Raw genomic sequence first — 115,343 nt, 5'->3', positions numbered from 1 at the left:
GCTATAAAGAAATGATCCATTACGGAGAAAAAGTGAGCATCCATCCAACTATCCAAAAGTATACGGGGACACGGTTGGATTTTAGCTACGAAATTGTGGGAACTGAAGACAAAAAATTAAAAACTACTGGCAGTAGTAAACACTGTTTTTTACTTTCTGATTCGCAGCGATTAGTGAAGCTGAGCAAAGTCAATCCGGAGTTAGATCAGTTATTCCAAGCGTACGCTTCTTTGGATGATGTAAATTCTTAATAAAGACCGTCTAAGCATTTTTCTTGTATTGTGTCGAGTAGTTCGTATAATGAAAAGAAAAAAGCAGGTGATCCCCATGTATGTCGTTAAAGTAATGCACGGTTACATCGATAAAACTGGCTGTCGCACTCGGGAAAAAAACTTAGACAATCTGCTCATTTTCAAAGACAAAAAAGAATCCGAAGCTTTTGCTAAAAGAATCGGCGGTCGTGTCAAACCGATCCAAGAGGTACGACCAGATTGATTCAATATTTTTCTTTTCGAGGCTCTAATAGGCATGCCTATCAGGGCTTTTTTTGCATACTGTGTTTTTATGCCCACACGATTTGTAAGCGATTTATGTTATAATAGATTATATCTGCATAGAAAGGAAGGTTAAATGGTTATCAATAATTTGCAACAGCAAGCTTATGAATCTATACGTAAACAAATCATTTATTCCGAGTTAGCACCTGGAAGTAAAATCTCCGATAAAGTGTTAGAAGAACAACTAGCTATCGGGCGTACACCGATTCGAGAAGCACTGATCCAACTGCGCAATCAAGAGCTTGTAAAAACCATTCCACAGTCCGGCACTTATGTTTCAAAAATCGATATCCGATCTGCTTCATTAGCCCGTTATACGCGGGAAAAGTTGGAAAAACCGATCCTGCAAGAATGCAGTGCGAAAATGACCAAGCAAGATCAAGCTAAACTAGAAAAAATACTAGAACAAACCGATCAGGCAGTAATCGCTCAAAATAAAAAAGCTTTTTTTGATTTGGATACTGATTTTCACCGAACTTGTTATGAAATTGCTGGAAAACGAGAAATTTGGGATTGGCTAGAAAGTTATAGTACGCACTTGAACCGTTTCAGATGGTTACGTTTGACGATTTCAGAATTAGACTGGGGTCGAGTATTAGATGAACATCAGACAATGCTTCAATCAATGATTGATCATAACTTTGATGAAGTCGGATTTCTTTGCACGATGCATTTACATATGATTATCGAGGAGCAAGAATACGTGATTCATAATTACCCCGATTATTTTGAAGATATTCAGGACAGACCCATCAAATAAGAGGTTTTGGAATCAGCGTTTTGACCTGAGTATTAGAGAAAGAAACGGCAAAATAGTTCCTCATATTTTGCCGTTTTTTTTGAGCTAATACCGAGGGTCAGCTGATTGCACACCGTTTATTGAGAGGTTGTGAAAAAGCTTCCCTGCATCAAGTAATAAGAACAGCCAAGTAAAAATAGCTTCTTATGTTTTTAACTTGGCTGGACTTATTACCGCAGATGCAAGCTTTTGAACACCGTTTTCCAAGAGGTCGTGAGCCTGCCGTTCATCTCCGAGTCACAAGGAACAATTTCAAAAAACAGCTTCTCATGTTTGTTGAATATTTTGACTTGTGACCGAGGAGTTGACAGGAGAACACCGTTTATTCGGAAAAAAAGGACTGTGACACGACTTTTGTCACAGTCTCTTTATTTGTAATCTAAATCATACTCCGTACATCTTTTTTCTATTTTTTTTATTTCTTCTAAGATCCCTTGGCTACGAATTTCATTATATGGCCAAAGTAAGACTGCCTCTAATACATAAGGCGAAAAATCGCTTTGATTCATCTCTTTTGAAAAACTCATCGCTGCTATCTCGCTCAATGCACGAATGTTTGATTGATGTGTATAAAAAGGCAACCGCCACAGCACAATTTTTTCGCTTTGCGTATAAATTCCCTTAACAGAAGCTTCGATGTGGTGAAATAGTTCATGTCCAATAATCAAAGCTTGCGCTGTTTCTTTAGAGATCGAAGCTAGTCCTGAACATTTTAATTTTTCTAACGGCTCCGTCATCAATCGGATCCCTTCATCTTCTGCATAAGTTGCAAAAGTGATTCGTTCGTTTATTTGCTCTGATTCACAGGAAACGATTGGAATAGCCATTTGTTCACAAATTTCTCCTACATCGGCAAAAGGGTACTTTTTTTTGATGCTACATGCCGTTTCGATACCACAATCGATTGATTTTTGTATAAGAATTTTCTGCTTGGACAAAGGAATCTTTTTCCAAAATAAATCTCGCCGAAACTGGTAGAATCCCCAAATTTCTTCGGGGATCTGTTGTAATTCGTTTAGTAACTCTTCTAACTTATGTTTGTTTGATATTTCCGGCAACGACGATCACTTCTTCCTCCGGTTCCATAGTAGATACTTCCAGATCCATCAAAAGCTGTAGTTGTTCCAGATCCGTCGCTGTAAAATCAGAGACTCTTGCTCCTAAGCAGAGATAAAATTCTGGTCGGGCAATCAATTCAGTTTGATAAACTGCCATATCTTCCCAAAGTTGTTCGACAGCTGTCATATAATTGGCTGCAGTTGTTTTCATACATGAAGCATGTCCACGTTGGACCTTGATAAATCCTTTTTGATCGATGATCCGAAGACTTCCAGCATTTTTTGAACGATTCTGTTCGCCGCATACATAAAAGAAAGGTGTATTTTCCAATAAGCAAACTTCATTTTTATTTAATCGCATATCCTCTGCAGCAAGCTCTAGTGCTTCTTCTGTTGTGATCTCCTTGGTTAGATCGGTTGCTTTCACTTCCGTAGAACCAGTAGCGATAGCCGTTACTTTTGAAGTCTGTGGGTCGATTTCTACGTGGACTTCGATCGATTCTGGTGTAGCGCCTGATTCAATCGCTTTATTCATCGCTTCATTTTTCAACGATCGTATATCTTCTTTACTTGGCGAAGGGATGATACGTTCTACAACATCTCGGACCATTGCAAGTGCTACACCAATAGAAGAAATCACTTCGGCGTTTTCAGGAATCGAATATTTCACACCCATTTTATTACTAAAGTAAGTAATCAATGAGGCGGCGCCACCCCCTACACCTACAAGAGAAATCTGATCTTTCTCCAAATGATACTTGTCTGCCAACTCTAAAATCACTGGTTCAATCTTAGCATAGGATTTTTCCATGATCTGTTCTGCGATGTCTTCAACCGTCGTATGACAATAATCAGCTAATGCTTGGATGGCTTTTCGTGCAGATGGGACATTTCCATAAGAAAAATGTTCTTCTTGCACTAATCCAAGGACATTGGCTGCACATGTATTTGTAATAGTCACTTCTTCTCCGTCTTCCATCACTACCTTGACGTAATCAGCAGGGTCTCCTTCTTTAGGAGAGAAAAATTCAACCTTAGGACCTTTGATTTTTTCTGTCTCCGTAAATACTGCATAATCTAGACCGGCAATATGTGCAGAACGTGGACCGACATCGATGATTCCTGACTGATTAGCCCGTACCATCGAACCGCCTGCCACACCTAGAACCCGAACATCTAATGAAGAGATATATGTTGGGTGCCCACCTACAATTGAATAATCGATTGCTGGACGTCCATTTTTAATGACCCCGATATTGGTTGTTGTTCCGCCTACTTCAAAATAAACACCATTAGACGCTCTCAAGTACATCAAAGAGCCCATGACTGATGCAGCAGGACCGGAAAGCATGGTTAAAACAGGTCGTTTTTTCATTTCATTGATTTCCATTACTCCGCCGTCTCCGCGCATAATCATCAAAGAAACATTGACCCCTGCTTCTCGTACGGAGTCTTCTGTCGAGGTTGCCGTATCTAGCATTTTTGGTAAAATAGATGCGTTGATTGCTGCTGTCCGAGTTCTTCTTGTCAATCCATATAATTTCGTAATGTCAGAAGCCATCGTTGTAGGGATCGATTTTACCGATGCTGCTTCATAAACAACTCGTTCTGGTTCCCCATTATCTACTCCAAATGCCATAGAAGAAACCAAGACCTCCGCTCTTTCTCTTTCTAAAGAAGAAATCGTTTCTGAAACACGGTCTACATTTAAGTGTTTGACAGGTAAGAATGCATTGACAATCTCTATTTTTTTCTTATTCCCTAAATCGATATCGTTCAATCTAGTTTGTCGTTTTGCTAAAAAACCTTCTAATCCACCTTTTGCCATCCCGATTACGCCGACTTTTGCTACGTCTCCTTCAATCAGTGCATTAGTCGCTTGTGTGGTAGAATGTGCAACAAACACAACATCTTCTGGACTGATATTATTTTCCCGCAAACAATTTTGAAAAGACTGAACGACACCTGCGGCTACTCCACGGACATCATCGTGGGTTGTTTTCACTGAAGATTTTCCGATGATTTCGTGCGTCGCATTATCGATTGCGACTGCTTTCGTATGTGTACCGCCAACATCAATTCCCATTCGCACAAAACGTTTCATTTTCTTTTCCTCCATTCATCTAATCGTTTTTATCGACGTTTTGTTTACTAGGCGTTCCCGTACAATAAGAACGTGATCAGGCATAAGATCGCACCGATGATCCAACCAGTTGGGATGGATTTCTTCATATATTCTCGAGAAGTTACTTTTGTATAACCTAATCCCCAAGCAACCCAAGATTGTGTAATATCTAAATGCTGAGGAGCAATCGTTGTGATTGCAAATAACGGGAACAAAAAGGCTGGCGACATCGTTGGATTAACAGCTAACACGACAGCTAAAATAGCTGAGCCTGAACCGACTAGATTCATTGGACCGCGGAAAAATCCTAGTGGTGTCAATATAGCAAATACGATTGCCAAGACTAATGGTGATTGCGGTATCCAATCTCCAAAAATAGCTGAAAAATAAGGAGAAGCATACGCAGCTGAATTATTGAACATCGCTAAGGTCATCAAGAAACCAACCATTGGTGCAACATCTACTGCGCCATCTGTAAATAATTTCGCAAACTGACGACAGATTTCTTTATAACCTCCGCGCAATTTTCCAGTAAACAGCAATGCCCAGATACCTGCTAGAATAAAACCTAAGATGATTGGAAGATCTAAAAGAACGACCCCTAAAACTGGTAATAATACGGCTAACCATGAGATCATTGGTGCGTCGCCACCTTCAGCTGGTACGTTTGCTGCCATTGCATAGCGTTTCTTTTTGTTCATTGATATATTAGCGACCGTTAGTACCACAACTAAGCTTACAATCATCCCAATCATACCAATTTGGAAATAGTCATTATAAGTATAGCTTTCAGCCGCTGGATTGAAACCAGCATAAATCGTTTGATATTGTTTGAAATTGACGATATTAGCAAAGATTCCAGCCATAATCGAGCCCATAAATGAGAACAGTGCAACCGGTACTGAAATACCCAATGACATCAAGATCGGCAACACAATAACTGCAATAGAAATCACTGGTCCGATTCCTGTCATCGACATGAATATAACAGCGGTTACAATACATAGTAAGCTCATCGTGATTCTTGGCTTGTCCCCTCCAAGTTCAACTACCTTTCGAATCAGGGTAGCTGCGATTCCGCTATCTACTAGAACACGCCCGAAAAAGGCACCAAAGAAGACATTTACCAAGATCGATTTGGCGTACTCAGCTGGCCCCGTCGTATAGATATGCGTCAACACATCAATTACTCCTTGCCCTTCCATCGCCGGGTTTGGTGAAAACGTGTTTCCGACTAGCGCTAATCCCATCCATACAGTAGCCATGATGGCAAAGCCGACCATCAAGTTGTAGCCTTTTACACAGTACCAGACCATGAAAAAGAATGAGATAACTAACAAAATACCAATAATAATATCACTCATGTTATTCCTCCGTCCATTTTGTTTTTCTGATAAGCAAACTAATATATCAGTCAAACTCATTCTAACTTATGTAGTTAGCGCTTTCATTAAAGGATGACCATAAATGTTCAGTTTTCAATTAAAAAACCTTAATTATGCTATTTTAGACTTATACGTTATTGTCCTGTTTCATTTGATGGAGGATTGTAAATAAAAAAAGAGGAAAGAACATAACTTTTCGTTATCTTCTTTCCTCTTTATAATTGTTTAGCTTATTTAGCCAAAGCTTCTTTTGCTTGGTCAGCCAATGCAGTAAATGCTGCTGCATCGTTAACAGCCAAGTCAGCTAACATTTTACGGTTGATGTCGATTTCAGCAACTTTCAAACCGTGCATTAATTTTGAGTAGCTCAAGCCATTCATACGAGCTGCTGCGTTGATACGAGCAATCCACAATTTACGGAAGTCGCGTTTCTTTTGACGACGATCGCGATATGCGTAGTTGTATGAATTCATTACTTGTTCTTTTGCTGTTTTAAATAAAGTGTGTTTTGAACCGTAGTAACCTTTTGCTAATTTTAGCACTCTTTTACGACGTTTACGAGTTACTGTTCCACCTTTAACACGTGCCATGTATAATTCCTCCTAATAAAAATAAATCTTCAGATTCTGTTATTTGTACTTCTTATTTCATTTTTGCTAGTTGTTGGCGAATACGTTTGAAGTCGCCACTAGAAACCATGCTTGCTTTACGCAATTGACGGCGTTGTTTTTTTGTTTTGCCGTGGAAACGGTGACTTGTAAACGCGCGGAAGCGTTTCAATCCGCCTTTACCAGTACGTTTGAAACGTTTTGCTGATCCGCGGTGTGTTTTTTGTTTTGGCATGACTATATTTCCTCCTCAAAATCTTTCGTTATCCGACTATCGGCTGTCCAACAGCCAGTTAGTCATTCAAATTACTTACTGTCGTTTTTCGGTGCCAGCGTCAAGAACATGCTGCGTCCGTCCATTTTCGCTTTTTGTTCCACTGTTGCAATATCCGCAGTTTCTTCAGCTAAGCGATTCAAGACTTTTTGACCAATTTCTTTATGGGTAATGGCACGGCCTTTGAAACGGATAGAAGCTTTCACTTTATCGCCCTTTTCCAAGAACTTACGTGCATTACGAAGTTTTGTATTGAAGTCATTCAAGTCGATCGTAGGACTTAAGCGAACTTCTTTTACATTGATCACTTTTTGTTTTTTACGCGCTTCGCGGTCTTTCTTTTGTTGTTCGAAACGGTATTTACCGTAGTCCATGATTCGCGCAACTGGTGGTTTCGCACCAGGGGCAACTAACACAAGATCCAAGTTTGCTTGTTCTGCAATATTCAATGCTTCTGCTTTTGTCTTAACTCCTAATTGCTCACCATCTGAACCGATCAATCGTAACTCTCGTGCACGAATGCCGTCGTTAACCATCATATCCTTTGCTATGGTCATTCACCTCCAAATATTATGAGAGAAAGAAAAGCTTACCGAATAAACGGCAATAAAAAAACGAGTTCTCTTACAGAACCCGCGCGTACTTCACCTAATAGAACCAGTGAAAACTATCTAGCCCAGTGACATTATCAACTAAGGCGAGAAGCGGGTGCTTCTGCTTTTATTTCTCAACCATCATAGTATAGCAAAAACTAATCTTTTTGTCAATGTTTTTCATACAGTTTGTCTTCCTTTTCTGAAAATGATTAGATTAGCAGACTTTCTAGCAGTGATTCCCGCTTCTTTGCTATACTAAAGAAAAACGAGGTGAACCCACATGAAAAAAATCGAACCTATTCCACCTTCTCTTCCTCTTCTTACAAAGGGAGAGTTTTATTTAGAAGATGAGGAGATCTTCTCTGGTCTTCTGATCAACGGGGGTGACCAAAGCTATCTCGATGCCAAAAATATGGTATTAAGAGAGAGTCATATCCAAAAACTTACGATGCAAAAAACAGTTTTACGTCATTTTGAATGCAGTAATGTCATTTTTGAAAAATGTGATTTTTCCAATCTGGAGTGGATTGGTGGCAGTTTCCACCAAGTCGTGTTTCATCAATGTAAATTAACAGGTACGAATTTTGCCGAAAGTTATCTTCGAGACTGTACTTTCACTGATTGTATTGCTTCGATGGCTTCCTTTAGTAGTACAAACTTGAAAGCTGTCTCCTTCGATCATTGTCAATTAGAAGACAGCGAATTTTATGAGGTCACTTGGAAAAACCTTTTTTTGTCTGACAATCAGTTAACCGGTTCGAACTGGTTTCGAACTTCTCTGAAGGGATTAGACTTTACGACTAATTTCTTCACAGCAATCGCTTTATCTCAAGATTCTTTGGCGGGACTAATCGTCAACCAAGAGCAAGCACTTGTGATCGCCCAAGCCCTTGGTATGCAGATCAAAGACTAGATCAACGAATCCGCCGCCACAGTGCAATAAGCATCCAAATAGATAAGACTAAACTGATGATCAAGGCGATTCCCCATCCGAAAACGGAATGGGTAAAGGGTAACTGGAGATTCATTCCGAAGAATCCTGTCACAATAGTTGGAACGGTCAAGATCAGCGACCAGACCGTCAAAAATTTCATCGTGTCATTCAAGTTGTTATTCAGCAAATTATTATAAGTGCCAGAGAGCTGGTCTAAAATCTGCGAAGCTAAGTTCGTCATTTCAACTGCTTGTCGTGCTTCGATCAGCGCATCGTCCAACTCTTCTTTTTCCTTTTCTGACAACTTGCGATAAATAGCCAATGCCTTGATTTGTTCTAAAAGTACTACATTTTGTTTTGTTCCTGTAACTAAGTAAACCAAACCGATCTCTAAATCTGAAAGTTGCAGCAGATTCTTGTTCGTTGTTTTTTCTCTTAATTTCAGATTAAGCCGCTGACGTTCACTATTCACTTCCTCGATTAAAGGAAAAAAGGAATCAGAAATCAAAAACAATGTACGAAACAATAAACTGTATACACTCATGTCTGGCATTCGTTCCAAAAGCGATCGAATTAGTCGAATCACGTACTCGGTATTCGGCGTGGTAAATGTAAACAAACCGTCTTCTTTTAAAATAAAAGCGATAGGACTAGTTTCATAATGATTATCGACTTTTTGCTGGTGCGGAACATTTGATACAAGCAGTAACGCTTCATCAAAAGAATCGTACTCTACGCGCGCCCGTTCATTTTTATCTAGAGAATAAGTCAGCATCTCGTCACTAATGCCATATTCTTCTTTTAAGTTTTTAACAGCTAGCACATCGTTTTGCTGTACATTGATCCAAAAATTACGGTCTTGATTAAAATAGTGTTTTTCCCGCATACTCTATCCTCCTGACATTTGTTTCCAGTATAAAGAAAAAAGTCGCTCAAATAAAGGTTTACCCTTTATTTGAGCAACTGTAAATCAAATGGCTACTTTGGTTTGGCGAATCTCTGCTAATTTTTCTTCGATCATTTTCAAGACTTCTTCTTTTGCTTGAGGATCTTCCACAAAATTATAGCGGTCTCCATCGATTTGGATTTTTGGACTTTCTTTGTATTCTTCATACCATTGATCGTAACGTCTGTTCAATTCTTTGTAATAATCGTATAGACTTGGATCAAAGGACAATTGTTCATACGAACGACCACGTTTTTCGATACGCTCCAACATCGTATCAAAAGATACACGAATATGAACTAATAAATCCGGATGTTTTTTATGGGCAGCATAGGGAAGTTCTTCCATCATGTTTTCCAGCAGTTCATCATACACACGAACTTCTGTTTCTGTTGCTCTTCCTAGATCTGCATTTAGATGGAAAAGCAGTGAATCTTCATAAATCGAACGGTCCAATACATTATTGTCATCTTTCATTGCTTGTTTGATGCTTGCAAAACGTTTATTCAAAAAATAAATTTGCAGCAAAAAAGCATACTGTTCAGGGTTTGCATAAAATAAGGGCAAGACTTCATTATCATCAATCGATTCATAAAATGCCTGACTATCAAAGTGTTCAGCCATCATTTCTGTTAAACTTGATTTTCCGGCACCAATTGTACCTGCTAAAACGATCACGCTCATTTACCTCCAGCTCACTTCATCACTAAATATTGTGTTTAACTCCAACCTTTTTAAATATACCCCCAATATCTAGTAGTGTCAATTGTATTTTTTTCTAGTCAAAGAAGAAAAAAAGTCAAAAAATTCTTAAGAAAAAAGTGTTTTTTCTTTAGAAAACGTATTCTTAGTTTTACTTCTGAGATGGTTTTAGTAAAATAAAGGAGGAATGTTTTTTGAGACCCTTAGTGGACAAAAAAATTCGTGAAGCAGCGCAACTCGTTTTGGGCGCTTTATTTTTTGCTTAAAAATCACTTTTACGTGAGAAGGAGTTAGATTATGGCAAACTATGGCCAAGGAGAATCAAGCGGAAAGATCATATTGATGGGCGAGCACGCGGTTGTTTATGGAGAACCAGCGATTGCCTTTCCTTTCTATGCAACAAAAGTCACCGCATTCCTTGAAGAGCTGGATGCAATGGACGATCAACTGGTTTCTTCCTACTATTCAGGAAATTTAGCCGAAGCTCCTCATGCATTAAAAAATATCAAAAAATTATTCATTCACTTAAAAAAACAGCATGACATCCAAAAAAACTTGCAACTGACCATTGAAAGCACGATTCCTGCTGAACGTGGAATGGGATCAAGCGCTGCAGTCGCCACAGCAGTCACTCGTGCTTTTTATGATTACTTAGCATTTCCTTTGTCTCGTGAAATACTATTAGAAAATGTCCAGCTTTCGGAAAAAATCGCCCACGGTAATCCTAGCGGAATCGATGCAGCCGCTACTAGCAGCTTGCAGCCGATTTATTTTACAAAAGGGCATCCTTTCGACTACTTTTCTTTGAACATCGATGCTTTTTTGATTGTCGCTGATACAGGAATCAAAGGACAAACAAGAGAAGCCGTCAAAGATGTCGCTCACCTCTTTGAAACCCAGCCTCATGAAACTGGACAAATGATCCAAAAATTAGGATACTTGACGAAGCAAGCAAAACAAGCAATCATTGAAAATTCACCAGAAACGTTGGCACAGACAATGGATGAATCACAATCACTTCTGGAAAAGCTGACAATCAGCAATGATTTTCTTAATCTATTGATCCAAACAGCAAAAGATACCGGGGCATTGGGTGCCAAATTAACTGGCGGTGGACGCGGTGGCTGTATGATTGCATTAGCACAAACAAAAACAAAAGCCCAAGAAATCAGTCAAGCACTTGAAGATGCGGGTGCTGCTGAAACTTGGATACAAGGATTAGGAGTACATACCTATGTTTAAAGGCAAAGCACGCGCATATACCAACATTGCTCTAATCAAATATTGGGGTAAGAAAAATGAAGAACTCATCCTTCCAATGAACAACAGCCTTTCGTTAACATTGGATGCATTTTATACAGAGACAGAAGTCATCTTTTCTGATAGCTATATGGTAGATGAATTTTATCTAGATGGCACCTTGCAAGACGAAAAAGCAACAAAAAAAGTCAGTCAGTTTCTTGACCTTTTTCGTAAAGAAGCCGGCCTCTCACTAAAAGCTTCAGTAATCAGTCAGAATTTCGTTCCTACCGCAGCTGGATTAGCCTCCTCTGCCAGCGGGCTAGCTGCTTTAGCAGGAGCTTGCAATACTGCTCTTAAGCTTGGATTAGACGATCTCTCTCTTTCAAGATTTGCTCGACGCGGGTCTGGTTCAGCTTGCCGAAGTATTTTCGGTGGTTTCGTCGAATGGGAAAAAGGCCATGACGACTTAAGTTCTTACGCTAAGCCAGTCCCTTCCGATTCTTTCGAAGACGATTTAGCAATGGTTTTCGTTTTGATCAACGACCAGAAAAAAGAAGTGTCCAGCAGAAATGGGATGCGTCGGACAGTCGAAACATCCAGTTTTTATCAAGGCTGGTTAGATTCCGTTGAAGGGGATCTATATCAATTGAAACAAGCAATCAAAACAAAAGATTTCCAACTTCTCGGAGAAACGATGGAAAGAAACGGACTAAAAATGCATGGAACGACTTTAGCTGCCCAGCCTCCATTCACTTACTGGTCTCCTGACAGCTTAAAAGCGATGGATGCGGTGCGGCAATTGAGAAAAAAAGGCATTCCATGCTACTTTACGATGGATGCTGGCCCTAATGTCAAAGTTTTAGTGGAAAACAGCCATTTATCTGAGGTACAAGAAACATTTACCAAATTATTTAGCAAAGAACAAGTAATTACTGCCCATGCTGGTCCAGGAATTGCGATTATTGAATAAAGGGAGATTTTTATGATTGAAGTATCTGCACCAGGCAAACTCTATATTGCCGGAGAATATGCAGTTGTTGAAACAGGCCATCCAGCAGTTATCGCTGCAGTCGATCAATTCGTGACAGTCACTGTAGAATCTGCACGAAAAGTCGGAAGTATCCAATCTGCACAATATAGTGGGATGCCTGTACGTTGGACAAGACGCAACGGAGAATTAGTTTTAGATATTCGGGAAAATCCTTTTCATTATATCCTTGCTGCTATTCGCTTGACTGAAAAGTATGCACAAGAAAAAAACATTCTTTTATCCTTTTATGATCTGAAAGTAACAAGTGAGTTAGACAGTTCAAATGGCCGGAAATATGGATTGGGTTCTAGCGGTGCCGTGACCGTTGCAACGGTCAAAGCCTTGAATGTTTTTTACGCGTTGAATTTATCTCAGTTGGAGATTTTCAAGATTGCAGCACTAGCCAATTTAGCAGTTCAAGATAATGGTTCCTGCGGCGACATCGCTGCTAGCTGTTATGGTGGCTGGATCGCTTTCTCAACCTTCGACCATCCTTGGCTCCAAGAACAAGAAACTCAGCATTCTATCAGTGAGTTACTTGCCCTGGATTGGCCAGGTCTATCCATTGAGCCATTGATTGCTCCTGAAGATTTACGTTTATTGATTGGTTGGACGGGTAGCCCTGCCTCTACTTCTGATTTGGTCGATCAAGTTCACCGTTCGAGAGAAGATAAAATGGTGGCTTATCAGCTTTTCTTAAAAAACAGTACAGAATGTGTCAACGAAATGATCAAAGGGTTTAAAGAAAATAATGTAACGTTGATCCAACAGATGATTCGAAAAAACCGACAATTACTGCATGATTTATCTGCAATCACTGGGGTCGTCATCGAAACGCCTGCTTTGAACAAATTGTGTAATTTAGCTGAACAGTATGAAGGAGCCGCAAAATCTTCTGGTGCAGGTGGTGGCGATTGCGGAATCGTAATTGTTGACCAGAAATCTGGCATTCTTCCTTTAATGAGTGCATGGGAAAAAGCAGAAATCACTCCACTGCCGTTACATGTCTATAGCGATCAAAGAAAGGAAAACCGATGAATCGAAAAGACGAACATGTTTCACTAGCTAAAGCCTTTCATGATAAACAAAAAAACGAATTTGACTTCGTACGGATCATCCATAACCCTTTGCCGCAAATAGCAGTTTCTGATGTCGATCTAAGCACACAGGCAGCTGGTTTTACACTAAGCAGCCCATTTTATATCAATGCGATGACTGGCGGAAGCGAAAAAACAAAAAAAATCAACCAAGATCTTGCAATCGTCGCAAGAGAAGCAGATTTGATGATTGCCACTGGTTCAGTCAGCGCTGCCTTGAAAGACCCTTCTTTGGCCGATACTTATACGATTATGCGACAAGAATATCCTCACGGGAAAATCATTGCCAACATCGGTGCAGGGACTTCTGTCGAAAGAGCCCAAGAAGCTATCCGATTGTTTCACGCAGATGCCTTACAGATTCATTTGAATGCACCTCAAGAGTTGGTTATGCCTGAGGGAGACCGTGATTTTACCAATTGGAAAGTACTTATTCAAGAGACTCAAACAGCCATTGACGTCCCCCTCATCGTAAAAGAAGTCGGTTTTGGCATGACAAGAGAAACACTCAATGATCTAGCTTCTTTAGAAGTTCATACAGTTGATATCAGCGGTCGAAGCGGAACAAGCTTCACCCAAATCGAAAACGCCCGTCGCTCCAAGCGGGAACTGAGTTATTTAGCTGACTGGGGGCAATCGACAGTCTCTTCATTGCTTGAAGCAAATGAAGCAGACACTTCTATGGAAATCCTAGCCTCCGGAGGTATCCGCAATGCCTATGACATATTTAAAGCCCTTTGTCTCGGCGCAAATGCAGTGGGTACTTCAGGAACCGTACTGACGCATCTGATGAATCATGGCGTAGAAGAAACTATTATACTGATGAAGCAATGGCAAGAAGAGCTTCGTCTGCTTTATACTATGGTCGGCGCAACGAATACCGCGGCCCTACACCAACACTCTCTGATCTTTTCCGGACCAGTGAAGGATTGGTGCGAAGCAAGAGGGATCGACTTAGTGAAGTATGGAAGACGCACAGAAAAGAGCGTGGGACAAAAGTAAAGAACACTTTTGTCTCACGCTCTAAACACGTACAAACGGCGGAAGCAAAAGCAACTCCTTCGGAAATAAGCTGAAATTCACAAAAATTTGAAAAGCAATTTTCGTGAATCCCTTCTTATTTCTTGGAGTTAAATGCTTCTGTCCCAGCCTCTTTTTTCGAATAAATGATGTTTAATCAGCTGTCCTTCGGTATTCGTTCAATCCGCTGATTTCACAACCTCTCCACTAAACAGTGTACTAAAGCTCTTTTAAGGTTGTTTTCCGATATAGGCAAGTATGCCTCCGTCCACATACAAGACATGGCCGTTAACGAAATCAGATGCGCTAGAAGCCAAGAAGACAGATGGTCCAGCCAAATCGATTGGCTCGCCCCAGCGTGCTGCTGGCGTACGTCCAACGATAAATTGATCGAATGGATGACGTTCACCGTTTTCTTGTGTTTCGCGTAATGGAGCAGTTTGCGGTGTAGCAATATAACCTGGTCCAATTCCATTACATTGGATATTGTATTGACCGTATTCAGAAGCGATGTTTTTCGTCAGCATTTTTAATCCGCCTTTTGCCGCAGCATAAGCACTGACCGTTTCGCGTCCTAATTCACTCATCATGGAGCAGATATTGATGATTTTACCGCCGCCTTTTTCGATCATATCCGGAATAACTGCTTTTGAAACGATGAATGGGGCATTTAAATCCACGTCGATTACTTGGCGGAAGTCTGCCGCATCCATTTCGATCATCGGTGTCCGTTTGATGATCCCTGCATTGTTGACTAGAATATCAACTGAACCTACATCTTCTTTGATCTGTTGAACCATCGCTTGAACCGCTTCTTCATCGGTCACATCGCAGACATAACCTTTTGCATCGATGCCTGCTTCTTTATAATGCGCTATACCTTCATCAACTGATTCTTGATTCAAGTTATTAAATACGATTTTTGCTCCTGCTGTAGCTAAAGAGCGTGCAATCTCAAATCCAATACCATAGACAGCACCGGTGACTAATGCTACTTTTCCATCTAAACGAAACATATCCATACTAAATTCCATCATTTTCTCTCCCTTATGCTTATTTTAATTGATCCATTTGCACCATATCCATGTCTGTATAGGTGATATTTTCTCCGCACATTGCCCAGATGAATGAGTAATTGCTTGTACCTACACCTGAATGGATCGACCAGCTTGGCGAAATAATGGCTTGTTCATTGTCTACAACTAAATGTTTTGTTTCATCTGGTTTGCCCATCATGTGGAACACACGTGTATCTTCATTGGCATAATCAAAGTAGACATAAGCTTCCATACGACGTTCATGTGTATGACAAGGCATCGTATTCCAAGCGCTTCCTGGTTCTAAAATCGTATAACCCATTTGTAATTGACAGCTTTCGCATACATTTGGATGGATGTATTGGTAGATTTTACGTTCATTCAGTGTCAGGCCTTCACCAGTCTCCATTGGTTTTACTTGGTCGATACTGATTTTTACATTTGGATATTTATGATGAGCTGGAACAGAACTAATATAGAATTTAGCTGGGTTTTCAGCATCTTGAGAAGAAAATACAACATGTCGTGTTTCTTTTCCGATATAGTATCCGTCTTGTTTTTTCATTTCTTCTTTTTGCCCATCGATCTCGATGAATCCTGGTCCACCGATATTGATCACACCTAGTTCACGACGCTCTAAGAAGTAATCAACACCTAGTTCTTTGTCTAATGTGATTTCTAATTCTTTTTCAGTAGGTGTCACTCCACCAAAGATCATTCGATCGTTGTGCGTATAAGTCAAACTGATTTTCCCTGGTTCAAATACCTTTTCTACTAAAAATTCTTTTCTCAATTGTTCCGTTGAATAATGACGGATATCTTCTGGACTGTGTGTATAACGTGTTTCCATTTCTTGCATTTTCTTCTACTCCTTCTATCGAATGATTTTTCCAGAGCCGCATGCTAAAAATTGTGCGACTTCTTCTTGACTAAATTGGTTGCAGTCCCCATGGATCGTATGCTTCAAGGCAGAAGCTGCCGTAGCAAAATCAATGATTTCTTGCGGAGACATATTGGATAAAATCCCATGGAGCACGCCACCTGCAAAAGCATCTCCGCCACCTACTCGATCCACGATTGGGGTGATTCTATGGACTTGGGATTCCACATATTCATGGTTCATCCACAATGTCCCCTTCAATTCATTTTCACTTGCTGAATGAACGGTACGCTTGGTCGAATAAAACACCTGAATATTCGGGAACTTTTCCTGCATTTTTTGATAATAATAAATTAGAGGTTGTTCTTCTGCTTCTGGCGCTTTCTCGATACCTAACAAATAAAGAGCATCCATTTTTCCAGCTGAGCAGATATCTACTAAAGGTAAAAGCTGATGGATTACTTCGCTGGCTTCTTGCTGTGTCCATAATTTTCCACGATAGTTGATATCGAAGCTGATCAGGCAGCCAGCTTTTTTTGCAGCTTCTATCACCTGTTTCGTCATTTTTTGCCATTTTTTAGACAAAGCTGGGGTGATTCCTGAAACATGAAATATATCTATTCCTTGGAATAACTCCTCTAGCGACCATTCCAAATGATCCATTTCAGCAAAACTTGATCCGGCACGATCATAGATCACTGAGGCGGCGCGTTCGCCACTACCAGTTTCCATATAATAAGTACCTAGTCTTGATCCACCAGATAATACCTGTTTCGTATCTACTCCATAACATTGCAAGTGCTTTTTGACTGCTTTTCCCAATGCGTTATCAGGTACTTTTGTAGCAAAAATCGCTTCATGTCCGTAATTAGCTAAAGAAATTGCTACGTTTGCTTCCCCTCCGCCATAATGGGCAGCGAATCGTTCACTTGAATCGATACGGGTTCCCTGCTCTGTGGACAATCGCAACATGATTTCTCCGAGTGTCACTACTTTTCCCATAAGCAGCTACCTCTTGATTTCTTTCATTTTTGCTGCATACTGTTGCGCGACTTCCGTTACTTTGTCGAAATCTCCTGTAGCTGCGGGTGCTAAAAGGTTCCCACCTACTCCGACTGTTACGACACCAGCATCGAACCACTCTTTCATATTGTCCAGACTCACACCGCCAGTTGGCATGATATTGACTTGAGGCATCGGCGCCTTGAAGGCAGAAATGATACTTGGTCCATAAGCGCTTCCAGGAAATAGTTTGACGATATCTACCCCGCTTTTCAGCGCTGTTTTGATCTCGGTAATAGTCATACATCCTGGTAAGTAAGGAATTTGATACAGATTGCACATCTCTGCCGTTTCTTGATCAAAGGAAGGGCTAACAATATACTCTGCGCCAGCTAAGATAGCCAAGCGAGCTGTGACAGCGTCTAATACTGTGCCTGCGCCAATCACTATTTCTGGTTGGTCTTTGTAGAATGACAAAAGTTCTTTGATTACTTGATCTGCTTGAGGGACTGTAAAAGTCAACTCAATACCAGTTAGACCACCTTTGATGATTGCGTGGCAAGCATTTAAAGCTTCTTCTTTGCTTTTTCCGCGTACCACCGCAATCACTCCGGCGTTTTTCAATCGAGATAAAATATCAATTTTTTTCATCTTCTCCACCTATTTCCTATTTAGAAATTTTATTTTATAACTTGGAAATCTATACCCATATTATACGGCAGAAAAGAAAAATTGCAAACGCTTTTTCATTATTTTTGAATTCTTTGCTCGATTTCGCTTTTTGTTTGCTTGAGGGCACTGATTATTTGTTCTTTTGTCTCATCTGTTAAACGATATTTCGGCATACTTACACTAAATGCACCAATGATTTGTTCGTTTTTCACGATTGAGGCTCCTATACAAAAAATATCACGTTCGATTTCTTCATCGTCAAATGCGATGTGGGTTTCTTTTACCGTTTGGATTTCCTTTTTCAACCGTAATGCATTGGTGATCGTATATTCTGTGTAAGGGATCAACGGATGCTTTTCAAGATAATCAGTGTACTGCTCTTCACTGAATTCTGCTAATACGGCTTTGCCCATCGCAGAATTGTATAATGGTCGGGTGATTCCGATTTTTGAAGACATGCGGATCGTTTGATGTTTTGGATCTAGTTTGTTCACGTACAAGATCTCATTGTTGTCCAATACTCCTAAGTGGATAGTCTCATCGATCTTTTGCTGCAGCTGTTCTAAAAACGGTAAAGTCAACTCTACCAAATCGATTTGTTCAATGTTTTTATTCGCGTAGCGAATAAGCTTTGCACCTAAACGATAGTTTTTCTCTGAATTTTTATTTACGTAGCCGATCATCAGCAAAGTATCTAGTATTTTCAAGACTGTAGAAGAGGTCATTCCCACACCCTTTGCGATCGTCTGCAAAGAGACATCTTGGTTTTCCGCTAAATAGTCTAGTATTTTAGAGGCTTTGATCAATACAGTTCCATAAGGCTTTTTATTTTCCATATAATATTCTCCTATTTCTTTATAAGAAAAATTATAGCGGAAATACCATCAATTTAAAAGAGATATCCAGATATAAACTACCATTTCTCTTTACAGGCAATTTAATGCTGAAGATCCGCTTCGTTTTTACATCAAACTTTGATATAAAGCAATGATTTCTTCTACTGTCGTTTCTCTTGGATTTCCTGGTGTGCATACATCTCGCAAAGCATCTTCTGCAATTGCTGGGATATCTGCTTCTTTTACACCTAATTCAGAAATGGTTTCTGGGATTCCAACCGCTTTGCTCAACCGATCGATCTCACCACAAGCCGCTTCTCTTACATCTTCTAAAGACATTTCAGCTGCTCCTTTAATCCCTAGAACAAGAGCGATCTCACGGTACTTTTCTCCAGTATATTCTTTGTTATATTTCATGACAGTTGGCAAAAGTGCTGCACACGCTACGCCATGAGGAATGTTGTACCATGCACTTAACGGGTGAGCCATCCCGTGTACCAGTCCTAAACCGACATTTGAGAAGCCCATTCCCGCAATATACTGTCCTAATGCCATTTTTTCTCGCCCATTTTGATCGCCATCTACAGAAGCTTCCAAAGAATGACCGATGATTTCGATTGCTTTTAAATGCAGCATATCAGTCATTTCCCAAGCGCCTTTTGTGATAAACCCTTCAATAGCATGCGTCATAGCATCCATACCTGTTGATGCAGCCAATTTTTTCGGCATTCCCATCATCATATCGCTGTCGATGAACGCGACGATTGGGATATCATGAGGATCAACACAAACAAATTTTCGGTGATTTACTTCATCTGTGATGACGTAGTTGATCGTTACTTCTGCTGCTGTTCCAGAAGTCGTTGGTATAGCTAATATAGGTAAACATGGATTTTTCGTATCAGCAACACCTTCTAAACTAATGACGTCTGAAAACTCTGGATTCGTCAAAATAATCCCAATGGCTTTTGCCGTATCGATTGGCGAACCTCCACCGATTGCGATCAAACAGTCTGCCTCTGCCTCTTTAACAAAAGCCACTCCATCTTTTACATTTTGGATCGTTGGATTAGGTACGATCCCGTCGTATAAAGCATAATCGATTGCTGCTTTATCTAGAAGTTCTGTTACTTTTGTTGCTATACCGTGCTCGATCAATCCTTTGTCAGTAATGACAGCTGCTTTGCTGAATCCTCGCTGCTGAAATTCAGGGACGATCGACTCAATCGCTCCTTTTCCAAAATACGATGTTTCATTTAAAATCATTCGATTACTCATTTTTTATTCCTCCTAATTTGTATTATTTTTCACAATAAAAACGAAAGAACCCCAAGCAACCGGTTGCCCAGTTGCTTGTTACTACAGTTCAAAGACTGGCATCAATTCCCAACTGACTGGAGAGGCATCTGGATTTGTCTCCATGATATCTTCCATGTACTTCCACCATTTTTGATTGATAGATGTATTTGCCATTTTTTCCCATAACTTTTCATCTTCGATCACTAAGTAACCAAATAACAAACTTATACTCGGATCAAGATAGATCGAATAGTCGATGACCCCGTGTTCACGAAGTGCTGTACGCATTTCTGGCCAAAGTTCATCATGTCTTTTTTTGTATTCTTCTTGTTTTTCTGGGTAAACTTTCATGCAAAAAGCTTTTTTCACCATGTCAGACACCTGCTTTCGTATGAACTTCCTCCAAATAACCTGCTTTCGGAGTAACACCAAACGCATCTGCTAAGCGCCACAGATTCTCGTCTGTGATTGTTTGCAAGATGGGTCCTTGCGCTTTGACGTACGTATAGACTTCTGCTGCTTTTTCTGCTGTCTCGATCAAACCAAAGACTTCATCCATGTCTTTTCCTGACCCGTAGATTCCATGTTGTGGCCATAAAACCAATCGAGTTTCTTTCATTTTTTCAGCTGTTGCTTCCCCAATCTCATTTGTTCCCGGAACCATCCACGGAATGATGGAAATTCCTTCTGGAAAAACAACTAAGCATTCCGTACACATTTGCCATAGCGTACGACTAAAGGAACGTTCGTCTAATTCATGCGTAAAACTCATCGCTAATAGATGACTAGCATGGCAATGCATAACGATCCGATTATCTGGGTCTACTTCTAAACGGGCGATATGACTCATGAAATGACTTGGCAACTCGCTTGTAGGAAGGCATTCGTTTTCCAGCCCCCACAAAAGTTCCAGTGTTTTGCCATCTTCAGCAACTCGAACGATTCCAAGATTCTCGGCAGGTTCGCTCGCTACATTTTTAAAATATCTTCCTGAACCAGTTACAATAAAATAGCATCCTGCTAAACGGCTGGCATCAAAAATCATCGAGATGCGGCGGATCACTTTTTCAGGATCCAAGAACGGTGTGATCTCTTCTTCTTTTAGTAAATAAGAAATATTCCCGCCATTTCTTTCATCCCATCCCAAGCGATAAAGATTCGACGTCGTTTCGATCATTTCTTTCACATAAGGCGCTTGTAAAATATCTATTTTTTTCAATATAGCCACACTCCTATTTTCTTAATTCCAACACGTCTTTTTGATATTCCTGGACTTCTTCCAGCCAATCCAAACCAACTGGAACTTGATTTTTGTAACAGAAATAATTCCATACATCGGCATACGGGAAATCTTTCAATTCTTCCGTATAAGCCATTCTTGAAGTAAAGTCAAAAGCCAGCTCCATTTCTTTCAATCGCTCAACTGGTTCCAGCATAGCTTTCAGCAGTGCTTTTTGTGTATTTCTCGTACCGATGACCCAAGCAGCGATACGGTTGATCGTTGCATCAAAGAAATCCAGACCGATATTTGTTTTTTCCAACAATTCGTTACGGACTAATTCTTTAGCGATTTCCTGCAATTCATCATCCATCAAAACCACATGGTCTGAATCCCAACGCACTGGACGGGAAACATGCAGCATGATTCCTTTGCTGAATAAAGCTAATGAAGATAATTTATTGGAAATCACTTCTGTTGGATGAAAATGTCCAGCATCTAGACAAACAAGTTTGTCACGAGTCAACCCGTAACCCATATAAAATTCATGAGAACCGACTGTATAAGCTTCAGCGCCTAAACCAAATAGTTTGCTTTCTACTGCATCTTGTACATACCGTTCATCTAACTCTTCTGTAAAAATTTCATCGAGTGATTTCATTAAACGTTTCCGTGGGGTAAAACGATCAATCGGATTATCTTTCATCCCATCAGGTACCCAAAAGTTATTGATACTTGTTTGTCCAGTTTCTTTCCCAAAGTACTCCGCGATTTTGCGGCTTCTTTTCCCGTGTTCGATCCAGTATTCACGAATTTCTTTATCTGGATGAGCCAATGTAAAGCCGTCTTTCATCATTGGATGCGAAAAGAAAGTCGGATTGAAATCAAGACCGATTTCTTCTTTTTTTGCCCACTCTACCCATTTTTCAAAATGTTTCGGCTCAATTTCATTTAGATCGACAGATTCTTCTGTATCCAAATAGATAGCATGAAGGTTCAATTTGTGTTTGCCCGGTATCAACGAATAAGCTTTCTCCAGATCTTGTCTAAGCTCTTCAGGTGTTCGTGCGGCTCCTGGAAAATTCCCTGTCGCCATGATTCCACCGGTCAATTCGCCATCCGGTGTCAAGAAACCTTTGACATCATCTCCTTGCCAGCAATGCATAGAAATTTTGATGTCCTGTATCTTTTCTAGTACAGCATCTGTATCTACACCGATAGTTGCATATTTTTCTTTTGCTTGTTCGTAATTTTTTTCAATCGTGTTCATACGATTACTCCTTTGATTTTATTCACGTACCATTCCATCGTGTTTTGCTTATTTTCATCTGGGTAAAAAGTTTCACATGGAAACGACTGTTTGATTACATTTCTTGCTTGTTCTATATTCGAAAACTGACCTGTACTGAGCATTTGCATGGCAACATTCCCGATTGCTGTGGCTTCACTAGGACCTGCTTCTACAATGATTCCGGCATAATCTGCTGTCAATTGATTCAGTAGACGATTATTCGATCCGCCCCCTACGATGTGCAGCTTTTCCAATTTCGTTCCAGTTAAGTGTTCTACTTTGATCAGCTCTTGTGCGTAACAAAGAGCAAGATTATCATACACACAACGAGCGATAGCTCCCGGTGAGACAGGGACTGGCTGCTCTGTTTCAAAACAGTATTGCTGAATCTCTTCTATCATATTTTGGGGATTCAAAAATCGAGGGTCATTGATTTCCATCACTTGCTGCAGCGGTTTTTCTTTTGCAGCAAGCTCTGCCAATTCCGCATAACTGTACTCGTACTCTTGCATTCGGGCAACTTCCTGGATCAACCACATCCCCATGATGTTTTTCAAAAAACGCACCGTGTTATGGGCACCCCATTCATTCGTATAATTTTCAGAAAAAGCATTGCGAGAAACATTGGCGATCTTTGTTTCAATCCCTAAAAGCGACCATGTCCCACTGCTGATATAACCCCAACGTTCTCCTTGACCTGGCGTTCCTAATACAGCTGACGCCGTATCATGACTTGCTACTGTGATAAAGGTCACATCTGGCAAATCATATTTTGAAAATTGTTCTTTTTGCAGATCTCCTAGTATCGTTCCCGGCTCTGTCAATGGTGGAAATAATTCCTTCGAGACACCGATTTTTTCAAGAAGTTCTATTTCCCATTCTTTTGTCCCTGCATTCAGCAGCTGCATAGTAGATGCATTAGTTTTCTCCGTCACCATGTTACCAGTAAAGACATACCCTAAATAATCAGGTATCAGTAACAATTTATGTGCTTTTGCCAAATTTTCTTTTTCTTCAGCAAACAATTGGAACAAGGTATTGAAAGGCTGGATCTGAATCCCTGTCTGCTCATACAACTTATCTAGAGAATAGATTTCAGAAAACTGTTCTACTGCTCCATTGGTACGCTTGTCCCGATAAGCAATCGGATCATTTATCCGATCCCCTTGTTCGTCAATCAGACAGTAATCGACTGCCCATGTATCGATCCCCGCAAAAAGACGATCAATCCCTGTCTGCTTTAATTTTTCAAATCCAATCAAAATCTCTTTGATAAGATAATCGATCTTCCAGCGATCGTGACCGTCTTTGTTCCGAAAGCCGTTTTTGAACCGGTGTACTTCTTCCAAGATCAAAGAACCTTTTGCATCCCTCGTACTTTTCATTAGTCGTCCGCTTGATGCACCGATATCGATGGCAACAAATGTTGGATTCATTTCTCCACCTCTTTTACTTTATTGTTGATTAGCACTTTATTAATAAAGCGTTATCATTTATTAACAATGCTATCATAATACAGAATCTTATATTTTGCTTCACACTATTTTGGTATATAATTGCATTATCTTGACAAGTTGGGAGTGTTTACATGGATTACTGGGAAAAAGCCAACCACTCATGGTCGGAAGACTCAAAAAGAGTGATCTTGACGCCTACACAAAGAAGCAGGAATTTATTTTTTTATATCCAAGAAATCGGTTACTTCAAAGCACCAATCCCTTACTATACTGAACGAGCACATTTACCTTCTTACTTGATAAAGTTTACTTTGTCTGGCGAAGGTTCGCTTACATATAATGATAATCAGCAACAGCTAAAAGCTGGAGACTTATTTTTTATTGACTGCCAAGAATATCAGCGTTATCAAACGATCAGCGAAGAACCATGGGAAATGGATTGGATCCATTTGAATGGTCAGAACGTCCAATCATTTTATCAGGAGTTCACAAAAGACGGCCATAACACCTTCCATTCAACAGGGGATCCATCAGAAAACAAGATCCACCATTTGATCACAGAATTGATCCACATGCAACAAGGCACGAATGCCCGTACCGATTTCCAGTCCTCTGTAGCTATCCACGAGTTGCTGAATGAACTGATTTTGCAAAAGTATCAGCTAGATTTCGAAGAAGAGGATATTCCCGCCTACGTTTACAAACTGAAGCAATACTTAGACGAACATTTCAAAGAAACGATTACACTTGATCAATTAGAACAACAATTCTTATTGAATAAATATCAGCTGAGCAAAGATTTTTCCAAATTTATCGGTTCTCCACCAATCGATTATTTGATCAGCAAAAAACTTTCTTACGCTAAAGACCTTCTTCGGTATACAGAATTTACGGTTCGAATGATTTCCGAAGAAATAGGGATTGAGAATTTTGCTTACTTTAGCCGCCTGTTCAAAGCAAAAACAGGACTATCGCCGAGAGACTTTCGTAAATTCAGCTGATTCATATAATATGTACGTCATTTTTTCAAAATATTTTGAAATATATAGATAAAAATAAAATAACCGCAGTTTCTGCTTCTATGTAAACAACAGCAGCTACTGCGGTTATTTTTTAGTGATCATTCTCATTGTTCATCTTCAAAATGTTCATAATGAACCAACTGTTTCTGTGTATCACGTTTCAAAAATTCTTTAGGCGTTATGCCGAACTCTCTCTTGAATGCTTTCAGAAAATGCGGATAAGAAGAAAAACCACTTTTACTATATACAGCACTAGAGCTGCGGTATTCTCGCAACAAGTGCTTGGCATAGATCAGCTTTTTCTTCATTACATACTGATGAAACGTAAATCCAGTGTACTTTTTAAATTCTCGTGTGATATGGTATTTGCTGACAAAAAACTGCTTTTCCATTTCCTCTAAAGAAAGCGGATGAGATAAATTTTTTGAGATATATTGTAACATTTGTTCCACACGCTCATTAGGAACTACAGCATTCTGTTCTTGCGCACTCTCTTCTTTTTGTACAACTTGATTGAGAAAAATCAAGTATTCTACCAGAGCTTGTTCATATTTTATGTCTTCACCGTAAATTTTTTTATCAGGAGGATGGTCGATAAATGATAATTTTTGCTTCAATACTTCCTGTTCTATTTGCAATACACGACTCCTCTTCTCTCCCATTGGTTGAAAACAAGCCGATAGATTAGACCATGGCGTGGAACGACTTTCTAGAAAAGAAGGGGTGACAAAGATATAGACACGCTCGAATACATCTGAAGATTGGCGGACGATACGATGCAAATCATTGGAATGGATGAGCAGCACACTTCCTGCTTTGATCGTAAATTGTCGTCCGTCCAAATAAAAAGTCGCTTCTCCCTTTAATGTAGCATGGATCTCATAGAAATCATGATGATGATAGATCGTTTTATTTTGGCTGACGACATCTTTGACATGATAGATTTCATACTGATCAGAAACCATCGTATTGACTTGTTCACCGCTGATTTTCTTTTGGAGCATGTGCCGCACCTCCTTTTGTTCACTTATGCACAATTTTATTATACCACGTTTTTTGTAATCAAAAAGAGCTGCTTTTATATACTCTTATAAAAAAGAAGAGACGTGACATCTTCTAGCCCCGCCCCCTCCATTCTAAATATTAGTTAATCAATGTCTTCTTTACATTATTCAAGAAGACTTCTTCCATAACGAATCCCATCATCTTTTGTTTCTTCAAGAACCACATACAGATACGGACGGTTCTTCTTGATGATTTCTTTGATTTTTGTGTACTCGATCATACCGTCTCCCAAATTTACCGGCACGATTTTTTCCTGTTCGACACGAAAATCTTTCAAATGAACCGCACATATTTTTTCACCAAAACGCTCAAAAGCTTCTTCTACCAATTGGACTTGTTCTTGATAATCAGTACTTGTGATCAAATTTGTCGGATCTAAAATGATTCCCAGATAGTCCGAATCCACTGCTTGGATCAGCTGCTCTACTCTTGCTAAAGAATACACCGGATGATTCAAACCTGGTTCTATCCCCACCATCATTTGGTATTTTTCTCCAGCTTTTACCAAGCGACGGATAACGGACACTGCTTCAGCAAATGCTTCATCTGTGAAATTTTCTTCCGTATATTGGATTTCCGGCAAGACACATCCAGTTTCCGAAGCAACCATCGACGCACCAAAGGAAGAAGCATAGCGAAGATACTGCTCGAACTTTGTCAGCAACTCTTCTCGTATCGTTAAATCTGGATGAATCATATTGATATAGCAACTTAAAATTCCTACAGTCACTTCTTGCTTTTCTAAAACTCGTTTGACATAATTTCCCATCCCAGAATTGATTTCATTTGCGCCAGAAGGTATTGCAGGAAACGAAAGACCTAAGGCGAGCTGCAGTGTATGGATCCCTTGTTCTTTTGTTTTTTCTGCAAGATCTTCTATCGTTTGGACTTGGGAAAGATCATGTCCTCTAATTGTAATGTTTAACATAATTATTCTCCTAACTCAGCATATTGGGTAGCCACATGACGATTTGCGGGAAATAGGTAATCAAAAACAAGACAACTAGGATAATCCCATAAAACGGAAGAAGTGGTTTCAGCATTGCCTCTGCTTTTACGCCTCCTACACTTGCACCGACATATAGCCCTGTACCTACAGGCGGCGTGATGGATCCTACACACAGATTCATGATTGAAAACAACCCGTAATGTACAGGATCAACCCCTACACTTGTGACGATTGGTAAAAATATTGGTGTAAAAATCAAGATAGCAGGCGCCACATCCATAAACATACCCACCAGTAATAACACAAGATTGACTAATAACAGAATCACTAGCTTATTATCCGTTACGCCCATAATCAACGAACTAATTGCCTGAGGAATACCGGTAAACGCCATGGCGAAAGACATCATGGAAGAAGTTGCTAATAAGAACATGATCGTCCCTGACATTGCTACTGATTGAAACAACATATTAGGTATATCTTTTAGTTTTACCGTTTTATAGTAAAACATAGCAATCAACAGGGAGTAAATGACAGCTATCGCTGAAGCTTCTACTGCTGTAAATATCCCCGTCAAGATACCACCGATAATGATGACAATCAATAGAAGGCTAGGAATCGCCTCTTTTATTATTTTTCCAGCATGAGCCATCTGTCCTTTTTCGACAACAGGGTATTTATTCTTTTTAGCAACGATGAATGCTACTAGCATGATTCCTAGTGCCCACAAAGCCCCTACGAGATAACCTCCCATAAATAAAGCCGAAATCGAAGCACCACCAGCAACAAGTGAATACATGATAAAAGCAGTACTTGGAGGAATGACCATACCTGTCGGAGCTGACGCGATATTGACCGCTGTCGCAAACTTCCGGTCATATCCTTCTTCCACTTGCTGAGGGATCAAGACTCCGCCAATCGCGGTAGAAGCGGCAATGGCTGAGCTAGAGATGGAACCAAATAAAGCATTCCCTAACACATTCGTATGAGCCAAAGCCCCCGGTACGCGTCCGACAAACAACATCGCAAAATCCACTAGTTTCTTGGCTATCCCTCCATTATTCATGATAATACCTGAAAGAACGAAAAACGGAATAGCGATGAGCGAAAAACTGTTGATACTTCCCACCATTTTTTGAGCTGAACTAAAAGCAGAAACATCAAACGGTATAACTAACAATAAAGTCATCATTGATGAGAACGCAATACTTATAGCAATCGGCATCCCTAATACAAGCAACACGACAAATACAAAAAATAACACTAATCCGGCTTCTATTGCCATTTTATTCCTCCATTTTTATATTTTTTCTTGAATTGCTGGCTTGTTGCTTAATGTATCGATTAGATTGATCAGACTATAGATAATGATGAGTATACCTGAGACAGGTATTGACAAATAGACGTACCCCATCGGAATGCTTAAAGAAGGCGAGATCTGTCCCATTGTCAATGTGACAGCATTCCATCCGCCATACACCATGATCATCGCAGCAAATACCAGAAATAAACTTTGAACAACGACTTCTAAAATCTTACTTTTTTTACCAGATAATTTTTCACTTAAAACCGTTACGGCTAAATGTGCTTTTTGTCCCACAACATACGCAGAAGACAACATGGCAAACCAGACAAGTCCGAATCGGACAAGCTCTTCTGTAACCGTATTCGGATTTCCTAAAACCGTTCTGGAAAATACTTGCCATAAAACGACAGCGACCATCCCAACAAGCAAAACAGCTCCTAGGATCTCTAACACCTTATTTAAAATCATTTTCATCACAGCTACGCTCCTTGCTCTTGGATCTTTTGATAAAGGTCTTTGTAGGCAGGATCGTTTTTGAATGTATCATGAAGCGGTGCGACTGCCTCTCGAAACGGTGTATTATCTACATCATTGAATTGGACTCCATGTTCTTCTTGTGCTAAAGCTTTTTCTTCTTCAATTGCTTTTGCAAAAGCTTCAATTTCAAAAACCGTTGATTCTTTCGCTGCTTCTTCAATGGCTTTTTCCTGCTCATCAGTTAGCTGTTCTTTGATGGCATCATTCATGATGATGATATCTGGCACACGTGTATGCTCATCATAGGAATAGTATTTAGCCACACCACCATGTCCAGCTGTATACAAGACAAATTCATTGTTTTCTGATCCGTTGATCAAATTGGATTGAAGAGACGTGTACACTTCATCACTTCCCATAGGTACGGGCGAACCGCCTAAAAGCTCTACCATTTTGATAGCGGTTTCGCTTTGCATCACACGGATCTTCTTTCCCTTCAAATCTTCCGGCGTATGGATCGGACCGTCTACCATATAAAAGCTGCGCTGACCAGAATCATAATAGGTCAATCCGGTAAATCCTAAATTTTTGGTCGATTGGTAGATTGGCTCCATTATTTCTTCATTATCCATCACCTTAAAGAAATGTTCTTCATCATTGAATAGATAAGGAACGGAAAAAATCGAATAATCTTTAGAGAAACTTTCCAACGCTGAGGCACTTACTTTTGTGAAATCTACTGCTCCTGACTGTGTCAATTCGATCAGTTCACGTTCTCCACCCAGTTGTCCATCTGGGAAATACTGGATCTGTACGGAACCATCTGTTTTTTCTTTTACTAAACGCCCAAATTCATTCATTGCATCAATTACTGGCTGGCTGTTGCTTGCATAAGCAAAGCGCAAGGTAACTATCTCATTTACGTCTGCATCTGCGACAGTTGCCACACTAGAATTATTTCCGCAGCCGCTTAGACCTAGCAGACCTAGGCTAAGCGAACTTGCTGCAAACAGCAGTGATGTTTTTTTCATATGGGTTTCCTTTCTTTTAACAATAAGAGACGAGCAATTCTGTCAAACAAAGCACCGTTAACGACTGTCCATAAGGCATTGCTGTGATTCCGATATTCCGATAAAAATCTAAACTGTCCCCCATTCCTGTCCCGATTGAAACGTTTTGAACTTCTCCTTTTTCATCGATTTGTTCAAGCAATCCTTGGATAGCACGATAAGCGACTTCTTTATATTCTTGTGGTAAATAACGTTTATGGACCGCTTTCAAAATACCGTAAGCAAATCCTGCAGTTGCAGAAGATTCTACGTAAGAAGAAGGATCATCCAACAACGTATGCCATAAACCGCTTTCAGACTGATAAGTTTTTAATGCACGCACTTGTGCTTCAAGTGTTTCGATCAATAATTTGCGCAATGCATCTTCTTTCGATAATTCTAAGATTTCAATGATCTCTGGAATAGCAATCGTCAACCAGCAGTTTCCACGAGCCCAAAATGCTTCGGCATAGTTATGATTTCCTTCAAACGTCCAGCCGTGATACCACAATCCTGTTCGTTTATCCATCAAGTATTTGATATGGATCATAAACTGGTAACGAGCTTCTTCTAAATATTCTGGGCGATTCAACAGTTTCCCGATTTTTGCCAAAGGAAGAACTGTCATCATCAATGTATCGTCCCACAACTGATTCTTATTTTCCGGTCCATATGTGGCATGCTGTAACCCGTCTTCATTTGTCCGAGGCATGTCATTCATGACCCATTCTGCCCATTGTTCTAAATAAGGCAAATAGCGTGAATCTTTCGTGTCTTCATACAAGTAAGCCATAGTCAATAGCGGTGCCATTGTATTGACGTTTTTGGGCGGAGCGCCTTCTTCCATACGATCCTCAAACCATTCATTGACCACTTGATAAGCGCGAGGATTTTTTGTCATCTGGTAATTTTTATAAATACCATATAGACCGACACCTTGTGGCCAATTCCACACTGTCCAGCTCTTGTCATCTACTTTCAGTCCATCAAAGTCCAACAAAAATTCACCATTATCGTCTTTGATCGTTGTCAGGTTTTCAACGAGCAGGTCAATTTTTTCTTTCACTAATTCTTTAGGTACAAAAATCTCTTCTTTAATAATCATCTTTACGCCACCTTTTTAAACGCTTTCATTTTATATCCTTAATATAGCAGTAATACCGTCTACTATAAATATCGCTTTTTGAACAAAAACTGTCTAAAATTGACCTAAATGTTAAATAACAAAAGTAACTTTCAGTTACTTGGAAATTAAAAAAAGAACTTGGAGAAACAACGTTTTCCAAGTTCTTTTTCATCTATTTTCTTATCTTTTTTCTACGCTTTCTTTTGCTTATCCGTTGTAAGCATCAATGATGATCTGTTTCAATTCAGAGATCAATGGTTCTTTCGGATTAGCTGTCGTACATTGGTCTTCGTAAGCTAATTCAGCCATACGGTCTACGGTTGTATCTAGTGTTTCTTGTGTGACTCCTTGAGCTTTTAGACTCATGTTGATGCCGACAGATTTTCCTAATTCATAAACAGCCGTTGCTAAAGCTTCGACTAATTCCTCTGTTGTTTCGCCTTTCAGACCTAAGAATTTTGCAATATCTGCGTAATCTGTATCTGCACGGAAATAGTCATATTTAGGGAACATCGCATGTTTTTGTGGATCTTTTGCATTATAGCGGATAATATGCGGTAAAAGAATCGCATTTGTCCGTCCATGAGGGATCCCGTATTCCCCGCCGATTTTATGTGCGACTGAGTGACAAATACCTAGGAATGCGTTAGCAAACGCCATACCAGCCATTGTAGAAGCGTTGTGCATTTTTTCACGTGATTCCATATCAGGTGTTTTTACTGATTTTTCTAAATAGTCAAAGACTAACTTGATTGCTTGTAGGCTCAATCCACGTGTATAATCTGAAGCCATGACTGAAACATAGGATTCGATTGCATGTGTTAACACATCCATCCCGGTATCTGCTGTGACAGATGCTGGAACTGACATGACGAATTGAGGATCGACGATTGCGACATCTGGCGTCAATGCATAATCTGCTAACGGATATTTCACATGTGTTTCACTGTCAGTGATGACCGCAAATGGCGTTACTTCAGAACCAGTCCCTGATGTTGTCGGGATACATACGAATTGTGTTTTTTCTGGTTTGTCGATCTTATATGTCCGTTTACGGATATCCAAGAATTTTTGTTTTGCACCAAAGAAAGATGTGTCTGGGTGTTCATAGAACATCCACATTCCCTTAGCTGCGTCCATTGCAGAACCGCCTCCAAGAGCGATTACTGTATCTGGCTTGAAGTCTGCCATCAGTTTCGTTCCTGCGTATACGGTATTTGTCGATGGGTTCGGTTCAACATCTGAGAAGACTTCGATCTTCACATCATTTTTACGTCGTGCCAATACTTCACGAACTGTATCGCAGTAACCGAATTGGACCATACCAGGGTCACAAATGATCATGACACGTTCAACGTTTTCCATTTTCTCTAAGTACAATAGAGAGTTCTTTTCAAAGAAGATTTTTGGCGGTAATTTGAACCATTGCATGTTATTTCTCCGTTTCGCTACAGTTTTGACATTGATTAAGTTTACAGCAGAGACGTTACGAGAAACAGAGTTCTTACCATAAGAACCGCATCCCAAAGTCAATGACGGAATCATTTCGTTATAGATATCACCGATGCCGCCTTCTGCAGATGGTGTATTCACTAAAATACGACAAGCTTTCATTCGAAGACCGAATTTGACATGCAACTCTTCGTTTTCTGAATGGATAACTGCTGTATGTCCTAATCCTCCAAGATTCAACATACCTTCACACAAATCAAACGCATGGTCCGTGTTGTTAGCTTTGATCATGGCAAGAACTGGAGAAAGTTTTTCTCTTGATAGCGGATAATCTGGGCCTACGCCTTCCAATTCAGCAATCAGCATTTTCGTTCCTTTTGGTACACTGATTCCTGCCAATTTTGCGATTTCCATCGCAGAATGTCCAACGATTGATGGATTGACCGCATATTTTCCTTCGTTCATCACTGCATCTTCTAATTTTTGCAATTCATCTGGTTTTACGATATAAACTTGGTGTGCTTGGAATTCTGCTTTTACTGCTGCATAGATTTCTTTATCCACGATCACAGCTTGTTCAGAAGCACAAATCATTCCATTATCAAATGTTTTCGAAACGATCAAATCGTTCACTGCACGTTTAATTTTTGCTGTTTTTTCAATATAAGCTGGTACGTTACCTGGACCTACACCTAAAGCTGGTTTTCCTGTAGAGTAAGCAGACTTGACCATTCCAGCTCCACCTGTCGCTAAGACGATCGCGATACCTGGATGGTTCATTAGCATAGAAGTCGCTTCGATCGAAGGATGTTCGATCCATTGGATACAATTTTCAGGAGCTCCGGCAGCGATAGCAGCATCACGTACTACTCGTGCTGCTTCTGCAGAAGATTTTTGGGCACTTGGATGGAAAGCAAAAACGATCGGATTTCTTGTTTTCAACGCGATCATTGATTTGAAAATCGTTGTGGAAGTCGGATTCGTTGTTGGAGTTACTCCGCAAACCACACCGACTGGTTCAGCAATTTCAATCAATCCTTTTTGGACATCTTCATTGATCACACCAACTGTTTTATCATGTTTGATATTATGCCAAATATATTCGGACGCATACATATTTTTGATTGCTTTATCTTCGTAAACACCGCGGCCTGTTTCTTCCACAGCCATCTTCGCTAATGGCATATGTTGATCTAAAGCTGCCATTGCCATTTCATGCACGATATGGTCCACTTTTTCTTGATCAAAGCTTTCCATTTCTTTCAATGCTGCATTTGCTTTTTCTGCCAAATCATCAATCATTGCTTGTACGTCAATTGTCTTCGTTTTTTCTTTTTCCATTACTTTAGCCATCATTATCCTCCTAATGGGTCATGGTTATTTGTTAAATCATTCACATGTATATCATACAATATTTGTTTTTCTATGTAAACACTTTTTTGTGATTTTTTTCACAGTTATTTTTAAATATAAAATTGCTTTATTTACAGGTGTTTGTATAGAAAAATATATAAAGTTATTTATTATTATTTATATGACACACCCGATTATTCAATATTGAGCAATATATCCCATGCTCTTATCTCTTTCTTTTTTGAATAAAAAATGAGGTAGGACATCTTTCTGCCCTACCTCGTCTTTAAATAAGCTTTGATACTTATTTTTCTTTCTTCTCTTCTGTCTCTTCCAGCGTTTCTGTTGTTTCAGTTTTTACTTCAACTGTCTCAGCTGGTTCTTCTGTTGTTTCAACAGTAGTCGTTGCATCATTTGTTACGACAGTCCCTGGTTTGACCGTTTTGATTGCTGCACGATCGTACTCAAGGAAGATCCCTTCGCAGTCTAAAACAACTGTCCGTTTGTCATTGTCGATTTCTGAAACAACTCCATGTAATCCGCCGATAGTTACGACTGAATCACCTGGTTTCATGCTATCTAACAAGTTTTGACGTTCTTGCTGTTGTTTCTTTTGCGAACGTGACATAAAAAACCACATTGCTAATAGCGCGATAAACATCACAAGCATTGGTAATGTTCCCATTTTTTTCACCTCACTAATTCTGTATCTACAAAAAACACTTTAGCAGAAAAATGCTGCTAACACTAGTTTTTTACTTAATTTTTAAAAGATTTTCCTTTAGAAGCTTTTTGCGTTTTCTTTATTGAACCCGTATTCTTCAAAAAAGGCTTCTCTAAATTCAAGCAAATTATCATCCATGATTGCTTGACGTACTTGTTTCATTAGATTCAACAAGAAGTATAAATTGTGGTAAGAAGTCAAACGAATCCCAAATGTTTCATCACATTTGATCAAATGGCGGATATAGGCACGTGTATAGTTTTTACATGTATAACAATCACATTTCTCATCAATTGGACGGAAATCATGGGCATATTTCGCATTTTTCACTACTAGACGGCCTTGAGAAGTCATACATGTGCCATTTCGAGCGATTCGAGTAGGCAAGACACAGTCAAACATGTCTACTCCACGGATAACACCATCGATCAATGAATCAGCAGCACCGACACCCATCAAGTAACGTGGTTTGTTTTCGGGGATCAACGGTGTAGTAAATTCTAATACACGATTCATTTCTGATTTAGGTTCCCCGACAGATAACCCGCCGATTGAGTAACCAGGGAAATCCATCCCGACTAGATCTTTCGCGCTTTGACGACGAAGATCTTCAAATCCTGCTCCTTGGATGATTCCAAATAATCCTTGACGGTCTGGGTTAGCATGAGCTTTCAATCCTCGTTCTGCCCATCGAGACGTACGTTCTACTGATTTTTTCACGTAGTCGTAACTTTCATCGAATGGTGGACATTCGTCAAAACTCATCATGATATCAGAGCCCAATTTATTTTGGATGTTGATTGCTTTTTCTGGTGATAAAAACATACGCGAACCGTTCAAGTGATTTTTGAAATGCACGCCTTCTTCTTCGATATTCCGCATATCACTTAATGAAAAAACTTGAAAGCCGCCTGAATCTGTTAAAATCGGTTGATCCCAGTTCATAAATTTATGCAGTCCGCCAGCTTCTTCTACTAAGTCTTCACCAGGGCGTAGCCATAAATGATATGTATTACTTAAAATAACGCCAGCACCCATTTCTTTCAACTCTTCTGGGGACATTGTTTTTACTGTAGCTAATGTTCCTACTGGCATGAACATTGGTGTGGGAAAAGTTCCGTGCGGCGTGATCAATTCCCCTAAACGCGCGCCAGTATGTTTTTCTTTCTTGATTAAACGATAGCGAATGGCAGGTTGCGTCATTCATTTCCCTACTTTCTATATAAAATATCTTGACAACTCCCACCATCATAATCGTTTCAAGTGCTTTTTGCAAGTTCCCTCGGCTTCCTTCTACTTTATTTAATATTCTTTTTTTTATCCTTTTTTTATGAATAACAAAAAAAAAGAAAAACATTATGACAGAAATATTTTTTGATACATGGTATATTGGTTTTATGAAAGAAAGGAGGGAAAAATCATGCAATCTTCTGCAGAATTAAAACGCCAAGCAAAAGAGAGTCTAAAAGGACGTTGGGGACAAGCTGTTTTACTAAATCTAATCCCTACATTGATTGGTATTGCTACTATTCTTCTTATTATGATTCCTATTATCTTGTTTGCCACCACCATATATGATGGATCAGCGAGCGTCTCAGATGCGACAACTTCAGGAGGCGGTAGTTCAGGAGGCGGTGGCGGAATTATTTCCAGCATCATTAGCGCTTTGTTCATGAGCGGTATTTCTTGGACTTATCTTGATATTTTACGTGGACAAAAAGATCAGATCGAACCATTCAAAGATGCATTTCGTGGATTCAAAGGTTTGTTTATCGGCGGAGTGATCGGCTTAGCTGTGCTGATCTCGATCTTTACAACATTATGGGGTTTGCTATTAGTTATTCCTGGAATCATTAAAAGCTATTCTTATTCTCAAAGCTATTTTATCTACTACGATATCGTCCAAGAAACAGGACAAACACCTAAAGTACTGGATACGATCACTGCAAGTCGAAAATTGATGGATGGTTATAAAGGACAACTTTTCTGGTTAGATCTTTCATTTATTGGCTGGCATATCTTAGCATTAGCAACTGCTGGTATTGGTTATCTATGGCTCAGCCCATACATTTCCGCAACAAAAGCAGCATTTTATGAACAATTGCCAAAAGATATTTAAAAGAGAGTGTGACTTGTGACCGAGGGGGTGGCAGGAGAACACCGTTTATCGAGAGACAGTAAAAGAAACATTCAGCCCATTAGCAAAAAGGAGGTGTGACAACATTCATGTCACACCTCCTTTTTGTATAGTTCCAGTAAAAAGAAAATCAACTTAGAAACAGTTAATCATTCCTCTTCTTCTGCTTCCGGTAATCGATGGAACTTGATCAGTTCATTCACCGCGATTGGTACGATAGACAAAATCCCTACCAAGAACCAGTGATTCAAACTGATGTGTACTAGGCCGAATAGTTCTTGCGTAAACGGCAGCAAAGCAACAGCCGTTGTAATAGCTAATGCCAGTAACGCCATTTCTACCAAAGCTTTATTGGTTGCTAAATTGACTTTGAAAATCGATTGGCTGCTGCGTACATTGAACACATGCAAAATCGATGAATAAGCTAAGATCAAGAATGCAACAGTTTGACCGACATGCTGACTTGCATCTACCCATGGGCTGATAGTATCGACATAACTACCTAAATAGTAACCAAACAGCGTTACGATGGTGAAGACTCCTGCGTTTATGGCGATTTTTTGCAACAAGCCTCGAGCAAAGATCCCTTCGTTTTTCGGAATAGGAGGCTGATCCATGATGCCGTGTTCTGCTGGTTCTCTTCCCAAAGCAAATCCTGGAAGACCATCGGCAACTACATTGACAAACAGTAGTTGCACAGCTGTGAATGGCGCTCCCCAGCCTAACAGCATCGCAATCAAAACAATAAAGATCTCCGAAATATTACAGCTTAGCAAAAAGTTGATAGCTTTACGAATATTCTGATAAACCGAACGTCCTTGACTAACAGCATCTACAATCGTCGCAAAGTTGTCATCCGTCAGAATCATATCTGAGGCACTTTGCGCCACATCTGTCCCTGTGATCCCCATAGCACATCCGACATTACTTGCTTTCAACGCTGGTGCATCATTCACACCATCGCCAGTCATCGCTACGACTGCTCCCGTACGTTGCCAAGATTTGACGATCCGGATCTTGTCTTCTGGCGTTACCCGAGCATAGACAGAGAGAGCTTTGACACGCGCATCTAATTCTTCGTCTGATAATTGATGCAGTTCTGATCCTGAAAGTGCTTCTGACGGATCATTCAAGATACCTAATTCTTTCGCTATGGCACTGGCAGTTACCACATGATCTCCAGTGATCATGACTGTTTTGATGCCAGCCTTTTTCGCTCGCTTGATTGCTCCTTTACTTTCTGGACGTGGTGGATCGATCATTCCGATCAGACCAATCAAACGTAAGTCTTTTTCCAGTGCTTCAGAAGAAATATCTTGCGGTTCTTCGTCATAAGTAGCATAACCAACAGCAATCACTCTCAGTGCCCGTTTACCAAAGCGATCATTAACGATCGCCGCTTGTTCTACATCGCCTGAACTAAAGCGCGGAGCAAGAACATCGAATGCTCCTTTGGTGATTGAGATGTATTTTTCGCCCATTTGGTGAACTGTTGTCATCATTTTTCGTTCAGAATCAAAAGGAAGCTCGTTTACTCGTGGATATTTTTCTTCTAATTCTGCTTTTGTATGATAATTCTCTTCAACAGCCCTTACGATGGCTACTTCTGTTGGATTACCTTTGATAACAAGGTCGTCATCTTCTTGCTCGACCGTCACATCTGTACATAGTGCAGCCATTTTCAATATTTCCATCGCGCTGTTCGTCATTGAATCTTCGATATTCGTTACTTCATCTTCTTTGCTCCATACCCGGCGGACGCGCATTTCATTTTGTGTCAGCGTTCCTGTTTTGTCTGAGCAGATAACATTAGCGGTTCCTAGCGTTTCAACTGCTGGCAACTGTCGGATGATCGCATGTTTCCTCGCCATCTTCTGCACACCGTATGCAAGTGTCAACGTAACAATAACAGTCAAGGTTTCCGGTACAGCTGCAACAGCTAAAGAAATCGAAGTCATGAACATCTCAAGGAGTGGTTCTCCTTGCAGTTCACCAATCACAAATACTAAAGCCGCAGCCGCTAAAGCGATCATACTGATTCGTTTGCCTAGCTGATTCAATCGGACCTGTAAAGGTGTTTTTTGCATAGTATTTTCGTTCAAAAGATCCGCAATCTTACCCATTTCTGTAGCCATACCAATGGCTGTGACGATCGCTTTCCCACGACCTGCAGCAACCGTACATCCTTTAAATACCATATTAAGTTGGTCACCTAATGACTCATCTTCTTCAGCAATAAATGCTGCATCTTTTTCAACTGCTTCACTTTCTCCAGTCAACGCCGATTCTTCTACACGTAATTGTGATGCTTCGATCAAACGGGCATCGGCAGAAATAGCATCACCGGACTCTAAAACAAGAATATCACCCACTACCAGTTGCTCTGACTCAACAGTGGTCACTTTGCCGTCTCGTATGACAGTTGCCGTTTGTTTATTCATATCTTGCAAGGATTCCAGTGCTTTTTCTGCGTTTCCTTCTTGGACAATCGCCAATACCGAGTTGATCACAACGATAGCGATGATCAGCAGTCCTTCAAATAAATCCCCATGTTCTGTAGCAAATGCGGTATAAAAGGAAATCACCGCTGCTACAAGAAGGATGATCGTTGTAAAATCGGACAAGCTTCGAAAGAATTTTTTGATCATCGATTCTTTCGGCGCCTCATCGAATTTATTCAATCCCTGCTTTTTTCGCCGTTCATCCACTTCTTGTGAAGACAACCCAGTATCTGGATCTGCTTCTGTTACCTTCTTTACTTCTTCTATTGTCTGCTTGTATTCTTCCATCCTATTCCTCCTTTAAAATCTTCGTACAAAAAAAGGTACTTATTTTACTATAACATCCTTTTTTTATTTACTTCAAATAAAGGGCTTATCGATTATTTGTTAAGAAAGCGTAAAATTTAAAGTGCTTATATTTGCAAACGCTACCAAAGGATGCTATTATATAGATGTAAGGAAGGAGGATACCATCAAATAGACAGAAGAATTTCTCGATAGAACAGTGTAAGCAAACAAAGTTGTTAGAAGTACAGGTTTCACCCAGACATGCGTGTAGAGTACAAACCTATAAATAGTGAATGCGTATGGATGTTTGGATCACGAAGTATCCGAAACAAGAAGTAATGCGATACGTAACAATTGAATAACGTAAACGTCTGAAAATTGAATAGGAACAAGAGATGTTTTAAATGTTGAAGATGTAACGAAAACAAAATTTTTGTTTAACATGAAGAAATTCAACACCGTGCTTTGCATGTATGATGGAAAGTTACAATCATTTCTGTTTATTTGAATCCTTCCGAGGTACAAGAAAGCCGAGCTTATCGAGAGCTCGGCTTTTTCTTTGTCATAAAATCTTTGTAAAGCTTTTTTGTTATTCAAAACTAGCGGCTTTTCATAACCTTATTTCACGAACATCGCATCTCCAAAACTAAAGAAACGATAGCGCTCTTCAATCGCATGCTGGTAAGCAGATAAAGTCAATTCTCTTCCTGCAAAGGCACTAACTAACATGACTAAAGTCGATTTTGGCAAATGGAAATTAGTTGAGAAAGCTTCTACCACTTTGAATTCATAGCCAGGCGTAATGAAAATATCAGTCCATCCGCTGTCTGCTTTGATTTCTCCATTAAATTTCGTTCCAATCGTTTCTAATGTTCGAATTGAAGTTGTTCCGACAGCCACGATTTTCCCGCCATTTTTACGTACTTGGTTCAATCGCTCAGCTGCTTCTTCCGTCAAACGGTAGAATTCACTATGCATATGGTGTTCTTCAATTTTATCTACGCTGACAGGTCGGAATGTACCTAACCCTACATGTAGTGTCAGATAGACTAATTCAACACCCTTTGCTTCGATCTCATCAAGTAATTCTTTCGTAAAATGCAATCCAGCTGTTGGCGCTGCAGCAGAACCATTTTCTTTCGCATAGACAGTTTGATAGCGATCTGGGTCTTCCAGACGTTCTTTGATATATGGAGGCAATGGCATTTCTCCCAATGATTCAAGAATCTCTAGAAAAATTCCTTCATACTCAAAGTCAATGATCCGTCCGCCGTGTTCCAATTCTTCTTTCACTACTGCTTGCAATCTGCCATCACCAAAAGAGATTCTTGTCCCAACTTTGGCACGTTTCGCAGGTTTGATCAATGTCTCCCACGTATCTCCTTGTGTATTCGTTAGAAGAAGGACTTCTAAATGCGCACCAGTATCTGGTTTTTCTCCATATAAACGAGCAGGCAGAACTCGTGTATTATTCATAACTAGCGCATCACCAGGCTGTAACTCTTCAATGATTTCATGGAAATGTTTATCTTCCATCTCTCCAGTTTTCCGATCCAAAACAAGTAAACGAGAATGATCGCGGTCTTTTAATGGTGTTTGTGCGATCAACTCTTCCGGCAAGTCAAAATCAAAATCTTCTGTTGTTAACATATCGTCACTCACTTTCTATCATGTGCTTCATCATTCTATCATGTTTTTCATTCTGTTGGCAAAATCAGCACTTTTTCACTTCTATTTTTTGTTTTCCTAAATAAAAAAACTACCCTATTTGTATTTTTTCATTGTTTTAGGCATACTAGTAATAGATAGTTCTTCATTGAAAATAGAAAAAGAGGTGGCACCATGATTGAATTTCAAAATGTGTCAAAAATTTATAAAGGTGGAAAAGTCGCTGTAGAGGACGTCAATCTTTCATTTGAAAAGGGTGAGTTCATTTGTTTTATCGGTACGAGCGGAAGCGGAAAAACGACGACGATGCGGATGATCAACCGAATGACTGATCCAACACAAGGGAAAATTTTGATTGATGGAAAATCCATCCAAGAAATTGATCCAGTGGAATTGCGACGTCAGATCGGCTATGTTATCCAAAGTATTGGATTGATGCCTCACATGACGATCCGTGAAAATATCACTCTTGTCCAAAAATTGTTGAAAGTCAGTCAAGAAGAACGGAATAAAACAGCTGAAAAAATGATTGATCTTGTGGAATTGCCCCGTGAGATGTTAGATCGCTACCCACATGAATTATCTGGTGGGCAGCAGCAGCGTATTGGAGTCGTTCGTGCCCTTGCAGCGAATCAAGATATCATCTTGATGGACGAGCCATTCGGTGCGCTTGATCCCATCACTCGTGATTCTTTGCAAGACCTTGTCAAAGATTTACAAGAGCGCTTGGGAAAAACGATCGTATTTGTAACCCATGACATGGATGAAGCAATTAAGCTAGCAAGCCGTATCGCCATCATGAGTGAAGGCCGTGTGATCCAATTTGATACACCAGAAAATATTTTACGTCATCCTGCAAACGATTTCGTAGAAGAGTTGATTGGAGAAGATCGCCTACTACAAGCCAAGCCAAATGCGACAAGAGTCGGAGAAGTTATGCTAAATACAGCAATCACGATTACACCGGAAAAATCATTACAAGAAGCAATCAAACTGATGAGGGAAAAACGTGTAGATACGTTGTTAGTTACCGATAATTCGAATGTATTAAAAGGATTTATCGATGTAGAAACGTTGAATAAAAAGCGAGGAAAAGTATCCAGTGTCGGCGACATTTTGAATAAACATGTTTTTTACGTAAAAGAATCCGCCTATCTTCGTGATACCTTGCAACGCATTTTAAAACGCGGACTGAAATACGTGCCGGTCGTTGATGAAAAGAACAAAGTCGTAGGTATCCTGACTCGTGCATCATTAGTGGATATCGTCTACGATGTGATTTGGGGAGAAGATCCCGCAACTACTGATGTTGCAGAGTCAGCTACTCCTGAAGAATCTAAGGAGGTCTGACCTATGCAGCAGTTTTTTCATCAGCACGGTTCAGAAATTCTCTCAAAAGGTTTTGAACATCTTTATATTTCGGGACTTGCTTTGATCATTGGTATCATCATTGCTGTACCGCTTGGTGTCTTACTGACACGTTTTCCAAAAGCTGCCACGATTGTGATTGGCTTAACCAGTGCCTTGCAGACAATCCCTTCTCTTGCTTTATTGGCATTGATGATCCCGCTATTTGGCGTAGGTAAATTACCTGCGATTATCGCACTCTTTATTTATTCATTATTGCCGATTTTACGTAATACGTACATTGGGATGAAAAACGTCGATTGGAATTATCGGGATGTGGCAAAAGGCATGGGGATGACTGAGTTCCAATCCATTTTTTCCGTTGAATTGCCCATTGCTATGCCAACGATCATGGCTGGTATTCGTTTAGCTGCCGTTTACGTGATTGCATGGGCTACACTTGCCTCTTATATCGGCGCTGGTGGTTTAGGCGATTTGATTTTTAGTGGACTGAATAATTACCAACCAGATCTCATTTTGGCAGGTACGATCCCTGTAACAATTTTAGCACTATTGGCTGATTGGCTTCTAGGTCTCTTGGAACACCGGCTGACACCGATCGCACTTAGAGAGGAGAATGAAGAATGAAACGTATGTTAAAAATGACCATGATACTTTCCTCCCTTCTTATACTTGCGAGTTGTTCTTTCCCTGGTCTTGCCAGCAATACAGATGAAGACACCATTTCGATCACAGGTGGAATCACTTCAGAAGCACAGATCTTAGCAAGCCTAGTTGCCGGAATGGTTGAACATTATACAGATAAAAATACCGCAATCATCAACAATCTGGCTACCACAACTATCAACCATCAAGCGATGATGAACGGAGATGCTTCAATTTCAGCGGCTCGCTACACAGGAACAGATTTAACGACTACATTGAACCTTCCTCCTGAAAAAGATCCGAAAAAAGCGTTTGCTACCGTGAAAGATGAATTTGAGAAAAGATACGATCAAACGTGGTTCCCGTCCTATGGTTTTGAAAATACGTATGTCTTTCTTGTTCGAAAAGACACCGCACAAAAATACCATCTATCTAAAGTCAGCGATCTGAAAAATGTAGCGGATGAATTAGTAGCTGGTGTAGATACTTCTTGGATCAATCGTAAAGGAGACGGTTATGACGGCTTCCAAGAAACTTATGGCTTCTCCTTCAATTCGATATTACCTATGCAGATTGGACTTGTTTATGACGCAGTCGAAGCAGGAAAAATGGATATTGTTCTTGGCTACTCTACGGATGGACGGATCGCCAGTTATGATCTAGTCATGTTGGAAGATGATCGTCAATTCTTCCCACCATATGATGCTGCTCCAGTTGTAGACAACAAGATATTAGCTGATACGCCTCATTTAAAAGAAGCCTTAAATAAGTTAGGTCATACCATCAGTACGGAAAAAATGCAGGAATTGAACTACGAAGCAGATAATAATCTAGTGGAACCATCAGTAGTAGCACAACGTTTCTTACAAGAAAACCACTATTTTGAAGGGAAGTGAAGCAATTGGATAAAATGAATGTCTTTCAACAATTTTTCTATTATTTCCAGGAAAATGGCTCCTATATCTTTGCACAATTTATCCGTCACTTCCTGATTTCTATCTATGGTGTCCTCTTTGCAGCAGTTGTCGGGATTCCGGTTGGGATCATGATTTCTAGGAGACGTAAATTAGCAAACTGGGTGATTCGTTTGGCGAATATCATCCAGACGATCCCTTCTCTAGCCATGATCTCCATTTTAATCATTGGATTAGGCCTGGGAGTCAATGTCGTGATTGTTACTGTATTTTTGTATTCCCTCTTACCGATCATCAAGAATACGTATACCGGGATGATCCAAGTAGACAAAAACATCCTTGATGTCGGCAAAGGCATGGGGATGACTGCTAGACAACGACTATTCATGGTAGAGTTACCACTCTCTGTTTCTGTTATCATGGCAGGCATAAGAAACGCGTTAGTTGTTGCCATCGGGATAACCGCGATCGGTGCATTCGTCGGTGCTGGTGGTCTTGGAGATATCATTATCCGAGGAACCAATGCAACAGATGGCACATCGATTATTTTAGCAGGTGCATTGCCAACTGCATTAATGGCGATTATCACGGACTGGCTTTTAGGTATTTTGGAAAGACGGCTAGATCCAGCCAGCCGTACATCACGCTGATGTTATTGTAAAAAACAAAAGCTTCTGCGACCATTTGTTGGTCGCAAAGGCTTTTTTAGTTTTGTCATTTTTTAAGGCAATAATCCACTCTGATTCTTCCCTCCTTATGGGCAAAGAGTTGCTTTTCTTAGCTATTTATCCATTCCGTATACTCCAACTTCATACTGCCAACGGGTTCATCTCTGCATCCACCGACTAAGTTTTTTTCTTATCCGCTAAGGCATTTTGCCAATCCATTTTCCCATCACTCGTCATGGAATTCATACCACATGATCTCTAAATACTCGTCTGCTTGTTCTTTGAATTGGGCATCAATTCTTACATCCTTTGGCGTGGCTTTCATTTAAGCCTTTTCCATCAGTCCTCGATTGTTCGATGCCTTCAGCTACATCATCAAAACTGGTGACTGCCGTATCGGTAACTTCGATCATCTTTTATACAATCGGGAACTTGCCATCCTCATCCTTGGCTAAAAACATATCTAGCCATTCCAGCTTCTCGCCATGGGAGGTTTGCGGTTCCTAAAACCGGTACACGATTCTTATGGACTGCATCCGTCGCAACTAGACTTGGCGGTACGATGATCCTTCACCAGAAGAGCACCCCCGTAAACCAATTGATCGATATATTGCCAATAAGAAAAGACATTGGCGTAAAAGATATCGATCCCTCGTGATGCATTGCCGTTGATACTGCTATTCATGGCCGAAAGCGCCACGACTTTGACTTCTTCCGTTTGAGTGACATTCATGTTCGGCAATGTCGCTTTGGATACCCGCTCTGCTAAAGAAACGACACTGGTATTGTATTTCGTATCTGTATCTTTTCCAAAAGACCATGCCAACGAATCCTCTGGGAACCAATAAGACGACTCCGGTTGATTGTCCATTGCTTTTTTCAACATACTTTTGGCTGTTTCTCGATAAACGACATTTCCAATTGTCTTCGCCTCACTTTGGCGATAATCGATGGTCGTTGCCACTGCCAACACTAACAACGATGCTCCAATTTTACTGATTTTCCTTGTCACACTTCTTCCTCCTTGTTTTACATAAACCCGTCAACATTCCATTCCTAAACTCAAACAATGACCCTTCAAAGGTGGAGATATAGGAACAAATTAAAGAAATCATGCAATAAATCCAAGAAGGTTGGTTTTAGAACAAAAAAAGAGTCTCCTTTTTGGGGAGACTCTTTGTTAACTATCTAAAAAGGTTGGCTCTTCTCACTTCACTCATAATGTGTCCAGGCAGAATAAATTTCCACAACTTTATTTTCCTCATCAACTTTGTAAACCACTCGATGCTGTCTATTCAGCCTGCGTGAGTATCTGCCTTCATGTGTAGGTCTCAGCTTTTCAAAAGACTGCGTGGGCATATATGGATCTTCCTTCAATGTCTGAATCACTTCTTCAAATTGTTTCTTTAAATTCGATTGCTTGATTTTTCTTAAATCCACTTTCGCAGAGTTTTTGATTGCGACTGTATAGTTACTCATCAAAGAGCTTCCCAATCAATATCATCGATATTCGTAAAGCCACTGTCGTCTTTTTCGCGGTCTCGTACTTTATCTAAAGTACCTGTTTGCTCAAGAAAAAGGGTTTCTTGAATCGCTCTCCAGTCTTCCAGCCCAATCAATACAGCATTGTTTCCACTACGATCACTAATAATCTCGATTTCAGTATGATTTTCATTTACCTCTTTCAATAACTGATAAAAATTTTTACGAGCAGTGCTAGGATTCATCGTTGTATTAGCCATTGTCTCTCCTCCTTTTTCTGATATAATTATAGCGTACTTGATTAAGTACGTCAAAAAAATACAATAAAGCACTTAAATTCAGCAAACTTTTCCTCTTTTTTACATAGAGAAAAAGACCCCTTTTTAGGGAGGATCTTTGTCCACGCTCACTTCTTACTCCTTTACGACTAGCGGTAGCCAAACGTAAAGTAATTGGTAACAACGTATCATCTTTAGCAAAGGTCGAATCCAAAGCCTGTGAGTCTATGCAACAACACCAATACACGAAGGTTCCTCGTTGCAGTGTGACTTGATTGATATCTTGAATAACCTGAGGATACGCACGCAAGATTTGTAACGGTTATTCAAAACTGATTTTGGCCGTCAAGTCTTCTACTGCCTCAAAAATGATTGCCTCTTTCGTCTCCTGTCATTCATGTTCACTATCGATTTGATACTTGCTTAGACCGTTGGGTTTGTGAATCATCAATTAAAAATGGCACTGAGTTATGGTAACAAAAAATGGTCACTTGACGAGGCTGAGATTCCTACCTATGAAGACACATGGCACTTAAGAGTCGAGGTAAAGGAAGAAGCTGAAAATATAGGAGGCTGTACATTATTTGGCAAAGGATTCGGAAATTATGATCAAGACATCAAAATCAAAATGTTTTACAGCTAAATAGGAAGAATAATAACATTTCATACGCTGTTCCCATCTTTAATGGCTTATAGAGGGCACCTTTAGCTGAGAATAAGACAAAACAGACCCTCTAGCTTCAATTAAGAGCTAGAGGGTCTGTTTTTGATTTTAAAACTTGGTTTATTTCTTCAAATGGTAGCTATAGGTGCTGACAACGATATTTTCACGCCAAGACAATCGCAATCTTAACCGCAAACTTGTTTGGTTATGGAGAATATTCTGCCAGCGTCTGTTTGGTACAAATTGAGGAATCAACACAGTAGTTGTATAGTTTTGTTTCGCTGCATTTTTACTTACGATATCTACATAACGGATAATTGGATTTTCAATCGAGCGATAAGAAGAGTGGACGATTGAAAAACGGACATCTGGGAAATGCTTTTTAAATTCTGCTTCGATTTCTTTTTCTTTTTCGACATCTTCGTCTAGTGAAACATGCATCGCAACGACATAATCACCGATCGAACGTGCGTAATTCAACGCACCGATATTTACCCGTGTCACATTCCCGACTAATACAAGAACGGTATTCCCGTCATAATCATGTAGTTTTGCATCATTTTCTAAACGAAGCTGTTCTGCTACTTTTTTATAATGATCATGGATCTTATAAAAAATGAACATAACGATTGGCATAATGATGAAGAAAGGCCAAATGTCCCCTAACCGATAGACAAACAAAATCGCAATGATTGCATATGAGATGAACGCACCTGTAATATTGGCAATCGACTTGCTTAACCATCTTTTTCCTTCTTTTTTCCATTTGACGACCATCCCTGTTTGAGATAAAGCAAATGGAATGAACACGCCGATAGAGTATAACGGAATCAAGCGTTCTGTTGAGCCATGGAAAATAAACAGCAATACGATCGAACCTAGCGCTAGTGTGATAATCCCATTGGAATAGCCTAGTCGATCCCCACGATCTTGATACATGTGAGGCATGAATTTATCTTTTGCCAGATTGTATGCAAGAACTGGAAAAGCAGAAAAACCGGTGTTAGCAGCAACTGCTAAAATCAGCGCTGTAGCAAATTGAAGGACGTAATACAAAATACCATGACCAAAGACAGCTTTACCGATTTGAGACAAAACAGTGACTTCTTTTTCAGGAACGATCCCATACCAATAGTTGATAAATGTGATCCCCACGAAGAAGAAACCTAAGATCAATGCCATCATCGTCAACGTAGCAGCGGCATTTTTTGCTCTTGGCTTCTTAAAGAATGGTACAGCATTACTAATCGCCTCCACCCCAGTTAAAGAGGAAGAACCAGAAGAAAATGCTCGTAAAATCAAAGCGATAGAAACACCCGGCACAGCCGCTCCTGGAAGTGCAGTAGCTTGCAATGGCACAGCACCTGTCACGATATTATATAAACCAACAACGATCAGTAACGAGATCACAAGGATAAATGTGTACACCGGAAATAATAGGAACGATGCAGATTCCCTCAGACCACGAAGATTCAGCATCATCAGTAGCAAAACGATTGTCACAGAAATAGCGACTTGATGACCGTAGAGTGCTGGCACCGCTGATGTGATCGCTTCAGCACCTGCTGAGACAGATACTGCTACTGTCAACATGTAGTCGATCAATAAAGAGCCACCGGAAATCAAGCCAGCATTCTTTCCAAGATTCTCACTGCTGACGACATATGCTCCCCCGCCATGAGGATAAGCATGGATGATTTGACGATATGATAGCGTTAATGAAATCAATAAAATAATAACAAAAGCGGCAATGGGTAGCGAATACCAGATGGCTGCAGCAGACAAAGCGACTAAAACGACAACGATTTGTTCCGTACCATATGCAATAGATGATAACGCATCAGACGACAATAATGCCAAAGCAGCAAATCGGGTTAATTTGTGCTCATCATTTTCAGCAGATTTTAAAGGCTTACCTACTAACAACCTTTTTAAGTAATCCAATTTCTAAACTCCTTTACACACAATTTTACTTCAAGTTTTATAGTCGAAAATTTATAGTAAACAAGATGTTATAGTACGCTCACTGACCTTAAAAGTCAATAAACTTTAAGAAAATAATTGGAAAAAAACAGAAAAATATCAAGCGCTTTTTCAAACGCTTTAATACAGCAAAAATCTAACATTTTTTTATGGGCTTTTTCTTTGAATTCTATAATAAAAGGATAGAACTTGACTTAGAAAATCAAGTTCTATCCTTTTTGATATCTTAACTTTTGAAAGAGAGATGTAAGGTTGCTTTCTACCCATCATTCTTACTACTCGAAGCATAGCGCAGTTGTCACAACCTCTTGGTACACGGTGTTCAATCAGCTGACCCTCGGCATTAGCTCAAAAAACGGCAAAATATGAGGAACTATTTTTCCATTTTTTTCTCTAATACTCAGGTCAAAACACTGATTTCACAACCTCTTTTTTTAATGAAAAATATGGCTCTCATGCGCCGCTTCTTTGAATTTCGTCATTTTTTCTTCGATGAACGGATAGATTGCCGTTCCTACGATTCCAAAGACAACAAACAAACCGATCATGATCCAGATTGCTTTCGTAGCATTTGGCCAATAAATTCCTCCTGCAGATTCCCGTAACAAGTTTACCGCATGAGTAAATGGCAAGAACGGATTGATCATTTGGAAGAATTTCCCTGAGACTTGGATCGGATAGTTCCCGCCTCCGCCAGAGATCGACAGTACTAAGATGATAATAGCGATCCCTTTACCGACATTATCGAATAATGCAGCCAAGACATAGACGATCATCATGAACGCTAAGGCGATCAAGACAGCAAATGACACGCTGTAGACCGGATTTTGGACATCTACTCCTAGTAAGAAAATATTCCCTAATGTAACGATCAAGCTTTGCGCAATCGCCATTGTCAAAAATGTCAGCATACGAGCAACGAATTGTTCTCGTTTCGTAAAATTGTTTCGGTCTTTCTTTCCTAAATAGTATTCTGTCGTAGCAACACTTGAAAGAAGAACAGCGCCGACCCACAGACATAGTGCAGTATAAAACGGGGTGCTAGCTGAACCGTTATTTGCGATTGGATAAAGCGCATTGGTTTGTAGCTCAACAGGTTGTGTAAAGAAGTCACTTTCTTTTGTTGCATCTAGTTTCAATAATTTGATGACTTCACCTAGATCGACTTCTTGTTCGCCTTTTCGGATCGCGTCTGCTGCTTTTTGGATGCCAGCTTTGATATTTGGCCAGTCATTGTTGATCAAGTCCGCAGCAGCGTTCACAGCTGTTTCGACTTCTGGCATTTTTTCATTTACTGTTGTCAATGTACCGGTGATTTCATTTTTTAGTGCTGGCCAATCATTTTGGATAAAATCAGCGGCCAATCCTAATTTTTGCTGAAGGATCGGTAATTCATTGTTGTATAGGTCTGCCCCTTCATTGATGCCATTGACGATGGTATCCATATTTCCATTCAGCATTGTATTGGCATCATGGATTTCTTGTCCAATTGCAGGCATTTCTTTTTGATATTTTTCTAAAATTGCCACTGCATTCGTTACAGTTGCTTTCGTTGAGCTGAGAAGCGAATCAAAGTCGATCTGGTCCGCTTTGCTCAGTGCGCCTTGTGCAGTCCCAATCGTATCGATGACTTGGTCTAGTAGAGAAGTGACGGTAGAGCTGACTTGATCTAAATTGATGTTTTTAATAAAATCATCAATTTGTTTAGCCGTAGATTCTACACTTCCTAATGCATCCTTAATCGGTTGAATATCACCTGTTTGTATCGCAACATTTAGTTGATTCAATCGATTTTTAAAATCTCCTAAAAATTTATTTACATCATTAAGTTGACGAATAATCTCATTTAAATTGGTATTTCCTGCATTATTTTGTAGATTTGTTAAAAATTCTATCAATTGATTTATTGACGTCTGTTGTTTTGAGACATTCTCCATAAAATCATTAAGAACATTTCCTAGATTTTCTTTTTCTGACGGAGTTAATTGTCCATCTGTAATTGCCTCGTTAATGGTAGATGCTAGCGAACCTGTCGTTGTTGCCACTTGTCCAATTGACTTCAATGTAACATCTACACTGTTTGTGATGCTTGGTATCGCATCTTTCAGCTGAGAGGCACCTGATTTTGTTTGGTTTGCTAGATCACTTGCCTGATTTTCTAAATTTTTCACATCTGGCAAGATATCCTGTACTTGTTGGATGATCGTCAAGCCTTGTTTTGCTTCATCGATTCCTTGGTTCATTGTCTCTTGGATCGAAGCAAAATCGCCGTCGATCTCTGCTAGTTGCTTACCGGCATTTTGGATCTCTGGGATTTTTTCTTGCAAATCAAGGATGATTTTTGCTTGATCTTTCAACTCAGGCATTTTGTCATTCAATGCAACGACTTTTTCACCCATCTCATCTACTTTAGGGATGTAATCCACGAATTCATTTGCTTTATTCAGTTTTTCCTTGATTTCAGGTAGTTGACTTTGTAATTCGAGGACTTGTTTTGTGTAGCCGTCGATCGTGTCCAAATTTTCATCTGTTGATAAAATCATATCTTTGACTTTATTGATACTTACTAGGTTCGTATCGATGTCGTAACCTATCTCATTGAATACTTTCAATAAAGTCGAACTGGCTGTTTTGATAAATTCATTTGTGATTTGCGATTGGATCGAACTTGCTCCTTTATCGGTGATTTTCGGTGCAATCGCATTGATTTTTTCATTTACCGTATATTCGATTTTTGGTTTCTTGATATCACCACTAGTAAAACTCAGCAGATCTTCTGAGAAATCCTTTGGCAAGTAAATACCTGCGTAATACTTTCCGGAACGGACTCCGTCTTCTAATTGTTCTTTTGAATCAACGAATTGCCATCCTAATTGTTTATTTTTATGAAGCGATTCGATGACTTGCTCCCCAATGGCCACTTCTTTACCTTGAAACTCTGCTGGCTTGTCTGCACTGTAAACAGCAATTGGCAGCTCTCCAGTATTTCCATATGGATCCCATAATGCTTTGATGTTAAACCACGCATATAGCGAAGGGATGATCATGATCGCGATGATCAGAAGTGTTGCAATCGGGTTTTTGAAAATCCGTTTCCAGTCAAGCAAATATAATCGAAGCGTATTTTTGATTGACTGCATAGTTCTCCCCCTTCTTCTTTTTTCAGCTGAATTACTTTACCATGTATTTCATACTTTTTTCAATCGGCTTTTTTCAAAAAAGTCGAATTTTTGGACATATCACGGCAATTGTCTCATTGTAATCTCTTACATATTGAGAAATAATTAAGGATTACAGACTTTACTTTATCATGAAATAAAAGGGAAAGATAATTTTATGCCAAAGTTTTTATCTATTATACGTATACGCAAAAAAGCTAAAACATTTTTTGTCTTTGCCCCTACAAAAATGTTTCAGCTTTTTTCGTTTTTTATTCCTGTATTTCTTATTTTTCGAATGACAGGATGATTTTCCCAGCAGGAGGATGTCCTTCAACTAGCTGATGTGCTTGGATGACATGCTTAAGTGAAGCAGACAGATTCATTGAAATAAAAACATGAAAGGCTCCTTTTTGGTAGGCTTTGATTATGCCAGCAAAGGCTTCTGCATCTAGATATTCCTTTCTTGGAACAAACGATTCATAAAAGCCTTCCTTTTTTTGCCGCAAATCTAGATCTGGGAGGTCATTTAATGCAACATACCTGCCGCCTGGTTTCATGATCTGGATGCCGGTTTCTCCTTTGATACTTCCTTTCGTCGCATCGATTACAAGGTCTGCCTGATCAGCAAATTGCAGACCTGGATTTGTTTTATCATAAGCAGCAAATGCTGAAGCTCCTAATTTTTTTACCTTTTCCTCATTTTTACTGGATGCACTGGTTAAGATTCGGATTCCCTTTTCATGGAGAAGCTGGATCAGACTTGACCCGACCGCACCTGATGCTCCTAGTATCATTACAGTATCTGTCGGCTGGATTTCCGTCAAATGGTTGATTAGATTATAAGCCGTAATTCCTGGCGTGACCATTCCGGCTGCTTCTTCCCAACTCATTTTATCTGGAATTTTTGCTACTTTTGCTGATGGCAACACGACTTCTTCTCCGTAAGTCCCGCCGACTGCATGGACAGCTACTCGATCACCTACATGAACAGTTGTGACATCTGAACCAATCTCTGTCACAATACCAGCACCATCATTACCTGGTACATAAGGGAATTTCAATGTTCGTATCTCTTTCATTTCTCCTAAACGCAAGGCAACATCATAAGGATTCACACTGAATGCTTTTATTTCTACACGAACATGTCCAGAACCGACTTCTCTGGGATGAGCATCGATTTCTTCAAAAACATCTTGTGCTTCTCCGTAACCGTTAATTGCAAATCTTCGCATGGTCACCATCTCCCTTTTTCTTTAAGTTTACGTTTATGCCTTTATTTTGACAAAAAAAATGTCTTTTCGTTTTGGCGCATGATTCAAAACAAAATAATTGTCTTTTTTCGCGAAACGTGTTAAATTATTTATCTAAAAGCGTAAAGATTACGATTTACGCTAATAAAAAATAATTGGAGGAATTTGTTGATGGCTAAAAAATCAAAGATTGCCAAAGCAAAAAAACAGCAAGAAACGATTGAACGCTATGCTGCTTTACGCCAGGAATTAAAAGCGCAAAAAGATTACGAAGGCTTGCGCAAACTTCCTTTAGATGCTCGTCCAGAACGATTGAAAAATCGTGATTTAATCGATGGACGCCCTCGCGGATACATGCGTAAATTCGGGATGTCCCGTATAAAATTCCGTGAATTAGCACATAAAGGTTTGATTCCAGGAGTAAAAAAAGCCAGCTGGTAATCCAAGTCTGGCTGTAATGTAAAGGAGGAGGGCGCATGGACCACTCCTTGGATCATCAAAAAAGATACGTTCGCTTCTTCTAGCAGAAATGCTGGTACTAGAAGCAGACGTATCTTTTTTTACGCACAGCTGGTCCTTTTTTATATGTAAAGGCTGCATGGTTACTTCGCTATATTTATTTAGTAACAGGAGTCAGTGCTTCGATACCCACACTAATTTTCAATGCTCGGTCAACTTCTGCCATAATGGGTCGATCCAAATGGCAGACCTTTTCTTTCAATCTTGATTTATCGATCGTTCTGATCTGCTCCAACAGGATAACGGAGTCTCTTTCTATTCCTGTTCCAGTAGCTTTGATCCCAATGTGAGTCGGAAGCTTAGGTTTAGCCATTTTTGCCGTTATGGCCGCAACAATGATCGTCGGGCTAAAATGGTTACCTAGATTATTTTGAATAACCAAAACTGGGCGTGTTCCGCCTTGCTCCGATCCCACGACTGGAGAAAGATCAGCAAAATAAATATCTCCTCTTTTTACCATAGGATCCTCCTTATTCTTGATATTCTCTTGGTATCCGCTGTCCTAATCCGCAAGCCACTTCATAGTGGATCGTACCTAATTGATCTGCTATATCCTGCATAGTGATTTCTTTGTCTGCATTTTTGCCGATAAGCGTCACTTTTGTTCCGACAGGAAATTCTTGAGGCAATCGGATCATCAGTTGATCCATACATACACGCCCAATCGTTTCACAGTAGTTCCCTTCTACCAATAGAGAAAAACCCTGCATCTTTCGTGGCCAGCCATCTGCATAACCGATCGGTATCGTTCCGATCCACTCTGCTTCAGGAGTGATATATGTTTCTCCATAGCCGATTCCTTCACCTGCTGGGAGTTTTTTGACTTGAATCAATTCAGAAACCAGCTCAAGTGCTGGCTGCAATGGATAAACTTCCGGTAGTGCGTGCCCAGAGGGATTCAGTCCGTACATTGCTACTCCATAACGAATCATATTGCCGATTGTTTCATCATGCCATAAAGCCGTTGCACTATTGCTGACATGTACATATCGAGGAAGTTCGGGAAGTTTTTTCAGCACTTCTATAAAGCGTTCTTTTTGCAGATTCCAATATGTATCATCTGCCTGATCTGCTGTAGAAAAATGGGTAAATAAACCTTCCCATTCTAATACACGACTTTCTTTGATGAATGCAGCTGCCTCTTTTACTTCTTCAGGTGTACAAAATCCGATACGACCCATCCCAGTGTCTGCTTTTAGATGAATCGAAAGAGGCGTCTCTAGCTTACTTTTCTCTAAAACAGCAGCTGCTGCCTGCAACCATTCCCGTGTACCTGCAGTTACTGATAAATCATGAGCAACAGCTACAGTCAGTGCGTCGTAAGGAACCATATTCAAGATAAGGATGGGCTGAGTAAATCCAGCTTCTCTCAACTCGACTCCTTCATCTAAATTTGAAACACAAAAGCCCGAAGCTCCACCTGCAACTGCTGCCTCAGCTGTTTCAATAGCTCCATGACCGTATCCGTTTGCTTTTACTACTGCAAACAATTCTTTTCCTTGCGGAAGTCTTGCAACTTCATTTGCTACATTTTCAGTTATAGCTTTTTTATGTATCACTGCTTTCGTTGGGCGGTGCCAAGCGACAACCATCGTTTTTCCTTCTTTCTAGTCTTCCAAAATAATTTGTGCAAAAGCTGTTTCATTTGTATGAGTAATACTGACCCATACATTGCCTTCATGAGGTGAACGCGTCACAACAGGCTGACCATTTTCATTTTTTAAAATCTCGACATCTTGAAAGGTAACTTTTCCGATCCCAGTTCCCCAAGCTTTAGAGAAAGCCTCTTTGCAAGCGTAACGCCCGCCTAAAAATTCTACTTGGCGATGAAAAGGCAAGGACTGGAATAGTTTCATTTCATCAGAGGTCAAGATTCGTGCAATGAATTTTGGTTTTTCTTCGATCAGCCGAGTGATCCTAGGAAGTTCGACTGCATCGATCCCAATTCCTTTTATCATATGCTTTTCTCTTTTCAATAAATTTAGAACACTCTCATTCTACCAAATTATAACCATTTTGCCACAAATAAGTCCACAAATAACAAAAATGAAAGTTTCTCTTAAAAAAGAGAAACTTTCATTTTATGTTTAATCGTTATTTGAACGGATTACAAATCCGCGTTTTTTATCATTGTGACGTTTACCGCCATCTTTTTGGCTGTTATTATTTTTGCTATAACCGCCTTTTGATTTGTTTCCACGATAATTACCGCCGTCACGACGATTACGGTTGTTTCCGCCACCACGTTTGCCATTTTTATTGTATCCTTTTTTCTGCATTGGCAATGGGCGTTCTGGTGTGATCTTCACTGGCACTGCATCAGCTGGATCTTTTGCTGTCGTTTTTAGCAAAAGTGCAACTAAATCTTGTGCAGAATATTCTTCTAATAATTTATCTGCTGTTTGCAGGTATTTATCTAGACCATTTTCTGCAAGTTTTGTTTCGATTTGTTCAACTGCAGCACCTAATTGACCTTTGAATGCTTCTTTTTCGGTTGGTGGACGTAAAGTCGTCATCCGTTTTTTCGTCAAGTTTTCAATCACATGCAAGTAGTCCATTTCATTTGGTGTAACGAAAGTCACAGACATACCGCCTTTTCCGGCACGGCCTGTACGTCCGATACGGTGAACGTAGCTTTCTGGATCTTGAGGGATATCATAGTTGTACACATGAGTGACACCTGAAATATCTAATCCACGTGCAGCAACGTCTGTCGCTACAAGGATATCTAAATGACCGCTCTTAAATGAACGCAATACGCTCATTCGTTTTTGTTGAGACAAATCGCCATGGATTCCTTCTGCACGGTAACCGCGTGCTTCTAATCCGCGTGCCAATTCATCTACACGGCGTTTTGTACGTCCGAAGACGATTGTTAGTTCAGGTGTTTGAACATCAAACAAGCGAGTCATGATATCGAATTTTTCGTATTCTTTTGCGCGGACATAGTATTGATCGATCAAGTCAGCTGTCATTTCTTTCGCTTTGATCTTCACATGATGTGGATTTTTCATGAATTTAACGCCAATATTCTTGATAGCTGGCGGCATCGTTGCTGAGAAAAGTAATGTTTGTCTTTGATCAGGAACTTGTGAAATGATTTTTTCGATATCTTCCAAGAAGCCCATATTCAACATTTCATCTGCTTCATCCAAAACTAATGTTTGAACGGTTCCAAGTTTCAATGTGTGGCGGTTGATGTGGTCAAGCATACGTCCTGGTGTACCCACAACGATATGTGGACGATCTTTCAAGCCACGGATCTGACGGCCAATATCTGCTCCGCCGTAAACGGCTTGTACACGTACTTTTTTGTCGCGCCCTAAACGATATAATTCTTCTTGTGTTTGGATAGCTAATTCACGTGTTGGTGCGATAACTAAACCTTGTAATTCGTGACGATCTGGATCGATTTTTTCTAACATTGGTAATCCAAATGCAGCTGTTTTCCCTGTACCTGTCTGTGCTTGTCCAATAACGTCTTTTCCAGCTAATGCTAGTGGAATCGTTTCTGATTGGATAGGTGTTGCTTCTTCAAAACCAGCGCGTTCGACTGATTTCAACAATTCTGGTGATAATTCTAGTTCTTTAAATTTCAAATGAATCCTCCTATATGGTTGTTAACTGAGGATGTAGCTTTTTTGCTACCCCGTCGATTTGTTCGGTCAAAGTGTATTGTTTCTTTTTGACAGTGGCCACGCACGTTTTTATCCATTCTTAGCCCCTGTGGCACCACCGAAAAATCACTTTGCGAAGTTTAGGCATTAGAAAAGCCAAACGGGTCGCGTTCAGCTTTATCATTATTATGACATCTGGCTTCAACAAGTTGTTTCTATGGCAAAACCAGTCCAATTTCTCTTCATCTTTCGGCAATAGGTTATTCTAACATAGTTTTTCGTTTTCTGCAAGTTTACAGATTTTTATTTCATTTGCTGAAGCTGTTCTACCACTTCAAATAAGCCCATGCTGTTGCTGCCTTTTAGCATAATACTATCTGTTGCTTCAAGATTTTGTTTTACAGCATCAATCAATTTATTCTTTTCTTTTTCAAAATAGAACACAGGTAGTTGGGGGTATTTTTGGTTCAATTCTTCTTTTAGTGCATGCATTTGTTCCCCATAAAGGAAAATCATGGCGAATTTCTCAGGATCGATATGTTCACTCATTTGCGCATGCATGCTTAAAGAATCTTTCCCTAATTCCAGCATATCTGCTAACACAGCGATTCTGCGCCCTTTTGTTGGCAGATTTTTAAAAGTATCTAATACCAGTCCCATGGCTGTTGGATTTGCATTGTAGACATCGCTCAAAATAGCTGCACCATTTCCTGCCGTTAGCCATTCGGTTCTGTTTTGAGTGATAGAAACATGGGCGAGCCCTTGACGTATCTCAGGTATGGACAGTCCAAAGAAGCGCCCGATCGTATACGCAATCAAAGCATTCGTTACATTATAACTTCCAGGCAGCGGGATCGTAAATGTTTCTCCTTCTACTACAAAATCGGTTTGTGCTTTTCCTTTTGCTGTCACTTCCGCATGAACATCGCCATTTCCAATACCGAATGTTGTGACTGTTTGTACTAATGTTGCCGTTAAAGGTGTCAGCAACGGTTCATCTGCGGGCACAACGAGTAATCCGTCTGGTACAAGTCCGTCAGTGATTTCCATTTTGGCTTTAGCGATTCCTTCTCGCGACCCAAGATTTTCTATGTGTGCTTCACCGATCATTGTGATTGCTGCAGCTTTTGGTTGAGCCATCAGTGAAAGTTCAGTGATTTCATTGGCGTGATCCATGCCCATTTCCAAGACGATCTTTTCTGTATCTTGGGGCATGTGCAAAATCGTGTAAGGAAGACCAATATTATTGTTGTAATTTCCTTGCGTCTTATATGTTTTGTATTTTTCAGACAAGACAGAGGCGGTTAGATCTTTCGTGGTGGTTTTACCATTGCTTCCTGTAATTGCAACGACTTCTGCGCCTACTTTTTCCAAGTAATAGGTTGCCAATTGCTGCATGGCTTTCAAAGGATCTGCTACAGGAATAACTGGAAAATCTTTTGGAGCTTGTTCAACAGGCAAGCTCCAAAATGAAGCAGATGCTCCGTTTGTGATCGCTTGCTGGATAAATTCATGTCCATCTCGCGTACCAGCAAGAGGAACGAATAAACTTCCTTCGGTTATCTTCCGGCTGTCAAATTCGACATTGGTAATCTTTGTCAGTGCAGAGCATTCGCTGCCCACGGCTTGTGCAATTTCTTGTATTGTTAGATTCATTGAGATCTCTCCTAAAAAAGGTTGTGAAAAAAGCGTTTGGCCTAAACGGCGGGTTCGCATGACTCTCACTTCCAAGTAAATTTCTCTATTCGTATTTAGAAGCTAGAATGAACGCGGCTACGCGTTCACTCCAGCTTCTTCCTTTATTTTTTCTTTATTCATTTTTTTCAAAAAAAGATTGACGCTGATGGTATCGATTCATTCCTAATTGAATCAGTTCTTCAATCAAATCACCGTATTTCAAGCCCATATTTTCCCATAAGAGTGGGTACATACTGAACTCCGTAAATCCTGGCATAGAGTTTAATTCATTCAGGAATAATTCATTTTTATTTGTCAAAAAGAAATCACACCGGCTCAATCCGCTTCCGCCTAACATCGTGTAAGCTAACTTCGCGTACTCTTGTGCTTTTTGATAAACTTCTTCTGGCACTTCGGCTGGAATCTGCATTTCGATTTTATTATTGATATATTTTGCTTCATAATCATAGAATGCTACGTCTTTTACGACTTCGCCAGGCAAAGTCGTCCGAACATCTTCATTTCCTAATACAGCAACTTCGATTTCGCGCGCTTCAATTCCTTGTTCAACGATTGCTCGAGAATCATACTGATAGGCTGTTGCTAAAGCATTTTGCAGCTCTTCTCGGTTTTCTGCCTTTGTAATGCCGACACTAGAACCCATATTCGCCGGTTTGACAAACATCGGATAAAGCAAAGAACCTTCACATTGATCAAATACTTTTTTAGGATTTTCTTTCCATTGATTCTTAAGTACTGGTACATAAGGAACTTGCGGCACACCAGCAGCTTGTAAAATATACTTGGTCATGATTTTATCCATGGCACATGCACTGGTCAATACGCCTGCGCCGACATAAGGCATATTCAATGTCTCTAAGAAGCCTTGGATCGTTCCATCTTCCCCGTTTGGCCCATGTAAAACTGGAAAAACGATGGCTCCTTCTTCTTTGATTTCGCCCGGATTGATCACTTTTCCTGTAAAGCCTTCCTCTGTCTGTCCACTTGGGTCCCATGAAAGATGCAAGACATCTTTGCTTGCAGGTTTTTCTGTTAGTAATGGACCTTTGACCCATTGTCCTTCTTTTGTAATAAATATGAGTTGAACTTGGTAATAATTATAATAAATGGCATTTAAAACTGAAAATGCGGAAAGAATGGACACTTCATGCTCTGCGCTGCGTCCGCCATATAGTAAAGTAATCTTCAAAAGATTGTCCTCCTGTATTCTAAATCGTTCAGTGATTTACTCTCATATTTTAGCACAAAACAAAAATAAACGAATAACTTATTTATAAAAAAACGAGTTGGTTTCTAAAAGAACAAACGTCATTTATTTTTTGTCAGCTAGATTATTTGTCCCGTTTTTTATAAAAAGTTATGATAAAGAAAAGGAGGGATGATGATGGCGCAAACAAATCCACGCAGCCGCTTGGCAGAAATCATTCGAGTGTTCATCAATTACAATGTAGTGCCAAACTTTGTACAGCAAAAAAATCCCGAACAGGTAAAAAAAGCCTTTGAAGAACTAGGCCCCACCTTCATCAAGATAGGACAAATGCTTTCTGTTCGAGAAGATTTGCTTTCTTCTGCCTTCACTCAAACATTCAAAACATTACAAGATAGTGTACCTAGCGACACATTTTCAACGGTCAAAAAGACGATCGAAACAGAACTTTCTCTTTCATTATCAGATATATTCGATGATTTTTCAAAATCGCCTTTTGCCTCTGCTTCTATGGGGCAGGCTCATCGTGCCAAGCTGAAGAACGGTGACTCGGTCGTCGTTAAGATCCAACACCCTAACATCGCCGAAGAGATCCGACTTGATCTTCAACTATTTGAACGAGCGATCCCTTTGATCAAATACATTCCTGAAACTAGCGTAGTTGATCTAAAAGGGGTACTCCAAGAAGTAAAACGTTCCTTGATCAATGAAATGGACTTCTTAAAAGAAAGTCAAAATGGCGAACAATTCTATCAAAAGAACAATGGATGGAAAGAGATCCGCAGCCCCAAGATTTATGACGCTTTTTGTTCGAAAAAAGTGATCGTGATGGAAGAAATGTCTGGTAAAAACTTGAATCATTTAATGAACGCCGAAAACAAAACTGAAACTTTTATCACTGGAATTCAAAACAAGCAGCTGAAACAAGAAGTTGCAAAGCTTTTAGTTGAGAACTTTATGAAACAGGTGTTTGATGATGGTTTTTTCCATGCTGATCCTCATCCAGGGAATCTGCTATTCCATGTACTAACAAAAGAAGAACAGACACAAGCTAGCCAAAAAACTGAAACAGTCCATGAAAAAGAGTTCGGTTCCTTTGCTTTTCGAGCCTCCGCTTCTACAGAAGACCCTGTTGCGCCATATACCGTCAACTACATCGATTTTGGTATGATGGGGCATCTTTCTGCAGGGCTTAGGCAAAAACTCACACAAGCCGTTTTAGCGCTGTATACGAAAGATGCTTATCGAATCGAAAAAGCGGTCTTGCGACTTTGTCAGCAAGAAGGCTCGTTTGATGAAAGTCGGTTCCACCAAGAACTGACAAGTTTTCTTGAACAGTATTATGATTCTCCTATTGATGAAATCAACTTGCAAGAAGTATTCACACACGTCGTGACGATTTGTCATCAAAATAATCTGCAGTTCGATCGTGATATCACGCTTTTGCTGAAAGCATTTGGGACATTAGAAGGGGTGATCCGCGTCCTCGATCCTGAAGTTTCCCTCATGGAAGTCGCTTCGCCTTTTGCCCAACATTATTTTCTCACTCATCTGGATGTAGAAGATACATTGAAACAAAGCGGATTAGACTTATTGGAAGGGATGAAGGCTGCGCCTAAGATCCCTCAACAGCTCCACCATCTATTAGAAATGTGGACTTCGGGACAAGGAAAAGTCAATTTGGAATTGAAAAAGCAAGACAAATTATTGAGCAGGATCGAAAGTATGATCAATCGGCTTGTTTTCGGTATGATTTTAGCTGCATTGATCGTAGGGTCCTCCCTGCTTGTCCAAGCAGCACCTGTAGAAAACGCAGAGGTCGTTTCCTTATTAGGGATATTTACGTATGCTATTGCCGCATTCGTCATTATTTTTTTGGCAATCGATGCATTGATCCAAATGTATAAGAAGAGGAAAAAGTAGAAAAAGGTTGTGACAGAAAGAATCAGCTTCAAGAAATAAGAAGGGGTTTTACATAAATTGTTTCTCAAATTTTTGTGAAAATTCGGCTTATTTTTCGAAGAGGCTACTTCTGAAACACCGAGAATAAAAAATGTGAAAAAGCTGTTCTGCACCCAGTAATAAGAACAATCAAAAAGGAACATGGGGCACATTTATCCTGTTTCCCTGTTCCCTTTTTGATGTATTCGAGCATAAATAAAATACCTTCGTTACCTACTATCTTCTGTACTTGGTAAACCTTGGTCAATTGCCTTTTTTAACGCTTGACGAAAAGACATATGATCTTTCTCCGTAAAGGGTTTTGGACCCTTTGTCCTTATGCCAGCTTTTCTTAACTTTCCACTATGATAACGTTGTTCTAGAAGCGTGCCGATATTCGCTTCGTCAAATTCTTTTCCAGAGTGATGGAACACTCGCACACCCTTCGGCAATACAAGTGAAGCTAAACCATAATCTTGCGTGATCAAAAAGTCATTCTTCTTAACCATACCGACGATTTTATAATCCGCACTATCAGCTCCGCGGTCTACGTAGACGATTTGGACATGATTAGCGTATTCTTTGGTCGTATAATGGTCCACACTGGTCACGATAACCACGTCAAGACCATAGGATTCTCCTAACTTTATGACATCTTCTTTTACTGGAGAACCATCTCCATCAATGAATAGCCTCATTCTTTTTCGCCTTCTTCCATAAATGATATACAGTCACCAATCCGCTCAGTAAGAGACCAACATTGATCCATTTTGCCAAGATAAGCAGTTGTACACTTTCTATCGGCACTGATTCATGGTTCAGCGTGATCAATAATAGATGGATTGGCTCTCCCATTTCTTTTGCTAAAACAAACAAAAGCGTCATCAATAAAAACTGGTGGATCACACTCCCTTTATTTTGAGTAGTATACTTGACAACGATCCGGCGATCCATTGGAATAGCTGCATCAGTTTGATAATATTCCTTATTTAGCCAGCTGCCTGTTACTACGTGCCAGAAACTAAGCAGAAAGACACCTATCGCAAAACCATTTGGAATCAAGAGGACCAGTAAAGAAGAACTCAGTCCAAGCAATTGCATAGCCAATGGAGACCATGTTAAACGTTTCAAAATCCATGGTCCGACTATTTTTGCTGCAATCAAGCCTGCTGCATAAGGCAAATACATAAAAATCGAAAGTTTTTCTAATCCGTACAGTATGCCAACATAAAAACTGCTAAATAAAAAAAGGAAATTCCCTAGCATTCCATTTAGAAAAGTAAACAGATTTAGCCAGCTTGGCAACTTCCATTCCTTCTTCTGGTGTCCTAAAACAAACACGAACAAGATGAACAGCAGCAAGAAACCATAAATAGCAAGATCAAAAAGCCTTTCATCGAATAACAATCGGGCATTTCTCAAAAGAAACAATAAGCCAAAGAATATCAAAAATAAAACAAGCTCTCGCGTAGCTACCAGATTTCTTTTGATGTCTTTGAAATCCAGTTCGTAACGCGGATAATGACTAACCGTATGGTAGGCCATGACGTAAAAAAGTGTATAAATAGTAAAGCTTGCTGCAATCTGAGTCGGTGCAGGCAACTCAATCGCTTGATACAGGAGAAATAGCCAGATAGCTGCAAATAAGTACTTTTTCCCATCCATATTGATAAAACCTTGCGTCTTTTCGTGAAAATTGACCGTGGTATTAGCAGGTACAAGCCATGCTGCACTCAGCCCTAGCAAAACACTTGAAAAATAAAATAAAGGAAAATAAAATACGCCTAATATTCCAAGCAATGAACCCGCACCACCAATCAGCAGAGCGATCATCAGCAACGTGTAACTATCTAGACCAAATCGTAGACTGTTGACTAAAAATAGTCCAGTCATCCGAAAGGCATAAAACAGCGTAAATGGCAAAATCGTCAGCCAATTATGCGAGTCTGTTAGTCCCAAAAATAAAAGATAAGGAATAAAAATAACCGTGTTACTTAAGATAAAGGGCGTTGTTTGTGTAAAATTACGCCCAAATCGTTTGAGTTTTTCGAACATGACAATGGCTCCCTTAAACAGTCTTATAACTAATCTGCTCTTCGATTTTAGCATTAAAGGGGAAATAAACCAATTTTACAGAATATATTCTTGTAAAAAAAAATACAGAAAGAAGCATAAGCTTCTTTCTGCATTTTTACGGTACTTGATTACTCAAGCAGACAAGCCCTTCTCCACAAAAGTCTTGCCCGACACCCCTGCATCCGGCAGGTGATAAAGATAGAAATCAATTATCCTGTGCCTCCAAAATCAATTAGGAGCTCTGTAAACCAGAGTCCTTCTCGACCCGTCGCATAAATTTACTTTAACACAGTTCCTATGTTTATGCGAGAGCTTTTTTCATTTTATAATCAACCATCTGGAATCCTTGACCGATATCTGAAATAAGTTCTTCTGTAATCTCAAATCCTTCATGCTTATAAACCTCGATTGCTTGATGATTCCCCTGATTCACTCGCAAAAAGATCTCTCTTTCCTTTGTTTGCGCAGCAAGTTCTTCATACCAGCGAAAAACTGAAGAAGTCAATCCTTGACCACGTACTTTATTTAGCAAATATAATTTACTTAAATAAATTTTTCCATTTATCTCTTCATAAGCAGTGTAACCGACAGTCTTTTCTTCGCTTTTTAATAAAAAGTAGGACACACCTTCTGTCAGTTCTTTTTGAATCTGTTTTTTTGACTGATAAGTTTTCAGCATGTAATCCACTTGTTTTTGACCAATGATCGGCACAAAAGCTTCCGGCCATACTTCTTGTATGACTGCCATCAGCTCATCCAGTTCATTTTCTGTTACTTTTATTTTTTCCATACACCCACGTCCTTTTTTACATTATAAATGACCTTGCGCTTGATGGAATAAAAAGAGCATGATCATGCTATACACACCCACCGACCATGGTTTCAAGAAAATCACAATCTGCATAAATTCCCTAAAAGATAATTTCGTCAAACCAGCTACTAGACAGATCAAGTCGTCTGGCGCAAAGGGAAGCAGCAAGGTAACAACTAGTACTTTTTTAATATCTTTCGTTTTTCTTGTCAGCAATTCATCAAATTTCTGATACTTTTTTGGCGATAAAATAAGCTGGACAAAGGCTACGCCATAGTAACGGACAAGCAAAAATCCGATTGCTTCCCCAATCACTAGGCCAATACAACTATATAAAAGCCCAAATCCATTGCCAAACATCAGCATGCCCGCTACTGAGGAGATCCCTCCCGGCAAAATAGGAATGATCACTTGGATCACTTGCAGCAGAACAAATATCATCACTGCATACTTGCCAAATTGCTGGATAAACGCTTGCAAAGACGTGCTCGATCGAAAAATCCCATGATGATAAGCATAAAGAATCAACACAAAGAAAAAAAACAGACCAATAATGGGCATGATCTGAAGACATTTTTGTAAAACTGATCCTTTTTTAGACATCTATATTCCCCACATCTTTTTTCATTTATTAAAACTGCCTCCTTAGGGGGTGCGACAAAAGAGCTTCTTCAAAAAAATAAGTCGAAATCTCACACAAATTCGAGAAATAATTTTCGTAAGTTTCTTCTTATTTATTGCATCTAACCACTTCTGTTACAACCTCTCGTTAAACGGTGTTCAAAAGCTTGCATCTACGATAATAAGCCCAACCCAACGAAAAACGTGAGGAGCTGTTTTATTTGGATGCTCTTATCGCTTGATGCAAAGACAGCTTTTTTACAACCTCTACTTCACGGTGCTCAATCAGCTGACCTTCGGTATTAGCTCAAAAAACGGTAAAATATAAACAGCTATTTTCCGTTTCTTCTTTTAATACTCAGGTCAAGATGCTGTTTTCACAACCTCTTGTTATAAATAAAAAAACAGTTGGCTGGTGACTGTTCAAAAAGCAGAATCCTTGCTTTTCAAACGGTCGCAGTCCGTTCAACTGTTTCGCTGCGCACTATTTATGGTTTAAGAAACTAGCTACTTTTGTTGTAATCAAATCAATAGCAACGTGGTTTTCTCCGCCTTCTGGAACAATGATATCCGCATAGCGCTTCGTTGGTTCGATAAATTGATGATACATCGGTTTAACAACTGTCAAATATTGTTCGATCACGGAGTCCAATGTGCGTCCCCGTTCTTCCATATCCCGTTTGATACGACGAATGATACGAATGTCATCATCTGTATCTACGTATACTTTGATATCCATCAAGTCACGCAGACGTTCGTCTTCTAAAATCAGGATTCCTTCTAGAATGATCACTTCTTTTGGTTCCTGAATGATCGTTGCCTGACTTCTTGTATGCGCTACATAGTCATACACGGGTTTTTCAATGGCTTTATAGTTCAGTAAGTCGCCTACATGCTGAATCAGCAGATCATTATCAAAGGCAAATGGGTGATCGTAATTTGTGTTCAATCGTTCTTCAAAACTCAAATGGCTCTGATCCTTGTAATAAGAATCTTGTTCAAGCATCATGATGGAATGGTCCGGGAAGTTGTTGAAAATCGCACGGCTGACACTTGTCTTTCCGCTTCCGGATCCACCCGTCACACCAATGATAATTGGCTTGCTTTTTGTCATTGACTAAAACCTCTTTCGTATCCGTTTTTTCATTCTAATCTATTATAGCGAAAAAACACGAAAATGCTATATTTTTCTGAAAATTAATCCTTTTCAATTTCCAATAATGAATAAAGTTCCTCTAATGAATCGATTCGATAAGTAGGCTGGATTTCTTCGATTTCTGGTAATTTATTTCTATTGAACCAAATCGTATCGATCCCTGCCATATTTCCTCCTTTGATATCAGAAGTCAAAGAATCACCAATGATCACAGTTTGCTTTTTATCAAAATTAGGAATGTGGGAAAAGACATGATCAAAAAATTCTTTCATCGGCTTTTGCGCTCCGACAGCTTCTGAGACAAAGATATCCTTGAAGTAATCAAGCATTCCTGCATCTGTTAATCGCCGATGTTGCGTGTGCGACACACCGTTCGTCACAATATAAAGTTCAGCATGCGGATGGACCTTTTTCAGGATTTCTAGACTTCCTGGAACAAGATCATGACCTTGGTTCAAGTAGTGGCGGTAGCGTTTTTCCATTTGATCACTATCTACTGTTTTCCCAAATTGCTGGAAAAGTAACCCAAAACGACTGCCTATTATTTCTTCTCGTGATAGTCTGCCTTTTTCAAACTCCTGCCATAAATGATGATTCAAAGCCTTATAGCTGGTTTCGATTTCTGGTGTCAATGTGATTCCTTGTTCTGCAAACAAAGCACTTAAAGCATTGGCTTCAGTTAATTGAAAATCTAACAATGTATCATCTACATCGAACAATAAAGTTTTATATTTCATCTTTTTGACCTCCTATTTAAAATAAATACTTAACTTTTTCATCTCTGCTAATGTCAACGATCGATACTCGCCTACTCCTAGCTGTTCATCTAATTCCAATGGTCCCATGCTTAGCCGTTTCAATGCGGTCACTTTCTTTCCTTGGGCTAAGAACATCTTTTTGACTTGATGGAATTTTCCTTCTTGGATCGTCAATAAAACCGTACTTTGGTGCTTGTCTGCTTTGAGTATTTTTAAATCAGCCGGCTTACATTGATACCCATCAGCGAATACGATTCCATTTTCAAATGCTGTTACGTCTGCTGATGTCACCCTTTCGTTCACAACTACTTGATAAGTCTTTGAAACCTTTTTTTCTGGAAGTAGCATTTCATATCCCAATTGTCCATTCGAAGTGATCAGCAATAGTCCTGTTGTATCTCTATCTAGTCTTCCCACTGGATATAATGGTTGGAAACGATCGGCACTTGCAATCAGATCGATTACTGTCGTCTTTTCTGGATCTGATACAGCTGTAACAGCTTTTTCAGGTTTATTGAGAAGATAATAGGACTCATTTGTTTCTAAGTGTTCACCTGCTACTTCGATTTGATGCAGTAAACTATCTACATTTCGATTTTGTCGAAATTCGACTGTGCCATCTATCATCACTTGCTTCAAAGCAAACAGCCGCTTCATTTCCTTGCGTGTCGTTTCTAATTTTTCTTCTATTAATTTATCTAAACGCATGCTGTTTCCTTTCTTATTACTACTAATTAATTATACCTTGAATATTCTTGCTTGCAAATACATCATCATAGTTATTCCTTGACTTAATTAACAGTTCACGTTACGGTTAAATAGTAAAGTGAATTGGATTTCTCATACACAGCGTAATGACCTGGTGGAGAAAAGTTGAATCCTGACTTTCTAAGGGGAGATGCGCGCATCTCTCCTTTTGCGCTTTTTTAAGCGCCCTGCCTTCGATGATGTGCACGAGATTAGCCTTTAGAATTCACTTAAATAAAATCTGTCCGTTACCAAAGCAGACAGTCACATTTTAAGGAGGAATTTTGGTTATGTCAGTATCATTAGAAGTAAGTAAAAGAGAAGTACGTCCCCGTTCATTAAGAAACAAACTTCGTCACGAAGGGAAAGTTCCAGCTGTTGTTTATGGGTATAAAGTAGAAAGTACCCCTATCTCATTCGATGGTTTGACACTAAGCAAATTGTTGCGTGAACATGGAGCGAACACAGTCATCACGATGGACATCGATGGACAAAAAGTCAATACATTGGTTCACAAGATCCAAACGAACACTTTTACCAATCATTTCGAACATGCAGAATTTCTATCTGTAAACATGTCGGAAGAAACAGAAGTCGAAACAGAAGTCGTTCTTGTTGGCGAATCAGTGGGTGCTAAATCTGGTGGAGTGTTAGCTCAAAACTTGTATACAGTAGTCGTATCTGCTACACCAGACAAATTGCCTGAACGAATTGAAGTTGACGTGACAAACTTGGAATTAGGTGATTCTATTACAGTAGCCGATCTTCCAAAAAACGACGATTACAAATTCGTGACCGACAGTGAAGAGCAAATCGCTGCTGTAGTCGCTCAAAGTGAAGAAGAAGAAAGCACAGGTGAAGGTGGCGAACCAGAAGTGATCGGTTCAACAGAAGAATAATACTGAAACAATCAGGTGGTGTTAGAAGCGGCGGGTCAGCAGCTTTTAACACGCCTTTTTTTCTTTCTAATCGTTTATTTTCATATGAGGCTTCCACTTTTACAAATAGCTTTGCAAACGAAAAATCCTAATTTACCAAGCTTTTCCTCGCATACTTTTATCGTACCTTTATAAAAATTTATACTTTGAAAAAAAGTATTCAATTATTGTTGCATTTTTCCTGATTCTTTATTAGAATGAACCCTCGTTGAAGTAAGTATTTCTAGTTTATCCTAGGATTAATTATAAAAATAAAACATTCGTTGATTCGAAGGAGGTTAAACAGATGTTTGAAAGTTTTGATAGCAGCCGCAACCGTTACGCTTCAGTTGGTGTCGTATCAAGTTTGCCAGATGAATTGATTGACAGTATATGGTTTATTATTGACCTAGATCTTAAGGGAGTCATTCCATTAGAAAATATATTAACCTTTGATTTGATCGAAAATCGTGGAAAAGTGACGATGCATTTTTCTCAAGCAGGAAGCAATGTGGAAATGGATATTGATTTGCCGTTTGCCTATTCGAACCAATTTCCTGCTCAAGTATACGCCTATGATGACGGTACGAGAGAAACGATCCTTTTACCAAGTGAGATCAGACAATATTAAGGTGATAGATAAACGTGGATGTCCCTTATTTTACAGACCAGGCCAAGTTGTTGATTCTTTGACTCAATTCTTGGCTTCTTTTTATGGAGTTTCATAAATTATCATTGATTTCTAATTGGTATTCTCAGGATAAACGCTATATACTACTAACTAAATTTTAAAGATATAAGGAGTTTAAAAGATGCGCGATTTAACAAAAGGAAGCCCCGCTAAACTGATTTTGATGTTCACTGTTCCTTTACTGATCGGAAATGTTTTTCAGCAGTTCTACAATATGATCGATATGATCATCGTGGGTCAGACGCTAGGTAAAAATGCGCTGGCAGCGGTTGGTGCAACTGGAAGCCTGACATTTTTGATCATTGGCTTTGCCCAAGGTTTAACAGCTGGTTTAGCCATTATTACCGCACAACGTTACGGTGCAAAAGATTATCGGGGTCTGAAGAAAAGTTTTGCTGCTAGTGTTGTCATTAGTCTTGTCGTCACTGTGATTTTAACTGTCCTAAGTCTCCTGTTTATTCGTCCGATGCTTCAATTGATGCAAACTCCTCCTGAAATACTTGATCAAGCACAAACATTTATTTCAATTATTTTATTAGGGATCTTTGCATCAGTCAGTTTCAATTTGCTTTCTAATGTCATTCGCGCACTTGGTGACAGCCGCACACCACTATTCTTTCTGATCATTGCGGTCATCATCAACGTCGTACTTGATTTGATCTTTATTATCTATTTTGGCATGGGTGTGGAAGGTGCAGCTATTGCTACAGTAATCGCACAAGTTTCTTCCAGCGTACTGTGTCTAGTGTATATCAAGAAAAAAATGCCTTTGTTACAGTTACGCAAAAAAGATTTCAAATTTGAAAAAGAAGAGTTTGCTGTACACCTAAACGCTGCTTTGCCAATGGCGTTTCAATCTTCGATCATCGCTGTTGGTGCTATCGTGTTACAAGCAGCACTAAATAGTCTAGGGACAGATGTCGTAGCTGCTCAAGCCGCTGCTGGTCGTATCGACCAATTTGCAAATCAGCCGATGATGTCATTTGGTATTGCAATGGCAACTTTCACTGCACAAAACTATGGTGCGAAAGAATATGGCCGAATCTTGCAAGGGGTACGTCAAACTTTACTGATGAGTGTCGGATTTAGTCTCTTAGCAGGTGCTATCGTCATTTTCTTCGGTCATTTCTTTGTTCAATTGTTTGTTAGCCCATCAGAAACACGTGTATTTGAATTAGCACAAACCTACTTCAATATCAATGGGTCTCTTTACTGGATCTTAGCAGTCCTGTTCATTTTACGCTACACACTTCAAGGGCTTGGACAAAGCAAGATCCCTACGATCGCCGGTATGATGGAATTGCTTATGCGTTCTTTTGCAGCTATCGTTCTTACAGGAATGTGGGGATACCCAGGAGCAGCAGCAGCTTCTCCTTTAGCTTGGATCGGTTCTGTTGCCGTGTTGCTTTACTCTTATATGCGTTCGATGAAACAATTGAAACACATGGGTGAAGAGGAACATTTCACATTAGAACATGCAGAAGCAAGATAGCCTTGATTAAAAGAAATCGTTGCGGCTAAAAATGAAAACTTTTATTGAAAATATCTTCTTCGTTTACCGAAAACAGGTTTTTTAGATAACAAAAAGGCTGTGACAAAAAATGTCACAGCCTTTTTTCTTTTATTCTGTTTTTCTTTCCGTGGACTCTACTTTGAAATAATCGATATGTGCATGCTGGTATTCTAATACCGTGAAACGGAATGATGCAATCTCAATGATTGTTCCTGCTTTTATTTCTTTATATCGGCTAGAAGCAAAGCCCGCAAGTGTAGTAAAATTCGTTTCTTCAAACTCTGGAATCTCTACATGAAAATAACGCTGGAAATCATCTAATGTTAGTTTGCCGGAGATGATATAAGAGCCATCTGACTGTTCCGCTATCAATGCTTCGTCCAAATCTGTCTCATCTCGGATTTCCCCGACGATTTCTTCTAAAATATCTTCAATCGTCACTAAGCCGCTTGTCCCTCCGTATTCATCTTTTAAGATAGCAATATGCTTTCCCTTTTTTCGCATGATCGTCAATAATTTTTTTATAGGGATCGTTTCAGTTGTTACGATCGGCTCTTCAATCAACTGTTCTACTGTCAGCTGGTCATCTTTATAAGATTGCTTGATCAAATCTGGCAAGGTGACATAACCTAAAACATTGTCTTTTGATTCTAAGATAACCGGATAGCGAGTATGTCCTTGTTCAATCGAAGCTTTTATCGCTTCTTTGACGGTTTCTGAAGCTTCGAATACTTGCATGGACGTACGGTCTACTTGTATATCTTTTGCCAAGGTATCATCAAATTCAAACACGTTTTCCAAATAATGATATTCTTCTTTGGTCAACTCTCCTTTTTCATAAGAATTCAATGCGACTAATGTCAGCTCTTCTTGAGACAATGTCTCTTCTCCTTCAGATACGAGACGCACACCTAATAGCTTCCCTAGCCCTGCAGCTGAATGATTCAATACCCAAATAAAAGGAAACATTACTTTATAAAAATAATGAAGTGGTTTAACTACGAACAAGACGACCTTCTCCGTATTGACGATACTATAGCTCTTAGGAAGCAGTTCGCCAATAACCACATCGATATACGTAACTAAAATAAATCCCAGCGCCACAGAGATTGTACTGCTAATAGCCGAACTAAAAGGTAGTTTACCGATCACTGGTTCTAGTAAAGCCGCGACAGATCCTTCACCGACCCACCCGATGATCAAACCGGTTAGCGTAATTCCTAATTGACTAGCTGATAAATAGTTATCTAAATGGTGTGTAACATGAAGAGCTAGCTTGGCGTTCTTTACATTTTCCTTTTCTAGTTGTTCCAATCTTGATCGTCTGATTTTCACTAAAGCAAATTCACTTGCTACAAAAAATGAAGTAATTGCAATCATCAAAAATAAAATAATGAAATTGATAACCATATTCTCCCGCCTTTCTCTTTTTCTATTGTACCCTTTTTCTACAAAAAGATTGAAAATAATGCGTATTCATATTTAGGAATAAAAAAGGAGATGCGGCATTTTTCAGCCACATCTCCTTATCACTTCAAAATCATTGCGTTACTTGTTGCTAAACAGCTTTTTCATGACCTCTGATAAAAACGGTATTCAAAAGCTTGCATCTGCGGCATTAAGCCCAAACAGATGAAAAACATGAGAAGCTGTTTTTATCTGCTCGTTCTTACTGCTTGTTGCAGTACAGCTTTTTCATGACCTCTGATAAACGGTGTTCAAGTAGCTGACATTCGACATTAGTTCAGGTCAAAGCGCTACTTTCACAACCGCTCTTTCAACCATGTTTTCCGAGTATTTCCAATGATAAGCGGAACAGTTTCATGTTTTACTTCGCTGTACTCTAGCCCAAACCATGTTTCTGGCGAGGTAGCGATTTTTTTGATTGCCAGTTTTGCCTGCATGATTTGACGTTGCCATTTTCCTAGAGTTGTCACATTGGAAACTACTTCATCAATCAGGACAAATTGGAAATCGCCAACTTCTCGCCCTGGTGTCAGAGAGTATCTTTGTGGCTGTTTTGGCAAACGGCCTTGTTTCATCAAATCATGGATGACTTGGCGAACATATACGTTGATTTCCTGTTGAACCCTGAAACCTAAGAACAGATTCACTTGGACAATAAAATCAGTGTCCATCATATCTACTTGATATTCTTTCGTATATGGCTCATCCGTCACTTCCACATGAACAAACCAATAGACTCGTGCTCTTTTAGGCCGTTTATCTAAAATCGAATAGATGAACTGTCGGCCAACTTTATCTTCAGCCATATCAGGAACCAAGAAGACCACATTTGTCTGATAGATTGGTAAAGAAGTATCATCACGTAATTCTCTAAGCTGCGGGATATAATCTCTCAAAGACACATCCTCGGTTGACGATTCGCGAATAATGTTCCCTTGTTCCCAAATAAACATCACGACTAAGATGATCAAACCAATCAGAACGGCTACAAAACCGCCTCGGAAGAATTTGACAACACTTGAGATAAAGAAAACGACTTCTATCGCACCGAAGAAAAAGGTAACTAAATATGCAAGCCAACGAGAATGCCCATTTTGGATAAGATAAAAGTAAAGCAGTGCTGTTGTCATCAACATCGTCACAGTGATCGATAGACCGTAAGCAGCTTCCATATGATGAGACGTTCGGAATGTGACAACCACTAGAGAACAGGCGATCCATAAAATCAGATTGACTGCTGGGATATACATTTGCCCGATACTGTTCCCAGGATACATGATCTTTAACCGAGGCAGCAGTTTCAACTTGATTGCTTCTGAAACTAGCGTAAACGAACCTGTAATCAATGCTTGCGAAGCAATGACTGCAGCGACTGTTGCAAAAGCAACGCCGATCACGATCCAACTTTGAGGCATCATTTGGAAGAATGGATTCAGGTTCTTGATTTGCTGTGCTTCAGGGTTTTGATAAACATTCAACAACCACGCAGCCTGCCCAAAATAATTGATAACCAAACAAATTTTGACGTAAGGCCAGCTCAGACGAATATTTCGTTTGCCGACATGTCCAAGATCGGAATAAAGCGCCTCTGCACCTGTCGTAGCCAGGAAAATATTTCCAAGAATGAACAAGCCTAATTTGTTATCTGCACTAAAAAGCAGCTGGATAGCGTAATAAGGATTCAGTGCACGGATAACTGTCCAGTCTTGACTGAAGTTCATTAATCCCATTACGCCTAAAAAAGTAAACCAAGCGAACATGATTGGTCCGAATGCTTTTCCGACAATATCTGTACCAAAGCGTTGGACCATGAATAAAACAAAAATAATAACTAAAGTGATAATGACGATCACGTTCTGGTTATTACCGAACCGGTCAAAAAACTGCGGAATTCCTCGCAAGCCTTCAATCGCAGTCGTTACCGTCACAGCAGGGGTCAATACCCCATCTGCTAGTAAGGCAGCTCCTCCGATCATTGCAGGAATGATCAAATATTTCCCACCTTTTCGGACAAGTGTGTAGAGTGAGAAAATTCCACCTTCACCATGGTTATCTGCATTCAATGCAATCACGACATATTTGATTGTTGTCAGTAGAGTCAATGTCCAAAAAATCAATGAGACTGATCCGATAACAAAATCAGGATTGATTCCTGACAATCCGCCATTATCTTCAACAATCGATTTCATAACGTAAAGCGGACTTGTCCCGATGTCTCCGTAGACGACTCCCATCGCTACAAGCAGGCCAGCCATTGATATCTTTTTGGTATTGTGCGTTGTTGCCACGTTTTTCCCTCATTTCTTGTTATATGGATATCCTTTAGGTAAGCTTGAATGATATATGATATTCTTATCCATGACACCCGCTTTCCTAAATTGCTTCTAATTATCCAAGTAACACACTGAAGTGTCAACTTATTTGAATAAAATTATTCTTTCTTTGGACGTTCTCTGATACGTCTTGCCACAAATGAATAAAGAGCAAGGCAAAAAATTGCACCCAATAATGCTGGTATCAAATAAAAACCGCCGAGTTCCGGTCCCAGTGGTCCTAGTAAAAATTCGCCGAGCCAACTACCTAAAAAACCGATAATGATATTTCCAGATACGCCTCCCGGGACTTCCTTTCCTAAAATTGCGCCAGCTATCAAACCTAATATACCGCCGATAAATAACGACCATAAAAAATTCAGCATCTCCTTTCCCTCCTTTATCCATATTTCTCACTTTTATTTTACGCTTTATTCAGAAGGACTCCAAAAATATGCGCCAAGAAACTCCAGAAAAAAAGAAGTTGTAACAAAAGTGTTCAGCTTATTTCCGTAGAAGCTGCTTCTGGAACACCGTGAATCAGAGGTTGTGAAATCAGCGGTTTGACCTGAGTATTAGAGAAACAAACGGAAAAATAGTTCCTCACATTTTGCCGTTTTTTGAGCTAATATCGAGGGACAGCTGATTGAACATCGTTTATTGGAGAGGTTGTAAAAAAGCTGTTCTGCATCAAGTAATAAGAGCAGCCAAGTAAAAACAGCTCCTAATGTTTTTAACTTGGCTGGACTTATTACCGCAGATGCAAGCTTTTGAACACCGTTTATTCGCAAAAAAAGGACTGTGACACGGCTTTTGTCACAGTCCCCTTTTTTCGAATAATTATTGTCCCCCTGTCACCTTCACGATCACAAGTACATTATTCCTATGAATTAAATTATTTTTCTTCATTTTTCGTTGAACCATCTTCGTTCAACATTGCTTTTCTTGACAGATTTACGCGTCCTTGTTTATCGATTTCAGTTACTTTCACAAGGATCTCATCACCTAGTTTAACAACATCTTCGACTTTATTGACACGATCGTTTGCTAATTGGGAAATATGGACAAGTCCATCTTTTCCTTTGATCAAGTTGACGAATGCACCGAATTTTTCGATACGGACAACTTTCCCTAGATAAACTTCACCAACTTTGACTTCTTTGGTCAAATCTTCGATGATCTTGATAGCCTTTTTGATCATTTCTGCATCAGCTGAAGCAATACTTACTTTTCCATCTTGATCGATATCGATTTTCACACCAGTTTCATCGATGATTCCGTTGATCGTATCCCCGCCTTTACCGATAACATCTTTGATTTTAGCAGGTTCGATCTGGATCATTTCGATTTTTGGTGCATATTGGCTTAATTCTTCACGTGGAGCAGCAATCGTTGAAGTCAATTCTTCTAAGATTTCCATACGTGCTTGTTTTGCTTGAGTTAATGCTTCAGTTAGGATTTGTTCTGTGATTCCTTGAATCTTGATATCCATCTGTAAAGCAGTGATACCATCTTTTGTACCGGCAACTTTAAAGTCCATATCGCCAAGATGATCTTCCAGCCCTTGGATATCAGTTAGGATCGTATAGTTTTCACCATCAGAAACAAGTCCCATCGCAATACCGGCGACTGGCGCTTTGATTGGTACACCTGCATCCATCAATGCTAATGTGCCAGCACAGATACTTGCTTGGGAAGAAGAACCATTTGATTCCAATACTTCTGCTACTAAACGGATCGTATAAGGAAATTCTTCTTCTGAAGGGATTACTTGTGCTAACGCACGTTCACCTAATGCGCCATGTCCGATTTCCCGACGCCCTGGAGAGCCTGCACGTCCTGTAGAACCAACAGAAAATTGAGGGAAATTGTAGTGGTGGATGAATCGTTTGCTGACTTCCACCCCTAAACCATCAATGATTTGGTGCTCTCCTAGAGGTGCGAGTGTACAAGCTGATAAAGCTTGTGTTTGTCCTCGTGTGAACAAACCTGATCCATGTACACGTGGCAATAAGCTGACCTCTGATGACAATGGACGGATTTCATCCAATTTACGCCCGTCAGGACGGATCTTATCGATGGTGATCAATTCACGTACGACATCTTTTTCAAGATCTTCTGTGATTTGTTTAACTTCTTTCAACAAGTGATCTTCATCTTCATGACCTGCAAATTTCTCAGCATAAGCTTCGCGGATATCGATCTTCACTTGCTCGATATTATCTTCGCGAGCAAGTTTTTCTTCAGTCATTACTGCTGCTTTCATTGTAGCGTAAGAAGCATCAAAGATTTCTTTTTTCAATACTTCATCAACTTGCAGTAAAGTCACTTCCATTTTTTCTTTCCCTACTGCTTGAACGATTTCTTCTTGGAAAGCAACTAACTCTTTGATAGCGTCAAAACCAAACAGCAATGCACCAAGCATGTCTTCTTCTGAAACTTCTTTCGCGCCGCTTTCAACCATATTGATGGCTTGTTTCGTTCCGGCAACAGTCAATTCGATATCTGTTTGTTCTGCTTGTTCTACTGTTGGATTCAAGACGTACTCGCCATTTACACGACCAACTTCTACGCCTGCGATTGGGCCGTCAAATGGGATATCTGAGATTGATAGTGCTAAAGAAGAACCTAGCATTGCTGCCATAGCTGGCGAGCAGTCTGTTTCTACACTCATCACGATGTTCGTTACTTGGACTTCATTACGGAAGCCTTCTGCAAACATCGGGCGAATTGGACGGTCGATCAAACGGGCAGTCAATGTTGCTTCCGTACTTGGACGGCCTTCTCGTTTGATGAAACCTCCAGGGATTTTCCCTGCTGCATACATTTTTTCTTCATAATTGATCGTTAATGGGAAAAAGTCTGTATCTTTTGCTTCTTTAGAGGCCACAGCTGCACTTAAGACTACTGTATCTCCATAACGGACTAAAACGGCTCCGTTTGCTTGTTTTGCTAGCTGACCGACTTCGATTTGTAAGGGACGGCCGCCCCATGTCGTTTTGAATATTTGTTTTTCTGACATAACTTCTCCTTTTCCTTCTCGTGAAAGCAAGACGCTACTAAACAAATGAAAACTGCCGAAAGCCGTCTTTTGAGCAGCTTTCATTTGGTTAGTAGGAGTCCATCTAGCTTGATCACGGAATTTTACTTAATTGATATACGAGTAAAAAAAGTGAGATTCATGTGAATCCCACTCTTTTTGACTAAAATTAACGACGCAAGCCTAAACGTTTGATCAATTCGCGGTAACGTTGAACGTCAGTTTTACGTAAGTAAGCTAACAAGTTACGGCGGTGACCAACTTTTTTCATTAGGCCGCGGTATGAATGATGGTCTTTTTTGTGCACGCGTGCATGTTCATTCAAGTGGTTGATTTCTTCAGTTAATACAGCGATTTGTACTTCTGGAGAACCAGTATCCCCTTCATGGCGAGCGTATTCGTTGATGATTTCATTCTTGCGTTCTTTTGAAATTGCCATTTCTTTCACCTCTTTCGATTATTCCCCTGCGACTGAGTAAAACGTTGGTGATTCGCTTAACCAAGTGGCAGGTCATGTGCCTAGAGCACACAGCTATACTTTACCTGAAACCGGGTTGAAAATCAAGTAGTTAATCATTAAGAAAAGATAGTTTTCAAACAATCTTACTACTACTTTTCCATTTTTGTGGTAAACTATAATGCGAAAATAGACTTGAAACACAGTCTTTTAAGAAAGGGGTACATATTCCATGATTACAATGGATGATATCATTCGTGAAGGAAATCCGACCTTACGCGAAGTTGCAAAAGAAGTTTCTCTTCCATTAAGCGAAGAAGATATCTCTTTAGGAAAAGAGATGCTTGAGTTCTTAAAAAACAGCCAAGATCCAATCAAAGCTGAAGAACTACACTTACGAGGCGGTGTTGGCTTAGCTGCTCCTCAATTAGATATTTCTAAAAGAATCATTGCTGTTCACGTACCAAGTCCTGACCCAGAGGCAGATGGACCTTCTCTAAGTACTGTTATGTATAATCCTAAAATTTTGAGCCATTCTGTTCAAGATGCTTGTTTAGGGGAAGGTGAAGGCTGTTTATCTGTTGATCGAGAAGTACCAGGATATGTTGTTCGCCATGCCAAAATCACTGTGTCTTATTATGATATGAATGGTGAAAAACACAAGATTCGTTTGAAGAATTATGAATCGATCGTCGTTCAACATGAAATCGACCATATCAACGGTGTGATGTTCTATGACCACATCAACGATCAAAATCCATTTGCACTAAAAGAAGGCGTATTGGTAATCGAGTAGAGAATTGGCGGGTTCCTTCGATACTATGCTACAAGAAAGCTTTATAAAAAAGGGGAGTGCTCAAAAGCTGCACTTCCCTTTTTTATGTTTCTCCACTAATCGAAATTTAGATAGACATCTAGAAATCGCAATTCCAAAAAATTCTGTGTATTGGATACGCATCTTTTCTTATTTTTTCTTATTTCTTCCATATGGGTGTTTATCTCAGAGATGATAGAATAGTTTCTAGGATAAAAAGTAGCAGCTACGATGTTATCCTTCGTAGAGGATTCCTGCTTCAGCTAGTTTTTGTTTGATGATTTTCAGCATATGCTTTTCTGGGTAGCGGATCGTATGCAGATGGATGCCGCCTGTTAATTCGGATAACAAAGTAGCATTACTTTTTTGATAACGTCTCATAAAGGAATCGATATCTTGTGTCGTTTTGATGTGCAAAGTTCCTGCTAACTCACCGTAAAGGGGATGTTCCACAATTACATCAATGATTTCACCACCATTTTCAACGATTAGTCTCAGTTCTTCTTCTGTTTGATCTTTTCCATGCTGGACAGCGATTTTACTGATGTGCCCAGTATTGGTTTCTTCTGTTTCGAGGATATAACCTCTTGCTGTTGCCACGATACTTTTACCTGCAGCTCGTAGTAAAGCAATATCGCCTACAATGATCTGACGGCTGACTCCAAAAGTTTTCGCAAACTTGCTAGCACTCACTGGTTTTTCTGTATTTGCCAAGGTTTGCATGATTTGTTTTCGCCGTGTCTCTCCTTCGATCACACTTATTCCTCCTTCATTTTGTTTTGGTATTCGCGCGAGTGTTTCATCAAATCAACATACGTGTCTGTTATTGTTTCCTTATATCCCTTATTTTTCAGCAGACTAACAACTTTATCCAATACTTGCTGCTCTCTTTTTGCATCATAAACTGCTTGGTTTTCTTCTTTTTTCACTTGTCCTATTTTAGTTACCGTATCCATTCTTTTTTCTAATAAAGCAACCAACTCTCGATCGATCATATCGATCTTATGACGTAATGTTTCAAGAGACTCTTCTGTTAGTTCTTCCTCTACTGTCTTGATGATACGAGCAGGATTTCCTGCAATCACTACATTGTCGGGAAAAGATTTGGTCACAACCGAACCTGCGCCGACTACTACGTTGTCCCCTAGAGTGACACCCGGCGTGACGATAACTCCTCCGCCTAACCAAACATTATTACCGATTTTAATGGGTTTTGCGTACTCCAGACCGCTGTTACGTTTCACTGGATGTAGTGGATGCGTCGCCGTGTAAAGCTGGACATTCGGAGCGAACATGCAGTTATCACCGATTTCAATCGTGCTGACATCTAAAAATGTACAATTGAAATTTGCATAAAAATTCTCACCAACAAATATATTATATCCGTAATCAAAATTGATAACTGGCTCCATATAGATTTTTTTCCCTGTACGGCCAAAAGTCTCTTTCAACAATTGGGATCGCAGTTCCGCTGATTCTGCTTGGTTGATGATTTGGCTTTGACTTCTTGCAAACATACGGTCGGCAACCAGCTCAGGATCATTGGCAAAATAAAGCTCGCCTGCAATCATTTTTTCTTTTTCGGTTTTGAATTCAGTCATAATCTGCTCCTAATTCTTGTATTTTTTTGAAAACAACCGCTCCGTCTTCTTGAATAAACGTATAAGGCTCCGCTAAATAAACAGGCGTTTGATTGATTACTAAGATTTTGGCTGACGGCTGGCGAAACTGTACCAGATCACAAAACGGATGAACTTGAAAACTCGTTCCAACAATGACGATCAGCTCTGCTTGGCTGACGGCATAAGCCGCCTGCTCCATGACTCCATCTTGAAACCCTTCACCATATAACACGATGTCTGGGCGTATTTGTCCTCCGCATGCTTGATGTTTGTCGCTGTGAAGATATTCTTTCCAGTCTACCGTTTGTTGACACTTTCGACAATGACATTGATACAGACTCCCATGAAAATTGACGAGTTGCGGGCTTTTAGCCTTTGCGTGCAAACCGTCGATGTTTTGGGAAACAACCCAAACATTTTTTTCTTTCGCTAGATGTGCTATTTCCAAATGAATGATATTGGGTTTTGCTTCAGGATGATAAATCTTTTTGACAAATTGATAGAATTTATCCGGTTCATTCACCATTGCTTGATGACTCAGCAAGTATTCCGGCTGCTCCATCCCGTGGTAGATTCCTGACAAAGATCGATAGTCTGGCACTCCAGAAGGTGTGGATACCCCTGCACCGGTCAAAAATGTAATTTGCTGATAAGCTAATATCTCTTTTGCTGCTTCGTCTACTGTTAATTGTTTCATGTTTTGTCACCTCACTTTCCATTATAGCCCATACTCGAACAAATTTATTGTTGAAAAGTCAGAAAAATGGGAATAAAAAAGTGTTATGGGCATTTGAACAATTTATCACAATGTTCACTGACAAAAGAATGAAAACGTGTTACAATACTGCTGTATAAAAGTGAGGTGAATCGATATGTTACCATTCTTTATTTATTGGGGCGTTATTCTGGCTTGTATCGCCTGGTTAGCGTTAAGCGTTTATTTCTCTGTTTTTTATCTTGTACGCAAAGAAAATGGAAATCTTTGGGCTTTTGCTTTATTCAACGTGATTGCCGCAATTGTTTTAGCCATTACATTAGCCGTATATCGAACATGGGGCTGGGGAATCACCCAATACTCAAGTTTGATTTATCTAATATTAGCCATTTATGGCGTCGTTGTTCTTTTGCAAGCGATCCTAGGACGTGAGCCAAAGAAAGCGGCAGCTTAAATGATCGAGATGGAACTGGACACAGGAAATTTTCTGTTCTAGTTCTTTTTTTATTGTATTACATACATTTTTGTGTATAATTATACTATCGTTTGCAATGGATAGATGATTCACATTTTGATTGTTTTTTCGGTAAAAGTAAAGATTTCTATATTTATCAGTATTTTTTCAAAAAACAGCAGTTATAGATTGACAAAGCCTCTCGAGTATCGTAAACTTTTTTTGTATAAATAACTGAATACGAGATGCCTCAATCAATGAGGTAGAGGTCGCGAGAATCATTAACCCTGTGGAGTGAAGCAAACATGGAGAAGCAGGAATAGGGAGGATCGCCGAAATGTGCACTTTTTTGCTTGGAGTGTATGTTGGGACGCAAGTTAAGAGCTTGCGGACTGTCTTAGCAGTGATGCTAAGTTGCGCTATGTTTTGTGAGAGGTTTATCACCTTATGGAATTTTAGCGGCCTTTTTATATCTATAAATCGGTCGCTTTTTATTTTTTCAGATAAAGCTTTACCGCATTTCATCTAGACCGCTCGTGTATCATATAATCAGAAAGGGAGAAAAAAATGAAAAAAAATATGGTTTCAGTTGCCGTACTATTTGCTTTTGTCTTCTCACTATTCAGTGTGGGATCTCTGGCAAATGCAGATGAAAAAACACCGAGCGATGAGTTTCGCGTAGGTATGGAGGCTGGGTATGCACCCTTCAACTGGTCTCAACAAACAGATGAGAATAATGCCTTGCCAATTCAAGGCCAAAATAGTTACGCCGGCGGTTATGATGTTCAAATCGCTAAAAAAGTAGCAGATGGTTTAGGGAAAAAATTAGTCATCGTCCAAACGAAATGGGATGGTCTGGCTCCTGCCCTTCAATCAGGCAAGATCGACGCGATCATCGCCGGAATGAGCCCTACTGCTGAACGACGAAAAGAAATTGATTTTACCGATCCTTATTACGAATCACAATTAGTAGTAGTAGTTCAAAAAGATAGCAAATATGCAAAAGCAAAAAGTTTAGCAGATCTTTCTGGAGCAAAGATCACTGCTCAGTTAAATACATTCCACTATACTGTGATCGATCAGATACCAGATGTGCAGAAACAACAAGCAATGGATAATTTCTCAGCAATGAGAACAGCTTTAGCTTCTGGAATGATCGATGGTTATGTCAGCGAACGTCCGGAAGGTGTAACGGCAACTAGTGTGAACAAAGACTTGGAAATGCTTGAATTCAGCGGTGCAGATGGCTTCCAGACAAACCCGGAAGATGTTCAGATTTCTGTTGGTATGCGTAAAGGCGACCCGGATATCCAAAAAGTAAACCAGATTCTTTCTGGCATCTCTAACGATGAACGAACCAAAATTATGGACCAAGCAGTCAAAGATCAGCCTGCTGCAACTGATAGTGAAGAAAAACCTGGCATCATTTCTGATTTCACTACGATTTGGAAACAATACGGCAATATGTTCTTACGAGGCGCTGGACTTACCTTGTTCATCGCATTGATCGGGACAGTTGTCGGTACTACACTTGGATTACTGATTGGTGTCTTCCGTTCGGTACCTGAATCAGGAAATGCACTGACTCGCTTCTTCCAAAAAATCGGAAATGCACTTCTTTCTATCTATGTCGAAGTATTCCGCGGAACACCGATGATGGTACAAGCAATGGTCATCTTCTACGGTCTGGCACTCGCTTTTGGCATTTCATTGAACCGAACGATTGCCGCTTTGTTTATTGTCTCTCTCAATACTGGAGCTTACATGACAGAGATCGTTCGTGGGGGGATTTTTGCAGTAGATGAAGGGCAGTTCGAAGCTGCGCAAGCCATTGGTATGACCCATGGCCAAACGATGAGAAAAGTTGTTATTCCACAAGTTTTACGGAATATCTTGCCAGCAACAGGAAATGAGTTTGTTATCAATATCAAAGATACAGCAGTTTTAAGTGTAATCGGCGTAGCTGATTTGTTCTTCCAAGGAAACTCTGCTTCCGGTGCGAATTTCCAATTCTTCCAAACATTTACGATCGTCGGGATCATCTACTTAGTCATGACCTTTACGATCACCAGAATCCTGCGGGCGGTAGAAAAGAAAATCGATGGTCCTTCAGCTTATACCAAGCTTGAAGAAATCGACAATTCAAATTTGCAGGAATAAGGAGGAAGAATCATGAATGAAAAAATTATTGAAATCAAACATCTAAGAAAAAGCTTCGGTGAAAATGAAGTATTGAAAGATATCAGCGTAACAGTCAATAAAGGTGAAGTTGTGACGATCATCGGTTCTTCCGGTTCTGGTAAATCTACTTTCTTGCGCTGTATCAATTTACTGGAAAAACCAACAGGCGGCGAGATCATTTATAATGGAGAAAATGTATTAGCTCCTAAATATAATTTACCTAAATATCGAACGAATCTAGGTATGGTTTTCCAATCCTTCAACCTGTTCAACAATATGAATGTCTTGGAAAACTGTATGTCTGGTCAAACAACTGTCCTGAAACGAGATAAAGAAACTGCCAAAAAAGTAGCAATCGAAAATCTGGAAAAAGTTGGTATGGATCGTTATATCGAAGCCAAACCAGCACAATTATCTGGTGGACAGAAACAGCGTGTCGCAATTGCTCGGGCATTATCAATGAATCCAGATGTATTGCTATTCGACGAACCTACTTCGGCGTTAGACCCTGAAATGGTTGGCGAAGTGCTTAATACGATCAAAGACTTAGCACATACTGGCTTGACAATGCTTATCGTGACGCATGAGATGGAATTTGCAAAAGATGTATCTGACCGTGTCATTTTTATGGATAAAGGTGTGATTGCAGAAGAAGGTACACCAGAAGATATCTTTGTCCATCCGAAAGAAGAACGTACAAAAGAATTCCTTTCACGTATTTTAAATGCTTAGGATCAATAGCTGATTGGGACAAAGAGCTGCGGTGTTTACCGCAGTTCTTTTTTATGAATTACTCATAAAAGGTAAATTTCTGAAAATTTTGGAATCTTAGTTGTGTTTTTCAGAAAACTCTCTTAATATGGAAGTAATTAAACTTTTTTAGTTAGGATGATTTAAAAATGAATGAAGAGCAAGAACTGCAGCGTGGACTGAAAAATAGACATGTCCAACTGATTTCTATTGGCGGAGCGATTGGAACGGGGTTGTTTTTAGGTTCCGGAAAGTCTATCCAGCTAGCTGGCCCTTCGATATTGCTCGCCTATCTTATTACTGGATGCATCTGTTTTTTCATTATGCGTGCGTTAGGCGAACTTCTGTTATCAAACACCAATAACCATTCTTTTCTGGATTTTGTTGCAGAATATCTTGGCAAAAAAGCGGCTTTCATCACTGGCTGGACGTATTGGTTCTGCTGGGTATCGATTGCAATGGCCGATTTAACAGCCATCGGAATGTATGTACGCTACTGGGCGCCTGGTGTTCCTCAGTGGCTTCCTGAACTGATTGCATTAGGTCTTCTTCTTTGCTTGAATATGGTGGCTGTCTCATTGTTTGGTGAGTTAGAGTTTTGGTTTGCATTGATCAAAGTTGTAGCGATCATTGCCTTTATCCTCGTAGGAGCTTATATGATCCTCACCCACTATACGACAGATATTGGCACAGCCAGTATCACGAATCTATGGTCTCATGGCGGATTCTTTCCAACTGGTGCAAAAGGATTTATCTTAGCTTTCCAAATGGTAACCTTTGCTTTTGCTGGGATAGAATTAGTTGGATTAGTCGCTGGAGAAACAGAAAATCCTGAAAAAGTGTTGCCGGAAGCTATCAATAATATTCCTATCAGGATCATCTTATTTTACTTAGGATCTCTTTTTGTCATTATGGCAATCTATCCATGGAACAGCTTGAATCCAGATAACAGTCCATTTGTAGAAGTATTTTCGGAAATTGGGATCACGATTGCTGCTTCCTTGATCAATTTAGTCGTATTAAGTGCAGCAGCTTCTGCCTGCAACAGTGCAATATATAGTACAGGACGTATGCTTCGTTCTTTAGCGCAAGAAGGCAGTGCCCCTAAAAAATTCAAAAAGTTAACAACACATCATGTGCCAGGGAATGCTTTGACATTTTCTACTATCGTCATTTTCATTTCTGTTATCTTGAATTACGTGATGCCTAGTGAAGTATTCACACTAGTAAGCAGTATTGCCACTACTTGTTTCTTGTTTATCTGGAGTATGCTTGTCTACACGCACATGAAATATCGTAAAAGTATCCTCGGCAAAAAAGCTCATTCATTTAAAATGCCGTTGTACCCATTTAGTAATTATCTGGTATTTCTTTACATGGCCTTTGTGTGTGTCGTCTTGTTCCTAGGAAAAGATACGAGAATCGCTTTATTACTAACACCTGTGTGGTTCTTGCTTCTATTACTAATCTATCATATGAAATATGAACGTAAGAAGTAAGAAAGTAGTTGTGACAGAAGTGGTCAGCTTCGAGAAATAAGAAGGAATTTACGAAAATTGCTTCTTAAATTTTTGTGAAATTTCGGCTTATTTCTTGGAGTTAAAAGCTTCTGTCCCAGCCTCTTTTCTATTTCCCCGGAAACAACCGCTGATAATAGGCATCTGCTTTTTTATAGGAAAAAATCCAAATACCAGATACAAAAAAACGTCCGAATAACCCGATCAACGGTACAAAAAAGACACCGGCAATCAAGCATAAGTTAATCATCATGGAGATAAGACTTCGACGGTCCTTTGACAAAACTCTCACGACATGGGAATCTGGTTTATTTGCTTTCATGATTTGCCTCATCAAGATACCAAAAGAAAAACTCCACATCGTGTATACTAAGACATAAGCCATCTCAGGCCAAAAAGCTTCAGGGTTACGCCCGACCCAACTAGTAACAGAAGGACATAAAGTCAGCCAAAAGAGCAAAAAGATATTCGACCAGACCACTCGGTAATTAATTCGTTCTGCCATCTGAAATATACGATGATGGTTCACCCAGATCACCGCAACAAATATAAAGCTGATGGTATAAGCTAATAATGTATTTCGGATGACCCATAAAGAATGAAAGCTAGATGTATTAAGGATCTTGATCTCTAATACAAGAACTCTCAAAACAATGGCTACCACTCCATCAGTAAATGCTTCTAATCTCGACTTTGTCACGATGATTCCTCCTCAGATGATTCAGCGCTTTTATTTTATCACTTACGTTATTAAATAACCATCGTTTTATATAGGAAATTTTCTGAAAATTGTTGCATATTTTTCGAAATTTTGTTACTTTTAAAAAAACCGTAAAGGAGTTATGTATGACAAAAAAATTATCATTTAAAGACTATCTTTTTATAGGCTCCATGCTTTTCGGTCTATTTTTTGGTGCTGGAAATCTTATCTTTCCCGTTCATTTGGGTCAAGAAGCAGGCGCTGCTACCTTTTGGGCGAATCTAGGTTTCTTGGTTACCGGTATCGGTCTTCCCTTCTTAGGGGTGATTGCCATTGGTGTATCGAAAAGCTCAGGTGTATATGAATTAGCAAAACGGATAAATCAAACATATGCGATGGTTTTTACCATCTTGCTTTACTTAGTTATCGGACCGTTTTTTGCTTTACCTCGCCTTGCAACCACATCTTTCGAGATTGGTTTAGCACCATTTATCGATCCTAGCAGACAGACGCTATATCTAGCAATTTTCAGTATTGTATTTTTTGTGCTGGCTTGGTGGTTTTCAAGAAAACCGACAAAGATATTAGATTATGTTGGAAAGTTCCTGAATCCTGCATTTTTGGTTTTATTAGGTGCTTTGCTTCTCCTTGCTTTTTTGAATCCACTAGGTTCTGTAAATCAAGCGCCTATTCAGCCAAATTATCAAGAGCATGCTTTTTTCACAGGGTTTACTCAAGGATATAACACATTAGATGCGCTTGCTGCTTTAGCATTTGGGATCATCATTGTCACAACAATCCAAAACATGGGTGTAACAAAACCTGCTGAAATCGCTAAAGACACGATCAAATCTGGTGCGATCAGCATTATATTGATGGGAATCATTTATACTTTGCTCGCTTATTTAGGTGCTATGAGCTTAGGTAGCTTTGCTCTAAGTGAAAATGGCGGGATCACGCTGGCTCAGATTGCTGATCATTATTTAGGTACTTATGGCAGTATCTTATTAGCATTTATCGTTATATTAGCTTGCTTGAAGACCGGTATTGGTTTGATTACAGCTTTTGCAGAAACATTCACAGATTTGTTTCCGCAAAGAAATTACGCATTCTTTGTTGCACTTGCTAGTATCCTTCCTTGTTTAGCGGCAAACGTAGGCTTGACGAATATCATTCAATTTTCGTTGCCTGTTTTGATGTTCATCTATCCATTAGCAATGACACTGATTTTACTAGTGTTAGTTGGTCCTTTGTTTAAGCAGCGTACGGCTGTTTATCGAATGACTACTTATTTTACATTGATTGCTTCGATTTTTGATGGGTTGAACGCTTGCCCAGAAACTATCAAACAAACACCTATTGTTCAAAATCTTTTATATGTTGCGGAAAGCTACTTGCCGTTTTTCAAATTGGGGATGGGGTGGATCGTACCAGCAGTTATCGGTTTTGTTATCGGACTGATTTGGAGTTTCGCTAAGAAAGAAGAAGTAGCAGATTGATAAAAGAGGTTGTGAAAGAGACGTTCAGCCTTATTGCCGATAGGCTGTCTCTTGAACACTGTTTATTGAGAGGTCGTGAAAAAGCCGCTCAGTTTCGAGTATTAAGAAATATTTTTTGAAAATGGCTTCTCACATTTTTGCATAAATTTGACTTAATACCGAGAAACTGACTTTTGAACACCGTTTATTGAGAGGTCGTGAAAAAGCCGCTTAGTTTCAAGTATTAAGAAATATTTTTTGAAAATGGCTTCTCACATTTTTGCATAAATTTGACTTAATACCGAGAAACTGGCTTTTGAACACCGTTTATTGAGCGTCTATAAACTGACCTGAGTATTAGAGAAACAAAACGGCAAAGTAGCTCCATATACTTTGCCGTTTTGTTTTGAACTAATACCGAAGAGAAGCTAATCAAACAACATTTCTTTTATAATATAGATTTTAGACATATATATGATATAAAAATAGTTTTCGCAAAAAAACTTAACAACTTTCGAAAACTTTCGTCACAAAATATTCACAACTAATGACTATTATATAAGCATACCAACAAACAACCCTAACAACACTTTTTCATTTTTAACTCCTTATCCTGCTAGCTCCCCGGCTAGCAGGACCTTTTTTTATCAAAAAAACTTGTACCATCCAATCGATTCAACTAATCAACCGAATGCTGTCATGCTATGATACTCATCCTAAAACGTTCCGTTTTACTGATATCAGCTTAAAGCATTCGGTTATTTTTGATTAGTAATGATTGATGGTACAAGCTCATACGTGCTTTTCTATCTGGTATAAATTATTTTGATAACCGTTCCTGTTCCCCTGCTGGTGAAAGGATTGTTATTTTTTCAATTTGTTCTACAGGAACCATCCGGATCTGCTGCTCTTCGTTTTGTAGGCGGATCATCACTCGGTCTTTTTCGACCGTTTTTGTCGCCACCCAGCCTGAGATCGTTTCATACTTGCTACTCAAACGATTTGCTCTTACTTGTAAGATAACTAGACTATGTTCAGTAGCAGCTTTTTGCAGCTCAAGAATAAACTTTCCTTGCAATCGTACATTCTTAGCATGTTCTTCAGTGTCATTTACAAAAGAATCAAAAAGTTGATACGAAGTATGAGTAACTAACTTCGTAAGCTTCTTCATTGGCGATACTGTCTCTTCGTTCATCGAATGCACTCCTCCTTTAGCTAAGAAAGTGTTACTTAATTAATTTTATTTTACCTAACATTTTACAAAAAAACAAGGAAATGCTCTAACATCGCCTTAAAAAGAAAGCGTTAACTTTACAAATTGTTTGTTATTTTATTTTCATCAATCCAAATATTCCACCAATGATTCAGGCCTTCTGTGATCAAGTGATATGTCTCATCAAAGTTATTGGTATAGTATGGGTCGGGAACATTTTCTTTTTCTTTTCCAGGAATGCTACTTAAAAACAAATGGATTTTCCCCTGCGCTGAGCGTGGTGCTCTTCGTTTCAGTTCTTCTACATTTTCTTGATCCATGCCAATGATCCAATCAAAAGTTTCAAAATCGTGGGGTGTGATTTGCCGAGCAACCATATTCGTCATATCTACTTTTTCTTGGTTTAATATTTTTTTCGTTCCAGGGTGCGGTGTCTTTCCAACTTCATACGTGCTTGTAGCAGCAGAATCCACAAAAAATTCTGCTTCCCTTCCTTCTAATGCTATTCGTTTTCTCAGCAAGCCTTCTGCCATCGGTGAACGGCAAATATTTCCCAAACAAACAAATAAAATTTTTGTCATTTCCCCATCTCCTTTTAGCGATCATTGCTTTTCCAACAAAAAATTTTTCTATTACTGTTCTTCCAACTCTTCTTTTGCATAAAGACGATAAGAATATAATTCCGTATCCTTGGCTAAACGGAAAAGCTGCATAGCGATTTCCATCGGTGTTTCTTCATATTCATTCGTGATCCAATTGACTAATACACCACTGCAACCGTAAGAAAAAAAACGAGCATAAAATAGTTTGTCTCTTGCAGAAAGTTGTCTTTCTTCATCCATTTGTTCAAAAATCTTGATAAATGATTTTTGGATCAGTTGAGAAAACTCTTTTTGTAAAATTTCTGGGTCAGAAAGCACAGTATTTGCATAAAATTCTTTCTTCTCAGCAATTGCTTTCAGCATTTTCAATGCTTGCTCTTCCCAATTATCAAGTGAAAGACATTGTGGATCTAAATAATGCAATGCATCCTCACAATAGACCCAACGAAGCAAATCGTATTTATCTGTAAAATGATAATAAAATGTTTGTCGATTGATTTTTGCTTCATTTGCGATTTTTTGGACGCTGATTTTTCGAAAAGATTGCGTTTGGCACAAATCAATCAATACGTTTTTGATCAATTGTTTCGTACGTGTTGTATCACTCATTCATTTTCCTCCAATCTAAAAGCAAAAATCATATATGATAGTCGTAACCAAAATGTTCATAGGCATAAGCAGTAGCAATTCGCCCTCTAGGTGTACGCTTTAAAAATCCTTTTTGGATCAGATACGGTTCATACATATCTTCTACCGTCTCACGCTCTTCTCCTATGTTTACTGAAAGCGTACTTAACCCTACTGGTCCGCCGCCATATAACTCGATCATTGTTCGCAACAATTTCTGGTCAACATAATCCAATCCAGCCTGATCGACCTGTAGCAAAGTAAGTGCCTGATCCGCTATAGGACGATCGATTTTCCCGTCTCCTTGGACTTGCGCAAAATCACGAACCCGTTTGAGCAAGCGATTAGCGATTCTAGGCGTTCCTCGTGATCGGCGAGCAATTTCCAATGCCCCTTCTTCAATGATCTCTGTTTGAAAAATATCCGAAGAACGTAAAACGATCTCCTGCAGATCCTGTTCGTCATAATATTCCATATGAGAAATGATGCCAAATCGATCTCGTAAAGGTGCAGAAAGCATACCTGCCCGTGTCGTCGCGCCAATCAAAGTAAAGGGAGGAAGAGGGAAATGAACCGGATGTGCGGTTGGCCCTTGTCCTACCATGATATCTACATAGAAATCTTCCATAGCTGAATAAAGCATCTCTTCTACCACTCTAGGTAATCGATGGATCTCATCGATAAACAGGACATCCCCTGCTTCCAGTTCATTCAAGATTGCTACTAAGTCACCCGGACGTTCGATAGCAGGGCCACTCGTCGTACGAATATTTACGGTCATCTCATTAGCAATGACCATGGCCATCGTCGTTTTTCCTAATCCAGGAGGCCCGTACAACAGCACATGATCTAAAGGTTCTTCCCGATTTCTGGCAGCTTCGATGTAAATCTGAAGTTCTTGTTTGACTTTTCTCTGTCCGATATATTGAGAAAGCAGCTGTGGTCGAAGAGATTTTTCCAAACTCAGTTCATTTTCGCCAGATTCTGGTGATAACAAGTATTCATCTGTCATTTGGTCTCCTCCTTATTTTTTCATCATTAGCTTGAGTGCTTGGCGTAGATATTCATCCGTTGTCTGATTATCGACTTCTTTTAATTGTTTTTCTACACGTTTGATTTCTCGATCACTGTAACCAAGAGCCGAGAGAGCTTCCATTGCTTCAGATAGAGCTGTAGCGTCTTTTGTGTTTGCTTCATCAAATAGACTAAAAGGTGTATCGATACTCAGCTCACCGAATTTTCCTTTTAGATCCAAGATCATTTGTTGTGCTGTCTTTTTCCCTACTCCTGGAAATTTCGTCAAATAAGTGACATCACTGGATTCTACTGCTTGAATCAAACCGGAGTGGTCTTCGCTTGCCATGATTGCAAGGGCACTTTTCGGACCGATTCCTGAAACACTTACTAATCGCAAAAACAGTTGCTTTTCTTCTAGCGAATCAAATCCATACAGAAGATGCGCATCTTCACGTATCACCTGATGGACATAAATTTTTATTTTTTGATTTAGTTTGCTACTGTAGCGGTAAGGATTTCCTAGTGCGATCTGGTAGCCGATACCATTGGTTTCTACTACTATGTAATAGGGGTTGATAAAGGTAACCACACCTGTCAGATATTCATACATATTCTAGTCCTCTTTCTTTTGCACACATACGTTCCCTTTATTGTAGCACATTTCACCTTGTGAAAAAAGGAGTCTGGGGAGCGTTTCTTTCAAATAGCAATCGCTTGAATAAAAAAAGAGCGGACGATCGAGTAAATCCCCGTATTGTACCGCTCTTTGTGTATTTCCATTATTCTACAAGTGATTTGAATTCCCCATAACCTAATTCATCCATCTTTTCATATGGAATGAATTTCAGTGAGGCAGAATTGATGCAGTAACGTAGACCACCTTGATCTACTGGTCCATCGGTAAACACATGTCCGAGATGAGAATCTGCTTCTTTGCTTCGAACTTCTATTCGATGCATGCCATGAGAAAAATCGGCTTTTTCGCGCACTTGTCTTTTCGTTATTGGTTTGCTGAATGATGGCCAGCCACAACCTGCATCATATTTTTCTGCAGAGCTGAATAACGGTTCACCGCTGACGATATCTACATAGATCCCCTTTTCGTAAAAATCATCATATTTCCCGCTAAATGGTCGTTCTGTTGCATTTTCTTGTGTGACTGCATAAGCCATGGGTGATAACTTTTCTTTCAGTTCTTCTTTTTCTGGTCTTATTGGTTTATCCATTAAAAATGCCCCCTTTGTGATCCTATCATAGCGCCAAAGTGGACAGATGCCAACAATTTGCTTTCTTTTGAACTATTTACACTTTTCGGCGTCGGGCAAACTCAACGAAACGGAATTTATCTAATCGGTGAACCGACTCAGAATACTCGAAACAGCGGGTATCTTCCAGATGAACGAGGCTTCTGACTACTACTGCATAAGTGTCATCGTGAAGATCCATCGCTGTTTTCATGATTTCCGTTACTTCTTCTACTGTGATCTCCTTTTGCGCGTAAGCAATCGTCAAAGAAAGCTCATTTTCAAAATATTCATAGATCGATCCTTGTGCTTGTGCTGGAGTTAAAATAGGAACGATTTCCTTTAATAGATAATCGGTGTCTAATATAACTACTTCGCCATTGATTTTTCTTTCGCGTATCAAATGCCAAACAGGCGCACCGATCTCCCAGCCAGTGATCTCGTTCAATGCTTTTGTCACTTCTGTTTCTTCTAACGTATGGATGATCGTTTCACTTGGAATACGTTGGGTCTCCTGTAGCTCTTTATAGCTAGTCAATCCAGAAATAGGAAAGTCGAAGCGATTCCGATCCAGTACGATCGAACCTTTTCCTTGTTTTTTTTGAATATAACCTTCCGTAGTCAAAAGATTCAGCGCTTTTCTAATTGTTTCTCGTGAAACACCATAAATTTTGATCAATTGGTTCTCACTGGGTAAAAGCGAATGCGGAGGATATTCTTTCGCTAAAATTTTCTGTTCCAAATCTAAAAAAATTTCATTGAACTTATTCATGTTTTTTCCCTCACTCGTTCTTCCATCATTTCTTCACTATACTACAGCTCTTTTTGTATTTCAATGTTCCTATTTTTAAGAAAAGCTTATTTTAAGCTTTTTAAAACGATATCATTTTCTCTCGTACTTTTTAATAAAACGCTTGCAATTTTCTCCGAAAAAAAGTATAGTAAATGAAGAAACAACTTGCATAGACAAGTTAAGAGAAAGGGGTTTATTGATATGGCAAAATATCAAGCAGATGCCGAGAAGCTGTTACATGATATCGGTGGAAAAGAAAATATTGCTGCAGTTAGTCATTGTGCGACTCGTATGCGTTTTGTCCTGAATGATCCAGGAAAAGCGGACGAAAAAGCGATCGAAGATATACCTAGCGTAAAAGGGATGTTCACGAATGCAGGACAGTTCCAAGTCATCATAGGAAACGATGTTTCTACTTTTTATAACGACTTCGTTGCAGTATCTGGAGTTGAAGGGGTTTCCAAAGAACAAGGAAAAGCAGCTGCAAAACAAAACCTTCATCCCGTTCAACGTGCTATTGCCGTTTTAGCAGAAATCTTTACACCACTGATTCCTGCAATCATTGTCGGTGGATTGATCCTTGGATTCAGAAATGTACTTGAAGGTATCCAGTTTGAAAGTCTTGGTGGAACAATCGTTGAACACTCGAAGTTTTGGAATGGTGTCAATGCCTTTTTGTGGTTACCGGGTGAAGCAATTTTCCATTTTCTTCCAGTAGGTATCACTTGGAGTATTGCAAAAAAGATGGGTACTACACAAATATTAGGAATCGTTTTAGGAATTACGTTAGTTTCTCCGCAATTATTAAATGCTTATAGTGTAGCTTCCACAGCCGCAGCAGATATTCCATTTTGGGATTTTGGTTTTGCTCAAGTCCAGATGATTGGTTATCAAGCGCAAGTTATTCCAGCCATGCTGGCAGGGTTTATGTTAGCGTATCTAGAAATCTTCTTCCGCAAATATATCCCTCAGTCGATCTCGATGATTTTTGTTCCATTGTTTTCATTGTTACCAACTGTTTTAGCTGCACACGTTATTTTAGGTCCTATCGGCTGGACAGTCGGAAGCTGGATCTCAAATATCGTAAATACTGGATTGACGTCTTCTATCAGCTGGTTGTTTAGTGCCGTATTCGGATTCCTGTATGCTCCTTTAGTGATTACTGGTCTCCACCATATGACCAATGCCATCGATATGCAGCTGATTGCAGATTTCGGATCAACGAATTTATGGCCGATGATTGCTTTATCAAATATCGCCCAAGGCTCTGCAGTCTTAGCCATCATCTTCTTACATCGTGGGAATAAAAAAGAAGAACAAATCTCGATTCCAGCAATGATTTCTTGTTACTTAGGCGTAACTGAACCTGCTATGTTCGGAATCAATTTGAAATACGTCTATCCTTTCGTCGCTGCAATGGTCGGCTCTGGATTAGCTGGCATGTTTGCTAACTTGATGGGTGTTCGAGCTAACGCGATCGGAGTAGGCGGTTTGCCAGGAATACTAGCTATCCAAGCAGAAACATGGGTACCTTTCATCATCGCAATGATCATTGCTGTCATCATTCCATTTGGCTTGACGATCATCTTTAGACGTCAGGGAATTTTGAATAAGATTGATCCTGCTGTTCCTGAAAATGCTGCTGATGTACAACTTCAAACAGCAAATGGCGCAACAGCAACGCCACAGTCTTTCGAACCTGTTTCAGCAACTGGTACGGCAGTTGCAACAAAAGAAACATTATTCGCAGTCGCTGCAGGGACCATCAAGGAAATAACTGAAGTAAATGACCCAGTTTTCTCACAAAAAATGATGGGTGACGGTTATGCTGTCGAACCGTCAAACGGCAAAGTCTATGCACCAGTAAACGGTAAAGTGACGAGTGTCTTTGAAACAAAACATGCCATTGGTATTCTTTCTAATGAGGGGCTGGAAGTACTTGTTCACATGGGATTAGATACTGTTGAACTAAAGGGTGTTCCTTTCAATGTATTCGTGAAAGAAGGATACCTTGTCACACCAGAGACCCTGATTGCTGAAATGGATTTGCCAGAAATAGAACAAGCTGGCAAGAAAACTGACATTATTGTTGCTTTGACCAATAATGAAAAAGTTGCAGGACTTTCTCTTGACCAATCAGGACTTGTTCGCCCGGGCGAAGCAGTCGGTAAAGCTGAAGTAAAATCTTAGTCAGAGTAGATAAGTAATCTTTTCAATAAAAAAAACGGGCTATCATGGATTTTCAATCGAAAATCAGATAGTCCGCTTTTTTGTTTAAATGAATGTTTTCAGTGCCTGATTGACAGCACCAATCGGAAACCCTACGATACTGTAGTAATCTCCAGAAATTTCTTTGACGAATACACTTGCAGCATTTTGGATGCCGTATGCCCCTGCTTTATCCGCATAGTCTCCCGTCTCCAAGTAACGATTGATTTCTTCATCTGTCAGTGGATAAAAAGTGACATGTGCTTCTGCTAGTATTCGTTCTTCTCGCTCCTTTGTTTTTAAAACAACAGCTGTATATACAGTATGTGTTTCCCCGCTTAGTTTTTTCAGCATGAATTCAGCCTCAGCCAGATCTTCTGGTTTACCCATGATCTCTTGATTGAGAACAACAGTCGTGTCACTGGCAATCACTAAATGGTCTTCTTTTTCATCTTGTTCCCAGACAGTTCGTGCTTTTTCTTCAGCCATTCTACGAACATAATCGACGGGCTGTTCGTCTGGAAATGGCGTTTCATCGATATCAGCAGGTTCAATCTCGAATTCTGAAACGATATGAGCCAATAACTCTTTTCTTCTTGGTGATTGGGATGCTAATACAATCTTCATGTTTTCCCTCTTCTCTTTGACTTAATGCGGGTCTTGGATTCGTTTGAACATCCTTTCCATATCCGAATTGGTAAAGTGAATCAATACTGGACGGCCATGGGGACAATTGAAAGGATTTTCGCATCGTGCCAGATCCTTCAGCAGCACACGTGCTTGTGCTTCATTCAAATAATGGTTGGCTTTAATCGATCGTTTGCAACTCATCATGATTGCTGTTGCTTCACGGAATTTTTTTACACTCACACTTCCAGTTGTCAGCAGCATATCGATCATCTCCCGAATAATCGATTCTTCTTCTCCATTGGGATACCAAGTAGGATGGGCCCGTACAATAAAGCTGTTTTGACCAAATTCTTCTAAATAAATCCCTGCATCTTCTAGCAAGTGTTTTTGCTCTTTTAATTTCAAAGCATCACTGTTTGGATAGTCTAACACAAATGGAACAAGCAATTCTTGCAGATCATCAGATACTTCCCCAATTTTTTCCCGGAAATATTCATACTTAATGCGCTCTTGGGCAGCATGCTGATCAATGATGTACAACCCATCGCTACTTTGGGCAAAAAGATACGTTCCGTGCATCTGTCCAAAATATTCCAACTGAGGAAAACGTTGTACTGGTTTTTCCGTTTCTAATTTCTTGATGGCTTGTTCTAATGTTTTGTCGTTTCCTTGAGTGAAATCAAATTCAGGATGGAGCGCCAATTCTTCCTCGTAAATCTTTTCATCCTCTTCTACGGATTTATCTGCTTGTTCTTCATTTGTTTTCTCCATGTTATCCACAATGGGAAATTCTTTCTTTTCAGATTTTTCCACTGTTTTTTCTACAAAGTTATCAACATTTTCACCAAACTTATCCACCGTTTTCGCTGTTTTTTCTGGATAAGTGGTGTTTTCTTCAGAAAAACCAGAATAGTTTTCAACATTTTCCACAGACTTATCAACAATTCTGTCAACAAATGTGTTCTTTGGTTCTTCTACGAAAAAGGTTCCTGTCTCTCGATCAAAATTCAAACTACTTGGCTTTTTAGGTTTTTCTTCTTCAAAAGCGTAGGACAAATCGATTTCGATTTGTTCTGTTTTAGGCTGATCGGGTACTTTTTTCTTAAACCGTAGATTATCCGCTGCACTTGGAATCAGATTTTCTTGAGACAATGCTTTTTGAATGGCGTTACTAATTAGCTCTGTTAGTTCTTTTTCCTTCGACAGCCGGACTTCCTGCTTCGTCGGATGAACATTTACATCTACTAAAAGCGGGTCCATTTTGATTTCCAATACAGCAATAGGGAAACGACCGACCATTAATTTTGACCCATAACCTGCAACGATTGCTTTATTCAAGGAAAAGTTCTTGATAAAACGTCCATTGATGATCGTCGATAAGTAATTCCTACTGGCACGAGTCACCTCAGGCAATGAAACATAGCCAAATAACTCAAAATCTAGATCTTTTCCTTCGATTTTCAGCATTTTTTTTGCGGTAGATAATCCGTAGATTCCCGCAATTGTTTGTTTCAGATCGCCATTTCCAGCAGTTGCCAGCATTTTGTTTCCATCATGTACTAAACGAAAAGCAATTGTTGGGTGACTTAATGCCAGACGATTGACGATGTCCCCGATGTTTGCTAATTCTGTGTGCAGTGTTTTCACGTATTTCAAGCGGGCTGGTGTATTGAAGAACAGGTTGCTGACGGTAATCTTCGTTCCTTGACGCAGTGGTGCTGGTCGATGCTCAATAACTTCTCCGCCTTTCAGCGACAGATAGGTGCCTTGTTTTTCTTCCTGATTTGCCGTTTCCAGAGTCATTTCAGAAACCGAGGCAATACTTGGCAAAGCTTCACCGCGAAATCCAAGCGTTCGTATGCGAAAAAGATCGTCGCGATTATGGATCTTACTTGTCGCATGCCTCTTGAAGGCATTCTCTACGTCGTCTGCCAAAATGCCTTCTCCGTTATCAATCACTTGGATCGTCCGCAGTCCTGCTTCTTCAACTAAGATATCAATCTGAGTACTGCCGGCGTCAATTGCATTTTCCACTAATTCTTTCACAACGGAAGCTGGTCGCTCCACTACTTCTCCCGCAGCGATCTGATTAGCTAAACGTTCAGATAATTCTTGGATTTTGGCCATCGATATCCGCCTTCTTCCTACAGTTGTTTTTGTAATTCATATAATGTATTTAGTGCATCCATTGGCGTCATTTCTAGTAAATTTATTTGCTTCAGTGATTCAATGACTTCTGTTTCATTTTCGGATAATTCACTGAATAAAGAAAGCTGTTGGTTTTCTTCTTTTACACGGTCTTGTATATGGTCTTGATTTACTTTTTCTGCAGGTGGTTTTATTTGCTCCTGTTTGGCTGTTTTAGTCTTCTCTTCTATTTCAGCTGGAACAGTATGGTGTCCGTTATCACCATTTTCTAGCGTATGCAGGATATCTGCTGCTCGTTCTAGTAGATTGGAAGGCAATCCTGCGATCTTTGCCACATGTATGCCATAGCTTTTATCCGCAGGTCCATCCATCATTTTATGCAAGAAGACAACTTCTCCGTCTTTTTCAACGGCTCCAACATGGACATTTTTAAGCTGCGGAAGTTCTTTCTCAAGTACCGTCAGTTCATGATAATGAGTAGAAAAGAGTGTTTTTGCTTGTACATGACGATGGATATACTCGATGATTGCTTGGGCCAACGCCATTCCGTCATAGGTTGCTGTTCCTCGCCCTAGTTCGTCAAACAAAATCAAACTGTTTGGCGTAGCATAACGCAGGGCTTGATTGGCTTCCATCATCTCTACCATAAAAGTACTTTGTCCAGCAATTAAGTCGTCACTTGCACCGATTCGGGTAAAAATCCGATCAAAAATAGGTAAAACTGCTTGTTTTGCCGGAACGAAACAGCCCATTTGCGCCATCAGAACAGTTAATGCCAACTGTCGCATATACGTACTTTTACCAGACATATTCGGTCCTGTAATCAGCAAGATCATTTCGTCTTCTGCCATTTCTACGCTGTTAGGGATATATTCCTGATGTCCTAATACTTTTTCTACTACAGGATGTCGTCCGTCTTTGATCAGAAGCTGATGCTTGTCACTGACAAGTTCTGGCCGAACATACTGATAGCGTTCGCTGATCGTTGCAAAACTTTGTAGCACATCTGCTGCACTGATTGCTTTTGCAAGTACTTGTAGCGGCTGGATAGCCTTTTTGACTTCTTCTCTCACAGCTAAAAACAACTGATATTCTAAATCAACAGATTTTTCTTCTGCTTCGAGTATTTGTGTCTCCAATTCTTTTAGTTCTGGTGTGATGAAACGCTCTGCATTTGCTAAAGTTTGTTTTCGTTCATACTTCTCCAGTTCTGCATTTCCAAGATTTGCTTTTGTAATTTCTATATAATAACCGAAAACGCGGTTAAATCCGATTTTTAAGTTCTTGATTCCTGTTTCTTGACGCTCTTTTGCTTCAAGTTCTGCCAACCATTTCTTTCCGTTTCTCATAGCAGAACGGTACATATCGAGCTGCTCATTGAATCCATCTTTGATGATGTTTCCTTCCGTTATTTGTAACGGCGGATCATCTTGGATAGCTTGGTCGATCAATTGGACGAGATGGTCCATCGGCTGCATTTCTGAAAGCAGACTTTGCCATTGACCTTGATCGATTCCTTCAATCAACCCTCTGATCATTGGCACTTGTTCTAAAGAAGTTTTCAGCTGGATCAAGTCTCGCCCATTGACATTACCGAAAGCTACTCGACCTGCTAGGCGTTCCAGATCATAGACTTTCGTTAATGCTGACTGCAAATCGATACGTTCAAAATAGCTGTCTAGCAAAGAAGCGACCATTTCTTGTCTTGCTTTAATTTGTTTTGCCTGGATAAGCGGACGGTCTAGCCATTGTTTTAGTAAACGGCCACCCATTGCTGTTTTTGTTTCATCTAACAACCATAGAAGAGTGCCTTGCTTTTTCCCAGTCCGAATAGATTGGCTTAATTCTAGGTTGAATTTTGAATAATAATCCATTTTCAAAAAATGATCTGGTTGGTATTCTACTGCTTTTTGGATATGAGCTAAACTCCGCTTTTGTGTCACCGATAAATAAGTCAATAGTTTGCCGGTTGCTTCTTTTTCCAGCGGATCGACTAGTTCGCTTGTCAAAAAGCTAAATTCCGCGTTTTCTTCCATCTCATTTTGTTGAGAAAAGACTAGCCCTAAACGCCCGCTTAGCTGTTCACGAAGGGTATCAGTGATCTCACTGCCTAATACGAGTTCTTTTGTCTGCAATGCAGAGGCTTCATTTAAAACAGCTTCTTCATCATGCAACCGAGCCGTCTTCAATTCTCCCGTACTTAAATCGGCATAAGCAAAGCCAAATTCATTTCCTTGACTAACTACAGCTGTTAAAAAATTGTTGTCTTTTGCCGACAATCCTTTGCTGTCCATGACTGTACCAGGAGTGACTAGCTGGATCACTTCGCGCTTGACCATCCCTTTAGTCGTCTTTGGATCTTCTACCTGCTCGCAAATCGCTACTTTATAGCCTTTTTCAATCAAGGCATCGATATATCCTTGTGCTGCATGGTGAGGTACACCGCACATAGGAATAGGTTCTTCTGCATTTCGATTTCTGCTCGTCAACGTTAATTCCAAAAGCTGTGACGCTTTGATCGCATCTTCGTAAAATAGTTCATAAAAGTCTCCTAAACGATAGAACAAAAAAGCATCTTGGTATTGGGCCTTGATGCTTAGATATTGTTCCATCATAGGAGTATTTTTAGTTTTTTGAGGCATGTTTTTCCTCCTCTATTTGTCCATTGATTTCTTCTTGTATCATAGTTGTTAAATGATGAAGCAGATCATCTGCTTCCAACAGCTGTTTTCTATAAGCTACAACAAGCGGATGCTGATCAAATTCTTGCATGAATTGATCCGCTTGTTTGATTGCTTCTTGTTCTGCTGCTGGTTTGTCATAGTGGGCAAAATGAACAGCATCTTTTTGCGCTTGTTTGATTTTTTCTCTCAACTCAGCTAAATACTGGTTTTGCTGGATCTTTTCTTCAAGTTCTTTGTAGCGAATGATCGTTTCATTCTCTCTTAAAAGTTTTGTCAGTTTCCTTACTTCTTTTTGAATTTCCGGCTCCTGCTGCAAAAAACTGCCTCTCTTTCTACTCCATGAACGGTCGATCATCGTTGATCTGAATCAGCTGGATTTCTTTTGCATGACCTGTCGTATCATCCAATTCCAAGATACAGCCGCTTAAAATCGATCGGCCTTGTTCCACAACTTCAAAACGTTTTGGTAATGCGGTCAGAAACTTTTCGATTACAGGTTCTCTGCGCATACCCAAAATACCATCATAGGGACCTGTCATCCCAACGTCTGTCAGATACGCTGTTCCTCTTGGCAAAATTCGCGCATCATTTGTCTGAACGTGTGTATGTGTACCGACCACTGCTGAAACTTTCCCATCTAAAAACCAGCCCATTGCTTGTTTTTCACTTGTTGTTTCTCCATGAAAATCTACAAAAATGATCGGCGTACGTTTTCTGGCTTCTTCTACCAGCTCATTCATTTTACGAAAAGGATCATCCAAGTCCACCATAAAAGAACGAGCCTGCATGTTGATCACTGCCAGTTCGACTTGGTTCACTTTGACAAAGACCATCCCTTGTCCAGGCGTCCCTTCCGGAAAATTTGCCGGACGAACCATCTTTTTAGCTTCATTTACAAACTCAAAGATTCCGCGGTTGTCCCACGTATGATTCCCCATCGTCACGACATCTACGCCGTCTTGCAAAAATTTTTTATAGATTTTTTCTGTGATTCCACGTCCAGAAGCGGCATTCTCACCATTTACAATCGTTACTTGCGGACGGTACTTCTTCTTCAATCTAGGAAGATATTCAGTAATCATCTCTCGTCCCATTGAACCTACTACATCACCAATAAACAATACCCGCACACTAAATTCCTCTTCTCTTTTAACATCACTCTATATTATAGTTGTTTTCAATAAGAAAGAAAAGGTCAAACAAAAGGAACTCTTTCCTGGTATTTCTTAGTTTTGAAAAATAAAATAAAAAAATGGGACTATGACAAACATCTTGTCACAGTCCCATTTCCCGAATAAACGTTGTTTCATCTACTTCTTCAGAAATAAGCCATAATTTTACAAAAATTTGAGAAGCAATTTTCGTAAATCCCTTCTTATTTCTTGAAACTGACCACTTCTGTCACGACCTCTTCCTTAAACGGTGTTCAAAAGCTTGCATCTGCGGTAATAAGCCCAGAAAAACGAAAAATAGGAGGAGCTATTTTTGTTTGGCTGGGCTTATTACTTGATGCAGAACAGCTTTTTCACAACCTCTTTTAAATCACGCTTAACTCTTTCAATGCCTTCCAAATTCCATCCTGATCGTTTGTATCAGTGACCATCTTAGCTTCTGCTTGTACTTCTGGCACAGCATTCCCCATAGCTATCCCAATTCCTGACATGCGCAACATTTCACGGTCGTTTTGTCCATCGCCAAAGCTGATGATGTCTTCATGAGGGATGCCTACTTGTTCTGCTAAGTGCAGAATTGTCGCTGCTTTAGAACCATTTTTAGGTACGACATCTACACTGTTCTCATGCCAGCGGACAAATCGAATTTTATCATATGAAGAGAACTTCCCATCATATGTTTGATCGAAAAATGCTAACGCTTGGTATATTTCTTGTTCCTCTGCAAAAAACTGATCTAATTCAGGCAAGACAGCACCGAAAGAATGCATCGCTTCTTCCATCACCGTTACATCATTGGAAGAAGAACGCTTGATATTGTCTAAGCTGACAAAAGCTGTATCGATCTGCTCATGATGCGCTTCTTGAACGAACGCATCCAACTGGTCGCGATCTAGTAAATTCTTATATACTTGTTCATGGTCTAAAAAACCGGCCGCTCCATTACATAAAATGTAGTTCGTAAAATCAAGATCGCGAATGATCTCTTGCGCATGAAATCGGCTCCGCCCTGTAGCAATCGTGACCAGATGACCGGCTTTGCGTAATTTTTCCAATGCTTCTCTCGTGCTATCTAAAGCTTGTTTGTTTGAATCTAACAACGTTCCATCAATATCAAAAGCAAATAATTTGCGTCTCATCTCTTGTCGTCTCGCTTTCTTATAAATACTTACTTGCCTCTCGAACAGCTAACTTACTCAAATCTGTTGTCAGCTGTCTTTTTACCCAATCGGCATCGGTCTTACTGTAATCGCGTAATGCCCAACCAATTGCTTTTTGGATAAAGAATTCCTTTGTTTGACGATCTTCGTCTATTGCTCGGATCAATAGTCCTGTGTCTGTTTGCTGTTTATAACCTAATTGCAACGTGATTGCTATTCGACGTAGCCAAAAATCTTCCTTTTTTTCAAACAATTGAAAGACTTCTTCACGCTGCTCTGGGTAGGCTTTACACCATGTGCTGTATACTTTTCTCCAAGAGTCGATGCTGTCCCACCATTCTTTTTTCTGAACTAGTGGCAACAATACGACTAAGTCTTCAAATGTAAGCCGTTTGATGTTTTTCTGGACTAAATCGATCGCTACATACTGATACTCTCTTTCGATTTGTTCATAATAATAATAAACAAAAGCTAAAACTTCAGAAATAGATAAATTTTTGCTCTCATCCAGTAACGGTTGTTGTAAAAGAGCGCGTTCCGGCTTAGGTACTCCAGCAAAGGAAAAAAGATTTTTCATGTACTTTTCCATTTGTAACGCTTTTTCCTCATTTTTTGGAAAAACTAAAACTTCCATGGCACTTCCCCTTTAATGAACGACTTTTTAGTCCACATAGGATGATTTTGACTGATTCAGCCAAGCATATCCCAGTCCCATTACTAAACCGCCACCAATATAATTTCCTGCCAAAGCAAAAAACAAATTATGTAACACATTGCTGACTGTCATTCCATCCGTCTGTCCTTGAGAAGCAAAGTAAGCAAGCGTAAAGGCAGGAAAATTCGCTATCACGTGTTCATATCCTAAAAAAGCAAAAATGAAAATGATGAATACGACTGTGATCACTTTCCCGGCATCCTCTTTCATCCGCATGCTGATCAGTACAGCGGTATTGACAACGATATTCGCAAACATCCCTTCCACCAAAATCGTTGCTGCAGGTTTTGCTAGTTTTACTGCTATTGATTCTAACATAAAGTTGTCCAACGTTAAATCTTGAAATGGCGTAGTCATAGAAATAAGAAATCCACATAATATACCGCCAATCATATTGAAAAAAATACAGGCAAATAGAATCTTGGCTGCCTTACTTAAAGCAAGTCTCTGCCGAAAAACACCCACGGTCATATAAAGCATATTCGATGTTCCTAATTCGGCGTTCATGTATAGAATCATGACCAGACCCCAGCTGAACATAAATGCGTATAAAATCTTTCCTAGACCATGCGCGATATCTTCCCACTTCATCGCGATCGCAAATGCCACAGCCGTTCCTAAAGTCAAAAACAAACAGGCGAGAACCGCTCGAACAGCGTAACGTGAAAAACTGTTTTCAAAAAGATTCGCCTTCTTTTCAATTGAAGCATCGATTTTCTCAAATAATGGTGATACCGGATTCATTGATTTTCTCCTTAAACTTCCTTCGCTTTTTTCCATTTGCACATACCCTCTCATTTTATAAAGACAGCCTAGGTTTGTAAAGCGTTTTTATGTACTAATTATCTTGACATTCATGGATGATCTATCATATACTGTAATTTGTGTAAAATAATGCAGCAGAAAAATAATAACTCATCCCTAGTTTGTTGCCCCGTCTCGGGTTCGATTGTGTAACCGCGGCTGCAAAGGTGAAGATTGAAGAACAAACTATATGATTATGAATTTTTCAACGGATTATTTTACTCCAAAAACTTATATTCATTGGAGGAAATTTTAATGTCTCGTTATACAGGACCATCATGGAAAATTTCTCGTCGCTTAGGCATCTCATTGTCAGGCACAGGAAAAGAATTAGCACGTCGCCCTTACGCACCAGGTCAACATGGACCTAACAGCCGTGGCAAACAATCAGAATACGGCATGCAATTAACTGAAAAACAAAAACTTCGTCACATGTACGGAATGAACGAACGTCAATTCCGTAACTTGTTCGTAAAAGCTAGCAAAATCAAAGAAGGTAAACATGGTGTTAACTTCATGATCTTACTAGAACAACGTTTAGACAATGTTGTTTACCGTTTAGGACTTGCAACGACTCGTCGTCAAGCACGTCAATTAGTTAACCATGGTCACATTTTAGTTGATGGCAAACGCGTTGATATCCCTTCATACCACGTAGAAGTGGGTCAAGTGATCTCAGTTCGTGAAAAATCACAAAACATCGTAACAGTAAAAGAAGCTGTAGAAGCAACTGTTGGACGCCCAGCATTCGTAAGCTTTGACGCTGAAAAATTGGAAGGTTCATTGACTCGTTTACCAGAACGTGACGAACTATATCCAGAAATCGACGAAGCTCTTGTCGTTGAATACTACAACCAAAGCTTATAATTTCAAAAGCTTTCTTGAAAAAGACCGCTATCTATTGGATAGCTGGTCTTTTTTTATATTTTCTATTTACAAAGTAATCACTTTGTTTTACAATTTCGTTAACCAAATAAAAATATTAAGTTAACGAAAAGAGGGCATTATGAACCGAACATTGAAAGAATTAATACTTGCTGCGGAATTTGCCGCGATTATTTCTGTCCTTTCTCAGATGACCATTCCTTTTGGCTTGGTTCCTTTGACGGGGCAAACATTTGCTATTGGATTAACAGCAACTTTTCTCGGAAGAAAACTAGGATTGATATCTGTTGTAGTTTATCTTTTACTTGGCTTGATTGGTCTTCCTGTATTTTCAGGGATGACTGGAGGTATAGCTGTTTTATTTGGGCCAACTGGCGGATATTTGATTGGATTTCTCTTACAAACGTGGATAACTAGTTGGATGATCGAAAGAACGGATGCTCATTACTTATATGCAATCTTTGCCAATCTAATGGGCTCTCTTGCTGCATTGATCTGCGGAACGATCTGGCTGAAAATAAGTGGTGATCTTACTTTTACAACTGCATTTGCCAGTGGACTACTGCCGTTTTTACTGCCGGAAGCAATCAAGGCAACTGGAGCAGCTTATATCGGTATCTTGATGAAAAAACGGCTAAATCGATTTCTTCATACAAATTAATAAAAAAAGCAGCATGGAAGAAGACTCAAAGTCTCTTCCACGCTGCCATATTTTAAATTAAACAGATCTTTATTTTGACAAATCCACTTTTTTACCGATCCAATAAATAATTATCCCACCGACAATCATTGATGCCAATTCTCCTAAAGCAATCACCCACCAATTCAAGAAAAAAGGTAGTTGATATAAAATCGTTAGCTGACCAGCTACTGTAAACATGGAAAAAGCAAATACGCATGCTGTCACAGCCATTTTGATTTTCATGTTTTTGATGCGACTAGTGATTTTATAGTTGATAAGCAATACAAGCAGCGTGCTGACGCTTCCTACTACAACATCTATCAGTCCAAGAGGAGAAGCCATATTAGCCAAAGCTACTCCCGCTGTTACCGCGACGATGTATCTTTTGTTATACAAGGACAGATAGTTGAACATCTCCGAGAGACGAATCTGAATCACTCCAAAGCTAAAGACAGACAAAACCAGCGTCACTGCCACATATAAACCAGTGACTAGCGCCATCCGAGTCACATCTGTCGTTGTCCAGCGTTTGGCTGAACGGGTATTATTTTTTTCCATGTTCTATTTCTCCTTTGCAAGATAATTTTATCTTGGTAATGACTGCGACCAAAGGATGGGAAGAAAATTCCAACTGAAGTGCCGCAGAAGGTAGTGAAAAAGCTGCCCTGCAACAAGTAATAAGAATAGTCAAATAAAAATAGCTCCTTATATTTTTCATTTGGCTGGACTTGTTACCGCAGTTGCAAGCTTTTGAACACCGTTTATATCAAAAGGTCGTGAAAAGCCGCTTAGTTTCGAATATTAACGATTATTAAAAAGAATTTTTTGAACTGGCTGTTCGGCATCGAATGTCGGGAACAGTCATCGACTTTCTTTTATCATCAACCGTTGTTTCTCTCTTTAGTTTTATCATACAGAAGCTTGAAAAAAACACAAGGTTATTTTAACAACCATCCGCCATCGATTGGGATGATCGTTCCTTGTATGTAGCTTGCTTGAGGAGAGGCAAGAAATAACGTCAGCTCAGCTACTTCTTCCGGCTGTGCCCATCGCTTGACTGGTGTTTCATTTGCGACCCACTCAGCCATCTCACCTTTCCCTTCAAAATCAGCCGCATTCATTGGTGTTTGGATGGCTCCTGGAGCAATTCCTTTTACTCGGATACCCTGTCCTGCGTAATCCAGAGCGAGTTGTTTGGTAAATCCGACGATTGCATGTTTCGCACTTGTATAAGCGATCCCACCTCCGCCAGCAACCAAACCCGCAATCGAAGCCATGTTGATGATTGTTCCGCTTTTTCGGCGGATCATATCAGGAAGGATGATTTTTGTCAGCTGATACATGCTTTTCACATTCGTCTCATAAATAAGATCCCACAGCGATTCGTCAGTTTCCATCAATGGTTTGTAGGCATCCAATATCCCCGATGTATTCAGTAAAATCGTAACTTCACCAAAACGATCCTGGCATTTCGATACCGCTTGTTGGAGTTCTTTCATTTGTCGAACATCACCTAGTGCGTAGGCAAAAGTTTCAGGAAATCGCAAAGAGAGTTCTTCCATTTTACCGAACTTTTGATCTAATCCAAATACAAAAGCATCTTGTTCAAGAAACGCTCGGGCTTGCGCAGCACCAATTCCAGAAGCAGCTCCTGTGATAAATACAACCTGTTTAGCTAGATCTGGATACTGGTTTTTCATTCTACGATCGCCCAATCATCTGCTAAAATATCACAAACTGTAGGAGCGAAGCTGGAAAAACCTTCGTCACTTGTTTTGATCAATAAGTAAGGTGTCACTGGACAGCCATCAAATTCATCATCGGATACGAGAACAACATAAAGTTCAAATCCACTCCATCCTTTACGAATAATCTTTGCACCTTTTTTCAATTCTGGTAAAATTTCTTCAAATGTCATCTTTTTTCTCCTTCTTTGTTATTGTTTTAATAGTTTTTTTTTTGAATCATTTCAAATTTTTGAGATAGTTGGATGTAATCAATTAATTTTAGTTCTTCGGTCACAATAAAATAGTCAAGATCCGCCCATGGTTTGCGGTGGACTTTACTTGTCGAAATCAGAAGATCAACTTCTCTCCCCCGATAATCTGTTGGCAGAAAAATCAGCTGATACTCATTACGGAAAAATGTCCGTAATCCCTCCTCTAACAGTTGCTCTTCAAATAATGGGAAATCTGTCATTAAAAGGATCGTGATCTTTGGAAGCTGTGGAGTAAAGGCTCCTAATGTTTTAAACACAGTCAGATACCGACCCATCAAAAACGCATGATTTTTAAATGCCAGATGATTGGGATGTTTGTGTCTACTTTCAAAAAAATGTACGAGCCATTGTTTCAATTCCTTGTTTTCAATAACTAAATGATTAATAAAATCACTACTATTGCCATCAATCGTTTCTTTCGCATTAGGAAAAAGATAGGCGAAAAAATGACTGCTGAATAAATAGTTTTCTGCCTCGAAGGTTAGATTTTCTGCTGGCAGCCCCTGCTCTTCCTGATAAAGAGAAAGAGCGGCTTTTGCTTCTGAAAGGGCTGTAAAGGGCGGTGTTTTTGCTTGTTGATGAAAATCAAAAATTTTCTTCCGTATCTTAGGATCACTATAATATTCTTCACGAGTCATCAGTACAAGAAATAATGCGCCTAACTCGTCTTCTACTTGAAAATAATTAGGAAATACCGGCTCCATGACTTGGCAAAATCGCTGGAACAACAGATTGTCAGAAATCAGCCGTCTTTTTTTCTCATTCAATACAACATAATGCTTCTGTGATTTTCTTAAAAAAAAGGCACCTAGCATATATTCCAATCGTCTTTTTTTGATCTCGTTCAGACGAACATTAAAAAAAGCCATGATATGTTCTGCCATATTCTTTACGTCCATTTGAGAAATCGTTTCAAATGGCCAGATTTTCCCTCGAAACAACTGCCAGAATGTCATATGCAAGTAAAGTCGAATGATTTCTTCTTCGCCTTGAGCGATATATGTACCTCGTTGCAGCCGAATTCCGTAAGTTTGCAGTTGCTGTTTCCATTCATTGATTTTTCGATGAGCAGTAGATTCACTAATGTAATGCTTTTGCGCAAATTGGTACATTGTATGGAATTCTTCAAAAAAAATGTCGTGCAGCAACTGGAATTTCAGCGTACTTTGCACGAGATAGATCAAAAAACGCTCATGTTCAATTGAATCGAGCGTATCATAAAAGTTATAACCAGAACGGTGATTTTTTGTAAACAAAGGGTGTGTCTTACCGCTAAACTGCTGATAGTTTTTAGACAGCTCGTTCAGGTATTTCGACACGCTGCGGGCATCCAGCTGAACAACTTGCGCTAATTGTGCAGCGGTATGCCAAGCTTGATCCTCAAAACTTTCTAGGAGGAGAATCTTATAATATAGATCTTTATCAAATTGTTTAAGATACTCGGAAGACAAATACACGTCTTTCCCTCCTTTTTTATGCTCGAACGTTTTGGTTATTGTAGCATAAAATAGTGGTTTTCGCATCAAAACAAGCCAGCAAAAGGCTGAAAGAATAACGGTAGCAATAAAACGGTCAATATTCCGTTGACGCATATCGCAAGTCCGGAAATGATTCCTTCTATTTCGCCAATCTCGATTGCTTTTGCTGTACCAATAGCATGAGAAGTACTTCCTAACGCCACACCGCGAGCAACTGGACTTTCGATCTTGAATAGGCGGAAAATATGAGTGGCGATCAGCGAACCAAAAATACCTGTAGAGACAACAATAGCAAGTGTCACGGCATTCACCCCGCCCATCGTATGAGATAAATCGACAGAAATAGCCGTCGTTACAGATTTAGGTAGTAATGAGATCACCATCTCTTTATGAAGAGAGAAGAAGTAACCGAACCCTACACTAACCAAGCAATTTGCGACTATCCCTGCTAAAATCGCAGCCATTACAGGATAAAAATTCTCTTTCAGTAAACGGAAGTTTTTATAAAGAGGGATGGCAAGTGCCACTGTCGCAGGAGTAATCAGCATAGTCAAAAAATTGCCCCCGATATTATAGTCTTTATAGCTGATCCCAGAAAAATGCAAAAATAAGATAATAACAACAATCGATAATACGAGAGGATTCAAAACAGGCAGTTTATATTTCCGCAAAAATTTGTCAGATAATACGTACACTCCTAAAGTCAAACTTAAGCCAAATAATGGATTCACAAAAAACTCAGTCAATTTGATTCTCCTCCATTTCGTTTACAGATACCCTTCCTGCTTTTTTCTTACGGACATAGCCCAGCAAAGCTTCTACACCTTCTGCCGTTTTTCCCGCTGCAACCATCGTGACGATGGAACACACGACGACTGCTCCCAGTAAAACAGGCCATATCGAAGCAATATCATCAAAATATTCCAATAAACCTACACCAGCAGGAACAAATAAAATAGCTAGATTATTCAATAAAAAATCACCAGTTGCTCCGATTTTTTCAGGATCAACAAGATGCATTTCAAATGCTAAAAATAAAAAAAGAATACCTAAGATACTTCCAGGAATAGGTAAATGAGCAAAAATCCGTATGCCTTCTCCTAATACAGAAAAGAAAATAATAATGAAAAACTCTTGAAAAAATTTCATCAAACAACACTCCTTACGTATAGCTTTCATTTTACTAACAAACCTTTTCTGAAAGTTTCAAAACATGCTGTTTCTAAGATACAATTTTTGAGAAAAAAAACGTTTTTTTTTTGGTATATTTATAGTTAAGCTTGGTGATTTGTGGAGAACTTTTAAAAAGAGTTGGAGTTTTACTGTTGGTCTGGTTTCTTATAAGTAATGGAATTCATTTTTTTATTCACATTTGTTAAGACTGCAGAAATCCTTCCGACACGAAACACTGCACCGATGCTTTTCGTGTTGATGTTTCTTTTTTTTTGCATTTTTATAACTTTTGGAGGTATTTATGGATTACTCACTAATGACCCGTCTTGCGGCGGAAATGATTGGTACAGCATTACTAATCGTTCTAGGTAACGGTGCTGTAGCAAACGTAGATTTAAAAGGTACAAAAGGATATGGCAGTGACTGGATGCTGATTGCTGTCGGGTATGGATTCGGGGTTATGATGCCAGCAATGATTTTTGGTGGAATCAGCGGTAACCACATCAACCCAGCATTTACAATTGCTTTAGCATCTAATGGTCTATTCCCTTGGGCTGAAGTTGTTCCTTATATCATTGCACAATTGATTGGTGCAGCGATTGGACAATTGATCGTAGTAGCTTGTTACAAACCTTACTACGACCAAACAGAAGACGTGAACCATGTGTTAGGTACATTCTCAACAATCAACAGCGTTGGTTCTAAATTCAATGGTTTCGTCAATGAATTCTTTGGTTCATTCGTTTTATTCTTTGGTGCCCTAGGTATTACAAAAGCACCATTCTTCCAAGATAATCTTGGTACAGCTCACTTAGCACTCGGTTTCCTTGTATGGACATTAGTTGCTTCACTTGGTGGTCCTACAGGTCCTGGACTAAACCCAGCCCGCGACTTTGCTCCACGTCTTGTACACGCACTTCTTCCATTGAAACATAAAGGTTCTTCTCAATGGGGATATGCATGGGTACCAGTTGTAGCACCTATCTGTGCTGGTGTCGTAGCAGTATTCTTATATAAATTATTATTTATGGCTTAATCAAAAGCTAAATAAAAAAACTTGGTACAGCGATTGCGTACCAAGTTTTTTTATTTTTAGAAAAAGCAGTCGGACTTTCTAAAAGAAGTTCACTATTCGATCCTGTCGATGATTTCTTCAGGAAAATCGTCTATTTGCTTGTCAATTTTGCTGTCTTTGTATTTCTCTTCTTGGATAGTCAACAAAATCTTTGTAAGATTCCCCCAGTCTACTGCTCTTGGCGGATCGAGCCAAACCACTACTTGAGATGCACTTTCTTCATATAGATTATTCCTATTCGTGATTATAACATCCGGGAACTCAGGCTTTCCTGCCTCTATCACTTCCGTGTTCAGATTAATGTACAAGCTTAAATTTTTCTTGATAAATTGATTATAGGCAGCACCATAAGAAAAATCGATGATGATCTTTACTGGTTCAGAAATCAGTTGAATGGGTATGTGATTGATCAATAATAATAAATAACTGAAAAAAAGAAAAAATTTATCTTGAAGCAACTCTTTGCGTTTTGACGTTAGATCATTTATATACTCTATCAAATAGCAATAAAATGCTGGATAGTTTTCTCTAAAAAAAGAAACATCAAGTGGAAATTCATCAGCTTTATTAATAGTGTAATGCAAAAGTTTAAAATGTATTTTGGTTAACTCTCTTCGGATCAATTGGCTCGTCTCTTCTCGCAACAGATTAAACTGATTTTCAAAACTTTCAATGAATCGTTCATTCAACCATTCGATTGTTTCATCTTCATTTTTTCTCAAGTATTTTTGATCCAATTTATCATGAAGATAAAGCCAAGAGAGTGTCTTATTGATAAAAATAACGGATTTTTCTCCTAATACTCCTTTTAAGTGGTAAAATCCTATATCCGAAAAAAATAGCGACTGATTGCTAGCAATATCTAAAGAATCAGCTTGTTCAGCCAACAGGTTGATTGCTAAAAAGTGGAATAATTTCTTTTTTTCATAAGCAGACAGAGGATAATACTGTTTTAAATCTTTTAACATTTTTTCTGTTTTTATAATTATAGGTAGCGTATACAATTCCACAAAACTTATCTCTGTTGAGTTAAAAAGATTATATAAAAAAAGCCGAATGTTTTTAGGATTCCCTGTCAACTTTCTCTTTTCAAAAAAAATTTGATATTTTTTTAGATTTCTTTTTAGTCTTTGTAATACTTTATAAGCCACAGAATAACTCACGTGATGCTGTTTAGCAAAATTTTCTACTGAGATATATTTTTCCTGAAAGAAAGCCAATACCATTTTCATAGATAAAGAATCCGTTATATAACGAGATAACAGAGCTTTGCTAGAACATTTTCCATTAATTTCCAGACATATATCCAATTCACTGACGGTTACTCGCAAATTTTTCTCTAGATCGAACTTTTGTAAATCATGTTTCAGCTTATCGATCGTTTTTTTCAAGAGAAATGTCGATAGCGACAACTCTTCTTGAACATTCGATATTGACTCTGATAAATTTGAGCTTGCTTCTAAATATTTAAGTAATGAATAACTTCTGTGATCTTCTTTGCTTAAAAAAAACTCATAATTCATTAGTCATCAGCTCTTTCTACGTATATTACTTTCCATGCATTCACCAACTAGCTGGGGATAAAACTGATTTCCTGGATCCGAGTCACTGTTGTCAGCGATTCTTGTTTGTATAATATACATCGTCCTGTCTTTTTTT

At 39.5% G+C, this 115,343-nt stretch carries 109 protein-coding genes, 1 pseudogene, 1 riboswitch and 1 other annotated feature (1 of these 112 cut by a window edge); of the genes and pseudogenes, 30 read left to right on the top strand and 80 right to left on the bottom strand.

Going from position 1 to position 115,343, the window contains the following annotated elements:
* The 3 genes from IGL31_RS01125 to IGL31_RS01115 all read left to right on the top strand — a co-directional run.
* Positions 1-251, top strand: the 3' portion of a protein-coding gene (locus tag IGL31_RS01125; protein WP_002289317.1) for an acyl-CoA thioesterase. Its footprint begins 190 nt before the window's first position; the window shows 251 of its 441 coding nt (coding positions 191-441); its start codon lies off the left edge, out of view; the stop codon is at positions 249-251.
* A gap of 49 nt (positions 252-300) precedes the next feature.
* Positions 301-495, top strand: coding sequence for a hypothetical protein (locus tag IGL31_RS01120; RefSeq protein WP_002315615.1), 195 nt, complete (start codon positions 301-303; stop codon positions 493-495).
* A gap of 135 nt (positions 496-630) precedes the next feature.
* Positions 631-1,317: a GntR family transcriptional regulator gene (locus tag IGL31_RS01115; protein ID WP_002289316.1), complete on the top strand. Its 687-nt coding sequence runs from the start codon at positions 631-633 to the stop codon at positions 1,315-1,317.
* A gap of 407 nt (positions 1,318-1,724) precedes the next feature.
* Here IGL31_RS01115 and IGL31_RS01110 read toward each other — a convergent pair whose 3' ends face one another.
* From IGL31_RS01110 to infC, 6 genes are all read right to left on the bottom strand, one after another.
* On the bottom strand, positions 1,725-2,414 hold the full coding sequence (locus IGL31_RS01110; protein WP_010727255.1) for a hypothetical protein: 690 nt from the start codon (positions 2,412-2,414) through the stop codon (positions 1,725-1,727).
* Positions 2,389-4,518: a hydantoinase/oxoprolinase family protein gene (locus IGL31_RS01105; RefSeq protein ID WP_002289314.1), complete on the bottom strand. Its 2,130-nt coding sequence runs from the start codon at positions 4,516-4,518 to the stop codon at positions 2,389-2,391. The genes IGL31_RS01110 and IGL31_RS01105 overlap by 26 nt, the downstream gene beginning before the upstream one ends.
* A gap of 47 nt (positions 4,519-4,565) precedes the next feature.
* Positions 4,566-5,903, bottom strand: a complete 1,338-nt coding sequence (locus tag IGL31_RS01100) for a hypothetical protein (RefSeq protein WP_002289312.1) — start codon at positions 5,901-5,903, stop codon at positions 4,566-4,568.
* A 251-nt stretch (positions 5,904-6,154) separates the two neighbouring features.
* Complete coding sequence (rplT, locus tag IGL31_RS01095; protein WP_002289310.1) at positions 6,155-6,514, bottom strand: 50S ribosomal protein L20; 360 nt, start codon at positions 6,512-6,514, stop codon at positions 6,155-6,157.
* Between the two features lie 52 nt (positions 6,515-6,566).
* A complete protein-coding gene (rpmI, locus tag IGL31_RS01090) occupies positions 6,567-6,767 on the bottom strand; it encodes a 50S ribosomal protein L35 (protein WP_002289309.1) in 201 nt (66 codons plus the stop codon).
* 71 nt (positions 6,768-6,838) lie between these two features.
* Positions 6,839-7,363 carry a translation initiation factor IF-3 gene (gene infC / locus IGL31_RS01085; protein WP_002293357.1) on the bottom strand — a complete coding sequence of 175 codons (525 nt, stop codon included), beginning with the start codon at positions 7,361-7,363 and terminating at the stop codon, positions 6,839-6,841.
* 43 nt (positions 7,364-7,406) lie between these two features.
* Positions 7,407-7,532: a sequence feature (ribosomal protein L20 leader region), on the bottom strand.
* Between the two features lie 150 nt (positions 7,533-7,682).
* On the opposite strand from infC, the gene IGL31_RS01080 reads away from it, so the two are divergent.
* Positions 7,683-8,315 (top strand): pentapeptide repeat-containing protein, encoded by a 633-nt coding sequence (locus IGL31_RS01080; RefSeq protein WP_086299923.1) that lies wholly within the window; start codon positions 7,683-7,685, stop codon positions 8,313-8,315.
* Position 8,316: 1 nt separating this feature from the next.
* Here IGL31_RS01080 and IGL31_RS01075 read toward each other — a convergent pair whose 3' ends face one another.
* Complete coding sequence (locus IGL31_RS01075) at positions 8,317-9,222, bottom strand: magnesium transporter CorA family protein (RefSeq protein WP_002294163.1); 906 nt, start codon at positions 9,220-9,222, stop codon at positions 8,317-8,319.
* Between the two features lie 84 nt (positions 9,223-9,306).
* A complete protein-coding gene (locus tag IGL31_RS01070) occupies positions 9,307-9,966 on the bottom strand; it encodes a deoxynucleoside kinase (RefSeq protein ID WP_002294164.1) in 660 nt (219 codons plus the stop codon).
* A gap of 315 nt (positions 9,967-10,281) precedes the next feature.
* Here IGL31_RS01070 and mvk point away from each other — a divergent pair, with 315 nt between their 5' ends.
* The 4 genes from mvk to fni are packed head-to-tail and all read left to right on the top strand — an operon-like array spanning position 10,282 to position 14,355.
* Positions 10,282-11,226 (top strand): mevalonate kinase, encoded by a 945-nt coding sequence (gene mvk, locus IGL31_RS01065; RefSeq protein WP_002288231.1) that lies wholly within the window; start codon positions 10,282-10,284, stop codon positions 11,224-11,226.
* On the top strand, positions 11,219-12,196 hold the full coding sequence (gene mvaD / locus IGL31_RS01060) for a diphosphomevalonate decarboxylase (RefSeq protein ID WP_002300050.1): 978 nt from the start codon (positions 11,219-11,221) through the stop codon (positions 12,194-12,196). Before mvk ends, mvaD begins: the two co-directional genes overlap by 8 nt.
* Before the next feature lie 12 nt (positions 12,197-12,208).
* Positions 12,209-13,294: a phosphomevalonate kinase gene (locus tag IGL31_RS01055; RefSeq protein WP_002288233.1), complete on the top strand. Its 1,086-nt coding sequence runs from the start codon at positions 12,209-12,211 to the stop codon at positions 13,292-13,294.
* Positions 13,291-14,355 (top strand): type 2 isopentenyl-diphosphate Delta-isomerase, encoded by a 1,065-nt coding sequence (gene fni / locus IGL31_RS01050; protein WP_086299924.1) that lies wholly within the window; start codon positions 13,291-13,293, stop codon positions 14,353-14,355. The genes IGL31_RS01055 and fni overlap by 4 nt, the downstream gene beginning before the upstream one ends.
* 248 nt (positions 14,356-14,603) lie before the next feature.
* On the opposite strand, the gene IGL31_RS01045 is transcribed toward fni, so the two are convergent.
* The 10 genes from IGL31_RS01045 to rhaB all read right to left on the bottom strand — a co-directional run bounded on the left by IGL31_RS01045 (position 14,604) and on the right by rhaB (position 24,045).
* On the bottom strand, positions 14,604-15,407 hold the full coding sequence (locus IGL31_RS01045) for a gluconate 5-dehydrogenase (protein WP_002294167.1): 804 nt from the start codon (positions 15,405-15,407) through the stop codon (positions 14,604-14,606).
* Positions 15,408-15,426: 19 nt separating this feature from the next.
* On the bottom strand, positions 15,427-16,269 hold the full coding sequence (kduI, locus tag IGL31_RS01040; protein WP_002288239.1) for a 5-dehydro-4-deoxy-D-glucuronate isomerase: 843 nt from the start codon (positions 16,267-16,269) through the stop codon (positions 15,427-15,429).
* 15 nt (positions 16,270-16,284) lie between these two features.
* Positions 16,285-17,292 carry a sugar kinase gene (locus IGL31_RS01035; RefSeq protein WP_002288240.1) on the bottom strand — a complete coding sequence of 336 codons (1,008 nt, stop codon included), beginning with the start codon at positions 17,290-17,292 and terminating at the stop codon, positions 16,285-16,287.
* Between the two features lie 6 nt (positions 17,293-17,298).
* The gene (locus IGL31_RS01030; RefSeq protein WP_002288242.1) at positions 17,299-17,943 is read right to left on the bottom strand and encodes a bifunctional 4-hydroxy-2-oxoglutarate aldolase/2-dehydro-3-deoxy-phosphogluconate aldolase; all 645 of its coding nucleotides are present in this window, start codon (positions 17,941-17,943) and stop codon (positions 17,299-17,301) included.
* Positions 17,944-18,041: 98 nt separating this feature from the next.
* Positions 18,042-18,800, bottom strand: a complete 759-nt coding sequence (locus tag IGL31_RS01025; RefSeq protein WP_002294170.1) for an IclR family transcriptional regulator — start codon at positions 18,798-18,800, stop codon at positions 18,042-18,044.
* Positions 18,801-18,926: 126 nt separating this feature from the next.
* Positions 18,927-20,078, bottom strand: coding sequence for a lactaldehyde reductase (fucO, locus tag IGL31_RS01020; RefSeq protein WP_002325229.1), 1,152 nt, complete (start codon positions 20,076-20,078; stop codon positions 18,927-18,929).
* Positions 20,079-20,159: 81 nt separating this feature from the next.
* Positions 20,160-20,471 (bottom strand): L-rhamnose mutarotase, encoded by a 312-nt coding sequence (gene rhaM, locus IGL31_RS01015; RefSeq protein WP_002298313.1) that lies wholly within the window; start codon positions 20,469-20,471, stop codon positions 20,160-20,162.
* A gap of 1 nt (position 20,472) precedes the next feature.
* On the bottom strand, positions 20,473-21,318 hold the full coding sequence (gene rhaD, locus IGL31_RS01010; RefSeq protein ID WP_002328056.1) for a rhamnulose-1-phosphate aldolase: 846 nt from the start codon (positions 21,316-21,318) through the stop codon (positions 20,473-20,475).
* A gap of 13 nt (positions 21,319-21,331) precedes the next feature.
* Positions 21,332-22,588 (bottom strand): L-rhamnose isomerase, encoded by a 1,257-nt coding sequence (rhaA, locus tag IGL31_RS01005; RefSeq protein ID WP_002340123.1) that lies wholly within the window; start codon positions 22,586-22,588, stop codon positions 21,332-21,334.
* On the bottom strand, positions 22,585-24,045 hold the full coding sequence (rhaB, locus tag IGL31_RS01000) for a rhamnulokinase (protein ID WP_002338612.1): 1,461 nt from the start codon (positions 24,043-24,045) through the stop codon (positions 22,585-22,587). Before rhaB ends, rhaA begins: the two co-directional genes overlap by 4 nt.
* Before the next feature lie 152 nt (positions 24,046-24,197).
* On the opposite strand from rhaB, the gene IGL31_RS00995 reads away from it, so the two are divergent.
* Positions 24,198-25,067, top strand: coding sequence for an AraC family transcriptional regulator (locus IGL31_RS00995; protein ID WP_002298317.1), 870 nt, complete (start codon positions 24,198-24,200; stop codon positions 25,065-25,067).
* A 125-nt stretch (positions 25,068-25,192) separates the two neighbouring features.
* Here IGL31_RS00995 and IGL31_RS00990 read toward each other — a convergent pair whose 3' ends face one another.
* The 9 genes from IGL31_RS00990 to tgt form a co-directional block, all read right to left on the bottom strand.
* On the bottom strand, positions 25,193-26,092 hold the full coding sequence (locus IGL31_RS00990; protein ID WP_086299925.1) for an AraC family transcriptional regulator: 900 nt from the start codon (positions 26,090-26,092) through the stop codon (positions 25,193-25,195).
* Positions 26,093-26,256: 164 nt separating this feature from the next.
* Positions 26,257-27,081: a sugar phosphate isomerase/epimerase family protein gene (locus tag IGL31_RS00985; RefSeq protein WP_002307412.1), complete on the bottom strand. Its 825-nt coding sequence runs from the start codon at positions 27,079-27,081 to the stop codon at positions 26,257-26,259.
* A gap of 10 nt (positions 27,082-27,091) precedes the next feature.
* Positions 27,092-28,387, bottom strand: coding sequence for a TRAP transporter large permease (locus IGL31_RS00980; protein WP_002329715.1), 1,296 nt, complete (start codon positions 28,385-28,387; stop codon positions 27,092-27,094).
* 15 nt (positions 28,388-28,402) lie between these two features.
* Positions 28,403-28,882, bottom strand: a complete 480-nt coding sequence (locus tag IGL31_RS00975) for a TRAP transporter small permease (RefSeq protein ID WP_002328053.1) — start codon at positions 28,880-28,882, stop codon at positions 28,403-28,405.
* 5 nt (positions 28,883-28,887) lie between these two features.
* On the bottom strand, positions 28,888-29,916 hold the full coding sequence (locus IGL31_RS00970) for a TRAP transporter substrate-binding protein (protein WP_010717980.1): 1,029 nt from the start codon (positions 29,914-29,916) through the stop codon (positions 28,888-28,890).
* Between the two features lie 16 nt (positions 29,917-29,932).
* Complete coding sequence (locus tag IGL31_RS00965) at positions 29,933-31,039, bottom strand: glycoside hydrolase family 88/105 protein (protein WP_002288261.1); 1,107 nt, start codon at positions 31,037-31,039, stop codon at positions 29,933-29,935.
* Positions 31,040-31,267: 228 nt separating this feature from the next.
* Positions 31,268-33,865 (bottom strand): bifunctional acetaldehyde-CoA/alcohol dehydrogenase, encoded by a 2,598-nt coding sequence (gene adhE / locus IGL31_RS00960; RefSeq protein ID WP_002328050.1) that lies wholly within the window; start codon positions 33,863-33,865, stop codon positions 31,268-31,270.
* Positions 33,866-34,169: 304 nt separating this feature from the next.
* On the bottom strand, positions 34,170-34,550 hold the full coding sequence (gene yajC, locus IGL31_RS00955) for a preprotein translocase subunit YajC (RefSeq protein WP_002300794.1): 381 nt from the start codon (positions 34,548-34,550) through the stop codon (positions 34,170-34,172).
* A 96-nt stretch (positions 34,551-34,646) separates the two neighbouring features.
* Positions 34,647-35,792, bottom strand: coding sequence for a tRNA guanosine(34) transglycosylase Tgt (tgt, locus tag IGL31_RS00950; RefSeq protein ID WP_002294183.1), 1,146 nt, complete (start codon positions 35,790-35,792; stop codon positions 34,647-34,649).
* A 217-nt stretch (positions 35,793-36,009) separates the two neighbouring features.
* Here tgt and IGL31_RS00945 point away from each other — a divergent pair, with 217 nt between their 5' ends.
* Positions 36,010-36,708 carry a DUF975 family protein gene (locus IGL31_RS00945; RefSeq protein ID WP_086299926.1) on the top strand — a complete coding sequence of 233 codons (699 nt, stop codon included), beginning with the start codon at positions 36,010-36,012 and terminating at the stop codon, positions 36,706-36,708.
* Between the two features lie 167 nt (positions 36,709-36,875).
* On the opposite strand, the gene IGL31_RS00940 is transcribed toward IGL31_RS00945, so the two are convergent.
* Both IGL31_RS00940 and queA read right to left on the bottom strand, forming a co-directional pair.
* Entirely contained in the window at positions 36,876-39,515 is a 2,640-nt protein-coding gene (locus IGL31_RS00940; protein WP_086299927.1) for a cation-translocating P-type ATPase, read from the bottom strand.
* A gap of 618 nt (positions 39,516-40,133) precedes the next feature.
* The gene (queA, locus tag IGL31_RS00935; protein ID WP_002296565.1) at positions 40,134-41,165 is read right to left on the bottom strand and encodes a tRNA preQ1(34) S-adenosylmethionine ribosyltransferase-isomerase QueA; all 1,032 of its coding nucleotides are present in this window, start codon (positions 41,163-41,165) and stop codon (positions 40,134-40,136) included.
* A 192-nt stretch (positions 41,166-41,357) separates the two neighbouring features.
* Between queA and IGL31_RS00930 the strand changes: the two genes are divergently transcribed.
* The 4 genes from IGL31_RS00930 to IGL31_RS00915 are packed head-to-tail and all read left to right on the top strand — an operon-like array spanning position 41,358 to position 44,760.
* A complete protein-coding gene (locus IGL31_RS00930) occupies positions 41,358-42,533 on the top strand; it encodes a betaine/proline/choline family ABC transporter ATP-binding protein (protein WP_086299929.1) in 1,176 nt (391 codons plus the stop codon).
* Positions 42,534-42,536: 3 nt separating this feature from the next.
* Positions 42,537-43,178, top strand: a complete 642-nt coding sequence (locus IGL31_RS00925; RefSeq protein WP_002293405.1) for an ABC transporter permease — start codon at positions 42,537-42,539, stop codon at positions 43,176-43,178.
* Positions 43,175-44,092, top strand: coding sequence for an osmoprotectant ABC transporter substrate-binding protein (locus tag IGL31_RS00920; protein WP_086299930.1), 918 nt, complete (start codon positions 43,175-43,177; stop codon positions 44,090-44,092). Before IGL31_RS00925 ends, IGL31_RS00920 begins: the two co-directional genes overlap by 4 nt.
* A complete protein-coding gene (locus IGL31_RS00915) occupies positions 44,089-44,760 on the top strand; it encodes an ABC transporter permease (RefSeq protein WP_002319469.1) in 672 nt (223 codons plus the stop codon). The genes IGL31_RS00920 and IGL31_RS00915 overlap by 4 nt, the downstream gene beginning before the upstream one ends.
* Before the next feature lie 459 nt (positions 44,761-45,219).
* Here IGL31_RS00915 and IGL31_RS00910 read toward each other — a convergent pair whose 3' ends face one another.
* The 4 genes from IGL31_RS00910 to IGL31_RS00895 all read right to left on the bottom strand — a co-directional run bounded on the left by IGL31_RS00910 (position 45,220) and on the right by IGL31_RS00895 (position 46,520).
* Positions 45,220-45,342, bottom strand: a complete 123-nt coding sequence (locus IGL31_RS00910) for a hypothetical protein (protein WP_323133616.1) — start codon at positions 45,340-45,342, stop codon at positions 45,220-45,222.
* Positions 45,302-45,790, bottom strand: coding sequence for a mannosyl-glycoprotein endo-beta-N-acetylglucosamidase (locus IGL31_RS00905; RefSeq protein WP_002301120.1), 489 nt, complete (start codon positions 45,788-45,790; stop codon positions 45,302-45,304). The genes IGL31_RS00910 and IGL31_RS00905 overlap by 41 nt, the downstream gene beginning before the upstream one ends.
* A 200-nt stretch (positions 45,791-45,990) precedes the next feature.
* Positions 45,991-46,257: a Txe/YoeB family addiction module toxin gene (locus IGL31_RS00900; protein ID WP_002294198.1), complete on the bottom strand. Its 267-nt coding sequence runs from the start codon at positions 46,255-46,257 to the stop codon at positions 45,991-45,993.
* A complete protein-coding gene (locus IGL31_RS00895; RefSeq protein WP_002294199.1) occupies positions 46,257-46,520 on the bottom strand; it encodes a type II toxin-antitoxin system Phd/YefM family antitoxin in 264 nt (87 codons plus the stop codon). The genes IGL31_RS00900 and IGL31_RS00895 overlap by 1 nt, the downstream gene beginning before the upstream one ends.
* 520 nt (positions 46,521-47,040) lie before the next feature.
* Between IGL31_RS00895 and IGL31_RS00890 the strand changes: the two are divergent.
* Positions 47,041-47,181 (top strand): annotated as a pseudogene (locus IGL31_RS00890) (transcriptional regulator); the annotation flags it as partial.
* A 141-nt stretch (positions 47,182-47,322) separates the two neighbouring features.
* On the opposite strand, the gene IGL31_RS00885 reads toward IGL31_RS00890, so the two are convergent.
* From IGL31_RS00885 to IGL31_RS00875, 3 genes are all read right to left on the bottom strand, one after another.
* A complete protein-coding gene (locus IGL31_RS00885) occupies positions 47,323-49,146 on the bottom strand; it encodes an APC family permease (RefSeq protein ID WP_002294202.1) in 1,824 nt (607 codons plus the stop codon).
* Between the two features lie 473 nt (positions 49,147-49,619).
* A complete protein-coding gene (locus IGL31_RS00880; protein ID WP_086299932.1) occupies positions 49,620-52,325 on the bottom strand; it encodes a YhgE/Pip domain-containing protein in 2,706 nt (901 codons plus the stop codon).
* A 305-nt stretch (positions 52,326-52,630) separates the two neighbouring features.
* Positions 52,631-53,578 carry an NADP-dependent oxidoreductase gene (locus tag IGL31_RS00875; RefSeq protein WP_002294206.1) on the bottom strand — a complete coding sequence of 316 codons (948 nt, stop codon included), beginning with the start codon at positions 53,576-53,578 and terminating at the stop codon, positions 52,631-52,633.
* A 189-nt stretch (positions 53,579-53,767) separates the two neighbouring features.
* On the opposite strand from IGL31_RS00875, the gene rpsN reads away from it, so the two are divergent.
* Positions 53,768-54,037, top strand: coding sequence for a 30S ribosomal protein S14 (rpsN, locus tag IGL31_RS00870; protein WP_002293413.1), 270 nt, complete (start codon positions 53,768-53,770; stop codon positions 54,035-54,037).
* A 175-nt stretch (positions 54,038-54,212) separates the two neighbouring features.
* On the opposite strand, the gene IGL31_RS00865 is transcribed toward rpsN, so the two are convergent.
* From IGL31_RS00865 to IGL31_RS00840, 6 genes are all read right to left on the bottom strand, one after another.
* Positions 54,213-54,575 carry a type II toxin-antitoxin system PemK/MazF family toxin gene (locus tag IGL31_RS00865; protein ID WP_002289874.1) on the bottom strand — a complete coding sequence of 121 codons (363 nt, stop codon included), beginning with the start codon at positions 54,573-54,575 and terminating at the stop codon, positions 54,213-54,215.
* Positions 54,576-54,585: 10 nt separating this feature from the next.
* Positions 54,586-55,707 (bottom strand): alanine racemase, encoded by a 1,122-nt coding sequence (gene alr, locus IGL31_RS00860; RefSeq protein WP_002296555.1) that lies wholly within the window; start codon positions 55,705-55,707, stop codon positions 54,586-54,588.
* A 15-nt stretch (positions 55,708-55,722) separates the two neighbouring features.
* The gene (gene acpS / locus IGL31_RS00855) at positions 55,723-56,073 is read right to left on the bottom strand and encodes a holo-ACP synthase (protein WP_002296554.1); all 351 of its coding nucleotides are present in this window, start codon (positions 56,071-56,073) and stop codon (positions 55,723-55,725) included.
* A gap of 129 nt (positions 56,074-56,202) precedes the next feature.
* On the bottom strand, positions 56,203-57,714 hold the full coding sequence (gene cshA, locus IGL31_RS00850; RefSeq protein ID WP_002294211.1) for a degradosome RNA helicase CshA: 1,512 nt from the start codon (positions 57,712-57,714) through the stop codon (positions 56,203-56,205).
* Between the two features lie 321 nt (positions 57,715-58,035).
* On the bottom strand, positions 58,036-59,388 hold the full coding sequence (locus IGL31_RS00845) for a UDP-N-acetylmuramoyl-tripeptide--D-alanyl-D-alanine ligase (RefSeq protein ID WP_025479235.1): 1,353 nt from the start codon (positions 59,386-59,388) through the stop codon (positions 58,036-58,038).
* A 154-nt stretch (positions 59,389-59,542) separates the two neighbouring features.
* A complete protein-coding gene (locus IGL31_RS00840; protein ID WP_002307390.1) occupies positions 59,543-60,619 on the bottom strand; it encodes a D-alanine--D-alanine ligase in 1,077 nt (358 codons plus the stop codon).
* Positions 60,620-60,814: 195 nt separating this feature from the next.
* Here IGL31_RS00840 and IGL31_RS00835 point away from each other — a divergent pair, with 195 nt between their 5' ends.
* On the top strand, positions 60,815-62,560 hold the full coding sequence (locus IGL31_RS00835; RefSeq protein ID WP_086299933.1) for an ABC1 kinase family protein: 1,746 nt from the start codon (positions 60,815-60,817) through the stop codon (positions 62,558-62,560).
* A gap of 248 nt (positions 62,561-62,808) precedes the next feature.
* On the opposite strand, the gene IGL31_RS00830 is transcribed toward IGL31_RS00835, so the two are convergent.
* The 7 genes from IGL31_RS00830 to IGL31_RS00800 form a co-directional block, all read right to left on the bottom strand.
* Entirely contained in the window at positions 62,809-63,276 is a 468-nt protein-coding gene (locus tag IGL31_RS00830) for a YaiI/YqxD family protein (RefSeq protein ID WP_002325207.1), read from the bottom strand.
* Entirely contained in the window at positions 63,260-64,633 is a 1,374-nt protein-coding gene (locus IGL31_RS00825; RefSeq protein WP_002325206.1) for a hypothetical protein, read from the bottom strand. Before IGL31_RS00825 ends, IGL31_RS00830 begins: the two co-directional genes overlap by 17 nt.
* 322 nt (positions 64,634-64,955) lie before the next feature.
* A complete protein-coding gene (locus tag IGL31_RS00820; protein WP_002296548.1) occupies positions 64,956-65,444 on the bottom strand; it encodes a GNAT family N-acetyltransferase in 489 nt (162 codons plus the stop codon).
* Between the two features lie 21 nt (positions 65,445-65,465).
* Positions 65,466-66,068 (bottom strand): TVP38/TMEM64 family protein, encoded by a 603-nt coding sequence (locus IGL31_RS00815; RefSeq protein ID WP_002294220.1) that lies wholly within the window; start codon positions 66,066-66,068, stop codon positions 65,466-65,468.
* A gap of 502 nt (positions 66,069-66,570) precedes the next feature.
* The gene (gene udk / locus IGL31_RS00810; protein ID WP_002289751.1) at positions 66,571-67,200 is read right to left on the bottom strand and encodes a uridine kinase; all 630 of its coding nucleotides are present in this window, start codon (positions 67,198-67,200) and stop codon (positions 66,571-66,573) included.
* A gap of 83 nt (positions 67,201-67,283) precedes the next feature.
* Positions 67,284-67,979: a YjjG family noncanonical pyrimidine nucleotidase gene (locus IGL31_RS00805; protein ID WP_002317068.1), complete on the bottom strand. Its 696-nt coding sequence runs from the start codon at positions 67,977-67,979 to the stop codon at positions 67,284-67,286.
* A 12-nt stretch (positions 67,980-67,991) separates the two neighbouring features.
* Complete coding sequence (locus IGL31_RS00800; RefSeq protein WP_002325204.1) at positions 67,992-68,708, bottom strand: 16S rRNA pseudouridine(516) synthase; 717 nt, start codon at positions 68,706-68,708, stop codon at positions 67,992-67,994.
* Between the two features lie 329 nt (positions 68,709-69,037).
* Between IGL31_RS00800 and IGL31_RS00795 the strand changes: the two genes are divergently transcribed.
* From IGL31_RS00795 to IGL31_RS00785, 3 genes are all read left to right on the top strand, one after another.
* Positions 69,038-69,646 carry a 50S ribosomal protein L25/general stress protein Ctc gene (locus IGL31_RS00795; RefSeq protein ID WP_002299254.1) on the top strand — a complete coding sequence of 203 codons (609 nt, stop codon included), beginning with the start codon at positions 69,038-69,040 and terminating at the stop codon, positions 69,644-69,646.
* A gap of 325 nt (positions 69,647-69,971) precedes the next feature.
* The gene (locus IGL31_RS00790; protein ID WP_002289744.1) at positions 69,972-70,295 is read left to right on the top strand and encodes a DUF960 domain-containing protein; all 324 of its coding nucleotides are present in this window, start codon (positions 69,972-69,974) and stop codon (positions 70,293-70,295) included.
* Between the two features lie 181 nt (positions 70,296-70,476).
* Positions 70,477-71,847, top strand: coding sequence for an MATE family efflux transporter (locus IGL31_RS00785; protein ID WP_002289277.1), 1,371 nt, complete (start codon positions 70,477-70,479; stop codon positions 71,845-71,847).
* A gap of 129 nt (positions 71,848-71,976) precedes the next feature.
* Here the strand turns inward: IGL31_RS00785 and IGL31_RS00780 are convergent, their stop codons facing one another.
* From IGL31_RS00780 to rpsO, 5 genes are all read right to left on the bottom strand, one after another.
* On the bottom strand, positions 71,977-73,278 hold the full coding sequence (locus IGL31_RS00780) for a hemolysin family protein (RefSeq protein WP_002294228.1): 1,302 nt from the start codon (positions 73,276-73,278) through the stop codon (positions 71,977-71,979).
* Between the two features lie 353 nt (positions 73,279-73,631).
* Positions 73,632-75,623: a KUP/HAK/KT family potassium transporter gene (locus IGL31_RS00775; RefSeq protein ID WP_002289279.1), complete on the bottom strand. Its 1,992-nt coding sequence runs from the start codon at positions 75,621-75,623 to the stop codon at positions 73,632-73,634.
* Positions 75,624-75,766: 143 nt separating this feature from the next.
* Positions 75,767-76,033, bottom strand: coding sequence for a GlsB/YeaQ/YmgE family stress response membrane protein (locus IGL31_RS00770; protein WP_002289280.1), 267 nt, complete (start codon positions 76,031-76,033; stop codon positions 75,767-75,769).
* A 509-nt stretch (positions 76,034-76,542) separates the two neighbouring features.
* Positions 76,543-78,669 carry a polyribonucleotide nucleotidyltransferase gene (pnp, locus tag IGL31_RS00765; RefSeq protein WP_086300003.1) on the bottom strand — a complete coding sequence of 709 codons (2,127 nt, stop codon included), beginning with the start codon at positions 78,667-78,669 and terminating at the stop codon, positions 76,543-76,545.
* 187 nt (positions 78,670-78,856) lie between these two features.
* Entirely contained in the window at positions 78,857-79,126 is a 270-nt protein-coding gene (gene rpsO / locus IGL31_RS00760; protein ID WP_002289282.1) for a 30S ribosomal protein S15, read from the bottom strand.
* A gap of 250 nt (positions 79,127-79,376) precedes the next feature.
* Between rpsO and def the strand changes: the two genes are divergently transcribed.
* Positions 79,377-79,940, top strand: a complete 564-nt coding sequence (def, locus tag IGL31_RS00755) for a peptide deformylase (protein WP_002289284.1) — start codon at positions 79,377-79,379, stop codon at positions 79,938-79,940.
* A gap of 252 nt (positions 79,941-80,192) precedes the next feature.
* Here def and IGL31_RS00750 read toward each other — a convergent pair whose 3' ends face one another.
* The 3 genes from IGL31_RS00750 to IGL31_RS00740 are packed head-to-tail and all read right to left on the bottom strand — an operon-like array spanning position 80,193 to position 82,277.
* Positions 80,193-80,714, bottom strand: a complete 522-nt coding sequence (locus IGL31_RS00750) for a transcription repressor NadR (protein WP_086299934.1) — start codon at positions 80,712-80,714, stop codon at positions 80,193-80,195.
* A gap of 2 nt (positions 80,715-80,716) precedes the next feature.
* Positions 80,717-81,559, bottom strand: a complete 843-nt coding sequence (locus tag IGL31_RS00745) for a chorismate mutase (protein ID WP_002294234.1) — start codon at positions 81,557-81,559, stop codon at positions 80,717-80,719.
* The gene (locus IGL31_RS00740) at positions 81,552-82,277 is read right to left on the bottom strand and encodes an NAD-dependent protein deacylase (protein WP_002297083.1); all 726 of its coding nucleotides are present in this window, start codon (positions 82,275-82,277) and stop codon (positions 81,552-81,554) included. Before IGL31_RS00740 ends, IGL31_RS00745 begins: the two co-directional genes overlap by 8 nt.
* A gap of 175 nt (positions 82,278-82,452) precedes the next feature.
* Between IGL31_RS00740 and IGL31_RS00735 the strand changes: the two genes are divergently transcribed.
* The 4 genes from IGL31_RS00735 (at position 82,453) to IGL31_RS00720 (ending at position 87,179) form a co-directional block, all read left to right on the top strand.
* Entirely contained in the window at positions 82,453-82,749 is a 297-nt protein-coding gene (locus tag IGL31_RS00735) for a hypothetical protein (protein ID WP_002293448.1), read from the top strand.
* Between the two features lie 255 nt (positions 82,750-83,004).
* A riboswitch (Lysine riboswitch) is annotated at positions 83,005-83,179 on the top strand.
* A 137-nt stretch (positions 83,180-83,316) separates the two neighbouring features.
* Positions 83,317-84,909: an ABC transporter permease subunit gene (locus tag IGL31_RS00730; RefSeq protein ID WP_002297081.1), complete on the top strand. Its 1,593-nt coding sequence runs from the start codon at positions 83,317-83,319 to the stop codon at positions 84,907-84,909.
* A 12-nt stretch (positions 84,910-84,921) separates the two neighbouring features.
* A complete protein-coding gene (locus IGL31_RS00725; protein ID WP_002294240.1) occupies positions 84,922-85,662 on the top strand; it encodes an amino acid ABC transporter ATP-binding protein in 741 nt (246 codons plus the stop codon).
* A gap of 167 nt (positions 85,663-85,829) precedes the next feature.
* The gene (locus tag IGL31_RS00720) at positions 85,830-87,179 is read left to right on the top strand and encodes an amino acid permease (RefSeq protein WP_002294242.1); all 1,350 of its coding nucleotides are present in this window, start codon (positions 85,830-85,832) and stop codon (positions 87,177-87,179) included.
* Positions 87,180-87,306: 127 nt separating this feature from the next.
* On the opposite strand, the gene IGL31_RS00715 is transcribed toward IGL31_RS00720, so the two are convergent.
* Complete coding sequence (locus tag IGL31_RS00715; RefSeq protein ID WP_086299935.1) at positions 87,307-87,897, bottom strand: TMEM175 family protein; 591 nt, start codon at positions 87,895-87,897, stop codon at positions 87,307-87,309.
* A gap of 146 nt (positions 87,898-88,043) precedes the next feature.
* On the opposite strand from IGL31_RS00715, the gene brnQ reads away from it, so the two are divergent.
* Positions 88,044-89,396 carry a branched-chain amino acid transport system II carrier protein gene (gene brnQ / locus IGL31_RS00710; RefSeq protein WP_002294246.1) on the top strand — a complete coding sequence of 451 codons (1,353 nt, stop codon included), beginning with the start codon at positions 88,044-88,046 and terminating at the stop codon, positions 89,394-89,396.
* A 799-nt stretch (positions 89,397-90,195) separates the two neighbouring features.
* Here brnQ and IGL31_RS00705 read toward each other — a convergent pair.
* The 7 genes from IGL31_RS00705 to treR all read right to left on the bottom strand — a co-directional run bounded on the left by IGL31_RS00705 (position 90,196) and on the right by treR (position 94,850).
* A complete protein-coding gene (locus IGL31_RS00705; RefSeq protein ID WP_002289815.1) occupies positions 90,196-90,570 on the bottom strand; it encodes a hypothetical protein in 375 nt (124 codons plus the stop codon).
* Between the two features lie 116 nt (positions 90,571-90,686).
* Positions 90,687-91,169 (bottom strand): low molecular weight protein-tyrosine-phosphatase, encoded by a 483-nt coding sequence (locus IGL31_RS00700; RefSeq protein ID WP_002289814.1) that lies wholly within the window; start codon positions 91,167-91,169, stop codon positions 90,687-90,689.
* Positions 91,170-91,220: 51 nt separating this feature from the next.
* The gene (locus IGL31_RS00695) at positions 91,221-91,799 is read right to left on the bottom strand and encodes a TetR/AcrR family transcriptional regulator (RefSeq protein WP_002289813.1); all 579 of its coding nucleotides are present in this window, start codon (positions 91,797-91,799) and stop codon (positions 91,221-91,223) included.
* A 28-nt stretch (positions 91,800-91,827) separates the two neighbouring features.
* Positions 91,828-92,829 (bottom strand): Holliday junction branch migration DNA helicase RuvB, encoded by a 1,002-nt coding sequence (gene ruvB, locus IGL31_RS00690; protein WP_002289812.1) that lies wholly within the window; start codon positions 92,827-92,829, stop codon positions 91,828-91,830.
* Between the two features lie 12 nt (positions 92,830-92,841).
* Positions 92,842-93,444, bottom strand: coding sequence for a Holliday junction branch migration protein RuvA (ruvA, locus tag IGL31_RS00685; RefSeq protein WP_002290528.1), 603 nt, complete (start codon positions 93,442-93,444; stop codon positions 92,842-92,844).
* Positions 93,445-93,613: 169 nt separating this feature from the next.
* Positions 93,614-94,060, bottom strand: a complete 447-nt coding sequence (gene msrB / locus IGL31_RS00680; protein ID WP_002294252.1) for a peptide-methionine (R)-S-oxide reductase MsrB — start codon at positions 94,058-94,060, stop codon at positions 93,614-93,616.
* 76 nt (positions 94,061-94,136) lie between these two features.
* Positions 94,137-94,850 carry a trehalose operon repressor gene (gene treR / locus IGL31_RS00675; protein WP_002294254.1) on the bottom strand — a complete coding sequence of 238 codons (714 nt, stop codon included), beginning with the start codon at positions 94,848-94,850 and terminating at the stop codon, positions 94,137-94,139.
* A 222-nt stretch (positions 94,851-95,072) separates the two neighbouring features.
* Here treR and treP point away from each other — a divergent pair, with 222 nt between their 5' ends.
* Complete coding sequence (gene treP, locus IGL31_RS00670; protein ID WP_002297133.1) at positions 95,073-97,061, top strand: PTS system trehalose-specific EIIBC component; 1,989 nt, start codon at positions 95,073-95,075, stop codon at positions 97,059-97,061.
* 84 nt (positions 97,062-97,145) lie between these two features.
* Here treP and IGL31_RS00665 read toward each other — a convergent pair whose 3' ends face one another.
* The 8 genes from IGL31_RS00665 to IGL31_RS00630 all read right to left on the bottom strand — a co-directional run bounded on the left by IGL31_RS00665 (position 97,146) and on the right by IGL31_RS00630 (position 106,386).
* Positions 97,146-97,706, bottom strand: coding sequence for a Maf family protein (locus IGL31_RS00665; RefSeq protein ID WP_086299936.1), 561 nt, complete (start codon positions 97,704-97,706; stop codon positions 97,146-97,148).
* 21 nt (positions 97,707-97,727) lie between these two features.
* Entirely contained in the window at positions 97,728-99,836 is a 2,109-nt protein-coding gene (gene mutL / locus IGL31_RS00660; RefSeq protein WP_086299937.1) for a DNA mismatch repair endonuclease MutL, read from the bottom strand.
* A gap of 17 nt (positions 99,837-99,853) precedes the next feature.
* Entirely contained in the window at positions 99,854-102,499 is a 2,646-nt protein-coding gene (gene mutS / locus IGL31_RS00655) for a DNA mismatch repair protein MutS (protein WP_010727988.1), read from the bottom strand.
* The gene (locus IGL31_RS00650) at positions 102,483-102,896 is read right to left on the bottom strand and encodes a YlbF family regulator (protein WP_002297923.1); all 414 of its coding nucleotides are present in this window, start codon (positions 102,894-102,896) and stop codon (positions 102,483-102,485) included. Before IGL31_RS00650 ends, mutS begins: the two co-directional genes overlap by 17 nt.
* Positions 102,874-103,671, bottom strand: a complete 798-nt coding sequence (locus tag IGL31_RS00645) for a TIGR00282 family metallophosphoesterase (RefSeq protein WP_002297139.1) — start codon at positions 103,669-103,671, stop codon at positions 102,874-102,876. The genes IGL31_RS00650 and IGL31_RS00645 overlap by 23 nt, the downstream gene beginning before the upstream one ends.
* A 407-nt stretch (positions 103,672-104,078) precedes the next feature.
* Positions 104,079-104,852, bottom strand: a complete 774-nt coding sequence (locus IGL31_RS00640) for a Cof-type HAD-IIB family hydrolase (RefSeq protein ID WP_002294261.1) — start codon at positions 104,850-104,852, stop codon at positions 104,079-104,081.
* Between the two features lie 19 nt (positions 104,853-104,871).
* Positions 104,872-105,507, bottom strand: a complete 636-nt coding sequence (locus tag IGL31_RS00635) for a DNA alkylation repair protein (protein WP_002294262.1) — start codon at positions 105,505-105,507, stop codon at positions 104,872-104,874.
* Between the two features lie 27 nt (positions 105,508-105,534).
* Positions 105,535-106,386: a formate/nitrite transporter family protein gene (locus IGL31_RS00630; protein ID WP_179189385.1), complete on the bottom strand. Its 852-nt coding sequence runs from the start codon at positions 106,384-106,386 to the stop codon at positions 105,535-105,537.
* Positions 106,387-106,647: 261 nt separating this feature from the next.
* Between IGL31_RS00630 and rpsD the strand changes: the two genes are divergently transcribed.
* Positions 106,648-107,259 carry a 30S ribosomal protein S4 gene (gene rpsD / locus IGL31_RS00625; RefSeq protein WP_002294265.1) on the top strand — a complete coding sequence of 204 codons (612 nt, stop codon included), beginning with the start codon at positions 106,648-106,650 and terminating at the stop codon, positions 107,257-107,259.
* 139 nt (positions 107,260-107,398) lie between these two features.
* Complete coding sequence (locus IGL31_RS00620) at positions 107,399-107,938, top strand: biotin transporter BioY (RefSeq protein ID WP_086299939.1); 540 nt, start codon at positions 107,399-107,401, stop codon at positions 107,936-107,938.
* A gap of 69 nt (positions 107,939-108,007) precedes the next feature.
* On the opposite strand, the gene IGL31_RS00615 is transcribed toward IGL31_RS00620, so the two are convergent.
* The 6 genes from IGL31_RS00615 to IGL31_RS00590 all read right to left on the bottom strand — a co-directional run bounded on the left by IGL31_RS00615 (position 108,008) and on the right by IGL31_RS00590 (position 112,585).
* The gene (locus tag IGL31_RS00615) at positions 108,008-108,517 is read right to left on the bottom strand and encodes a QueT transporter family protein (RefSeq protein ID WP_002294268.1); all 510 of its coding nucleotides are present in this window, start codon (positions 108,515-108,517) and stop codon (positions 108,008-108,010) included.
* Between the two features lie 380 nt (positions 108,518-108,897).
* Positions 108,898-109,659, bottom strand: a complete 762-nt coding sequence (locus IGL31_RS00610) for a 3-oxoacyl-ACP reductase (protein ID WP_002297929.1) — start codon at positions 109,657-109,659, stop codon at positions 108,898-108,900.
* Positions 109,656-109,877: a DUF2829 domain-containing protein gene (locus IGL31_RS00605; protein ID WP_002290506.1), complete on the bottom strand. Its 222-nt coding sequence runs from the start codon at positions 109,875-109,877 to the stop codon at positions 109,656-109,658. Before IGL31_RS00605 ends, IGL31_RS00610 begins: the two co-directional genes overlap by 4 nt.
* Before the next feature lie 26 nt (positions 109,878-109,903).
* Positions 109,904-111,481: a helix-turn-helix domain-containing protein gene (locus IGL31_RS00600; protein WP_002324286.1), complete on the bottom strand. Its 1,578-nt coding sequence runs from the start codon at positions 111,479-111,481 to the stop codon at positions 109,904-109,906.
* On the bottom strand, positions 111,481-112,182 hold the full coding sequence (locus IGL31_RS00595) for an LrgB family protein (RefSeq protein WP_002294273.1): 702 nt from the start codon (positions 112,180-112,182) through the stop codon (positions 111,481-111,483). Before IGL31_RS00595 ends, IGL31_RS00600 begins: the two co-directional genes overlap by 1 nt.
* The gene (locus tag IGL31_RS00590) at positions 112,175-112,585 is read right to left on the bottom strand and encodes a CidA/LrgA family protein (RefSeq protein WP_002294274.1); all 411 of its coding nucleotides are present in this window, start codon (positions 112,583-112,585) and stop codon (positions 112,175-112,177) included. The genes IGL31_RS00595 and IGL31_RS00590 overlap by 8 nt, the downstream gene beginning before the upstream one ends.
* Positions 112,586-112,910: 325 nt before the next feature.
* Here IGL31_RS00590 and IGL31_RS00585 point away from each other — a divergent pair, with 325 nt between their 5' ends.
* Positions 112,911-113,645 carry an MIP/aquaporin family protein gene (locus IGL31_RS00585; protein WP_002290500.1) on the top strand — a complete coding sequence of 245 codons (735 nt, stop codon included), beginning with the start codon at positions 112,911-112,913 and terminating at the stop codon, positions 113,643-113,645.
* Between the two features lie 92 nt (positions 113,646-113,737).
* On the opposite strand, the gene IGL31_RS00580 is transcribed toward IGL31_RS00585, so the two are convergent.
* Entirely contained in the window at positions 113,738-115,207 is a 1,470-nt protein-coding gene (locus IGL31_RS00580; protein ID WP_002294277.1) for a helix-turn-helix domain-containing protein, read from the bottom strand.
* Between the last annotated feature and the right edge of the window lie 136 nt (positions 115,208-115,343).

Origin of the sequence: Enterococcus sp. MSG3290, assembly GCF_050555565.1 — a bacterium.
GTDB classification, from domain to species: Bacteria; Bacillota; Bacilli; order Lactobacillales; family Enterococcaceae; genus Enterococcus_B; species Enterococcus_B faecium.
The sequence above is the reverse complement of the archived record's forward strand: the minus strand, read 5'-3'. Positions and strand labels throughout refer to the sequence as shown.

Excerpts from the sequence above, each read along its gene's own strand:
- IGL31_RS01120 (WP_002315615.1), top strand. The coding sequence starts at position 301 with ATGAAAAGAAAAAAGCAGGTGATCCCCATGTATGTCGTTAAAGTAATG.
- IGL31_RS01115 (WP_002289316.1), top strand. The coding sequence starts at position 631 with ATGGTTATCAATAATTTGCAACAGCAAGCTTATGAATCTATACGTAAA.
- IGL31_RS01105 (WP_002289314.1), bottom strand. The coding sequence starts at position 4,518 with ATGAAACGTTTTGTGCGAATGGGAATTGATGTTGGCGGTACACATACG.
- IGL31_RS01100 (WP_002289312.1), bottom strand. The coding sequence starts at position 5,903 with ATGAGTGATATTATTATTGGTATTTTGTTAGTTATCTCATTCTTTTTC.
- rplT (WP_002289310.1), bottom strand. The coding sequence starts at position 6,514 with ATGGCACGTGTTAAAGGTGGAACAGTAACTCGTAAACGTCGTAAAAGA.
- rpmI (WP_002289309.1), bottom strand. The coding sequence starts at position 6,767 with ATGCCAAAACAAAAAACACACCGCGGATCAGCAAAACGTTTCAAACGT.
- infC (WP_002293357.1), bottom strand. The coding sequence starts at position 7,363 with ATGACCATAGCAAAGGATATGATGGTTAACGACGGCATTCGTGCACGA.
- IGL31_RS01080 (WP_086299923.1), top strand. The coding sequence starts at position 7,683 with ATGAAAAAAATCGAACCTATTCCACCTTCTCTTCCTCTTCTTACAAAG.
- IGL31_RS01075 (WP_002294163.1), bottom strand. The coding sequence starts at position 9,222 with ATGCGGGAAAAACACTATTTTAATCAAGACCGTAATTTTTGGATCAAT.
- IGL31_RS01070 (WP_002294164.1), bottom strand. The coding sequence starts at position 9,966 with ATGAGCGTGATCGTTTTAGCAGGTACAATTGGTGCCGGAAAATCAAGT.
- mvk (WP_002288231.1), top strand. The coding sequence starts at position 10,282 with ATGGCAAACTATGGCCAAGGAGAATCAAGCGGAAAGATCATATTGATG.
- mvaD (WP_002300050.1), top strand. The coding sequence starts at position 11,219 with ATGTTTAAAGGCAAAGCACGCGCATATACCAACATTGCTCTAATCAAA.
- IGL31_RS01055 (WP_002288233.1), top strand. The coding sequence starts at position 12,209 with ATGATTGAAGTATCTGCACCAGGCAAACTCTATATTGCCGGAGAATAT.
- fni (WP_086299924.1), top strand. The coding sequence starts at position 13,291 with ATGAATCGAAAAGACGAACATGTTTCACTAGCTAAAGCCTTTCATGAT.
- IGL31_RS01045 (WP_002294167.1), bottom strand. The coding sequence starts at position 15,407 with ATGGAATTTAGTATGGATATGTTTCGTTTAGATGGAAAAGTAGCATTA.
- kduI (WP_002288239.1), bottom strand. The coding sequence starts at position 16,269 with ATGCAAGAAATGGAAACACGTTATACACACAGTCCAGAAGATATCCGT.
- IGL31_RS01035 (WP_002288240.1), bottom strand. The coding sequence starts at position 17,292 with ATGGGAAAAGTAGTGACACTCGGAGAAATCATGTTGCGATTGTCCACA.
- IGL31_RS01030 (WP_002288242.1), bottom strand. The coding sequence starts at position 17,943 with ATGAAAAAAATTGATATTTTATCTCGATTGAAAAACGCCGGAGTGATT.
- IGL31_RS01025 (WP_002294170.1), bottom strand. The coding sequence starts at position 18,800 with ATGGAAAATAAAAAGCCTTATGGAACTGTATTGATCAAAGCCTCTAAA.
- fucO (WP_002325229.1), bottom strand. The coding sequence starts at position 20,078 with ATGAGTAATCGAATGATTTTAAATGAAACATCGTATTTTGGAAAAGGA.
- rhaM (WP_002298313.1), bottom strand. The coding sequence starts at position 20,471 with ATGGTGAAAAAAGCTTTTTGCATGAAAGTTTACCCAGAAAAACAAGAA.
- rhaA (WP_002340123.1), bottom strand. The coding sequence starts at position 22,588 with ATGAACACGATTGAAAAAAATTACGAACAAGCAAAAGAAAAATATGCA.
- rhaB (WP_002338612.1), bottom strand. The coding sequence starts at position 24,045 with ATGAATCCAACATTTGTTGCCATCGATATCGGTGCATCAAGCGGACGA.
- IGL31_RS00995 (WP_002298317.1), top strand. The coding sequence starts at position 24,198 with ATGGATTACTGGGAAAAAGCCAACCACTCATGGTCGGAAGACTCAAAA.
- IGL31_RS00990 (WP_086299925.1), bottom strand. The coding sequence starts at position 26,092 with ATGCTCCAAAAGAAAATCAGCGGTGAACAAGTCAATACGATGGTTTCT.
- IGL31_RS00985 (WP_002307412.1), bottom strand. The coding sequence starts at position 27,081 with ATGTTAAACATTACAATTAGAGGACATGATCTTTCCCAAGTCCAAACG.
- IGL31_RS00980 (WP_002329715.1), bottom strand. The coding sequence starts at position 28,387 with ATGGCAATAGAAGCCGGATTAGTGTTATTTTTTGTATTTGTCGTGTTG.
- IGL31_RS00975 (WP_002328053.1), bottom strand. The coding sequence starts at position 28,882 with ATGAAAATGATTTTAAATAAGGTGTTAGAGATCCTAGGAGCTGTTTTG.
- IGL31_RS00970 (WP_010717980.1), bottom strand. The coding sequence starts at position 29,916 with ATGAAAAAAACATCACTGCTGTTTGCAGCAAGTTCGCTTAGCCTAGGT.
- IGL31_RS00965 (WP_002288261.1), bottom strand. The coding sequence starts at position 31,039 with ATGATTATTAAAGAAGAGATTTTTGTACCTAAAGAATTAGTGAAAGAA.
- adhE (WP_002328050.1), bottom strand. The coding sequence starts at position 33,865 with ATGGCTAAAGTAATGGAAAAAGAAAAAACGAAGACAATTGACGTACAA.
- yajC (WP_002300794.1), bottom strand. The coding sequence starts at position 34,550 with ATGGGAACATTACCAATGCTTGTGATGTTTATCGCGCTATTAGCAATG.
- tgt (WP_002294183.1), bottom strand. The coding sequence starts at position 35,792 with ATGACGCAACCTGCCATTCGCTATCGTTTAATCAAGAAAGAAAAACAT.
- IGL31_RS00945 (WP_086299926.1), top strand. The coding sequence starts at position 36,010 with ATGCAATCTTCTGCAGAATTAAAACGCCAAGCAAAAGAGAGTCTAAAA.
- IGL31_RS00940 (WP_086299927.1), bottom strand. The coding sequence starts at position 39,515 with ATGGAAGAATACAAGCAGACAATAGAAGAAGTAAAGAAGGTAACAGAA.
- queA (WP_002296565.1), bottom strand. The coding sequence starts at position 41,165 with ATGTTAACAACAGAAGATTTTGATTTTGACTTGCCGGAAGAGTTGATC.
- IGL31_RS00930 (WP_086299929.1), top strand. The coding sequence starts at position 41,358 with ATGATTGAATTTCAAAATGTGTCAAAAATTTATAAAGGTGGAAAAGTC.
- IGL31_RS00925 (WP_002293405.1), top strand. The coding sequence starts at position 42,537 with ATGCAGCAGTTTTTTCATCAGCACGGTTCAGAAATTCTCTCAAAAGGT.
- IGL31_RS00920 (WP_086299930.1), top strand. The coding sequence starts at position 43,175 with ATGAAACGTATGTTAAAAATGACCATGATACTTTCCTCCCTTCTTATA.
- IGL31_RS00900 (WP_002294198.1), bottom strand. The coding sequence starts at position 46,257 with ATGAGTAACTATACAGTCGCAATCAAAAACTCTGCGAAAGTGGATTTA.
- IGL31_RS00895 (WP_002294199.1), bottom strand. The coding sequence starts at position 46,520 with ATGGCTAATACAACGATGAATCCTAGCACTGCTCGTAAAAATTTTTAT.
- IGL31_RS00880 (WP_086299932.1), bottom strand. The coding sequence starts at position 52,325 with ATGCAGTCAATCAAAAATACGCTTCGATTATATTTGCTTGACTGGAAA.
- IGL31_RS00875 (WP_002294206.1), bottom strand. The coding sequence starts at position 53,578 with ATGCGAAGATTTGCAATTAACGGTTACGGAGAAGCACAAGATGTTTTT.
- rpsN (WP_002293413.1), top strand. The coding sequence starts at position 53,768 with ATGGCTAAAAAATCAAAGATTGCCAAAGCAAAAAAACAGCAAGAAACG.
- IGL31_RS00865 (WP_002289874.1), bottom strand. The coding sequence starts at position 54,575 with ATGGTAAAAAGAGGAGATATTTATTTTGCTGATCTTTCTCCAGTCGTG.
- alr (WP_002296555.1), bottom strand. The coding sequence starts at position 55,707 with ATGGTTGTCGCTTGGCACCGCCCAACGAAAGCAGTGATACATAAAAAA.
- acpS (WP_002296554.1), bottom strand. The coding sequence starts at position 56,073 with ATGATAAAAGGAATTGGGATCGATGCAGTCGAACTTCCTAGGATCACT.
- IGL31_RS00845 (WP_025479235.1), bottom strand. The coding sequence starts at position 59,388 with ATGAATCTAACAATACAAGAAATTGCACAAGCCGTGGGCAGCGAATGC.
- IGL31_RS00835 (WP_086299933.1), top strand. The coding sequence starts at position 60,815 with ATGGCGCAAACAAATCCACGCAGCCGCTTGGCAGAAATCATTCGAGTG.
- IGL31_RS00830 (WP_002325207.1), bottom strand. The coding sequence starts at position 63,276 with ATGAGGCTATTCATTGATGGAGATGGTTCTCCAGTAAAAGAAGATGTC.
- IGL31_RS00825 (WP_002325206.1), bottom strand. The coding sequence starts at position 64,633 with ATGTTCGAAAAACTCAAACGATTTGGGCGTAATTTTACACAAACAACG.
- IGL31_RS00820 (WP_002296548.1), bottom strand. The coding sequence starts at position 65,444 with ATGGAAAAAATAAAAGTAACAGAAAATGAACTGGATGAGCTGATGGCA.
- IGL31_RS00815 (WP_002294220.1), bottom strand. The coding sequence starts at position 66,068 with ATGTCTAAAAAAGGATCAGTTTTACAAAAATGTCTTCAGATCATGCCC.
- udk (WP_002289751.1), bottom strand. The coding sequence starts at position 67,200 with ATGACAAAAAGCAAGCCAATTATCATTGGTGTGACGGGTGGATCCGGA.
- IGL31_RS00805 (WP_002317068.1), bottom strand. The coding sequence starts at position 67,979 with ATGAAATATAAAACTTTATTGTTCGATGTAGATGATACATTGTTAGAT.
- IGL31_RS00800 (WP_002325204.1), bottom strand. The coding sequence starts at position 68,708 with ATGCGTTTAGATAAATTAATAGAAGAAAAATTAGAAACGACACGCAAG.
- IGL31_RS00795 (WP_002299254.1), top strand. The coding sequence starts at position 69,038 with ATGTCAGTATCATTAGAAGTAAGTAAAAGAGAAGTACGTCCCCGTTCA.
- IGL31_RS00790 (WP_002289744.1), top strand. The coding sequence starts at position 69,972 with ATGTTTGAAAGTTTTGATAGCAGCCGCAACCGTTACGCTTCAGTTGGT.
- IGL31_RS00785 (WP_002289277.1), top strand. The coding sequence starts at position 70,477 with ATGCGCGATTTAACAAAAGGAAGCCCCGCTAAACTGATTTTGATGTTC.
- IGL31_RS00780 (WP_002294228.1), bottom strand. The coding sequence starts at position 73,278 with ATGGTTATCAATTTCATTATTTTATTTTTGATGATTGCAATTACTTCA.
- IGL31_RS00770 (WP_002289280.1), bottom strand. The coding sequence starts at position 76,033 with ATGCTGAATTTTTTATGGTCGTTATTTATCGGCGGTATATTAGGTTTG.
- pnp (WP_086300003.1), bottom strand. The coding sequence starts at position 78,669 with ATGTCAGAAAAACAAATATTCAAAACGACATGGGGCGGCCGTCCCTTA.
- rpsO (WP_002289282.1), bottom strand. The coding sequence starts at position 79,126 with ATGGCAATTTCAAAAGAACGCAAGAATGAAATCATCAACGAATACGCT.
- def (WP_002289284.1), top strand. The coding sequence starts at position 79,377 with ATGATTACAATGGATGATATCATTCGTGAAGGAAATCCGACCTTACGC.
- IGL31_RS00745 (WP_002294234.1), bottom strand. The coding sequence starts at position 81,559 with ATGACTGAATTCAAAACCGAAAAAGAAAAAATGATTGCAGGCGAGCTT.
- IGL31_RS00740 (WP_002297083.1), bottom strand. The coding sequence starts at position 82,277 with ATGAAACAATTAACAGTAGACGAAGCAGCAAAAGAGATATTAGCTTAT.
- IGL31_RS00735 (WP_002293448.1), top strand. The coding sequence starts at position 82,453 with ATGTTACCATTCTTTATTTATTGGGGCGTTATTCTGGCTTGTATCGCC.
- IGL31_RS00730 (WP_002297081.1), top strand. The coding sequence starts at position 83,317 with ATGAAAAAAAATATGGTTTCAGTTGCCGTACTATTTGCTTTTGTCTTC.
- IGL31_RS00725 (WP_002294240.1), top strand. The coding sequence starts at position 84,922 with ATGAATGAAAAAATTATTGAAATCAAACATCTAAGAAAAAGCTTCGGT.
- IGL31_RS00720 (WP_002294242.1), top strand. The coding sequence starts at position 85,830 with ATGAATGAAGAGCAAGAACTGCAGCGTGGACTGAAAAATAGACATGTC.
- brnQ (WP_002294246.1), top strand. The coding sequence starts at position 88,044 with ATGACAAAAAAATTATCATTTAAAGACTATCTTTTTATAGGCTCCATG.
- IGL31_RS00705 (WP_002289815.1), bottom strand. The coding sequence starts at position 90,570 with ATGAACGAAGAGACAGTATCGCCAATGAAGAAGCTTACGAAGTTAGTT.
- IGL31_RS00700 (WP_002289814.1), bottom strand. The coding sequence starts at position 91,169 with ATGACAAAAATTTTATTTGTTTGTTTGGGAAATATTTGCCGTTCACCG.
- IGL31_RS00695 (WP_002289813.1), bottom strand. The coding sequence starts at position 91,799 with ATGAGTGATACAACACGTACGAAACAATTGATCAAAAACGTATTGATT.
- ruvB (WP_002289812.1), bottom strand. The coding sequence starts at position 92,829 with ATGACAGATGAATACTTGTTATCACCAGAATCTGGCGAAAATGAACTG.
- ruvA (WP_002290528.1), bottom strand. The coding sequence starts at position 93,444 with ATGTATGAATATCTGACAGGTGTGGTTACCTTTATCAACCCCTATTAC.
- msrB (WP_002294252.1), bottom strand. The coding sequence starts at position 94,060 with ATGGATAAACCAATAAGACCAGAAAAAGAAGAACTGAAAGAAAAGTTA.
- treR (WP_002294254.1), bottom strand. The coding sequence starts at position 94,850 with ATGAATAAGTTCAATGAAATTTTTTTAGATTTGGAACAGAAAATTTTA.
- treP (WP_002297133.1), top strand. The coding sequence starts at position 95,073 with ATGGCAAAATATCAAGCAGATGCCGAGAAGCTGTTACATGATATCGGT.
- IGL31_RS00665 (WP_086299936.1), bottom strand. The coding sequence starts at position 97,706 with ATGAAGATTGTATTAGCATCCCAATCACCAAGAAGAAAAGAGTTATTG.
- mutL (WP_086299937.1), bottom strand. The coding sequence starts at position 99,836 with ATGGCCAAAATCCAAGAATTATCTGAACGTTTAGCTAATCAGATCGCT.
- mutS (WP_010727988.1), bottom strand. The coding sequence starts at position 102,499 with ATGCCTCAAAAAACTAAAAATACTCCTATGATGGAACAATATCTAAGC.
- IGL31_RS00650 (WP_002297923.1), bottom strand. The coding sequence starts at position 102,896 with ATGATCGACCGTTCATGGAGTAGAAAGAGAGGCAGTTTTTTGCAGCAG.
- IGL31_RS00640 (WP_002294261.1), bottom strand. The coding sequence starts at position 104,852 with ATGAGACGCAAATTATTTGCTTTTGATATTGATGGAACGTTGTTAGAT.
- IGL31_RS00635 (WP_002294262.1), bottom strand. The coding sequence starts at position 105,507 with ATGGAAGTTTTAGTTTTTCCAAAAAATGAGGAAAAAGCGTTACAAATG.
- IGL31_RS00630 (WP_179189385.1), bottom strand. The coding sequence starts at position 106,386 with ATGAGAGGGTATGTGCAAATGGAAAAAAGCGAAGGAAGTTTAAGGAGA.
- rpsD (WP_002294265.1), top strand. The coding sequence starts at position 106,648 with ATGTCTCGTTATACAGGACCATCATGGAAAATTTCTCGTCGCTTAGGC.
- IGL31_RS00620 (WP_086299939.1), top strand. The coding sequence starts at position 107,399 with ATGAACCGAACATTGAAAGAATTAATACTTGCTGCGGAATTTGCCGCG.
- IGL31_RS00615 (WP_002294268.1), bottom strand. The coding sequence starts at position 108,517 with ATGGAAAAAAATAATACCCGTTCAGCCAAACGCTGGACAACGACAGAT.
- IGL31_RS00610 (WP_002297929.1), bottom strand. The coding sequence starts at position 109,659 with ATGAAAAACCAGTATCCAGATCTAGCTAAACAGGTTGTATTTATCACA.
- IGL31_RS00605 (WP_002290506.1), bottom strand. The coding sequence starts at position 109,877 with ATGACATTTGAAGAAATTTTACCAGAATTGAAAAAAGGTGCAAAGATT.
- IGL31_RS00600 (WP_002324286.1), bottom strand. The coding sequence starts at position 111,481 with ATGCGAAAACCACTATTTTATGCTACAATAACCAAAACGTTCGAGCAT.
- IGL31_RS00590 (WP_002294274.1), bottom strand. The coding sequence starts at position 112,585 with ATGAAATTTTTTCAAGAGTTTTTCATTATTATTTTCTTTTCTGTATTA.
- IGL31_RS00585 (WP_002290500.1), top strand. The coding sequence starts at position 112,911 with ATGGATTACTCACTAATGACCCGTCTTGCGGCGGAAATGATTGGTACA.
- IGL31_RS00580 (WP_002294277.1), bottom strand. The coding sequence starts at position 115,207 with ATGAATTATGAGTTTTTTTTAAGCAAAGAAGATCACAGAAGTTATTCA.